The organism is Paraburkholderia sp. 22099, assembly GCF_052045835.1.
In the GTDB taxonomy this organism is placed as follows: domain Bacteria; phylum Pseudomonadota; class Gammaproteobacteria; order Burkholderiales; family Burkholderiaceae; genus Paraburkholderia; species Paraburkholderia terricola.
Genome location: NZ_JBQEPU010000023.1, coordinates 1 through 112,797, shown reverse-complemented (window position 1 = coordinate 112,797; position 112,797 = coordinate 1). Strand labels below are relative to the sequence as shown.

General features: G+C 62.8%; 107 protein-coding genes and 4 pseudogenes. 54 read left to right on the top strand and 57 right to left on the bottom strand.

What is annotated here, in order from left to right; translation table 11 throughout:
* Positions 1-73: 73 nt before the first annotated feature.
* The 7 genes and pseudogenes from ACTJLC_RS21885 (at position 74) to ACTJLC_RS21855 (ending at position 4,860) form a co-directional block, all read left to right on the top strand.
* Positions 74-766 (top strand): hypothetical protein, encoded by a 693-nt coding sequence (locus ACTJLC_RS21885; protein ID WP_310319658.1) that lies wholly within the window; start codon positions 74-76, stop codon positions 764-766.
* 208 nt (positions 767-974) lie between these two features.
* Positions 975-1,250, top strand: a complete 276-nt coding sequence (locus ACTJLC_RS21880) for an excisionase (RefSeq protein ID WP_440845094.1) — start codon at positions 975-977, stop codon at positions 1,248-1,250.
* A complete protein-coding gene (locus ACTJLC_RS21875) occupies positions 1,240-2,325 on the top strand; it encodes a phage integrase central domain-containing protein (RefSeq protein ID WP_310319652.1) in 1,086 nt (361 codons plus the stop codon). The genes ACTJLC_RS21880 and ACTJLC_RS21875 overlap by 11 nt, the downstream gene beginning before the upstream one ends.
* A 364-nt stretch (positions 2,326-2,689) precedes the next feature.
* A complete protein-coding gene (locus ACTJLC_RS21870) occupies positions 2,690-2,881 on the top strand; it encodes a hypothetical protein (protein ID WP_440845092.1) in 192 nt (63 codons plus the stop codon).
* 269 nt (positions 2,882-3,150) lie between these two features.
* A pseudogene (locus ACTJLC_RS21865) lies at positions 3,151-3,291 on the top strand (SDR family NAD(P)-dependent oxidoreductase); the annotation flags it as partial.
* Between the two features lie 481 nt (positions 3,292-3,772).
* On the top strand, positions 3,773-3,952 hold the full coding sequence (locus ACTJLC_RS21860) for a hypothetical protein (RefSeq protein WP_310319648.1): 180 nt from the start codon (positions 3,773-3,775) through the stop codon (positions 3,950-3,952).
* Between the two features lie 668 nt (positions 3,953-4,620).
* Complete coding sequence (locus ACTJLC_RS21855; RefSeq protein WP_310319645.1) at positions 4,621-4,860, top strand: hypothetical protein; 240 nt, start codon at positions 4,621-4,623, stop codon at positions 4,858-4,860.
* Between the two features lie 69 nt (positions 4,861-4,929).
* On the opposite strand, the pseudogene ACTJLC_RS21850 reads toward ACTJLC_RS21855, so the two are convergent.
* Positions 4,930-5,268, bottom strand: a pseudogene (locus tag ACTJLC_RS21850) (Crp/Fnr family transcriptional regulator); the annotation flags it as partial.
* A 188-nt stretch (positions 5,269-5,456) separates the two neighbouring features.
* Between ACTJLC_RS21850 and ACTJLC_RS21845 the strand changes: the two are divergent.
* The 5 genes from ACTJLC_RS21845 to ACTJLC_RS21825 all read left to right on the top strand — a co-directional run bounded on the left by ACTJLC_RS21845 (position 5,457) and on the right by ACTJLC_RS21825 (position 8,331).
* On the top strand, positions 5,457-6,410 hold the full coding sequence (locus ACTJLC_RS21845; RefSeq protein ID WP_310319642.1) for an IS5 family transposase: 954 nt from the start codon (positions 5,457-5,459) through the stop codon (positions 6,408-6,410).
* Positions 6,411-6,781: 371 nt separating this feature from the next.
* Positions 6,782-7,069, top strand: coding sequence for a DUF1488 domain-containing protein (locus tag ACTJLC_RS21840; RefSeq protein WP_310319639.1), 288 nt, complete (start codon positions 6,782-6,784; stop codon positions 7,067-7,069).
* A gap of 568 nt (positions 7,070-7,637) precedes the next feature.
* Positions 7,638-7,796: a hypothetical protein gene (locus tag ACTJLC_RS21835; RefSeq protein ID WP_440845089.1), complete on the top strand. Its 159-nt coding sequence runs from the start codon at positions 7,638-7,640 to the stop codon at positions 7,794-7,796.
* A 104-nt stretch (positions 7,797-7,900) separates the two neighbouring features.
* Positions 7,901-8,068 carry a hypothetical protein gene (locus ACTJLC_RS21830; RefSeq protein WP_167363317.1) on the top strand — a complete coding sequence of 56 codons (168 nt, stop codon included), beginning with the start codon at positions 7,901-7,903 and terminating at the stop codon, positions 8,066-8,068.
* Positions 8,069-8,124: 56 nt separating this feature from the next.
* Positions 8,125-8,331 (top strand): hypothetical protein, encoded by a 207-nt coding sequence (locus ACTJLC_RS21825; protein ID WP_029972085.1) that lies wholly within the window; start codon positions 8,125-8,127, stop codon positions 8,329-8,331.
* An 824-nt stretch (positions 8,332-9,155) separates the two neighbouring features.
* Here ACTJLC_RS21825 and ACTJLC_RS21820 read toward each other — a convergent pair.
* The 5 genes from ACTJLC_RS21820 to ACTJLC_RS21800 all read right to left on the bottom strand — a co-directional run bounded on the left by ACTJLC_RS21820 (position 9,156) and on the right by ACTJLC_RS21800 (position 12,569).
* Entirely contained in the window at positions 9,156-9,362 is a 207-nt protein-coding gene (locus ACTJLC_RS21820; protein WP_073432237.1) for a hypothetical protein, read from the bottom strand.
* Positions 9,363-9,523: 161 nt separating this feature from the next.
* Complete coding sequence (locus tag ACTJLC_RS21815; RefSeq protein WP_073432238.1) at positions 9,524-9,937, bottom strand: type II toxin-antitoxin system HicB family antitoxin; 414 nt, start codon at positions 9,935-9,937, stop codon at positions 9,524-9,526.
* Positions 9,938-9,979: 42 nt separating this feature from the next.
* On the bottom strand, positions 9,980-10,252 hold the full coding sequence (locus ACTJLC_RS21810; RefSeq protein ID WP_310129376.1) for a hypothetical protein: 273 nt from the start codon (positions 10,250-10,252) through the stop codon (positions 9,980-9,982).
* A 754-nt stretch (positions 10,253-11,006) separates the two neighbouring features.
* Positions 11,007-12,101: an extracellular catalytic domain type 1 short-chain-length polyhydroxyalkanoate depolymerase gene (locus ACTJLC_RS21805; protein WP_310129378.1), complete on the bottom strand. Its 1,095-nt coding sequence runs from the start codon at positions 12,099-12,101 to the stop codon at positions 11,007-11,009.
* A 42-nt stretch (positions 12,102-12,143) separates the two neighbouring features.
* Positions 12,144-12,569, bottom strand: a complete 426-nt coding sequence (locus tag ACTJLC_RS21800) for a CopG family transcriptional regulator (RefSeq protein ID WP_310129380.1) — start codon at positions 12,567-12,569, stop codon at positions 12,144-12,146.
* Positions 12,570-13,266: 697 nt separating this feature from the next.
* On the opposite strand from ACTJLC_RS21800, the gene ACTJLC_RS21795 reads away from it, so the two are divergent.
* Positions 13,267-13,395, top strand: coding sequence for a hypothetical protein (locus ACTJLC_RS21795; protein ID WP_257020638.1), 129 nt, complete (start codon positions 13,267-13,269; stop codon positions 13,393-13,395).
* A gap of 956 nt (positions 13,396-14,351) precedes the next feature.
* Here ACTJLC_RS21795 and ACTJLC_RS21790 read toward each other — a convergent pair.
* Positions 14,352-14,789, bottom strand: coding sequence for a response regulator (locus tag ACTJLC_RS21790; RefSeq protein WP_073429813.1), 438 nt, complete (start codon positions 14,787-14,789; stop codon positions 14,352-14,354).
* A gap of 694 nt (positions 14,790-15,483) precedes the next feature.
* A pseudogene (locus tag ACTJLC_RS21785) lies at positions 15,484-15,921 on the bottom strand (response regulator transcription factor); the annotation flags it as partial.
* A 402-nt stretch (positions 15,922-16,323) separates the two neighbouring features.
* Between ACTJLC_RS21785 and ACTJLC_RS21780 the strand changes: the two are divergent.
* Positions 16,324-17,628 (top strand): MFS transporter, encoded by a 1,305-nt coding sequence (locus ACTJLC_RS21780; RefSeq protein ID WP_310129384.1) that lies wholly within the window; start codon positions 16,324-16,326, stop codon positions 17,626-17,628.
* A 140-nt stretch (positions 17,629-17,768) separates the two neighbouring features.
* Here the strand turns inward: ACTJLC_RS21780 and ACTJLC_RS21775 are convergent, their stop codons facing one another.
* The 5 genes from ACTJLC_RS21775 to ACTJLC_RS21755 form a co-directional block, all read right to left on the bottom strand.
* Positions 17,769-18,041: a hypothetical protein gene (locus ACTJLC_RS21775; RefSeq protein ID WP_073430141.1), complete on the bottom strand. Its 273-nt coding sequence runs from the start codon at positions 18,039-18,041 to the stop codon at positions 17,769-17,771.
* Between the two features lie 64 nt (positions 18,042-18,105).
* A complete protein-coding gene (locus ACTJLC_RS21770; RefSeq protein WP_073430142.1) occupies positions 18,106-18,537 on the bottom strand; it encodes a DoxX family protein in 432 nt (143 codons plus the stop codon).
* A 148-nt stretch (positions 18,538-18,685) separates the two neighbouring features.
* The gene (locus tag ACTJLC_RS21765) at positions 18,686-19,147 is read right to left on the bottom strand and encodes an RbsD/FucU family protein (RefSeq protein ID WP_440845084.1); all 462 of its coding nucleotides are present in this window, start codon (positions 19,145-19,147) and stop codon (positions 18,686-18,688) included.
* A gap of 78 nt (positions 19,148-19,225) precedes the next feature.
* The gene (locus tag ACTJLC_RS21760; protein WP_310129387.1) at positions 19,226-19,576 is read right to left on the bottom strand and encodes a hypothetical protein; all 351 of its coding nucleotides are present in this window, start codon (positions 19,574-19,576) and stop codon (positions 19,226-19,228) included.
* A 28-nt stretch (positions 19,577-19,604) separates the two neighbouring features.
* The gene (locus ACTJLC_RS21755) at positions 19,605-19,973 is read right to left on the bottom strand and encodes a nuclear transport factor 2 family protein (protein WP_310129389.1); all 369 of its coding nucleotides are present in this window, start codon (positions 19,971-19,973) and stop codon (positions 19,605-19,607) included.
* 152 nt (positions 19,974-20,125) lie between these two features.
* Here ACTJLC_RS21755 and ACTJLC_RS21750 point away from each other — a divergent pair, with 152 nt between their 5' ends.
* The 4 genes from ACTJLC_RS21750 (at position 20,126) to flhC (ending at position 23,198) form a co-directional block, all read left to right on the top strand.
* Positions 20,126-20,983, top strand: coding sequence for a helix-turn-helix domain-containing protein (locus ACTJLC_RS21750; RefSeq protein WP_440845101.1), 858 nt, complete (start codon positions 20,126-20,128; stop codon positions 20,981-20,983).
* 83 nt (positions 20,984-21,066) lie between these two features.
* Complete coding sequence (locus ACTJLC_RS21745) at positions 21,067-21,603, top strand: GNAT family N-acetyltransferase (RefSeq protein ID WP_310129394.1); 537 nt, start codon at positions 21,067-21,069, stop codon at positions 21,601-21,603.
* A gap of 690 nt (positions 21,604-22,293) precedes the next feature.
* Entirely contained in the window at positions 22,294-22,614 is a 321-nt protein-coding gene (gene flhD / locus ACTJLC_RS21740) for a flagellar transcriptional regulator FlhD (RefSeq protein WP_073430147.1), read from the top strand.
* 14 nt (positions 22,615-22,628) lie between these two features.
* On the top strand, positions 22,629-23,198 hold the full coding sequence (gene flhC / locus ACTJLC_RS21735) for a flagellar transcriptional regulator FlhC (RefSeq protein WP_073430148.1): 570 nt from the start codon (positions 22,629-22,631) through the stop codon (positions 23,196-23,198).
* Between the two features lie 151 nt (positions 23,199-23,349).
* Here the strand turns inward: flhC and ACTJLC_RS21730 are convergent, their stop codons facing one another.
* The 10 genes from ACTJLC_RS21730 to ACTJLC_RS21685 all read right to left on the bottom strand — a co-directional run bounded on the left by ACTJLC_RS21730 (position 23,350) and on the right by ACTJLC_RS21685 (position 37,459).
* Positions 23,350-24,678, bottom strand: a complete 1,329-nt coding sequence (locus tag ACTJLC_RS21730; protein ID WP_083082465.1) for an Nramp family divalent metal transporter — start codon at positions 24,676-24,678, stop codon at positions 23,350-23,352.
* 67 nt (positions 24,679-24,745) lie between these two features.
* Positions 24,746-25,948: an acyl-CoA dehydrogenase family protein gene (locus tag ACTJLC_RS21725; RefSeq protein ID WP_310129397.1), complete on the bottom strand. Its 1,203-nt coding sequence runs from the start codon at positions 25,946-25,948 to the stop codon at positions 24,746-24,748.
* A 60-nt stretch (positions 25,949-26,008) separates the two neighbouring features.
* Positions 26,009-26,665 (bottom strand): methionine ABC transporter permease, encoded by a 657-nt coding sequence (locus tag ACTJLC_RS21720; RefSeq protein WP_073430151.1) that lies wholly within the window; start codon positions 26,663-26,665, stop codon positions 26,009-26,011.
* A complete protein-coding gene (locus ACTJLC_RS21715) occupies positions 26,658-27,815 on the bottom strand; it encodes a methionine ABC transporter ATP-binding protein (protein WP_310129400.1) in 1,158 nt (385 codons plus the stop codon). Before ACTJLC_RS21715 ends, ACTJLC_RS21720 begins: the two co-directional genes overlap by 8 nt.
* A 13-nt stretch (positions 27,816-27,828) precedes the next feature.
* Positions 27,829-29,235, bottom strand: coding sequence for an LLM class flavin-dependent oxidoreductase (locus tag ACTJLC_RS21710; protein ID WP_440845079.1), 1,407 nt, complete (start codon positions 29,233-29,235; stop codon positions 27,829-27,831).
* Positions 29,236-29,277: 42 nt separating this feature from the next.
* Positions 29,278-30,117: a MetQ/NlpA family ABC transporter substrate-binding protein gene (locus ACTJLC_RS21705; RefSeq protein ID WP_073430154.1), complete on the bottom strand. Its 840-nt coding sequence runs from the start codon at positions 30,115-30,117 to the stop codon at positions 29,278-29,280.
* Positions 30,118-30,512: 395 nt separating this feature from the next.
* Positions 30,513-32,093 carry an efflux transporter outer membrane subunit gene (locus tag ACTJLC_RS21700; protein ID WP_073430155.1) on the bottom strand — a complete coding sequence of 527 codons (1,581 nt, stop codon included), beginning with the start codon at positions 32,091-32,093 and terminating at the stop codon, positions 30,513-30,515.
* A 13-nt stretch (positions 32,094-32,106) separates the two neighbouring features.
* A complete protein-coding gene (locus tag ACTJLC_RS21695) occupies positions 32,107-35,292 on the bottom strand; it encodes an efflux RND transporter permease subunit (RefSeq protein WP_073430156.1) in 3,186 nt (1,061 codons plus the stop codon).
* Between the two features lie 57 nt (positions 35,293-35,349).
* Positions 35,350-36,558 carry an efflux RND transporter periplasmic adaptor subunit gene (locus tag ACTJLC_RS21690; protein WP_073430157.1) on the bottom strand — a complete coding sequence of 403 codons (1,209 nt, stop codon included), beginning with the start codon at positions 36,556-36,558 and terminating at the stop codon, positions 35,350-35,352.
* 46 nt (positions 36,559-36,604) lie between these two features.
* On the bottom strand, positions 36,605-37,459 hold the full coding sequence (locus ACTJLC_RS21685) for an alpha/beta hydrolase (RefSeq protein ID WP_083083061.1): 855 nt from the start codon (positions 37,457-37,459) through the stop codon (positions 36,605-36,607).
* 173 nt (positions 37,460-37,632) lie between these two features.
* Here ACTJLC_RS21685 and ACTJLC_RS21680 point away from each other — a divergent pair, with 173 nt between their 5' ends.
* The 3 genes from ACTJLC_RS21680 to ACTJLC_RS21670 all read left to right on the top strand — a co-directional run bounded on the left by ACTJLC_RS21680 (position 37,633) and on the right by ACTJLC_RS21670 (position 39,428).
* Positions 37,633-38,637: a LysR family transcriptional regulator gene (locus ACTJLC_RS21680; protein ID WP_073430158.1), complete on the top strand. Its 1,005-nt coding sequence runs from the start codon at positions 37,633-37,635 to the stop codon at positions 38,635-38,637.
* Positions 38,638-38,896: 259 nt separating this feature from the next.
* Positions 38,897-39,205 carry a DUF4148 domain-containing protein gene (locus tag ACTJLC_RS21675; protein ID WP_073430159.1) on the top strand — a complete coding sequence of 103 codons (309 nt, stop codon included), beginning with the start codon at positions 38,897-38,899 and terminating at the stop codon, positions 39,203-39,205.
* A complete protein-coding gene (locus ACTJLC_RS21670; protein ID WP_440845105.1) occupies positions 39,171-39,428 on the top strand; it encodes a hypothetical protein in 258 nt (85 codons plus the stop codon). Before ACTJLC_RS21675 ends, ACTJLC_RS21670 begins: the two co-directional genes overlap by 35 nt.
* 49 nt (positions 39,429-39,477) lie before the next feature.
* Here the strand turns inward: ACTJLC_RS21670 and ACTJLC_RS21665 are convergent, their stop codons facing one another.
* Positions 39,478-40,548 (bottom strand): purine-nucleoside phosphorylase, encoded by a 1,071-nt coding sequence (locus ACTJLC_RS21665; RefSeq protein WP_073430160.1) that lies wholly within the window; start codon positions 40,546-40,548, stop codon positions 39,478-39,480.
* 271 nt (positions 40,549-40,819) lie between these two features.
* Between ACTJLC_RS21665 and ACTJLC_RS21660 the strand changes: the two genes are divergently transcribed.
* Positions 40,820-41,800, top strand: a complete 981-nt coding sequence (locus ACTJLC_RS21660; RefSeq protein ID WP_310125571.1) for an aldo/keto reductase — start codon at positions 40,820-40,822, stop codon at positions 41,798-41,800.
* Between the two features lie 43 nt (positions 41,801-41,843).
* Here ACTJLC_RS21660 and ACTJLC_RS21655 read toward each other — a convergent pair whose 3' ends face one another.
* The 4 genes from ACTJLC_RS21655 to ACTJLC_RS21640 form a co-directional block, all read right to left on the bottom strand.
* Positions 41,844-42,749, bottom strand: coding sequence for a cation diffusion facilitator family transporter (locus ACTJLC_RS21655; protein WP_083082476.1), 906 nt, complete (start codon positions 42,747-42,749; stop codon positions 41,844-41,846).
* Positions 42,750-42,904: 155 nt separating this feature from the next.
* Positions 42,905-47,746 (bottom strand): NAD-glutamate dehydrogenase, encoded by a 4,842-nt coding sequence (locus tag ACTJLC_RS21650; RefSeq protein ID WP_310129410.1) that lies wholly within the window; start codon positions 47,744-47,746, stop codon positions 42,905-42,907.
* Positions 47,747-47,885: 139 nt separating this feature from the next.
* A complete protein-coding gene (locus tag ACTJLC_RS21645; RefSeq protein WP_310129412.1) occupies positions 47,886-48,662 on the bottom strand; it encodes an alpha/beta fold hydrolase in 777 nt (258 codons plus the stop codon).
* Positions 48,659-49,693 carry a M14 family zinc carboxypeptidase gene (locus ACTJLC_RS21640; RefSeq protein ID WP_073430221.1) on the bottom strand — a complete coding sequence of 345 codons (1,035 nt, stop codon included), beginning with the start codon at positions 49,691-49,693 and terminating at the stop codon, positions 48,659-48,661. The genes ACTJLC_RS21645 and ACTJLC_RS21640 overlap by 4 nt, the downstream gene beginning before the upstream one ends.
* Before the next feature lie 296 nt (positions 49,694-49,989).
* On the opposite strand from ACTJLC_RS21640, the gene phnC reads away from it, so the two are divergent.
* Genes phnC through phnE form a run of 3 tightly spaced genes read left to right on the top strand, consistent with a single transcriptional unit; the run spans position 49,990 to position 52,759 of the window.
* Entirely contained in the window at positions 49,990-50,901 is a 912-nt protein-coding gene (phnC, locus tag ACTJLC_RS21635) for a phosphonate ABC transporter ATP-binding protein (protein ID WP_310125582.1), read from the top strand.
* A gap of 41 nt (positions 50,902-50,942) precedes the next feature.
* A complete protein-coding gene (gene phnD / locus ACTJLC_RS21630; RefSeq protein WP_310129417.1) occupies positions 50,943-51,920 on the top strand; it encodes a phosphonate ABC transporter substrate-binding protein in 978 nt (325 codons plus the stop codon).
* Entirely contained in the window at positions 51,917-52,759 is an 843-nt protein-coding gene (gene phnE, locus ACTJLC_RS21625; RefSeq protein ID WP_310129419.1) for a phosphonate ABC transporter, permease protein PhnE, read from the top strand. The genes phnD and phnE overlap by 4 nt, the downstream gene beginning before the upstream one ends.
* A gap of 52 nt (positions 52,760-52,811) precedes the next feature.
* Here the strand turns inward: phnE and pdxR are convergent, their stop codons facing one another.
* Positions 52,812-54,335, bottom strand: coding sequence for a MocR-like pyridoxine biosynthesis transcription factor PdxR (gene pdxR, locus ACTJLC_RS21620; RefSeq protein ID WP_310129421.1), 1,524 nt, complete (start codon positions 54,333-54,335; stop codon positions 52,812-52,814).
* Between the two features lie 121 nt (positions 54,336-54,456).
* Between pdxR and ACTJLC_RS21615 the strand changes: the two genes are divergently transcribed.
* Positions 54,457-55,740, top strand: a complete 1,284-nt coding sequence (locus tag ACTJLC_RS21615) for a 4-aminobutyrate--2-oxoglutarate transaminase (RefSeq protein WP_154872073.1) — start codon at positions 54,457-54,459, stop codon at positions 55,738-55,740.
* Positions 55,741-55,949: 209 nt separating this feature from the next.
* On the opposite strand, the gene ACTJLC_RS21610 is transcribed toward ACTJLC_RS21615, so the two are convergent.
* Positions 55,950-56,243, bottom strand: coding sequence for an antibiotic biosynthesis monooxygenase family protein (locus ACTJLC_RS21610; RefSeq protein WP_073430170.1), 294 nt, complete (start codon positions 56,241-56,243; stop codon positions 55,950-55,952).
* Between the two features lie 194 nt (positions 56,244-56,437).
* Between ACTJLC_RS21610 and ACTJLC_RS21605 the strand changes: the two genes are divergently transcribed.
* Positions 56,438-57,016 carry a chromate transporter gene (locus ACTJLC_RS21605; protein WP_310129423.1) on the top strand — a complete coding sequence of 193 codons (579 nt, stop codon included), beginning with the start codon at positions 56,438-56,440 and terminating at the stop codon, positions 57,014-57,016.
* A 2-nt stretch (positions 57,017-57,018) separates the two neighbouring features.
* Positions 57,019-57,591 (top strand): chromate transporter, encoded by a 573-nt coding sequence (locus tag ACTJLC_RS21600; RefSeq protein WP_310129425.1) that lies wholly within the window; start codon positions 57,019-57,021, stop codon positions 57,589-57,591.
* Here the strand turns inward: ACTJLC_RS21600 and ACTJLC_RS21595 are convergent.
* Genes ACTJLC_RS21595 through ACTJLC_RS21585 form a run of 3 tightly spaced genes read right to left on the bottom strand, consistent with a single transcriptional unit; the run spans position 57,588 to position 60,598 of the window.
* The gene (locus tag ACTJLC_RS21595) at positions 57,588-57,905 is read right to left on the bottom strand and encodes an AtuA-related protein (RefSeq protein WP_073430173.1); all 318 of its coding nucleotides are present in this window, start codon (positions 57,903-57,905) and stop codon (positions 57,588-57,590) included. The two genes, ACTJLC_RS21600 and ACTJLC_RS21595, sit on opposite strands and share 4 nt — an antisense overlap.
* 1 nt (position 57,906) lies before the next feature.
* Positions 57,907-59,268 (bottom strand): acyclic terpene utilization AtuA family protein, encoded by a 1,362-nt coding sequence (locus ACTJLC_RS21590; protein WP_310129427.1) that lies wholly within the window; start codon positions 59,266-59,268, stop codon positions 57,907-57,909.
* Between the two features lie 25 nt (positions 59,269-59,293).
* A complete protein-coding gene (locus ACTJLC_RS21585) occupies positions 59,294-60,598 on the bottom strand; it encodes a CitMHS family transporter (protein WP_154872077.1) in 1,305 nt (434 codons plus the stop codon).
* Positions 60,599-60,698: 100 nt separating this feature from the next.
* On the opposite strand from ACTJLC_RS21585, the gene ACTJLC_RS21580 reads away from it, so the two are divergent.
* Positions 60,699-61,604, top strand: coding sequence for a LysR family transcriptional regulator (locus ACTJLC_RS21580; RefSeq protein WP_310129429.1), 906 nt, complete (start codon positions 60,699-60,701; stop codon positions 61,602-61,604).
* Between the two features lie 34 nt (positions 61,605-61,638).
* On the opposite strand, the gene ACTJLC_RS21575 is transcribed toward ACTJLC_RS21580, so the two are convergent.
* The 6 genes from ACTJLC_RS21575 to ACTJLC_RS21550 form a co-directional block, all read right to left on the bottom strand.
* Positions 61,639-63,147, bottom strand: a complete 1,509-nt coding sequence (locus ACTJLC_RS21575) for a T6SS phospholipase effector Tle1-like catalytic domain-containing protein (RefSeq protein ID WP_310129431.1) — start codon at positions 63,145-63,147, stop codon at positions 61,639-61,641.
* Positions 63,144-63,590 (bottom strand): hypothetical protein, encoded by a 447-nt coding sequence (locus ACTJLC_RS21570; protein ID WP_310125608.1) that lies wholly within the window; start codon positions 63,588-63,590, stop codon positions 63,144-63,146. Before ACTJLC_RS21570 ends, ACTJLC_RS21575 begins: the two co-directional genes overlap by 4 nt.
* Positions 63,591-63,618: 28 nt before the next feature.
* Entirely contained in the window at positions 63,619-64,524 is a 906-nt protein-coding gene (locus ACTJLC_RS21565) for a DUF4123 domain-containing protein (RefSeq protein ID WP_310129433.1), read from the bottom strand.
* Positions 64,525-64,528: 4 nt separating this feature from the next.
* Entirely contained in the window at positions 64,529-67,090 is a 2,562-nt protein-coding gene (locus tag ACTJLC_RS21560; protein WP_440845066.1) for a type VI secretion system Vgr family protein, read from the bottom strand.
* 456 nt (positions 67,091-67,546) lie between these two features.
* Complete coding sequence (locus tag ACTJLC_RS21555) at positions 67,547-67,873, bottom strand: DUF4148 domain-containing protein (protein WP_073430180.1); 327 nt, start codon at positions 67,871-67,873, stop codon at positions 67,547-67,549.
* 111 nt (positions 67,874-67,984) lie between these two features.
* Positions 67,985-69,010 carry a GlxA family transcriptional regulator gene (locus ACTJLC_RS21550; RefSeq protein ID WP_073430181.1) on the bottom strand — a complete coding sequence of 342 codons (1,026 nt, stop codon included), beginning with the start codon at positions 69,008-69,010 and terminating at the stop codon, positions 67,985-67,987.
* Between the two features lie 367 nt (positions 69,011-69,377).
* On the opposite strand from ACTJLC_RS21550, the gene ACTJLC_RS21545 reads away from it, so the two are divergent.
* From ACTJLC_RS21545 to ACTJLC_RS21520, 6 genes are all read left to right on the top strand, one after another.
* Positions 69,378-70,331 (top strand): choline ABC transporter substrate-binding protein, encoded by a 954-nt coding sequence (locus ACTJLC_RS21545; RefSeq protein WP_073430222.1) that lies wholly within the window; start codon positions 69,378-69,380, stop codon positions 70,329-70,331.
* 48 nt (positions 70,332-70,379) lie between these two features.
* Positions 70,380-71,309, top strand: a complete 930-nt coding sequence (locus ACTJLC_RS21540; RefSeq protein WP_073430182.1) for a 3-keto-5-aminohexanoate cleavage protein — start codon at positions 70,380-70,382, stop codon at positions 71,307-71,309.
* An 83-nt stretch (positions 71,310-71,392) separates the two neighbouring features.
* Positions 71,393-72,358 carry an L-carnitine dehydrogenase gene (locus tag ACTJLC_RS21535; RefSeq protein WP_073430183.1) on the top strand — a complete coding sequence of 322 codons (966 nt, stop codon included), beginning with the start codon at positions 71,393-71,395 and terminating at the stop codon, positions 72,356-72,358.
* A 109-nt stretch (positions 72,359-72,467) separates the two neighbouring features.
* Positions 72,468-72,968: a thioesterase family protein gene (locus ACTJLC_RS21530; protein WP_073430184.1), complete on the top strand. Its 501-nt coding sequence runs from the start codon at positions 72,468-72,470 to the stop codon at positions 72,966-72,968.
* Between the two features lie 2 nt (positions 72,969-72,970).
* Positions 72,971-73,918 carry an alpha/beta hydrolase gene (locus ACTJLC_RS21525; protein ID WP_073430185.1) on the top strand — a complete coding sequence of 316 codons (948 nt, stop codon included), beginning with the start codon at positions 72,971-72,973 and terminating at the stop codon, positions 73,916-73,918.
* A gap of 151 nt (positions 73,919-74,069) precedes the next feature.
* A complete protein-coding gene (locus ACTJLC_RS21520) occupies positions 74,070-74,570 on the top strand; it encodes an acyl-CoA thioesterase (RefSeq protein ID WP_073430186.1) in 501 nt (166 codons plus the stop codon).
* 49 nt (positions 74,571-74,619) lie between these two features.
* Here ACTJLC_RS21520 and ACTJLC_RS21515 read toward each other — a convergent pair whose 3' ends face one another.
* Together ACTJLC_RS21515 and ACTJLC_RS21510 are read right to left on the bottom strand one after the other, a co-directional pair.
* Positions 74,620-76,050, bottom strand: a complete 1,431-nt coding sequence (locus tag ACTJLC_RS21515; protein WP_073430187.1) for a sensor histidine kinase — start codon at positions 76,048-76,050, stop codon at positions 74,620-74,622.
* Positions 76,051-76,073: 23 nt separating this feature from the next.
* The gene (locus ACTJLC_RS21510; protein ID WP_073430223.1) at positions 76,074-77,036 is read right to left on the bottom strand and encodes a response regulator; all 963 of its coding nucleotides are present in this window, start codon (positions 77,034-77,036) and stop codon (positions 76,074-76,076) included.
* 424 nt (positions 77,037-77,460) lie between these two features.
* Between ACTJLC_RS21510 and ACTJLC_RS21505 the strand changes: the two genes are divergently transcribed.
* Entirely contained in the window at positions 77,461-78,705 is a 1,245-nt protein-coding gene (locus ACTJLC_RS21505; protein ID WP_073430188.1) for an acyl-CoA dehydrogenase family protein, read from the top strand.
* 110 nt (positions 78,706-78,815) lie between these two features.
* Here ACTJLC_RS21505 and ACTJLC_RS21500 read toward each other — a convergent pair whose 3' ends face one another.
* The gene (locus ACTJLC_RS21500) at positions 78,816-79,931 is read right to left on the bottom strand and encodes a sigma-54 interaction domain-containing protein (protein WP_073430189.1); all 1,116 of its coding nucleotides are present in this window, start codon (positions 79,929-79,931) and stop codon (positions 78,816-78,818) included.
* A 465-nt stretch (positions 79,932-80,396) separates the two neighbouring features.
* On the opposite strand from ACTJLC_RS21500, the gene msuE reads away from it, so the two are divergent.
* The 9 genes from msuE (at position 80,397) to ACTJLC_RS21455 (ending at position 89,701) form a co-directional block, all read left to right on the top strand.
* Entirely contained in the window at positions 80,397-80,978 is a 582-nt protein-coding gene (gene msuE / locus ACTJLC_RS21495) for an FMN reductase (protein ID WP_073430191.1), read from the top strand.
* Between the two features lie 28 nt (positions 80,979-81,006).
* A complete protein-coding gene (sfnG, locus tag ACTJLC_RS21490) occupies positions 81,007-82,110 on the top strand; it encodes a dimethylsulfone monooxygenase SfnG (RefSeq protein WP_073430192.1) in 1,104 nt (367 codons plus the stop codon).
* Between the two features lie 2 nt (positions 82,111-82,112).
* Positions 82,113-83,270 (top strand): AMP-binding protein, encoded by a 1,158-nt coding sequence (locus tag ACTJLC_RS21485; RefSeq protein ID WP_310129446.1) that lies wholly within the window; start codon positions 82,113-82,115, stop codon positions 83,268-83,270.
* A gap of 18 nt (positions 83,271-83,288) precedes the next feature.
* Complete coding sequence (locus ACTJLC_RS21480; protein ID WP_154872090.1) at positions 83,289-84,068, top strand: ABC transporter ATP-binding protein; 780 nt, start codon at positions 83,289-83,291, stop codon at positions 84,066-84,068.
* Between the two features lie 13 nt (positions 84,069-84,081).
* A complete protein-coding gene (locus tag ACTJLC_RS21475) occupies positions 84,082-84,963 on the top strand; it encodes a branched-chain amino acid ABC transporter permease (protein ID WP_073430195.1) in 882 nt (293 codons plus the stop codon).
* A 26-nt stretch (positions 84,964-84,989) separates the two neighbouring features.
* Positions 84,990-86,075 carry a branched-chain amino acid ABC transporter permease gene (locus ACTJLC_RS21470; RefSeq protein WP_310129448.1) on the top strand — a complete coding sequence of 362 codons (1,086 nt, stop codon included), beginning with the start codon at positions 84,990-84,992 and terminating at the stop codon, positions 86,073-86,075.
* 80 nt (positions 86,076-86,155) lie between these two features.
* Positions 86,156-87,526, top strand: coding sequence for an ABC transporter substrate-binding protein (locus tag ACTJLC_RS21465; RefSeq protein ID WP_083082518.1), 1,371 nt, complete (start codon positions 86,156-86,158; stop codon positions 87,524-87,526).
* 2 nt (positions 87,527-87,528) lie between these two features.
* Entirely contained in the window at positions 87,529-88,329 is an 801-nt protein-coding gene (locus tag ACTJLC_RS21460; protein WP_310129452.1) for an ABC transporter ATP-binding protein, read from the top strand.
* A 160-nt stretch (positions 88,330-88,489) separates the two neighbouring features.
* Complete coding sequence (locus tag ACTJLC_RS21455; RefSeq protein ID WP_073430198.1) at positions 88,490-89,701, top strand: MFS transporter; 1,212 nt, start codon at positions 88,490-88,492, stop codon at positions 89,699-89,701.
* On the opposite strand, the gene ACTJLC_RS21450 is transcribed toward ACTJLC_RS21455, so the two are convergent.
* Genes ACTJLC_RS21450 through ACTJLC_RS21435 form a run of 4 tightly spaced genes read right to left on the bottom strand, consistent with a single transcriptional unit; the run spans position 89,698 to position 94,141 of the window.
* Positions 89,698-90,363, bottom strand: coding sequence for a DUF2894 domain-containing protein (locus ACTJLC_RS21450; RefSeq protein ID WP_310129867.1), 666 nt, complete (start codon positions 90,361-90,363; stop codon positions 89,698-89,700). The two genes, ACTJLC_RS21455 and ACTJLC_RS21450, sit on opposite strands and share 4 nt — an antisense overlap.
* A 10-nt stretch (positions 90,364-90,373) precedes the next feature.
* The gene (locus tag ACTJLC_RS21445) at positions 90,374-91,021 is read right to left on the bottom strand and encodes an OmpA family protein (RefSeq protein WP_310125658.1); all 648 of its coding nucleotides are present in this window, start codon (positions 91,019-91,021) and stop codon (positions 90,374-90,376) included.
* Positions 91,018-93,375 (bottom strand): DUF802 domain-containing protein, encoded by a 2,358-nt coding sequence (locus tag ACTJLC_RS21440; protein ID WP_310129454.1) that lies wholly within the window; start codon positions 93,373-93,375, stop codon positions 91,018-91,020. Before ACTJLC_RS21440 ends, ACTJLC_RS21445 begins: the two co-directional genes overlap by 4 nt.
* Positions 93,376-93,385: 10 nt before the next feature.
* On the bottom strand, positions 93,386-94,141 hold the full coding sequence (locus ACTJLC_RS21435; RefSeq protein ID WP_073430202.1) for a DUF3348 domain-containing protein: 756 nt from the start codon (positions 94,139-94,141) through the stop codon (positions 93,386-93,388).
* A gap of 254 nt (positions 94,142-94,395) precedes the next feature.
* Between ACTJLC_RS21435 and ACTJLC_RS21430 the strand changes: the two genes are divergently transcribed.
* A complete protein-coding gene (locus ACTJLC_RS21430; RefSeq protein WP_440845056.1) occupies positions 94,396-95,166 on the top strand; it encodes a hypothetical protein in 771 nt (256 codons plus the stop codon).
* 28 nt (positions 95,167-95,194) lie between these two features.
* Here the strand turns inward: ACTJLC_RS21430 and ACTJLC_RS21425 are convergent, their stop codons facing one another.
* Both ACTJLC_RS21425 and ACTJLC_RS21420 read right to left on the bottom strand, forming a co-directional pair.
* Positions 95,195-96,295 (bottom strand): NAD(P)H-dependent flavin oxidoreductase, encoded by a 1,101-nt coding sequence (locus tag ACTJLC_RS21425; protein WP_073430205.1) that lies wholly within the window; start codon positions 96,293-96,295, stop codon positions 95,195-95,197.
* An 82-nt stretch (positions 96,296-96,377) separates the two neighbouring features.
* A complete protein-coding gene (locus ACTJLC_RS21420) occupies positions 96,378-97,289 on the bottom strand; it encodes a LysR family transcriptional regulator (protein WP_244745958.1) in 912 nt (303 codons plus the stop codon).
* A 314-nt stretch (positions 97,290-97,603) separates the two neighbouring features.
* Between ACTJLC_RS21420 and ACTJLC_RS21415 the strand changes: the two genes are divergently transcribed.
* Both ACTJLC_RS21415 and ACTJLC_RS21410 read left to right on the top strand, forming a co-directional pair.
* Complete coding sequence (locus tag ACTJLC_RS21415) at positions 97,604-98,314, top strand: SDR family NAD(P)-dependent oxidoreductase (protein WP_073430207.1); 711 nt, start codon at positions 97,604-97,606, stop codon at positions 98,312-98,314.
* 78 nt (positions 98,315-98,392) lie between these two features.
* Positions 98,393-98,623, top strand: coding sequence for a tautomerase family protein (locus ACTJLC_RS21410; protein WP_073430208.1), 231 nt, complete (start codon positions 98,393-98,395; stop codon positions 98,621-98,623).
* A gap of 68 nt (positions 98,624-98,691) precedes the next feature.
* Here the strand turns inward: ACTJLC_RS21410 and mctP are convergent, their stop codons facing one another.
* Positions 98,692-100,173 carry a monocarboxylate uptake permease MctP gene (mctP, locus tag ACTJLC_RS21405; RefSeq protein WP_073430209.1) on the bottom strand — a complete coding sequence of 494 codons (1,482 nt, stop codon included), beginning with the start codon at positions 100,171-100,173 and terminating at the stop codon, positions 98,692-98,694.
* On the bottom strand, positions 100,170-100,367 hold the full coding sequence (locus ACTJLC_RS21400) for a DUF3311 domain-containing protein (RefSeq protein WP_073430210.1): 198 nt from the start codon (positions 100,365-100,367) through the stop codon (positions 100,170-100,172). Before ACTJLC_RS21400 ends, mctP begins: the two co-directional genes overlap by 4 nt.
* A gap of 195 nt (positions 100,368-100,562) precedes the next feature.
* Here ACTJLC_RS21400 and ACTJLC_RS21395 point away from each other — a divergent pair, with 195 nt between their 5' ends.
* From ACTJLC_RS21395 to ACTJLC_RS21380, 4 genes are all read left to right on the top strand, one after another.
* Positions 100,563-101,990, top strand: coding sequence for a cache domain-containing protein (locus ACTJLC_RS21395; protein ID WP_073430211.1), 1,428 nt, complete (start codon positions 100,563-100,565; stop codon positions 101,988-101,990).
* Positions 101,987-102,640: a response regulator gene (locus ACTJLC_RS21390; RefSeq protein WP_073430212.1), complete on the top strand. Its 654-nt coding sequence runs from the start codon at positions 101,987-101,989 to the stop codon at positions 102,638-102,640. The genes ACTJLC_RS21395 and ACTJLC_RS21390 overlap by 4 nt, the downstream gene beginning before the upstream one ends.
* 56 nt (positions 102,641-102,696) lie before the next feature.
* On the top strand, positions 102,697-103,248 hold the full coding sequence (locus ACTJLC_RS21385; protein ID WP_073430213.1) for a hypothetical protein: 552 nt from the start codon (positions 102,697-102,699) through the stop codon (positions 103,246-103,248).
* Between the two features lie 104 nt (positions 103,249-103,352).
* A complete protein-coding gene (locus tag ACTJLC_RS21380) occupies positions 103,353-104,240 on the top strand; it encodes a DUF72 domain-containing protein (RefSeq protein ID WP_310129462.1) in 888 nt (295 codons plus the stop codon).
* A 12-nt stretch (positions 104,241-104,252) separates the two neighbouring features.
* Here ACTJLC_RS21380 and ACTJLC_RS21375 read toward each other — a convergent pair whose 3' ends face one another.
* From ACTJLC_RS21375 to ACTJLC_RS21355, 5 genes are all read right to left on the bottom strand, one after another.
* Positions 104,253-104,735, bottom strand: coding sequence for a hypothetical protein (locus ACTJLC_RS21375; RefSeq protein WP_073430215.1), 483 nt, complete (start codon positions 104,733-104,735; stop codon positions 104,253-104,255).
* 22 nt (positions 104,736-104,757) lie between these two features.
* On the bottom strand, positions 104,758-105,600 hold the full coding sequence (locus ACTJLC_RS21370; protein WP_073430216.1) for an H-NS family nucleoid-associated regulatory protein: 843 nt from the start codon (positions 105,598-105,600) through the stop codon (positions 104,758-104,760).
* A 211-nt stretch (positions 105,601-105,811) separates the two neighbouring features.
* Positions 105,812-106,150, bottom strand: a complete 339-nt coding sequence (locus ACTJLC_RS21365) for a hypothetical protein (RefSeq protein ID WP_073430217.1) — start codon at positions 106,148-106,150, stop codon at positions 105,812-105,814.
* A gap of 300 nt (positions 106,151-106,450) precedes the next feature.
* Entirely contained in the window at positions 106,451-107,524 is a 1,074-nt protein-coding gene (locus tag ACTJLC_RS21360) for a DUF6765 family protein (RefSeq protein ID WP_073430218.1), read from the bottom strand.
* A 411-nt stretch (positions 107,525-107,935) separates the two neighbouring features.
* Positions 107,936-108,286 carry an FKBP-type peptidyl-prolyl cis-trans isomerase gene (locus tag ACTJLC_RS21355; protein WP_176035791.1) on the bottom strand — a complete coding sequence of 117 codons (351 nt, stop codon included), beginning with the start codon at positions 108,284-108,286 and terminating at the stop codon, positions 107,936-107,938.
* Positions 108,287-108,537: 251 nt separating this feature from the next.
* On the opposite strand from ACTJLC_RS21355, the gene ACTJLC_RS21350 reads away from it, so the two are divergent.
* The gene (locus tag ACTJLC_RS21350) at positions 108,538-109,827 is read left to right on the top strand and encodes an NRAMP family divalent metal transporter (RefSeq protein ID WP_073430219.1); all 1,290 of its coding nucleotides are present in this window, start codon (positions 108,538-108,540) and stop codon (positions 109,825-109,827) included.
* Between the two features lie 341 nt (positions 109,828-110,168).
* On the opposite strand, the gene ACTJLC_RS21345 is transcribed toward ACTJLC_RS21350, so the two are convergent.
* Positions 110,169-111,119, bottom strand: coding sequence for a carbon-nitrogen hydrolase family protein (locus ACTJLC_RS21345; RefSeq protein ID WP_244746110.1), 951 nt, complete (start codon positions 111,117-111,119; stop codon positions 110,169-110,171).
* A 61-nt stretch (positions 111,120-111,180) separates the two neighbouring features.
* On the opposite strand from ACTJLC_RS21345, the pseudogene ACTJLC_RS21340 reads away from it, so the two are divergent.
* Positions 111,181-111,473, top strand: a pseudogene (locus ACTJLC_RS21340) (DNA ligase-associated DEXH box helicase); the annotation flags it as partial.
* Between the two features lie 971 nt (positions 111,474-112,444).
* Here the strand turns inward: ACTJLC_RS21340 and ACTJLC_RS21335 are convergent.
* Positions 112,445-112,797 (bottom strand): hypothetical protein (locus ACTJLC_RS21335; protein ID WP_440845103.1); only part of this gene is annotated, 353 nt, incomplete at its 5' end.

Genomic DNA, 112,797 nt, shown 5'->3' with positions numbered 1-112,797 from the left:
TTTGCGTGAATCGCGACCACGCACCACATTTTCCACTTTCCGACTTTTTCACTTTCCGACCCAAGGGGGTTTCATGGCTGCCGCTGTTCACAAAGACACTGATTCCTACGCGCGCCCCGGTCCGCGCGAAATTGCCAGGCTTTGCGGTTTCGATTGGGCACCGCGCCCGCTCTGGCTCATCGAAGCCGAGGCTCTCAACAAGACACTGTACAAAGCAAAGAAGCACATCGACAAGACACAGCATCTCACCCTGTTGGGCAACGATGAACTGAAGCTGCAAGAGACAGCTACGTACGCGAAATGGGTCAAAAAGCTGTCGCATCCCGTCCTTTGCCGCGAGGCAGTGTGGGGTGTGCAAACCATCCACGATGCTTCGTGGACGGCTTCAGGCGAGTTCTATTGGAAGGTCGAGGTTCACTGCTTCCCCCGCGCGATCGCCGAAGATCCGCTGATCACGGACGATCATCGCGATGGCATGTATAACTACCCCCTTGACATCGTTCTGACTAACGGCCTGTATCAGCTCGTGACGTCCGCGTACTGTGGGCCCGGCGAAGTGGACGTCGACGAGGGTGACGAATTCCTCCACGGAACCGTCGTCGACGTGTCGGGCGGCGCCAACGAGGTACTCGACGACCACGATGTTGCGAAGGGATTGGCAGCAATTTTTCTGGACGGGCAATTCGATCAGCAGTTTCAGGCACTTGTTAACGAGACCAAGGCTATCCAGTCCAAGGCTCTGAAGCGTCGGTTGTCACAACGCTAGGCCAACGCAGATCGACAATGAGTTGCGTCGCGAGCGCCTGCTGCTAAAACATCAAGCAGCACGGCGTTCGCCGCGAGCGCAGTTCGCTGCCAGCCGAGAGCTCGTTGCCACAATAACTCAGTTGCCGCGCCACGACTAACGTAAGCGAGCGGTGAGACATGTTGGCCCGAAAGCGATGGAACGGTGAGCAACCGGTTCAGGACCAGAGATGATCTGCAAAACGACCACTGCGACACAACAGCTCACGAAAATTTCACGCAAGACCGGAGGTAAAGTGAAAGTCAGACTCGATGAATGGCTAAAACGGGAGTTCGACCCCCCACCGGCTATCCGGACGGCCAGACTATGGATCAACGCAGGCAAAATCTACCCGATGCCAGTCAAAGTCGGACGGTCCTACTATGTCGAACAGAACGCAGTCTTTCAGGACGGCGTTTCCCGCCCTTCTCTCGCACAACGGGTATTAGAAAAACATGGCCGCTAGACCTCGGATAAGAAAACGTGCCAATTGGCCCAGCAATCTCCACGAGCCGCGGCCCGGCTATTACACTTGGCGCGATCCGCTCACCAAAGAGACACATGTCCTCGGTCGCATGCCGCTTGCCCAGGCCATCCATGAGGCCCAGCAGGCTAACTTCGCGATAGCGAATCTGACACCGACTACTACCCTGGTTGAACGACTGAGCACGCCAAAGGAAACCGTCGCCGATCTGTTGCTCAAGATGCCAAACGGGAAGGCCAAGCCTGAAACAATCAGGCATCGCAAATATGTCGATAACGCGATCCGCGAAGAAATCGGAACAATCAAATGCGCCGAACTCACCACGAAGCACATCGCGGAGATGCTTGAGGCGATCGAGGCGCGCGGCAAGATGCAATGGGCTGTGCACGTGCGCAGCCGGATGAAGATGCTTTGCCGGCGCGGCAAGGCGCTCGGGTGGATGAAAGAGAATCCCGCCACTGATACCGAGCGCGCGAAAGTGACCGTAAAGCGCCGCCGATTGACCTTCGAAGAATTTCAAGCAATATACGAGAAGGCACCGCTGGTCGCACTCTGGCTGCAAAATGCGATGCTGCTGGCGCTGATTTCAGGTCAGGACCGCTCAACTGTCGCGCGCTGGGAGCGTGGATTCCAGCAAGACGGCCAAGCGGTGCTGACGCGGGGCAAGACCGGCGTGCGCATCGCAATTCCACTTGAGCTACGGCTCGACGTGCTGGGAATATCGCTCGCCGACGTAATCGCGCGCTGCCGGTCCACAGGGATCGTCAGCAAGTACCTGATCCACCACATCCGAGCGAACGTCAATGCACCAAAAGGCTCGACAATCAAGATCAAGACCTTCACTTCCAAGTTCAAGGAAGCACGCGACCTTGCTGGCATTACCGGCGAGGACGCGCCGACCTTTCACGAAATTCGAAGCCTGACGAAGCGGCTTTACATGGAACAGGGGGGTGTCGACACCAAGGCTTTGCTCGGACATATGACAGACGCCACTGCCGATCTGTACGCCAATTCGCGCGGCCTTGAGCCTGTGAAGGTGAAGATCAGCACACGTTGATTGGAGATCTGACGGCCGAGCTACTGCGACGGATCGGCCGGCACGCGGTTAGCGTCGTGCCATGGCTTAATCCGTGGTCAGAATTCGAGTCGTATGGGTCACTCAGGACGAGTCCCGCACATCAATGTGCATGCGTTGCGGGGACGGTTTATGATGATTTTCTTCCTCGATCTCCCGCCGACGTCTTAGCCATCGGGTTATGCCTACACCGATTAAAGGTGCGGTAATTGCACACGGACATTGTATGACAACGTTTCCATTCGTATAAGTGCAACGAAAAGTCACAGCAACCGATTGGTTGAACAGGCCGACACCGTGCAACTCGGCTCTGACATCAACAATGACGTTCGGACCGGTGCCAGTGATGTGGGTGGTGACGTTTGTTGCAAAGGTTGCCGGCGATGCGTTCAACATATTGTCGGCACATCGACGCGCCGTACCGGCATCGTTCATCGCTACGTCGATCTTCTGGTGGCGATTTTGGGGAACGCTTAGCGTCAGCACTGAGGGCGCGCTGACGGCGCATCCGGAGCAGACCATCAGCAAAATTGCATAACTGAGGCCGACTTCATAGAGTTTAAGTCCCAGGTTTGTAGGCCCACCGGAACTGAGCCAGTTCCGGATTAGGGTCGAATATCAATTTTCCATACCATTAACGGCTTTAACGCTCACTCCTTTAGACGCCGAGTTGAGCAATGGGGTTAATGCACCTAGTCCGTCCACATGCGGGCGGACTCGACGAGATGGTCCCGTCAGTAGCCATTCTCCCGTTCGGGCAAGCGCCACGAGTTGGTCAACAACCAGATAGCAAAGAAGCTCGGTTCGGATCGCAACAAAAGCCACCGTGTGGTGGGGGCGAAAAATCGGCTCCTTGCCAATTTGCCGAGGCTATTGAGCCGTCAAGGCGCCGCTCGACTCGTTGAAAAAATCCTCAGGCCGCGGCAAGCTCGGGAACTTGCGGCAGGGCATCTCCGACATTCGCCCGAACTTGACGTTGGCGCGAAGCGGCGCACAACGGCCGCTGAACGAATCCGGCCAACGTCAGTTTGGGCCGACCATCCGACCGACATCATTCGCGCAACGGTCCGCTGTCTGGGCCGGAGCCGCCGTTCGAACGTCCGCGTGACAGCTTCGGCCTGTGTCCGAAGATGGCCGGCGGACGGAAGATCGGGCAGCTCGATGAAGCAGCGCACTGATAAACTCGTGCGCCAAAGCAACTTGTATCCGAACATGCCTGCACCTACTATTACGCCAGCCGCCGGATCATCTGCGACCCATTCGCCCCGTGATGCAGCAGTACCTCCTCCCCGCCAGATAGGTCTTTGCGCGACGGCCTACGCCATAGCCCACGCTAGTCGATTTCTCGTCGGACCGCTCCCGGACCAGGCCACTCCAAAGAGGAGCAATCACCTTGCTGCACCCTCAATCACCCCCGTAAGGAGTAGTCATGAGCGCCGAAGCTTTGAAGAAACTGTGGGCGGAGTTCGACGATCTCGCATCCAAGAGCGAAAGCGAGGACGTTCAATTGCTGATCAGGGCCATTAAGCTGCACGCGAAAGTAATGGACTCCCGCCTCGCCGCCATTGAGGCGATAGCAAACGTGTCCGCCAAGCATCCAACGAAGTAGCCTTAGACGGTCGGACTGAGCATCCAGCCGCTGGCTGGCGACCGCCCCGCGCCCGGCTCCCTGCCATCGGTCCGCTGAGCGCTATGCGGACCTTGTCGACTGTCGCGGGCCGGCGAAACGTGTGCCCTCGTGGACGTCACAAAACACCAACAGCCTGCCGCTGGTCCGCTCTATAAACCAAACGGCCAGAGACGGGCATCGTAGAACCATACTTTGAGCCGTTAAGACAGTCCAATACAAGAACCCCGCCCCCTGGCGCATTGGCGAGCTCATTTTCAATTGGTTTAAGTTCGAGGCGTTGAGGGTTCCGGCCTGCGCCTAGACCCCGGGCACGATCTTCAAGGTTTGGGCTGTGTTGCGAACACCACGAAGATGAGGGAAAGCGTCTGCAATCTTCGCATGATGAGTTGCCACGTCCGCAAGGACTTTTTCTTCTTTCGCAAGAACGCCGAGGAATTTATCGAAAGCATCGAGTACATACAAGAATGCACGGGCATAGATGAACGGTATCCGAACACGTGAACGACGGCTTCGCGTTGCGCGATCCCGTGTGCCGTGTATCCGCTCGCTCTTCCAGCTGTTGAAGAGGCTTCCCGTCAGCTCGTTATTCCTGCGATCCCAGTCTCCGTCGCGTGCTACGATGAAAACCGGGTGAGTGGGAGTAAGCAATGGACCTGGACGAATTCAAGCCATATCGCGGCTACTTCTATCGAGTCTCTGCAAATTTCAGCCAAGATGGCCAGTGGCGCGGCACGATTGATATTCTTCGGCGTCGCTGGGACGGCGCCGCCGAAACCGTGATTTCGAAGATGGGCGTGCCTGGCACGTTCCTCGCCGAGGAATTGGCCCTCGCCGCCTCGGACGCCTACTGTCACGTTCTCATCGACGAGGCGAAATTTCAGGGGTAGTTAACCACAGCATTGTGACTGCGATAAACGTACGCTACAAGCTCCCGAGTAAGCCTGGATCGGATTCGTTTACGCCGAGCCTAACAGCCGGTCGAATTCGCGCTTCATTCCGCCGTAACATTCGCACACACGCATTTCGAGTCCCGGTCTGTCTAATCCCCCGATGTGGCCACGGCTGTCGCGGATCAGCCCAGCATCTGCAGTTTCGGTGCAGCCCCGGTTCCACCGGACCGGCACACGCCCAGCATGGGCGATCAGTTCCTGGGTCGTTTTCATTTCGTTTGCCGATCGATGCTGAACAGTCGCCACCTGCTCAGCTGCAGGTCAATACGAATGGTATCGGCTACACACGGCGGTGGTCGCCATTTGGATGATCAGCGCCTGCGGATGGCGGAGCAAAAAGCGCTGGACAAGCGACTGGCGGTCGTCGTCCGAGCGAATTCTTCGATGTCGACTTGCATAACGCGTTTCGGAAAACTGAACTGCAAGGATTTCAGGTAAATAAAGACGTCGGTGCTAGGGAAGGTCTGCAAAAGTCCTGGCTTTGACGGCTGGGTTGACTATCCTGGGAGAAGGCAAGTTTAAGAGGATCCCCGATGACGCAACTCGGTCTTGGTCTGGATCTTTCAACGAAACGGACGCGCAAGCGGGAATTTCTCGATGAGATGAGACGGGTTGTGCCATGGTCGAGGTTGATTGCGTTGATCGAACCGCACTATCCAAGGGGTAAGACCGGAAGACCGCCGTTTCCTATTGCGACGATGCTGCAGATCCACTTCATGCAGCAGTGGTTTGGTCTGTCCGACCCGGCGATGGAAGAGGCGCTTTATGACGTGCCGCTGTATCGTGAGTTTGCGGGGCTGGACGAGGGTATGACGCGTTTGCCTGACGAGAGCACGATTCTCCGGTTCCGTCACCTTCTCGAAACGCACGGCCTTGCTGCGCAGATGCTTACGCTGGTCAATGAGATACTGAGCGAGAAAGGCCTGCTGCTGAAGGCAGGCTCGGCGGTCGACGCCACCTTGATTTCCTCGCCCAGTTCGACGAAGAACGGCTCTGGCAAACGGGACCCGGAGATGCACCAGACGAAGAAGGGAAATCAATGGTACTTCGGCATGAAAGCGCACGTCGGCGTGGATGCAGAGTCAGGCCTGGTCCACACCGTTATCGGCACAGCGGCCAACGTTCATGACATCAATCAGGCCGAAGCGTTGTTACACGGCCAGGAAACGGATGTCTACGCCGACGCCGGCTATCAGGGTATCGAAAAGCGATGCCAGGCGAACCCGGTTCGCTGGCATGTTGCGATGCGACCAGGCAGGCGTCGACAACTGGACCTGAACGATCGTCTGGACGCGATATTCGACCAGATTGAACGCCTGAAAGCGGGCATCCGCGCCAAGGTTGAACATCCGTTCCGCGTGCTCAAGCAGCAGTTTGGCTATACGAAGACCCGGTACCGAGGGTTGTTGAAGAACACCGCGCAGATCACGACAATGTTCGCACTGGGCAACCTCTGGATGGCATGCAAGGCTTTACGCAATGCCTGAAACTGAGATTCAGGCCGCGATTCCCGGCACACGGAGGTCCTCACGCTTCAAAAGCCGGACGACCAATCTGCCAGCAGGCTCTTACGGCTAATACGATTCACTGGCAAAAAAATCAGTGATCTGAAAGCGAGTTGTGCAGACCTTCCCTAGCCAAAGGGTATACAGTGGGGAGACCGGTCGCCCATGAGCGACCTCCAGCTTAGGGGCCCCATCATGCGATCGCAACTCAAACCTGCTTCGGCTGCAATTGGCAAGGAGAGCGAGTACGCTGTCGAATGCAGGACGCGTGCTCATATACTCGACGCAGCGGATGCTCTGAGAGCAGAGAAAAGACGCGCCAGTTACGCCACGATCGACTCCAACGCCACTAAGTGGCGCTACTCGGCCGTGTACGAGAAAAACTGATCGCGGTGCTTCAATTTCCCAACCCCAGCCGTAGCTACGATGCCTCCCGACATTGCGTGTGTTTCTGGGGGTACGACAATTCGCGGGAAATCACCTTCATGGTCGACGACGCGATGCTCAGAAATCTGCAGCCTGGCGTTGGATCCGACGAGCGCTCGGTGCTTGGCGCCTTTGGCGAGCTTCGTGAAAAGGTTCTCGAAATCGCAAACAGGCAGTATGTCGCCGGGCCACAGAATCGGTATTTGATTTCATGAGCTACAGCCCTGTCGCGAGAATGTTTCCTGATCTGTCAATTCCCGGCTTCGTGGACGCCCTATACACCTTTAAAGGGGGCGACGCCGCTTGGCTTGTGACGGCGATCAGGGGTGCCACCATCGCCTGTGCTGCATTTAAGAGCAAGGTAGCCTGAATCGGCCTTTCGTCCAGGCGCCAGCTCAACGGCAGCGTCCGAGGCGCAGCGGTCGTTCGTGCCATCGTTCCGGCGGGATTGCGAAGCGAGCATGGATTCGACGCCGTAGTTGGCCAACGTCCCGCCTGCAATAAGACTCGTACCGAAGATCCGCGCTGGCCCGGATGGTGCAGCGCCCGGGCATGTGCCGGCTCGCCACCGTCTCCAGATTGTTTCTGACGTGGATCTCGCGCGGGCGGCCGCCACAAGAGATGTGGGCGATGTTCGCCTGACGGCGACAGTCGAGAAAGCCTGAATCGCACTATACAGCTGCGAGGTTCGCGCGAAACAAGGAGCGTTGAATGAAGATGGCTCCTGCTATTTCTCTGGTCACCTAAAATATAAGCGTGCGTTTGACCTCAAAGGGGGTTGCCATGACCCAGTCAATGATCAGTTTTGTAGTGGGGATCGTGGTGCTGCTATGCGTCGCGATATTCGCAGCGGCACGATACAGGCGAGAACACAAGGACGAGCCGGTGACCCGTTGGCTAGACGCGCATCCGGTCAAGGACTGGCTGCGCCATAAGCACTGAGTGATTCAACATGATTTTTGGAAACGCTGGGGCGCGCGCGCGCTATTTCTCTATCGTGCGGTCTGTCGCCTGATGTAAAGCGAGAACAGATTGAAAAGGATGATATGACGTACGCAATGTGGGGAATCGCGGTCGGGCTGGCGCTGATGTTCGGCGTGTCGCTGCAGCGGTACAGGCGCAGCCTTCTGCGCAAGCGGGAGATCCGTTGGATGGGTGAACACCATGTATTGGACAGGCTACGCAAGCAATTGGGATTGTCGCTCCAGAAATGACACGCGCTGGGCAGATTGGCAGGTTGCAAAGACTACTTTTTGGAGGAGTTGGCGAAATGACCATGAATTACGCAGGCAGGTCGCACGATGAAGCCGTGGCAGCGCGGCACAGGCAGAAGCAAAAGGCACAGGAACAGGCCGGCGGCGAAATGGCGATAGAAGGGACGGAGGCCGACGCGGAGCATAGTTGCGGCGAGCTCTCCGAGCGGGGAAAGCAGGTATGGCGAAGTGGAAGCGGGATCAACGGTGGGGGAAAGGAGTGATAGGGCCTCGTCGATGCGATGCAGGCGGAAATTCTCTTCGCCCGCCATCGTGAGCAGGCCCCATTCCCGCCACTCCGGCACCATTGGACCCACCCGTCTACGCAGTCTTGAGAGGCGTCACCGCAGCCTCCCGCTACCTCAGGCATGTTTGCGTGCTGCACCGTGATGAAGCGGGAAGCCGAGCGCCTGTTGCCGGATTTGAAGACCCTGTGACCGAGACGTAAACTCGTCACGGTTCACCCTGGTGGCCGTCGGGCGGTGGCCTTGCCTGATATCAATGCGCGCTCGACTTCATCGAATACGTTAAGCAGTCGGGTTACGCGCCTGGTTCCGTCGGGAAGCAGACTCTGCTGCGGCGATAGCGACGAAACGCGACGCCGCCAGTACGCTGGCGCGAGGGGATTTCCGTGCACAAGTAACGGAATGATCCGTTCGAGATGCGTCAGGTCTCCTTCGAATTGGTAGCGCGCCATCAGGATCCTTGCAAAGGTGATTCGGTGTCACGGATCAGCTCTGTATCGGCCGGGCAGACATGTCTGCGCGCTACCGTACAGGGTGTGGGGCGACCCGAACTTGTCACACGAGCCATTGATCGCTTCACGCGCGCGGCTTCATATCGAAATCCATGCTGCCTCGCCTGGATCGCGGTATGGCACCGTACCCGTTCTTGTCATCCCTGCGCCAGCAGATCTGACGTCAGAGCCCCCGTTATGGTCCTCCTACCGGGACGATGCCGCGCCACTGCAAAAAAACCGACGCTTCGCCGGTTCTTCCACTTCCGCCGCTCACGGCGGAACAATATCTTCCTAACGAGTCGCCGACGTTCAAGGTCGCATAAAGCCGCTTCCAGCACCCAGCAATTTCCTTGCGTGCCTGACCCATTGCTTCGGCCCTCTGTATTGAGTCCCGTCGACGACCCGCTTTTCATCTTCGGGGGCCACCGGCATGCCATCATCCGTCGCATTCGCCGCGGCCTCTCTCTGTTTCCTGCTTTCTGCCAGTTCTTCGGCATTTACCTGGTCATCAATCATGATGCACTCCTGCTATGGAAAAAACTGATTCGCCAACGGGCGGTTGGCGTCGCCCCCGATAACCGGGACGACGCGACACATCGTAAGGTCGGTTTTTGATGCTGACGCGGTCGTGGCGCGCGATGTAAGCCGTCCGCGAACACCCACCGGAAAACCGGCGTCTAGGACAATTGCCCTTCGCCCCGGTTTCCAAGTTCGTGTACAGCAGCCAGCGTAAAGAACGTAGAGCGCGTCGAGTGTCGCTCTTTTGTTGCAGCATCTACTCTCTGCAGCAGACTCTCGGGCAGACTGAATTGAACGCTCACGGCTTTCGAGGTAACCCGCGTCAGATTGATCTCGATGAACATCCAGATCCCTTGCCCATCGTCCATGTCGAGCGATTGCAATTCCGATGTACTGCAGGTGGGAGCGGGTATGAGTTGCTCGCTGCGGTCATACATCAGTTCGACAACCTCTTGCGCGTTGCGTTTCAGTTCATCGAACGAATGGCCGCGCGCAACTGCTCGGGGAAGATCGGGAAAACTGGCGCGAAAGCCGGCAACTCCATCACGGTGCACATAAAGCGGATATTGCATGACCTGCTCCCCTCAGTTGCGGGCTGACTCGCATTCGGTATGTCATAGTTCGCTCGCCTCAACCTTGCCATCGACGATGTCTTTGCCGTATTGCATCGCGAGGTCGATGGCGGCGCCCACGGTGGCGGGACTTACCGCGTCGAACAACGTTGCATAGCGCCGAGCCTTGACTTCGCAGGACGGAATGGTGTCGATCCGTACGAACGATGAGAACTGCCTTGGTCCTTTGGCATACGGATCACGATGCAGGGGGAATACCTGGTGAGAGTATGCACGTAGCTCGTACCCTCTGTATTCGATAGTGGGGATGGTCATGATGGCACGCTCCTTAAGCGATACTGACCGTCATGAACGGATACCTGTCCGGATGTGAAAAAGGGCGGTCAGGTACATCTGGATCATTTCACCATGCGCTCAAGGCCGTCGAAAAGCAAACTAAATCTTGACGTGGTGAAAGGGAAAGCTTGCGTCGTGCCGGCATCGCCGGGACGACCTGCTCATGCAGGGCATCGTTTCCGTGCTTGCACGCGAGCCGCGCATCGCTATCACCTACGCAATGTCGGGTACCACAGTACCCGGCGTCCGAGTGCCGGCGCGAGCTTGACGGATTCCTGCTTCATGCCCTGAGCCTGCATCACCCAGCCGATTGCAGAGCGTATCGCGTTAAAGGCAGCGTCCGCGCGAAAAAGGGGGCTGTCGCGTCCTGTTGGTTATGCAGGTCTTCGCCTGTATCTGTCACAGCCGCGTAACTGCGCGGGTCAAATGCCACGTCGCCGGATTTTTGAAGGGCCGTTAATCGACGAACCCCGAAGAACGCCGTCAGTCCGAACGGCGGTGGACGTGGTCGAACTTCGAACTTCCCGACCCGACCCGTTGCTGACGTTCAGGGGACCGACCTGAATGTCTCAACGTGAACTGCGAACGGGCGCCCAGGCGGGACATCGCCCACATGCTGACCTGCGTCCCGCAGTGAGTCATCGATCAGGCTGCAACGTTACCCTTTCACGAACAGGCTTGCCCGGCATTCCGAGCGGTAGCAATCACAGACGGGGCCATCACGCAGACCGCGTTATCGCCTCTGCGGATGCTCAAGAAAGAATCGCAGCATTTCGGCACTCGCGTCCGGACCGGTGGGGTCGGTGAAGCTGCCCCGCGGATTGCCGCCTGCCCACGCGTGCGGTGCCCCGTGAATAGTCCACAGTTCGGCATCGACACCGTCCGCGGAAACCAGCCGGGAGACGGTACAGGCACGTCGGCCCTCATGGGTCCGGGGCTGTTCGCGGCCTTCATGCGGTCGTGCGTCGAAGCCCTGAACAAGCTGCGCGGCATTCCGTATGTGAACGGTGGCGTCCGCGTCGCCATGAAAGACGATGACGGGCCGTTTCGGTAATGAAGCGGTATCGTACCGTGCCTGTCTGGGACGCCTGCCGCCCTTCATCGCCGCGAGCGCAGAGGGAAGATCGTGTGCGCATCCTGCCGGAATGCCAGAATGCACACCCGCCGCCGCATAGAGTTCGGGATACGAGCTGATCATGATCGCCGCCATTGCGCCACCGGCGGACAGGCCCGCAACGTACACGCGCGCGGGATCGACGTTATAGGCTGCGACAATTTCGCGTGTTATGCCTGCGATCAATGACGGCTCACCGCGTTCGCAACGCTGATCGTCTGGTTTGAACCAGTTCCAGCACTTCGACGGATTGGCCTGCTGCGACTGCTCCGGATATGCGACAAGAAATCGATGCCGCTCAGCCAGTGCGTTCATCTGCGTACCGGCTGCGAAATCGTCGGCGTTCTGTGTGCAACCGTGCAGCATCACGATTAATGGCAGCGGCTCGCCGTGGCCCCCTGCGGGCACATACAGTCGATATTGGCGGCGACCCGCGGCATTCGAATGCGCATGGGTGCTGAAATGTCCCCGGTCCTCGACGTCAATGCGGGCTTCTCGCGCGTCGAGCGTTTCGGCTTCCCGTATGGTCGGCGCCTCGAATAGAACGGTGGCGGCTTCCGGCGTTGCGTCCCAGGACGTCGTTCTGTTGACTACGCCATCGGTCTCCCCTCGCAGGGTACGCTGTATCGCTTCTGTAGCTTCGGCGGGGCCGCGGGTGCGCAGCAACCTCATTGCTGCGCGCATCGAGTTCAGAAAACCTTCATCGAGTTTCATCGTATTTGTCCGTTAGCAGGTTGGGTATCGGGCGTCGCGCAGCTAGCGGATTCTGTCAGCGAGCGCCGCCTTGACAGCAGCCGATGCGTGAAAGGCTCCCAGCACCACGACGCTTTCGATGGTCGCGAGCGCGAGTTCCGGGGTGACGTCGCCAGCAATGCTGGCCAGTCCCAGCACCTGAATGGTGAGACGCTGATGGGCGGCGCGAACCGCCTCGAGATCCTGCCGCGAAAAATGCTGCAGCCCGAGTACAAGCGCACGGCGCGTCACCGTTTCCTGGACGACCTGTGCGTGAAGCGCAAGTTGATTGCGAATAGCGGTTCGGATCAGGTCAGTCCGATTCGAATAGAAGCCTTCTTCCACGAGCAGATCGATTTGGCCAAGGTCGACGGGACCGAGGTTGATCGTGATCTTTTCCGATTCGCCGCCTTTCGGACGACTCGTGCTGCGTGCGGCGGTTTTTTCCATATTTCCATCCTACGACCATCCAATAGGATGGTTATAGGCTGATTTTCGCTGCAGCGCAACATCAATTTTGTGACTGGCGCCAGGCTTTGTGGCAATTCGCTTACGGTCGTCAAGGTGCCGCGCTGCTACCAGTACCGCCAACGACGCAAGGGCAGTCTCACCTCGGAAAGCCGCCAGTCAAGACTGGCGTCTTCATTGACTTGCCTGGTACGGCGGCCGTGCTCATGGCCGGTGAACGAACTGAGCCGGTCGCGATGGACGTCTCGTATGATAGGAGCTGATTCTTCCCGTTCGCTTAGAGACATAGAAGTTCGAGCGCGCGCTGCCCGGGGGGCGGCAACGCGAAGGTGTTGGGCACCACGACGCGTTCTAATGGTCTGCAGCATGCTGGTCGTGAAAACCGCGGTTTGCACGACCAGCCGCGAGTCAGGGCAACAACGGGATTCGGGCGGTAGCCAGCCGGAATGCCTCCGGCCGTGAAAATCAATTTCTTCGTTTAAAAGAGCCCAAGTGTGCAGCCGCGCACAGAGCAGAGCCGTGCCGTGTGCGAGGTTCTATGCAGCAATACCCTGCGGCTTTCCGCAGGGAACATTATTTCGCGCTGTAGTGTTGGCCGACGGAATGCTCAAGGCTGATCGCGTGACGGGAACCCGGCCCAGCCGGATTCGGCGGCTAACACGAACAGGGGGAGCAAACCATGTCACAAAACGCAACCGATCTTCTCAGCCTGGTGAGCGAGGTATTTCCCGGTGCAGAAGCAGAGCAGCGCCGCCTGGCACTTCAGATCATTGCCCCGGGCGTTGCTGATGAGCGCGATGGTGGCTGAGAAACACGAACGGGCGGGAAGGGCCGCAGATCGACCCTGTGCAGACTCTGGATGAGACGCGACCTACTCGGTGGCGTTCAGGATACAACGGTCATTTCCATAACCAGGTTGTGTTGTTTCCGCAATGATGGATGTCGAGCAACAACGCGGAGTCGCTTCCATGTAGTTGGTTCATTCGACCACGTACCAAGGAACACTAATGAGTAAAAAACCTATTGGGATCACTGCAAAAACGGGGGGGAAATGTCCGGAAAGCGGTGTCTGGAGATCAATCGACATGCCTTCAACTAAAACCCCTATTGTCGAAGGCAATAGCATGCCTCGTCATGATGGAAAGGTAGTTACTTGGAGGCTCATTCGGTATGTCTGATGTTGTTGGCGATTCTGCCGGCGCGCCCAGGGAGAAACGCGGAGGTGCCAGTTCCAGATAGACCGCCGGCCAGCGCAATCGCTCCCGGCCTGTAACGCCAATCCGGCGAAAGCCCCTTACAACAACTATCGCGTTGTGTTAACGGTAAACGTCACGTATCGATCTGCAAGGGGTAATCGGCGAAATGGCGCGAACGCTCGCCATCCAACTCACCGCAGTTGCAGCGCTCAACACCCAGGCCGGGAGATGTTGGCGTTATTCATCCCCGAATGGACGAAGTGGCCGGAATTTACCATGCCGGGGTTCCCGGTCATTTCTTCGAGCCGCACTTCGCTCCAAGGGCCACTCTCTGCGCGAAACCGCCGCTGGGATGTCCAAATCAACGTGCGAGCGAACGACCGCAGATGGCCGATCCCCGCCTCATGCAATTGACATACGTCGCCCGCCTCGGGACCTCGGGCGGCCGGCGGCACGCGACCCATCTCGGCCCTTCGGGTCAAGCGTGGTAAATGACCGTTCCCAAGGTTTAGCCACGTTCGAGTGACGCCAGAAATCGTCGGCTCGCGCGGCCTCAAGCGCGGCGGTGCTAGGCCCAGTACTTGAGAGCTTCCGCAGGCCACCTGCATAGCGGCGCGGCCCCGCAATGCGACCGAATCGAGTTATTTCCCAAGCGCTTGGTCACGAGAGAATCGACGGTCGCAGCCAGCGTTTCGATGTCTACGGGCTTGCGGAGAAAAAAGTTCCATAGTCCTGTTCTATCCAACGGCGGCGACCGTGCCGATGTCATGACGATCGGAATCAAGGCCAGTGCCGGATAACACTTCAGCCGCTCACATAAGACGTCCCCGTCCATGCGCGGCATGTTCCAGTCGGTGACAATTACATCAGGAAGGCAATGACCTGCCATCTCCAGCGCCGATTGCCCATCGCCTGCGAGCACAACGTGATGGCCCCGTCCCTCCAAGGCAACCTGGAGAAGCCACAGCGAATCGGGATCATCGTCAACAATCAGGATGATAGACATAGCGAGAGCCCAGTGAGGCTCCCTTTTTTCAGCAACCGCTATGCCGCCCCGAACGTCGCTTCAGTTCTTTGAAATCCCGAGAGTCAGAACAGAATCTCCCCCTGAACCTCGAATGGCGTCCATCCGGTCGCTCTTTGTGGGGTTTGTTGAGGCAGTGCGGCTGCGACTAAATAGGCCTAGCTCGGTGCCACTCGTCTTCGCAGGCTGCATAAATCTTGCGAACGCTTGGTGAGCGGTAGTCTAACCGCCACCCATCGGTGAACAGCTGCGCGAGAAAATACGAATCTGCAAACATGGGGAACTCGGCAAAACCCAGTGCCACCTTTTCCGATAGGGCGCCGAGGTGAACGCGGTCCGTCCAGTCGGCTCGGGCTCCGTTGCCATTTAGCCAGATGCTCAGCAACTCCACAACATGATCGGTTCGCATCCAACCGCTTGTGCGCGCTCGCGCGACCAGCTGCCCCACCACCAGGTAGCAGAGCAGTTCAGCGCAGGCTTGGTCATCAAGGTTGCTCGAATCGGTCATCCGTGTTCGGTGTCGCGCCGGTTGAGTCCGTGCCTCGCAGTCTACGTCACCAGGTCGGTCGCAATGCGCCAAGGGTCTTACCAAAATGCCCGGGTATCCAGTTGCAGCGAATCGGAACCGGGAGTTTTGAACGAATTTTGAACAAATATTAAACAGCTCTTGCTGGGTAAGGCTTTGCGGGCGACGGGAAATGTCGAAATGGTACGGCCCCACGTCGAAACTCGCCAAGCTGGAGCGATCGGGATACGCGCGCCGCAGCAGCGCTCCGACGCGCTCCCGGAACTCGGCTGGGCGCAGCGGCAACGCGACGTAATCGTCCGCGCCGCCGGAGAGGGCTCGCACCATGCTTTCCTCCGACGTCTCCCGCGAGGCGAAGATGACCGGCAACCGGTCGCCGCCGACCGCCCGCACCGACCTCAGCACCTCCGCACCGGACAGGCGCGTGCCGTGCCAGTCCAGCACCAGCAGATCCACGGTGGAACGGGCGAGCGCTTTCGACATGGCAAGGCCGTCGTCGTAGGCCATGCACGTATGGCCCGCGCTGAGAAGAACTGTTTCGATGGACTGACGCATGACCGGGTCACGCTGAAGAATGGCAATGCGCATGGGGGATGACTCTTAACTGATAGCTCGGACGCGATTCTCAGAGGCAGGCCCGTTCCATCCCATAGGAACAATCCTAATTTACATATCTATCGACGCCGCCCGACAACTCCATCCCGCAACTCCTACAAGCTGCCGCGACGTTTCCCAGCGCGCAGAGCCGGAACCCGGTGGCGAAAACGCCCGTCCCCGTGGAACTTTTCTCAATCGAATTAAGCACTTCCCGAGGCGAGCGACTTTCATCCTGTAAAATCCCCGCCTGGCCAAAGTCGTCATCGCGCCCCCTATCCGGGCCGGCGCGCCGGTGTCCCGTGCTCTACCCAGCGCCTACCACACTTCTCGCCCGACGACCGCCGTATTTCCACGCGCCACGTGTGGCTCACCATTCAAGACAACGACATAGCAATGCGAGCGACAAATCTGGGTGGAGCGCAGGCTGTCACCCCACGCCCTCTTGGGCGCAGCGATTACAAAACGCTCGGCCTCGCCGCCCTCGGCGGAGCGCTCGAGTTCTACGACTTCATCATCTTCGTGTTTTTCGCGCCGGCGATCGGTCAGCTATTCTTCCCGGCCGCGATGCCGGAGTGGCTGCGCCAGGTGCAAACCTTCGGGATCTTCGCGGCGGGCTATCTGGCGCGGCCGCTCGGCGGCATCATCATGGCGCACTTCGGCGACCTGTTCGGCCGCAAGCGCATGTTCACGCTGAGCGTGCTGCTGATGTCGGTGCCCACGCTGATGATGGGCCTCCTGCCGACCTACGCGAGCATCGGCGTGCTGGCGCCGGTGCTGCTGCTGCTGTTCCGCGTGATGCAAGGCGCGGCGGTAGGCGGCGAAGTGCCGGGCGCCTGGGTGTTCGTCTCCGAGCACGTGCCGCAGCGGCATATCGGCTATGCATGCGGCACGCTGACGGCCGGTCTCACGGCCGGCATCCTGCTGGGCTCCTTGATCGCCTCGGCGGTCAACCGCAACTTCGCGCCGGCGGAGATCTCCGCGTATGCGTGGCGCCTGCCGTTCCTCGTGGGCGGCGTGTTCGGCATGTTCTCCGTCTACCTGCGCCGCTGGCTGCATGAAACGCCGGTCTTCGCCGAACTCAAGCAGCGCAAGGCGATCGCCGCCGAAGTGCCGCTCAAGGCCGTGCTGCGCGACCACGGCCGCGCCGTGATCGTTTCGATGCTGCTCACGTGGATGCTGTCGGCCGCGATCGTCGTGGTGATTCTGATGACGCCGACGCTGCTGCAAAAGCAGTTTCATGTCGCGCCGGCCACCGCGCTGCTGGCGAATTGCGTGGCGACGCTGTGCCTGACGATCGGCTGCGTGATGGCGGGCTCGATCGCCGGCCGCATCGGCGCCGGTCGAACGATCTTCATCGGCGGACTCGCGCTGGCGGTCACGTACTACGTGATGTTCCAGCAACTCGCCGTCGATACGTCTGCGCTGGTGCCGCTCTACGCCGCGGCCGGCCTGTTTGTCGGCGTGATCGGCGCGATCCCGTTCGTGATGGTCAAGGCGTTCCCGCCCGTCGTGCGGTTTTCGGGCATCTCGTTCTCGTATAACGTCGCCTATGCGGTGTTCGGCGGCCTCACGCCGATCGCCGTCTCGCTGATGATGAAGTCCAATCCGATGGCCGCGCCGCTGTATGTGGGAGCGATCTGCATTCTCGGCGCACTGACCACGCTGTTTATCAAGGACGCAGCGCCGCAAGCTCGCTGAGCGGGGCTGGCGGTCGACGCGACTTGACCCGTGAAAAAAACGACCCCCGCGATGCGCGCGCATCGCGGGGGTCGTTTTTCAATGGCAAGGCTGCGGCAACACTACGGCGCGGCCAAAGAACCGCTGCGCCGCGCCGCGGCTTACAGCGACGCTTCCTGAATCGTGCCGGTATCGATCGCGCGTTCGATCAGCCCTTCGCTTTGCGCCTTCGTGATCGCATCGGCGATCAGCTTGTCGGGCTCCTCGATCTCGGCCTTGAGCGTGCCGATGAGGCCGGACGCATCCAGCACGACGAGTGTTTTCGCCGAATCAGCCAGGCTGATGATGACCCGATGAGGCGTGGGCCCTTCGCCGAGGCTCGCGCACAACTGCATCACCTTGCCGCCAATGGTTTGCTCGAAACTCTGAATCATTGTTTGCTCCCTTGGTTGCAGCCAGAATCGATGGCGGCGGGCGCCCGCCGCCCGGGCTCCCGTATCAGAGCCCCAGCCCGCCGCGCGGCGCACGTGCGCCGTCGATGCTGATACGGCCCGCGCCGGTCACGAACAGCAGCAGGAAGCCGCCGGCGATTCCGATGTTCTTCCAAAAATGGATCACCATGTCGCGCTGCAAGGCCGGATCGGTGACGTTCCAGAAATCGTGGCCCAACACCGCCGTCGCCACGGTATAGACGGCCATGATCACGGCAAGCGGACGCACCTTGAAGCCGACGATCAGCAAGAGGCCGCCGAGCGCCTCGACCACGGTCGCGATCGGCGCGGCGATCTGCACGAACGGCACGCCCTTCGAATGCAGGTAGCCGACGAAGCCCGCATAGCCCAGCAGTTTCATCACACCGCCCCACAGAAACAGCACGGCAAGGGCGATACGTGCGATGAGGATAACGCCGGAATCGACGGGACGCGCCATGAGAAGCTCCTATAAATGAATAAGCAGCAGACCCGGTCAGGTTGCCGCAGTTCCCCGCCTTGCACCTGAGGATATGTGCATTACCCGCCTTTTCCAAGCTCGAGCGGGGCCGAGCGGCGCGGCGCCCGCTGTATTGGAGCGCAGGCGATTACCGAGGCGCATCCGGCGCAAGCAGCACGCCCTTGGTGAACACGAAGCAACCATAACCGCGCTCCTCGCCCGTGGCGATCACGCAATAGGCTTTGCGCGCCCGCTCGTAAAAAGCGAACCGTTCAGTCGACGCAAACGGCACCTCGCGCCCTTCCGCGGCATTGACCTCGGTCTGCGCCTCGCGCTGCACCGCCGGAATCGTCTGCGGCTCGCCGACCACTTCCATCCGCGAGGCGGGATGTTCGATGAACGTATCCAGGGGCATCACCGACAGCACCGCGCGAATCGCGCGCGGCGCGCTCACGCCGTCGAGGCGAAGCAGGTTGCCGAGCACACTCTCGCGGGCGACCGAATCGCCCGGAAAGTTCGCGTCGCAAATCACCAGTTCGTCGCCATGGCCCATCGAGCGCAGCGCATGCAGCACATCGGCATTCAGCAGCGGGTCGAGATTCTTCAGCACGGTGTCTCCTTGTAGTTCGATTGGCGGCTGGCCGCCCGGTTTTAAACAACAGTCGATTCTTTGCGCAAAGCGAGCGCTTCACGCCCGCGTTCGGGTCTCGCCGATACGACCGGCGCTCGACGAGAACGGAACAGCGCCGCGGATTGCATTCGGGCGATCGATTGTAGCAAGCAACTTTGCGTCCATCCGCGCAAAGCCGCGCGAGACGCCGCACCGCCACCGCAGCCAGCCGACCAGCGCCAGCAGCACGAGGCCCACGCCGCCGAGAACCGGCTCGCGCCATGCGAGCAAGGCGGTGAACGCGAACGCGCGTGTGCCGGCGAGCAAGGCGAAACCGGCGATGGCGCTGCACAACGCGTCGACGGCGCACGACAGGCGCGCGAACGCGACGACGGTTCGGACGGCCGTGGCGGCAGCGGGCTCAAGCATGATCGTCTCCGTGAAAAGATGACGCCGGTCAGGCGGCGGCCGGCACCTGATCGAGGAAACCGGTGACCGCCTGCAGGCGACCATGCGCATCGACCACGCCGAAATCGGAACCCTTGACGATCGCCTCGCCCGCGGGCGTGGTCAGTTCCCAAGAAAAACGCAGCCGGTTCGCGAAGCCGTCGACCTCGGTCGTGCGGCGAAACGTGTGATGCGGGAAGCGTTCATGCACCGCGCGGATCATCGCGTCGATGCCGTCGTGGCCCGCGCCCGCCAGCAGCGGATCACGATAGTCGGCATCCGCGGCCCACGTCGCGGCGATCAACGCGCGACGGCGCGCGCCATCGGTTTCATTCCATGCGTCGAAATAACGGTCGATCAGATCGGTATGCGCATTCATCTCCGACTCCTTCATGGGTAGCGACTGAGCACTACGCTCGGCAAACACGTTGTATGCGGCGGGCTCAAAGTGAAGATTGGCGGCTCGCGCGCGGCGCGTCGATTACGTGCGAGGTAATGGATTGCCAGCGCGGTTTGGCTATCATCGTTGGCATGAATACGCTCTCTCTTGCGCAAACCGCCCCGTCGAATCCGCCGACGGCCAGCCGCACGGTCGGCGATCTGCTGCGCGAATGGCGGCAGCGGCGACGAATGAGCCAGTTGCTGCTCGCGGCCGAGGCCGATATTTCGACGCGGCATTTGAGCTTCGTCGAATCAGGCCGCGCGGTGCCGAGCCGGGAGATGGTCATGCATCTGGCGGAACGGCTCGACGTGCCGCTGCGTGCACGCAATGCGCTGCTGATCGCGGCGGGTTATGCGCCGTTGTTCCGTGAGCGTCCGCTCACCGATCCCCAGTTGGCCGCCGCGCGTGAGGCCGTCGAACTGTTGCTCAAGGGGCACGAGCCGTATCCGGCGCTCGCCATCGACCGTCACTGGACCATCCTTGCCGCCAACAGCGCGCTCGCGCCTCTGGTGGCGGGCGCAAGCGCGGAGCTGCTGGAGCCACCGGTCAATGCGCTGCGCCTGAGCTTGCATCTGGAGGGGATCGCGGCTTCCATCGTCAACTGGCATGCCTGGCGGGAGCACGTGCTGGCCCGGCTGCAACGTCAGATCGACGTAAGCGGCGACGACACGCTGAGCGCGTTGCGCGACGAGTTGGCGGGTTATCCCGCGCCGCCTGGTGCGGAGGCGATCGACCCCGACCCGGCCATCAATCAGATTGCCGTGCCGCTGCGGCTACGCACGCCGCTTGGGCTGCTGTCGTTTTTCAGCACCACCACCGTATTCGGTACGCCGGTGGACGTGACGCTATCGGAGCTTGCGATCGAAGCGTTTTTTCCAGCCGACCAGCAAACCGCGGCGGCGTTGCGCGAGTTTGCCGAAAGCCAGCGCGCCCAGGCGGCGCCTTAGTCGTGGTTTGATCCGGGAACCACCGCCGAGACCGGGCAATGCGTCCGGTCACGACCGCCCGATTCGAACAACCGTTAACGGAGATGCACTTGAACAATCACGCCGTGCTGATACGCCAACTCGGACTGGCCGACCGCGACGCCTACTTTGAACTTCGCCTGCGCGGACTGAAGGCGCATCCGGAATCATTCGGCCAAAGCTACGCGGACGCGCTGGCAAGAGGCGCGGCGCAACACGACGCCATGTTGGAAGGTTCGCGCGCGGCCGACGGTGATTTTCTGCTGGGCGCTTACGCATCGGCCGGCGCACCGCTCGTCGGCGTCGTCGGAATGCGGCGCAACCCGCGCGACAAGGAGCGGCACAAAGCCGCCGTGGTCGGCATGTACGTCGCGCCGGAAGCCGCTGGGCGTGGCGTTGGGCGCGCGTTACTCGACGAGTTGCTGGCGCGTGCGGCGCGAATAGAAGGTTTGCGGCAAGTCCAACTCATGGTCGGCAGCCGCAACGAGGCGGCGCGCAAGCTGTACGAGTCGCTCGGCTTTCGGAAATACGGATGCGAAGTCGACGCGCTGAATGTCGACGGCGTGTTTCACGACGCCGATTTGATGGCGCGGTTCATGTGAGCCGTCGCTGTCTCGAACCGGCGGCGCGTGATCTGACCTCCTCTTGCCCTAACAGACCGGCTACGGCTGACATCCAGGCCAGGGCGAACGGCCCGTCATGGACGGCCGATGCGGCCGCTGTTCTCGGCCCCGCAGTCGAGCGAGTTCGACCCGCCGGCTCACGATGTTACGAAAAAAGTTACAAACTCGGCCTGGTTTGTAACCAGGGCCGCGACGATCTGTTACATCTGTGATTTGTCCCCCACCTCCGAAAACGTGCGGTATTTATTACATCTCAGCAGATCGCCCTTCTGCTTTTTCTTTTCCAGGCGCGCTTAAATCGGCGAGATCGCCTCACACTTATCGTGTGCTCAGACGAAAGCTTACAAGTCCTGTTCTATAAGGGTTTTCAGGGACCAGACGAAGGCCGCCCCAGCCCAAAAATGTGCATAACGGCTTCTATTACGAGCCCGTGAAAAAATTACCTGAAATTGATGTATCTTTTTAGCGATATTTTTTCGAGAAGGGATTGATTTCTTGTTTTGCCCTTCATACAATTCGTCCCAAGCTGTTACGAAATGTAACGCGATGTATCAAAAAGTCGCCATCTGTATCAAGACATGTAGCCGGAGGTCATCGTTTCCGGCGAGGCATAAAAGAGAAAACGGCAAAAAGCCGGCATGGTAATTCGGGGCTTCGGAAACAGAGAAAATGGACCGTAGCAGCGAGACGCTGGATTCAATCCGCGAGATCAACTTGTCGTACATCATGCTTGCGCAGCGCATGTTGCGCGAGGACAAAGCAGTCGGGATGTTCCGGCTGGGACTGTCATCGGAACTGGCCGATCTGCTTGGCGGGCTGTCGCTCGCGCAGGTCGTCAAGCTGGCCGCTTCCGATCAACTTTTGTGCTTCTTCCGCTTCAACGACCACGCCATGTTGTCGGCGTTGACGCAAACCACGAAGCACGCAGCAGTTGCACCGACTCACGCGGCAATCCTGCTTGCGGGCCAGCCCGCCGAGCAGTTCGCTTAATCGAGGTGACTGCGATGCTCAAGCGTAGCCTGACGGAAGACGCACAAGAAGTATTCCGCGCCATCGCGCTGATCGAACTCGGCGCACGCATGCAGGTGCTGGAGAGCGAACTGACGCTCTCGCGCGACCGCATGATTCGCCTGTACCGCGAGGTCAAGGGCGTATCGCCGCCCAAGGGCATGCTGCCGTTTTCGGCGGACTGGTATATGACGTGGCTGGCGAACATCCACGCATCGTTGTTCTACAACACGTACCTGTTCCTGAAGAACGAAGCGCGTTGCTCGCATCTGGATGCGCTGACCAAGGGCTACCGGCTGTATCTCGAACACTGCAAGCACAGCGAAACCGAGCCGGTGCTGGATTTGACGCGCGCCTGGACGCTGGTGCGTTTCTTCGACGCCGACATTCTGCAGTTGACCAAATGCTGCCGTTGCACCGGCAAGTTCGTCGCGCACAAGCACGATTTGCAACACAACGTGGTATGCGGCGCGTGCCAGCCGCCGTCGCGCGCGGGCAAGACGAAGAAAGCCGCAGCGGCCCGCCAGGAAGCGCTCGATGCAGCGCAGATCGCGCAAGCCGCCTGAGCTGAACTGAATCGAGAAGGGCTGGTCCGCCCGACTCGAACCGAAGCCTGAGAAAAAAGTCCGCCGTTACGAGCGGACTTTTTTTGTCACTTCCACCGCCACAGCCACCGGCACCCCCGCGGCTACCACCTCAAGCCGCCCCGGCACCGCCTCAATCCACCAGCCCAATCGTCTGCACCACCAGCCACAAGTTCGCCGCGCTGATCGCCACGAACAGCATCCACGCCAGTAGCCGCGTCGGCAGCTTGTTGGCGAATTCGCCCATCAGCGAACGGTCGCTGGTCATGCGGATCAGCGGATAAAGCGCGAACGGCAATTGCAGGCTCAACACCACCTGGCTTGCGACCAGCAGTTTGCCGACCGCGCCGTTGCCCATCATCTGCACGCCGATCAGCGCGGGGATCAAGGCGAGCGCCCGCGTGATGAAGCGCCGTTGCCAGCACGGAATTTTCAGGTTCAGAAAGCCTTCCATGATGACCTGCCCGGCCACCGTACCCGTGAAGGTCGAGCTTTGTCCCGAGGCGAGCAAGGTGACGGCGAACAACACCGCCGCCAAACCGGTGCCGACGATCGGCGCGAGCAGTGTGTAAGCGTCTTCGATCTCGGTGACCTGATCGTGGCCGGTCGCATGAAACGCCGCCCCGGCGAGAATCAGGATCGCCATGTTGATCAGCAGCGCGAGCACCAGCGACACGATCGTATCGATGCGCGACATGCCGATCGCCGACCCGATGCTCGCGGCGTCGCGCTTCACCGCGCGCGTCTGCACGATCGACGAATGCAGGTAGAGGTTATGCGGCATCACGGTCGCGCCGAGAATGCCGATCGCGAGATACATCGGCTCGCGGCTGCTGAGCGCCTCCCACGACGGAATCAACCCTTGCGCGACCGACGGCCAGTGCGGCTGCACCAGCGCCAATTCGATGACGTACCCCACGCCGATGGTCGCGATCAGGCCGAGCATGATCGCTTCGAGGTCGCGGAAGTTCTTGCCCTTCAGGCCGAGCACGATCAGCGTATCGAACGCGGTCAGCAAGACGCCGGTGGTCAGCGAGCATTTGAACAGCAGATGGAAGGCGAGCGCGCCGCCGAGCACTTCGGCCAGATCGCAGGCCACGATCGACACCTCGGCGAGCAGCCATTGAACGCGCGCCACGCCCGGCGAATAACGCGCTCGCGACAACTGCGCAAGATCGCGCCCGGTGACGATGCCGAGGCGCATGCTCAGGCATTGCAGCACCATCGCCGCGAGGCTCGACAACATGACGACGAACAGCAGACTGTAGCCGTAGCGCGATCCGGCTTCGATATCGGTGGCCCAATTGCCCGGGTCCATGTAGCCGATCGAGATGAGCAGGCCGGGGCCGGCGAATTGCAGGATTTTTTTCCAGAAAGGCGCGCCTTGCGAGACGGCGACCGAGCCTTGCACCTCGGATGGGCAAAACGGCGCCGTTGCGGTAGTCGGGAGTTTGAACTGCAAGTCGGCAATCTCTTGAAGGGGGATAAACCGCGGCGCGTCATAAGGGGGATGGCCGCCGCGAACCGCCTCAAGTGTACAAAGAAACCTCCGGCAATGTCCCGCTCAGTGCATAACGGCCGACGTCGCGCACGCGATAGTCGAGCGGATCGTGCAGCGTATGCACGCGAGCGTTGCGCCAGAACCGGTCGAGCGCGAGCGGCGCGTGGGTGGCGCGGGCGCCGCAGGCGTCGAACAGTTTTTCGCTGACGTCGAGCGCGGCGCGATGCGCCAGGATTTTCGCCTCCGACGTGGCGAGCGCGACGTGCGCGCGGGCTTCCGCGGAAAGCGCCGGACCTTGTTGCCACGCGTCCTCGAGTGCATAAGCGGCGCGGGTCGCCAGCGCTTCCGCGCTCACCGCTTGCAGGCGCATTTCGCCGAATCGCTGGATCAGGTAAGGATCGTCGGTGGCCTTGTCGACGCCGGAGCTGATCCACGGCTTGCCATGCTGATTGACGTAGACGCGCGCTTCCTCGAGCGCACCTTGCGCGATGCCCACGAACAGATTGATCAACACCTGCTGCGAAACCAGCGTGCGCAAACTCGCATACGGCGTATCGGCGCGCACGAGCACTTCATGCGGCTCGACCCTGACCTGCGCAAAGGACACGCTGCCGCTGTCGGTCTGCCGCTGACCGATCGGATTCCAGTCTTCGTGGACGGCGATGCCCTCGCGCGTGGTCGGCACCACGGCGAACACCGGTTTGCCGCTGGCCGGATCGTGCGCGGAGACGGTCATCATCCGCGAGCCGCGCGTGCCCGAGCAAAAGCCCTTCTGGCCGTCGAGAAGAAAGCCGCCGTCGCCGCTCGCGCTCGCGACGAGCCGCGTGTCGAGCGGGTTGACCGCGTTGCCCCACCACCAGCGCCCTTCCACGGTGCCGCCCAGATAGCGTGCGCGTTGTTCGGGGTTGCCCCATACATTGACGCTGACCACCTGCAAGCAGGTAAAGCCCAACAGATGCGCCAGCGCACTATCGACCGCCGCGATCTTGCGAATCGTCTCGTAGAGGTCGGGCCAGCGCGCGCCGAGCCCGCCGAATTCGCGCGGCACGGCGAGCGTGAGCAGCCCCGCGTCCGCGATCCATTGTTTTTCCTGGGCTGCGTGGCCGCCGTCGCGATCGCGCTGCGCGGCGCTGGCGCGCAATGCGTCGAGCAAGCCGGCGAGATCGCGCACCACGGGCGCGGCGCACGCCTGCTGCGTTTGCAGCGCCTCGGGATGACGGGGTTCGTTCATGCAATGTCCACGTGAAAAGGTTTGACGAGGGACGCAAGCATCATAAGCGCGGTCCGGCCGTCACGCGCGCTGCGCCAACCGTCGCACGAAGCGGTCGCCGACGAACTGCACGGCCGTCACGATGACGATCAGCAATACGATCACCGTCACCATCACCGTGGTATCGAAACGCTGATAGCCGTAACGGATCGCCAGATCGCCGAGGCCGCCCGCGCCGACCGCGCCCGCCATTGCGGACGAGCCGATCATCGCCACCACCGTGATCGTGAAGCCGCCGAGAATGCCGGGAAGCGCTTCAGGCAGCAGCACGTGCCAGATGATGTGACGCCGTTGCGCGCCCATCGCCTGCGCGGCTTCAATCAAACCGCGGTCCACTTCGCGCAGGCTCACTTCGGCCACGCGCGCAAAAAACGGAATCGCCGCGATGCTGAGCGGCACGATCGCGGCCCATACGCCGATCGTCGTGCCGATCAGCAAGCGCGTCAACGGCAGCAGCGCGACCAGCAGAATGATGAACGGCGTGGAGCGGAACACGTTGACGAGCGCGCCGAGCGTGCTGTTCACCGCGCGCTTTTCGAAGATGCCGCCGCGTGTCGTGGTCACCAGCACCAGCGCCAGCGGAATGCCGGCCAACGCCGCGACGAACGCGGAGACGCCGACCATCACGACGGTGTCGCGAATCGCGTCCGCGAGTTCCGAGAGCCAGAGATCAGACATAGCCAAGCACCTCGACGTGATTGGCGTAGCCGCGCGCGCGCTCGACGAGCGTCGCGATCTGCTTTTGAATCGTGCCGTGCGCATTCGCGCGCACTTGCGCGGACACGACCAGACGCCCTTGCGCATGCCCCTGAATCCTGTCGATGCCGCCATGCACGAAGCTCACGCGCCCGCCTTCGACGCTCAGCGCCGAAGTCAGCCCGCCGAGATCCGGCTCGCGCGCATCGGCTCCGGTGAAACGCACGTCGAGCAGAATCCGCGCATCGGCGTGCGCGATGTCGTGCAAAGGCTTGATGCGTTCAGCGAGATCCGCGGGCAAGTCGTGCACCAGCGTGCGCAGCAAGGCGCGCGTCGCATCGTGCCGAGGATCGCCGAACACGCGCCACACCGGTCCGCTTTCCACCACTTCCCCGCGCTCGATCACGGCAACCGTATCGCAGACTTCGCGAATCACCTGCATTTCGTGCGTGATCAAAACGATGGTGAGGTCGAGCCGCCGATTGATATCGCGCAGCAACGCGAGAATCGCCTGCGTCGTTTCGGGATCGAGTGCGGACGTGGCTTCGTCGCAAAGCAGAATCTCAGGATCGGTGACGAGAGCCCGCGCGATGCCGACGCGCTGTTTCTGACCACCGGAGAGGCTCGCCGGATAAGCGTCGCGTTTGGCGGACAGGCCGACCAGTTCGAGCAGCGCGTCGACCTTGGTGTCGATCACCGCTTTCGGCGTGCCGGCGATTTTCAGCGGCAACGCAATGTTCTCGCGCACGGTTTTCGCGGAAAGCAGATTGAAGTGCTGAAACACCATGCCGATGCGCCGCCGCAATGTAACAAGGCCGCGTTCGTCGAGTTCGCCGACGCTCACGCCGTTCACGCGCACGCTGCCTGAACTCGGCTTCTCCAACCCGTTCACGAGCCGCAGCAGCGTCGACTTGCCCGCGCCGCTGCGGCCGATAATGCCGAACACTTCGCCGTGCGCCACGTTCAGCGTAACGTTCGAAAGCGCCGCGGTCGGCACGCCGCGTGCATGAGTGAAGGTCTTGCCTACGTCGTCGAATACGACGGCGGCTCGCGTCGCCTGAAGCGAACCAGGATTCGATGCGAGGGACGGCGTGTCTTCAATGAACTGCGGCACGTCGAATAGATTAGCCATTGCTTCGCTCCTCTCAGGCATTCACTGCGCTCGGCAGGTTGTGTCGCGCATGACGCCGATGCCTGGCGCCCGCATGCACGTCGGGCAGCCGCGCTCGGCCGGCGCCGAACAGCTTCTCGCGCAGCGTCGGCGCGGCATCGTAATCTTCCTTATAGACGCCGCGGTTCTGCAACTCCGGCACGACCAGATTCACGAAGTCCTCGAACGATTCCGGCATCACCGTGCGTGTCAGATTGAAACCGTCGACACCCGCTTCCTCGATCCACGACACCAGTTCGTCCGCGATCTGCTGCGGCGAGCCGACCACCGGTTTCGCGCGGCCGCCGAGCGTCATCTGTTCGAGTACCTTGCGCTTGGTCCACACGCCGCTCACGCTCTTCTTCGAAATGGCTTCGACGGCCGATTGCATCGACTCGGTCTTCACATACGAGATCGGCTCGTCCAGCTCGTATTGCGAGAAGTCGATGCCGGTCGAACTGGAGAAATGCGCGAGGCCGCCTTCGGCACTCGCATAACGCCGATACTCGTCGAACTTCTCCCGCGCCGCGCGTTCCGTTTCGCCGACGACAACCGTGATGCCCGCGAAAATTCTTATATCGTCCGCGGCACGCCCGAAGCTCACCGCGCGCGTGCGGATGTCGTCGACAATGGAGCGCGTGAGCGGCTTGTTCTGCCCGCCGACGAACACGCATTCCGCGTGGCGTGCCGCGAAATCGACACCCCGGCTCGACGAACCCGCCTGGTAAAGCACCGGCGTGCGTTGCGGCGACGGCTCGCTCAAATGAATGGCGTCGATCGAATAATACGGACCGTCATGCTTCACGCGATGCACCTTGTCGGGATGCGAGAAGATGCGCGCCGCGCGGTCGCGCACCACCGCATCGTCTTCCCAGCTTTGCTCCCACAGCTTGTAGACCACGTCCATGTAATCGTCGGCGCGATCGTAGCGGTCGTCGTGGCTGATCTGCTGCGCGAGCCCCATGCCGCGCGCCGCGCTGTCCAGATAGCCGGTGACGATGTTCCAGCCCACCCGGCCCCTGGTCAGATGATCGAGCGTCGACATGCGGCGTGCGAACAGATACGGCGGCTCGTAGGTCAGATTCGACGTGACGCCGAAACCGATATGCTGCGTCACGTGCGCCATCGCGGGGACGATCAGGGACGGATCGTTGATCGGAATCTGCACCGATTCGCGCAACGGCGTGTCCGGACCGCCTTGATAAACGTCGTAGACGCCGACGATATCCGCGAGAAAGATGCCGTCGAATTTGCCGCGCTCCAGTGTTTGCGCAAGACTCGTCCAATAGTCGAGATCCGTGTAATGCGCGGAGCGGTCGCGTGGATGCGTCCACAAGCCATGATTGATATGACCGACGGCATTCATGTTGAACGCGTTCAGCAGAATCTTTTTCTTCGCCATCGTGCGGCTCCTTTCTGTTCCGGCCACGCCTAACCGCTTTCGTTACCAGGCGACGGCGTAAAGCGTGCCGAAGGCTTTGTCGAGCGCGGCGCGCACGGCCGGCGAATGCTGATAGATCGCGATGAACTTGCGAATACGCGGATCGTTCGCGCTTTCCGGACGCACGACCCACTGGATCGCGTAGTTCTTGTTCTCCAGCCCGTCGAACAGCAGCGCGCTATTCGGATCGGTGGTGCCCGCGAGCTTGATGAAGCTCGGGTAGCCTTGCGCGAGGTCGACGTCGTCGAGCGAACGGGCCAGTTGCGACGCTTCGAGCTGCACGATCTTCAGGTGCTTCGGGTTGTCGATGATGTCGAGCGTCGTGGCGCGATAGTCGATACCCGGCGTCAGCTTGATGAGGCCGGCGCGTTGCAGCAACAACAGCCCGCGGCCGCCGTTGACCGGATCGTTGGCGATTGCGACCGTGGCGCCGTTCTTCAACTCGTCGAAGCGCTTGATCTTCTTCGAGTACAGGCCGATCTTCATGATCGTGCCCGGCGCGATCGCGACGAAGTTATAGCCGCCCTGCTTCTTCGCGTTCTCCAGAAACGGAATGTGCTGGAAGTAGTTGACGTCGATATCCTTGTTGGCGAGCGCCGCGTTCGGCGTATTCCAGTCGGTGAACTCGATGATCTTGACGTCGAGTCCCTGCTCCCTGGCTTCGCGCGCGGCGACTTTGAGCGCCTCGATCTGCGGGCTGGTGGCGGTGCCGATCTTCAGCGTGGGCACATCCGCCGCGAATGCCGACGTGGCGGACAACGCCAGCGCGAGACCGAATGCGCCGAAAAGCGTGCGAGCCGGCGCATTGAAAGAGCGCAGCAATGTGGATAGAGAAATGCGCATGGTGAACTCGTAAAGTCGTGACGTATCGGTTTTGAGGCGAGCCGGTCCAACGGCACGCGGCGACGCATGCCGGAGAACATCGGGCAACGGAAATCCGCGACGCGCGGCTTAGCCCGCGCGTGGCAGTGACAGGAAGCGCCAGTCGGTCAGCGCGAACAGCGGAAAGTCGGACAGGTCATCGCCTCTCTCCAGATGAGGTGCGGCCCATGATAGAGGCGGCGAAACCAGTGGTCTACGAAGGGATTTTCGGAAGGAAAGCGGGAAAAATGATTTGGCGGGGCGCAGTGAGGAATAGAACCGCTGAAAACCGCGCCGTCGCGCTGCTGCCCAAATAAAAACGCCGGGCCGCGCAACCGCGCGCCCCGGCGTTCACCACTAACAACTGATCTAAACACCTACCGCTTCGCTACCTGTTCCGTCACCGCCGGAGCAGAAGCAGAAGCAGCAGCAGAAGCAGCAACCGCACCCGAAGCCGGCGCAACCGACCCCACCGCGGCATCCGGCGCCTTCACGTCGCTCCATCCACCACCCAACGCGCGAATCAGATTAACCGTCGCCACCGCCTGCGTGCCCGACAAATGACTCGCCTGTAGTTGCGTTTGGAGCACCTGCCGCTCGCCGTCGATCACGTCCAGATAGCTGACCGCGCCCTCGGTGTACTGCGTGCGCGACAGATGCGCCGCGCGCTGCGATGCCTGCACCGCATTGTTCTGCTCGCGCATCTGATCGTCGAGCAAACGCAGATCGGCCAGGTTGTCCTCCACCTCGCGGAACGCCACCAGCACCTGTTGACGATATTGCGCGACGTCCTCGTCGTACTTCGAGCGAGCTTGCGCGAGGTTCGCCTTGCGGCGGCCGCCGTCGAACAGAGGCAAGGTCAGCGCCGTGCCGGCGAACGGCCCGAGAATGAACGCACGGCTCGACCACATGAACAGATCGCCCAAGGTCGCCGACTCATAACCGAATGCGCCCGTGATATCGAGCTTCGGGAAGAACGCCGACTTCGCGAGACCCACCCGCGCGTTCGCCGCCGCCATTGCCCGCTCCGCCGCCGAAATATCCGGCCGGCGTTCGAGCAGGGCCGAAGGCAAACCAGGCGGCACGCGCACCGTGACCGGCGCAAGCGGCGCTTCCGCGAACGAGAAATCCGCCGGCGGCTTGCCGAGCAGAATCGCGAGGCTATGCTCGGACGCCGCCCGCTGACGCGCCACGCCCACCGCATCGGCGCGCGCGCTCGCCAGTTCATTGCGGGCGCGCGACACGTCCAGTTCGCTGATATCGCCTTCCTTGAAACGCCGTTCGACCAGCTTCAGCGTGTCCTCGCGCAGCGCCACGGTGCGGCGGTACAGATCCTGATCCGTGTCGAGTTCGCGCAGTTGAAAATAGTTCTGCGCGACGTCGGCCTGCAACGACAACTGCACTGAACGGAACAGCGCTTCGCTTTGCTGCTCGTCCGCTTGCGACGCGTTCACGTTGGAACCGACGCGCCCGAACAGATCGGCTTCGTACGACGCGCCCACCTGCGCGCGCCAGATCGTGCCCGTCGTACCGCCCGCGCTGGCCGGCTGGAATTGCGAGGCCGCCGAAACGCGCTCACGCGTCGGGCCGAAGCCCGCGTCGAGCTTCGGGAACCAGTCCGAGCGCGCCGCCCGCGTCACCGCGCGCGCCTGTTGCACGCGCGCCGCCGCCGCCTTCAGATCCTGATTCGCGGCGGCCGCCTGCTCTTCCAGCGCGTTCAACTGCGGGTCGCCGAAAATCGTCCACCATTGGCCGCGATGCGCGTCGTCAGCGGGCTGGGCCTGCTTCCACGTGCCCGTGTCCTGTGCGGAAGCGGCAGGCGTTTCCTTGAACGCGGCCGGCGTATCCACCTCCGCCCGCTTATACGTGGGCTCCACCGAGCAGGCGGCGAGCAGCGCGACCAGCAAACCGCTGGTAGCCGCCCGCCCCCACCCGCCCAAAGATTCAAAACGTTTCATTATTGTTTTCTCCTCAAGCGTCCGTCACCGGCGCGCCATAGTGCGGCGCATCCTTCTGCGCGACGTGAATCGTTCCGCCGGCCAGCGTGCGCAGCACCACATAGAACACAGGGGTCAGCATCAAGCCGAACAGCGTCACGCCGAGCATGCCGAAGAACACCGCGATACCCATCGCGTGACGCATTTCCGAACCGGCTCCGCTCGACAGCACCAACGGCACCACACCCATGATGAACGCGATCGACGTCATCAGAATCGGGCGCAGACGCAAGCGGCTCGCCTCGATCGCCGCCGAGAGCGGCGTATGTCCGTCATGCTCCAGTTCGCGTGCGAACTCGACGATCAGAATCGCGTTCTTCGCGGACAAGCCCACCAGCACCATCAAACCGATCTGCGTGAAGATGTTGTTGTCGCCCTGCGTGAGCCACACGCCGGTCAGCGCGGACAGCACGCTCATCGGCACGATCAGGATCACCGCGAGCGGCAGCGTCAGGCTTTCATACAGCGCGGCGAGCACGAGGAACACGAGCAGCACGCTGATCGGGAACACCCACAGGCCCGCATTGCCGGCGAGAATCTGCTGATACGTCAGGTCGGTCCATTCGAGCTTCACGCCATGCGGCAGGACTTGCGCCGCGACGCGTTCGGCCGCCGCTTGCGCCTGGCCCGACGAGAAGCCCGGCGCGGGTCCGCCGTTGATGTCGGCCGCCGTATAGCCGTTGTAACGCACCACCATTTCCGGACCATACGTCGGCGTCACCGCCACCAGCGACGACAACGGCACCATGTCGCCCGCCGTGTTACGCGTCTTCAGTTGCAGGATGTCGTCGGCGCGTTGACGGAACGGCGCGTCCGCCTGCACCCGCACCTGATACACGCGGCCAAAGCGGTTGAAGTCGTTCACATACAGCGAGCCCAGATAGATCTGCATCGTGTTGAACACGTCCGTGACCGGCACGCCGAGTTGCTTGGCCTTCACGCGATCCAGGTCGACGTTCAATTGCGGCACGTTGATCTGATAGCTGGAGAAGGTCGGGCCGAGCTCAGGCGTTTGCGCCGCCTTCTTCACGAAGGCCTCCGCGGCCTTGTTCAACTCCGCGTAACCGAGCGCGCCGTGGTCCTCCAACTGCATCTTGAAGCCGCCGAGCGTACCGAGACCGAGCACCGGCGGCGGCGGGAACACCGCCACGAACGAGTCCTTGATCGCGCCATATTGCTGGTTCAACGCGCCGGCAATCGCACCGGCCGAGAGCTTCTTGTCGCCACGCTCCTTGAAGGGCTTGAGCGTCACGAACACGATGCCCGCGCTCGAACTATTGGTAAAGCCGTTCACCGACAAACCAGGGAACGCCACCGCGCTTTCCACGCCGGGTTGCTTCAGCGCGATAGCACTCATGTCGCGGATCACTTTTTCCGTGCGATCCAGCGATGCGCCGTTCGGCAATTGCGCAAAGGCGATCAGGTACTCCTTGTCCTGCGCCGGCACGAAACCGCCCGGCACGACGCGCGAGACCAGCACCGTCAGGCCCACCAGGACCGCGTAGACCGCGAGCATGGCGCCCTTGCGGCGCAGCACGCCGGTCACGCCGCGGCCATAGGCCGTCGAGCCGCGATGAAAGACCTTGTTGAAGCGCTTGAAGAAGCCGCCCAGCAAGCGATTCATCACACGCGTGAGGACATCTTCCTTCGCGCCGTGGCTACGCAGCAGCATCGCGGAGAGCGCCGGCGACAACGTGAGCGAATTGAATGCCGAGATCACCGTCGAGATCGCAATGGTCATCGCGAACTGCTTGTAGAACTGGCCCGTCAAGCCGGTCATGAAGGCGAGCGGCACGAACACGGCGACCAGCGTCAGCGCAATGGCGATAATCGGCCCGCTCACTTCCTGCATCGCCTTGTATGTCGCGTCGCGCGCACTCAGCCCGTTTTCGATGTTCCGCTCGACGTTCTCCACCACCACGATCGCGTCGTCCACCACGATCCCGATGGCGAGCACCATGCCGAACAACGACAACGCGTTGATCGAGAAGCCGAATGCGAGCAGCAGGGAAAACGTGCCCACGATCGAGACCGGCACCGCGATCAACGGAATGATCGACGCACGCCACGTTTGCAGGAACACGATCACGACGATCACCACGAGCGCGATGGCTTCGAGCAGCGTATGCACGACCGCCTCGATGCTCGAACGCACGAACTGCGTCGGGTCGTAGACGATCTTGTATTCGACGCCCGCCGGCATGTCTTCCGCGAGTTCCTTCATCGCGGAGCGCACTTCATCGGAAATCGCGAGCGAGTTCGCGCCCGGCGCCTGGTTGATGGCGAGCGCCACCGCCGGCTTGTTGTCGAGCAGCGAACGCAGACCGTATTCGGAAGCCGCAAGCTCGACGCGCGCGATGTCGCGCAGGTACGTCACGCCGCCATCCGGCGCGGTCTTGACGATGATGTCGCCGAATTCGCCCTCGGTCTTCAGGCGGCCGCGCGCATTCACCGACAACTGCAACTGCGTGCCCGGCACCGAAGGCGATGCGCCGATCACACCGGCCGCCACCTGAACGTTCTGCTCACGGATCGCATTGACCACTTCGGTCGCCGTCAAACCACGCTGCGCGACTTTCTGCGGATCGAGCCACACGCGCATCGCGTAGTCGCCCGAACCCCACAACTGCACCTGGCCCACGCCCTGAATCCGCGCCAACCGATCCTTGACGTTGAGCAGCGCGTAGTTGCGCAGATACGTCATGTCGTAGCGATTGTTCGGCGAGATCAGGTGGACCACCATCGTCAGCGTCGGCGAACTCTTGATGGTCGTGATGCCGAGGCGTTGCACGTCTTCCGGCAGACGCGGCAGCGCCTGATTGACGCGGTTCTGCACCAGTTGCGTCGCGAGGTCGGGATTCGTGCCGAGCTTGAAGGTGACCGTGAGCGTGAGATTGCCGTCGCTATTCGCTTGCGACTGCATGTACAGCATGTTCTCGACACCGTTGATCTGCTCTTCGAGCGGCGCGGCGACGGCCTCCGCGATCACTTTCGGATTCGCACCCGGATACTGCGCGTGCACCACCACCGACGGCGGCACCACTTCCGGGTACTCCGAGATCGGCAGCTTGAAGAGCGCGATGATGCCGCCCAGCAGAATCAATACCGACAGCACGCCGGCAAAGATCGGCCGATCGATGAAGAATTTGGATATGTTCATGGGAAGCTCTTAACGTTGGAGCACGCGCCGCGCGTGTCTAGCCGCGGCGCGCGAGGCTCACGAATTCTTGTCCGCCTTGGCGCGCGCCTGCGCGAGCGGCGCGCTGTTCGGGTCCTGATCGGTCGTCATCGGCACCATGTGCGCGCGCACCGAATCGCCCGGACGCACCCGCTGAACGCCGTTCACCACGATGCGATCGCCGGCCTTCAGGCCGCCCTTGACGACGCGCAGGTTGCCCTGCATGCCGCCCACCGCGATCTCGCGATACACGACGTGATTGCCCTGGTCGACCACCAGCACGAACTTCTTGTCCTGATCGGTGCCCACCGCGGCATCGTCGATCAGCAGGGCCGGATGCGGCTCGCTGCCGCCGACCTTCACGCGTGCATAGAGACCCGGAATCAACGCACCGTCCTGGTTGTCGAAACGCGCGCGCACCCGGATCGTGCCCGACGACGTGTCGAGCCGGTTGTCCACCGACTCGATCGTGCCGCTGCGCGAATAGCCGCTTTCGTCCGCGAGACCGAGTTCCACCGGCACTTTGCCGCCGTCTTTCGCGCGGCTCAGGTATTGCAGGTAGGTTTGTTCGTCCGCGTCGAACGATGCGTAGATCGGCGACACCGACACGAGCGTGGTGAGCGGCGTGGAGCTCGCGCCCGCCGACACCACGTTGCCCACCGTGATTTCCGCGCGCGACACGCGGCCCGACACCGGCGCCACGATCTTCGTGTAGCCGAGATTGATGCGGGCGGTTTCGAGCGCGGCTTGCGCGGCCTTCAGATTGGCGCTCGCCTCGCGCGCGGCGTTCTGCTTCTCGTCGTAATCACGCTTGGCGATCGCGTTGTCGGCGATCAGGCGCTGCGCGCGCTCCCAGTCGCTTTGCGTGTAACCGGTGCGCGCCTGCGCGGCCGCAAGCTGCGCGGCCGCGCGATCGACTTCCGCCGCGTAGGGGCGCGGGTCGATCACGAACAGCGTGTCGCCTTTCTTCACGAGCGCGCCGTCCTTGAAGTTGACGGACACGATCGTGCCCGGCACCTGCGAACGCACGTCCACCTTTTCGACGGCTTCGAGGCGGCCCGAATAGGTCTGCCAGTCGGTAATCGTCTTTTGCACCACGGTGGCGACATCGACTTCCGGCACGATCGTCGGCGCGGCCGGCGAACTGGCGTCGACACGAATCGCGCCGAACGTGCCCAGCCCGGCCAGCACGACCACGACAAGCGCGGCAACCGCCACGCGGCGGCGGGAAAGAGGAAGGATAGTCATGAAAAGCTCCCGGTATCGTTGATTAAAGTTTTTGCTTGTTTCTGTTTCAGCGATGGGCGCGCGCATCGAAGCGCCACTGAAAAAATCGCACCGCTTCCTGCAAGGCGGGCGGATGATCGGCCAACGCGGCATGCGAGACGCTCGGATAACGGACCACCTGAGTCAGCACACCCGCGTCGATCAGACTGCTCGCGTATTTCTCCGCCTCCACATGCAGCACGTCGTTTTGCGCCGTCGCGATCAGCGTGGCCGGCAGGCCCGCGAGCCGCGACGACTCCAGCGGCGCCGCATACGGATGCATGCGCTGCGACGCTTGCGGCAAGTACGCGCGATAACAGGCGGCGCACTCTTTCGCGGTGATGTCCGAGCCGAGGCGCTTTTCGTCGCCGAGGCGCGTGAGGCTCGGGTCGAGCATCGGCCCGAACAACGCCTGAGCGGCAATCTGCACATCCCCGCGATCGCGCGCGATGAACGCGAGGCAATTGGCCAACTGCCCGCCCGCGTCATGCCCGGCCACGCCGACCTTCTTGCTGTTGCCGCCGAACGCGCGTGCCCGCGTTTGCACCCACAGCGCCGCGCGGTGCGCGTCTTCAGGCGCCGCCGGAAACGGAAACTGCGGCGCGAGCGAATAACCCACCGACACGACCAATGCCGGTAAGTGTTCCGCGAAATAACGCGCGGCGAAATCGGCCTGATCGATCGAGCCCTTGGTAAAGCCGCCGCCGTGAAAATAAAGCAATACCGGCAGTGCGGTCTTCTGGCCTTGCCGGTACAAACGCAAGGTAATGTCCTGCGCGTGCCCTTCTATCTGCACGTCGGTCACGCCGAGTGCCGTGCTGCTGGCCTCTGCCGGGCCGTTGCCGGCGGGCGCGAGGGAGTACGGCGGTTTCAATAAATCCATGTCGAGCCGCGCAATGCGCACAAAACTGCAATGGTGCGAATTGTGGGTTCGGCAGACTCGTAAATAAATGCCTATAATCCGGCAACACAATTCGGCGACTCTGAACAATCGAATGCGATTGCTCCGCGGATTCGATTTCCGCTCAGTGCGCCCGCCCTTTCCGGAGGTTTGCAATGGACCGGCTTCAGGCCATGCAAGTGTTCACGCGCGTCGTCGACACCAACAGCTTTACCCGTGCAGCGGAAACGCTCGACCTGCCGCGTGCATCGGTTACCACCATCATTCAGAATCTCGAAGCGTTCCTCGGCACGCGGCTCATGCACCGAACCACGCGGCGTTTGTCGCTCACGCCGGACGGCGCGGCGTACTACGAGCGCTGCGTGCGCATTCTCGCGGACGTCGAGGAAACCGAGGCCAGTTTTCAAAGCGGCAATAAGAAGCCGCACGGCAAGCTGCGCATCGACATGCCGGGATCGATCGGCCGCTTGCTGGTGATTCCTTCACTATGTGAGTTCCACACGCGCTACCCGGACATCGACCTGCAACTCGGACTGACGGATCGCCCCGTCGATCTGTTGCAGGAAGGCGTGGATTGCGTGGTGCGGGTGGGCGCGCTCCAGGATTCCTCGCTGGTGGCGCGCCGTATCGGTTTGTTCGAGGGCGTGAGTTGCGCGTCCCCCGACTATATCGAGCGCGCCGGCATGCCGACCTCGCTCGACGACTTGCAAAATCACAAAGCAGTGAACTACTTTTCGAGCCGCACGGGACGCACGCTCGATTGGGCTTTCATGGTGGACGGCAAGGAAATCGAAGTGAAGATGAAGAGCATCGTCTCGGTGAACGACGCCGATGCCTACGTGACCTGCGGGCTTGAAGGCTTCGGCCTGATTCAGCCGGCGCTCTTCATGGTGCTGCCGCATCTGCGTTCGGGCCAACTGGTGGAAGTACTGCCGGAGTTGAAGCCCTTGCCGATGCCGATTTCCGCAGTCTATCCGCACAGTCGGCATCTGTCGCCTAAAGTCCGTGTTTTCGTAGACTGGATTGCCGAACTGTTCGACCGTTGCCCATTGCTGAGCGGCCGCGGCAGTCTCGACGCCACCTGCACGAAGCGTACTCTGGAGGAACGTGAATCCGCCCCGACACTCGACACGCCTGTGATATCCGAGTGGGTCGCCTGATTCGTTTGATCTGAAGTACGGATTCTGGAATAGTGAATTTCAACCGCGGCTCCAATGCCGCGGTTTTCTTTTTGTACTCACGGCGAGCCCAGTGCCAGCGCGCTCGCGCAGCCTTTGCGGACTGATCCTCGCGGCGATTGTTCTTGAATCGCGACAATTCATTTCGTGAAAGTGCGATTTATCCGCACTCCGCCGAAGCCTACATTTCACCCTGTCGCAGCACACCGCGTTGCTGCAAATGAATCGACAGGAGTGAATCATGAAACGCAATCTCTTCGCAGGTCTAGCTCTTTCGCTGCTCGCAAGCGCACCGGTGTTTGCACAAAGCAGCAGTGGCGGTATTGGTCATGCCGGCAGCTATCAAACGCAACCGGCCCCGAGCACGAGCACTAAAACACGCGCCGAGGTGAAGGCCGAACTGGTCGCCGCTTATCGCGACGGTTCACTGCCGGCACTGAATCGCACCACGTATCCGAACAAAGGCTTGATCGGTCAAACGCAGGCCGCGCGCATTGCATTGCAGGAAGGCACGAATGGCGAGGTCACGCGCGTTGCTAACGGGCAGTGAAGCGGGCAGTGAAGCGGGCAGTAAAAATGAAAACGCCGCGATGATTCAGTTCGAACAAATAGTCATTGCGGCGCCATTCATGCAGTCTTCAAAAGGAGAACATCATGGCACCATCCGAACTCGATCATTGGAATACCGACGCTCCGGTCTGGACGCCGTTTCGCGCACCGCAACGTTAAGTACGGTTGGCAATTCCGCGTTACGCCGCGTTAGCAATGAGTGATGGGTGTGCCCGCGGCTTCGTTCCGCGGGCACACCACGTAGAGAGAGAGTTAGCGTTTCGGCACGCCGTCGCGCCACTCGCCCCAGTGAGTAGCAATGTCCTGCACGAGAGGATTCCCCGAGCGGTACAGGTTTTCGAGGGCGATCGTAAAGCCGCCTTGCGCGGCGTAGTTGATCAGATTGTCCGCGCTGGTTTGTCCATCGTAGGGCCGGTCGAAATCGGAACCCGAGCGCACTACGGCAACGCGATTCAAGTCCACCTTATGCACCGCGGCCGCGCGCTTGAGCGCCTCGTAGGTCGCGTTGTCTTCCTGCTGCGTGGTGCAATAGACGCCTTTGCCATCCGTCAAGGTCTTGGTCCAGTCGCGGGCCCGCTGACCAAGCAGCGTACCCGACCACCACGTATCGCCCGCCAGCGTGTCGCATTGAATGACGGTAGGCGGACGGTTAGCCGGCGCATACGAGTACTTCGCGCGCGCCGCCTGAGCCTGCGCGTTATCGGCGAGCGCAACGTTACGCGACAAGGCAAACGCCGTATCGGCGAGTTGCGTGTTCAACTGGAATACTTCCGTCCGATAGTCGAGCGGCGGCTTTTCCGATGGGCTCTTCGTATTGATGCCGAGGTAGCCCGTATTCCAGCCCGACGGAATCTCACGCCCGTCGATCTCCCATTGAATGCCGAAGTCGACCAGGTACTTCGCCCAGGCGGCGGACCCGACCGTGCCCTGTTGCGGGTCGATACCGGCGATGCCGGCCACCATGAAATACGTGCGCCGCAAATCGAAGCGCGGCGAGAACGTCAACGCCATGATCGACGCGGCCGCATTGGTATGTCCCATGCCGGTGGTCATCACGCACACGTCCTGCCGGTTGCAATGAACCGCCGGGTAATCGGGCGACAAACCGTCCACCGGAATATCACGCCACGGTCCGAGCCGGTCGAGCCACACCTGCCCCTCGGGGCCGAACATCGAAATGATCATCACCTTGACGGGCCGCCCATGCGAGCCGCCCTCGCCTTGCGAGAAACCGTCCTCGTCGGCGCTGGCGGGGCCCGACGAAAACGCGGCGCACGCCGCGAGCGTAATGGCGCAGACAGCGCCGAATGTGCGAGTCAGCATCGTGATTCTTCCTTTTGCTTGTGATGCAGTTTGGGAGAGTGCTGCTTTCAAGCCGAAAGAAGTATAAGTGCGAAGAAATTATTTTCCTTACTTTCCATTATGCAATGCATCATTTCCCGCCCGACGGCTGAACCTTACTGCTGAAAGCCGGCGCGGCGGCTCTGCACGCGCTTCTCCCGGCTTCCCTATAATCGACGATCCGCGGCAAGTCCGAAGGAAAGTCCCTTGGGGCACGCACCGCCTTTGTGCAGTTCTCAACAGGAGCACCACGATGGAGTATGTGAAACTCGGCCGCACCGGCCTCGATGTATCGCGTCTTTGCCTCGGTTGCATGAGCTACGGCGTGCCCTCGCGCGGCACTCATCCCTGGTCGCTCGATGAACAGGCGTCCCGTCCATTCATCAAGCAGGCGCTCGATAAAGGCATCAATTTCTTCGATACCGCGAACGTCTATTCGGACGGCACGAGCGAGGAAATCGTCGGCCGCGCGCTGAAGGACTTTGCCAAGCGCGACGAGATCGTGCTGGCCACCAAGGTCAATAGCCGCATGCATCCGGGCCCGAACGGCGCCGGCCTGTCGCGCAAGGCCATCATGGCGGAGATCGACAACAGCCTGCGGCGTCTCGGCACCGATTACGTCGATCTCTATCAGATCCACCGCTGGGACTACGACACGCCGATAGAAGAAACGATGGAAGCGCTGCACGATGTCGTGAAGGCGGGCAAGGCGCGCTATATCGGCGCATCGTCGATGTATGCGTGGCAGTTCGCCAAGGCGCTGCACGTGGCGGAACGCAACGGCTGGACGCGCTTCGTGACGATGCAGAACTACGTGAACCTGCTGTACCGCGAGGAAGAACGCGAGATGCTGCCGCTGTGCGAAAGCGAGGGCATCGGCGTGATTCCGTGGAGCCCGCTCGCGCGCGGACGTTTGACGCGCGACTGGAACACCGAGAGCGCGCGCTCCGAGACCGACGAATTCGGCCGCACGCTGTACGCGCAAACCGAGGACGCGGATCGCCAGATCGTCGAGCGGGTGAGCCGGATTGCCGCCGAGCGCGGCGTGCCGCGGGCGCAAGTCGCGCTAGCGTGGGTCTTGCAGAAGAAGCCGATTACCGCGCCGATCGTGGGTGCGACGAAGCTGCATCATCTGGACGACGCGGTGGCCGCTCTCTCGCTGAATCTAAGCGACGATGAAATTCGCCAGCTCGAAGAACTGTATGTGCCGCACGCGGTGACCGGCTTCAAATAAGCGGTATGTTGGAGAGCGCCGCCCCGGCGGCGCAAACCCTGTCTCAACCGCGCGGCACGTCTGGTTCGAAAAACACCCAGCGCACTTGCGGAAACGCGGCCTGCAAGTCCGCTTCGATCACGTTGATCGCATCCACCATCGCGCGGCCGCTCGGGTAGTCGATCATTTCCGCCTGCACCGCCACCACCACCTGACGGCCCCATTGCATCGTAATGATGTTGATGATGCTGCGAATCTCGCGGCGCGCACGCAGATGCGCCTCGATCGCGCGGCGCACTTCGGGGCTCGCCGATTCGCCGACGATCATCGACTTCACTTCGCGCGCGACCGCCCACGCAATCACCATCAGCAGCAAGCCGACGGCGACCGAGCCCAACGCGTCGTACACGGCGTTGCCCGTTATCATCGTCAGCAGCACGGCGACGAAGGCTATCGCGAGACCCGCCAGGGCGGCGATGTCCTCGCCCGCCACCACCAGCAGTTCGGATTCGCGTGTCTCCCGAAACCAGCGCCACAGGCTTTTGTCGGGATTGGTCTTGCGAATTTCCTTGATCGCCCCCCACAGCGACAGCGCTTCGAGCACCACCGAAATGCCGAGCACCACGAGCGCCACATACGCATACTGCAAGGGCTCGTGCACGATCAGACGGTGCACGCCCTCATACACCGAAAACGCGCCGCCCACGAAGAACAGCAGCAGCGCGACGAGCAGCGAATAGAAATAGATTGCGCGGCCGCCGCCCATCGGATGCAACGGGCTCGCCGGCTTGCGCGCCTGACGCAGACCGAATAGCAGCAGCAGTTGGTTTCCGCAATCGGCGCTCGAGTGAATGGCTTCCGCGAACATCGAGCCTGAACCGGTGAAGGCGGCCGCGGCGAACTTGCAAATGGCGATGCCAAAGTTGGCGGCGAGCGCGTAGATAATGGCTTTCGGCGATTCTTCTTTCATCGTCGGTGAGAGGGTCCCGTGGGTTTGCAAAGCGCTTTCAGTTGGCAACAGCCCGTATTATGGACATGCCGGGCGGCATGCGTCCAACCCCGTTGTTGCCTTGCATCTTCGTGTACCCTGCCCACCGCCTGCGCGCTCGCGCATCTTCCGCCGTTCTAGGCCCGCTCCAGCGCCGCCATCTCACGCACGATCACCAGCAGCATCGACAGGCTCGCGCCGCCCGTGGCTCGCAGATCGGCAAGCAGCCGCGCATAGCGCTCCAGTTGCGCGGCGCGCTTCTCACGCCATGCCTGAACCAACGTATCGGGCGTCGACGCTTCGTCGGCATGGGCCAATGCGCTCGTGGTCAGCGCGCGTTTGAGGCGCGCCAGTTCGGCTAGCGCCGTGGCGCGCGCCAGCATGTCCCAGTGCGACGGCGCCGGCAGTGAAGCCGCGCGCTCGCTGATCCAGCCGTAGTTGAGCAGCGTGCCGAGCGCGAAGTAGACGCCCGCCACCAGTTCAAGGCTGCGCGCGCAGGTCGACGCCACTTCGGCGATGTCGAGCAGAGCCGCCGAAATCTCGCCGCTTGCGATCCGCACCGCCAACTCGCTATCGACGCCCGCATCCACCAGCACGCGCTGGCGCTCGGACAGCGCTTCGAGATCGGCGCCCGGCAACAGCGCGGGCCATTGCGGCGCGAGGCGTTGCGCGGCGTCGCGGCAGCGCGCGAGCAAGTCGGCCACATCGCCCTCGCTGATCGCGCCCGCTTGCAGATGCCGCAGGAACCACAACGCCGAATGCTCCACGAGCCGCGCGACCTCGACGAACATGCGCGCCTGCACGTCGTCGGCGACGCGGTTATCGAGCGCGTCGATGCTGCGCCATACGTCGTCGAGATCGAACACGTCGCGCGCCATGATGCAGGCGCGCACGATGGCGCCCGGCTGCGCATCGGTTTCTTCCATCAGGCGATGCACGAACTCGCAACCCACACGGTTCACCAGCGCGTTGGTCAGATGGGTCGCGAGAATTTCGCGGCGCAACGGGTGGCGCTGCATCGGCTCGCTGAAGCGTTGCCGCAACGGTTTCGGAAAATAGTCGACCAGCATGTCGGCGACGAGCGGGTCTTCCGGCATCGACGATTCGAGCAGCGCGTCGTACAGCCACATCTTGCTATAGGCGAGCAGCACCGCGCGCTCGGGCGTGGTGAGACCTTGTCTCGCGGTGAGCCGTTCGACGACTTCCTCATCGGAGGGCAGGAACTCGATCGCGCGATTCAGGCGGCCCGCGCGTTCGAGGTAGCGCATCAGGCGCGCTTCGGCATCGAACAGTTCGACGCTGTAGCGGCCCGCGATCGACAGCGCCTGCGTCTGGTAATAGTTGTCCTGCAACACGAGCAGGCCCACTTCGTCGGTCATTTCGGCGAGCAGCGCATTGCGCTGCTTCTCGGTCATTTCCCCATCCGCGACGACGAGGCCCAGCAGAATCTTGATGTTGACCTCGTGGTCCGAGCAGTCGACGCCCGCGGAATTGTCGATCGCATCGGTATTGATGCGGCCGCCGCGCTGCGCGAATTCGATGCGCCCGAGTTGCGTGAGACCGAGATTGCCGCCCTCGGCCACCACCTTGCAGCGCAGATCCGCGCCGTTCACGCGGATCGCGTCGTTGGCGCGGTCGCCGACTTGCAGATGCGTCTCGCGGCTCGCCTTCACATAGGTGCCGATGCCGCCGTTATAGAGCAGATCGACCGGCGCCTGCAGAATCGCGCGCATCAGTTCAGCGGGCGCGAGCGCCGCCGCGCTGATGCCGAGCGCCGCCTGCACCGCCGGCGAGAGCGGAATCGTCTTGGCCGTGCGCGGAAACACGCCGCCGCCCGCGGAGATCAGCGAGGGATCGCAATCGGCCCAGCTCGACCGGTCGAGAACGAAGAGCCGCCCGCGCTCGGCAAGACTGACCGCGGGATCGGGATTCGGATCGAGAAAGATATGCCGGTGATCGAACGCGGCGACGAGCTTGATATGCGGCGACAACAGCATGCCGTTGCCGAACACGTCGCCCGACATGTCGCCGACGCCGACCACGGTGAAATCCGTTGTCTGCGTATCGACGCCCATTTCGCGGAAGTGCCGCTTGACCGACTCCCACGCGCCGCGCGCGGTGATCGCCATTTTCTTGTGGTCGTAGCCGACCGAGCCGCCCGACGCGAACGCGTCGTCGAGCCAGAAACCGTATTCCTGCGAGATCGCGTTGGCGTAGTCGGAGAAGGTGGCGGTGCCTTTGTCGGCGGCCACCACCAGATACGGGTCGTCGGGATCGTGCCGCACCACGTCGGGCGGCGGCGCCAGCGCCGTGCCCGAGAGGTTGTCCGTCAGATCGAGCAGGCCGCGCAAAAAGGTCTGATAGCACGCCACGCCTTCACGCATCCACGCGTCGCGCTCGCTTTGCGGCGGCGGATTCTTCACGACGAAGCCGCCCTTGGAGCCGACCGGCACGATCACCACGTTCTTCACCATCTGCGCCTTCATCAGCCCGAGGACTTCCGTGCGGAAGTCCTCGCGCCGGTCCGACCAGCGCAAGCCGCCGCGCGCCACGCGCCCGCCGCGCAAATGCACGCCTTCCACGCGCGGTGAATAAACCCAGATCTCGAACATCGGTTTCGGCTCGGGCAAGCCGGGCACTTGCGCCGGATCGAACTTGAACGAGAGGTACGGTTTCGGATGTCCGTCGGCGTCGAAACGATAGTAGTTCGTGCGCTGCGTGGCCTTGATGACGCCGAGGAATTGCCGGAGTATCCGGTCCTCGTCGAGATTCGGCACCTGGTCGAGCGCGCTATCGATCTTCTTCAGCCAGCCGTCGATGCGCGCCTCGCGCGTGTCGCCCAATACCGGATCGAAGCGCGCGACGAACAGTTCCACCAGCATGCGCGCGATCGCCGGGTTGCCGGTCACCGCGCGTTCGATATAAGCGTCGCTGAATGTGGAACCTACTTGGCGCAAGTACTTGGCGTAAGCGCGCAGTATCGTCACCTCGCGCGCATTCAGTTGCGCGCGCAAGACGAGGCGGTTGAAATCGTCGCTTTCTATCGCGCCGGTCCACACCTGTTCGAACGCTTCCTCGAAGAGATCCTTCACGCGCTCGATGTCGAATTCCGCATCGTCCGCGAGTTCGAGACCGAAGTCGTGAATCCACGCGGGCGTGGCGCCCAAGGCTTCGATCAGATAAGGCCGCTCTTCATCGACACGCACGCCCAGATGTTCGAGCATCGGCAAGCTGCGCGACAACGCGATCGGCTGCCCCGCGCGATACACCTTGAAGCGGAACGCGCGCGGTCCCGCTTCGATCGGACGGTACAGGTTCATCGCGAGGCGCTCGCTGCCCTGCACGCGCTCGATCAACTCGATGTCGCGCACCGCCGTGCGGGCGGGGTAATCGTCGCGATAGCCGGGCGGGAATGAATCCGCGTAACGTTGCAGCAGACGGTTGCCCTGCTCTTCGCCGAACGCATCGAGCAACGCGTCGGCGAGATCGTCCTGCCAGCGGCGCGCGACCTGCACAAGCCGTGCTTCGAGTTCGCGCGTGTCCACATTGGGCATGCCGCCCGGCTTCGCATGCACCACAAAGTGAATGCGCGCGAGCGTCGACTCCGAAAGCAGCGGCGTGAACTCGACACTGGCGCCGTTGAAGGCGTCGGCCAGCAGATTCGCAATGCGCTGGCGCAGGTCGGTGTTGTACTTGTCACGCGGCACGAACACGAGGCACGACACGAAACGGTCGAAGCGGTCGCGCCGCACGAACAGGCGCGTGCGCTGATGTTCCTGCAAACGCAGCACGCCGAGCGCGGTGTCGTAGAGCTGATTCTCGTCGGCCTGAAAAAGCTCGTCACGCGGATAGGTTTCGAGCACCGTCACCAGCGATTTGGCGAGATGACCTTTCGGCAGGAATCCCGCCCTTCGCACGATATTCGCGCATTTGCGCCGCACGATCGGAATCTCCGAGGCCGACACGAAATACGCGGTGGACGTATAGAGGCCGATGAAACGCCGCTCGCCTGTCACCTTGCCGTCCGCGCCGGTCAGCTTGATGCCGACATAGTCGAGATAGCCGGGCCGGTGCACCGTCGCGCGCGAATTGGCCTTGGTCAGAAAGATCGGCGACGAACTGGAGATGATCTCGGCGGCGGCCGGCGGCAAGGACGTGACTTCGGCCGCGCCAGCAGTTCGCAGCGCATCGCGCAGGATGCCGAGGCCGGAGCCCGGCACCGCGCGCAAACCGTAGCCGAGGTCGTGCTGCACCAGTTCGTAGTCGCGCTGGCCGAGAAAGGTGAAGTGATCGGCCACCATCCATTCGAGGAACGCGCGCGCCTCCAGACCTTCCGGCCCGCCCTCGCCGGCCTTCATGCCCTTGATGGTGGCGCGCGCGAGTTCGACGATCTTCGGCCAGTCTTCAACCGCGGCGCGCACGTCGCGCAGCACGCCGGCGATCTCTTCGCGCAACGCGTCGAGCTTTGACGCATCGCCGCAACGGTCCACTTCGAAGTGGATGAACGACGTGAGCTGCGAGCGCGTATCGGCGGCGTCCTCGGCGCCCTGGCTCACGCGTTCGATGCCGCCGTCGGGTCCGCGCCAGATGCGAAACACCGGATGCACAACCGAGTGCAGCGCGAGCCCATGACGGTTCACCGCCATCGATACCGAATCGACGAGAAACGGCATGTCGTCGTTGACGATCTCGATCACCGTGTGATCGGAGTGCCAGCCGTGCTGTTCGAGGATCGGGTTATAGACGCGCAGCCGCTCGCTGCCCGGCACGAAGCGCTGCGCGGTTTGCCAATGCGCGAGCGCCGCGCCGTACAGGTCGGCAATCGAGCGGCTTTGCAGATCGTCGGCGTCGACGAAGTCGTAGTAGTGCCGCAGGAAAGGATCGACGACGTTGAAGGTCGGCTCGGGCAAGCGCCCCCTCGCAAACTCGACGACATCGTTCAGCAAATGCGTGACGGCTTCTTCGTTCTTTGCTTGCATGATGAACTCCCCCGGCTGGCGGCAATGGCGCGTATTCGCCCGATTCGCATGCAACGTCTCAACGTCTGAATGGGGATTATGCGCCTGCCGCCCCGCGATGCGATGCGCGACCCCACTTAGGTTATACCCGCTGCCCCGGTTAAAGCACAGCCTTCGAAACGGCGGGCTGTTGCGCGACCCACGCATGGACCTGTGCGCCGATCCACGCGGGGTCGTCGTGCGGCAGATCGTGACCGGCCCACGGATGCTCGCGATGCGTCGCGCCCCACGCGGCCGCGAGCTTCGACGAACATGCCGGGTTCACGAGCTTGTCGCCACGCGATGATAGAACCAGCAGCGGACAGTCCGGCCTCACGGCCGCCGCGCGAAAACGCGCGGCGGCCCAGAGTTGCCGCAACGCATTGCCGCGGCTCACCGGCGCGCTGCGGCGAATCTCGCTCCATGCGTCGAGATCGGCGTTCAGCGTGTCGACGTTATTGCACGTCAACCGATGAACGCCGCGCTCCGCGCACGGCGCGTCGCGCCAGTGCGCCGCAACGCCCGCGAGCCCCGGCCATGCCGAGGGACGCAGCCGCTCATGCATGCGGCTGAACGGCCGCATGCTGGTGTTGATGAGCACGAGCCGTTCGATCTCGGCGGGATGACGTTGCGCCCACTCCGTCGCCACCATGCCGCCGAGCGACATCGCCAGCACGCGGTATGGGACGCTCGCCCCGCTTTGCAAAGCGGCAATCCGCACGAAGCTGACCATCTCCGCGACCGTGGCCGGCGCGCGCGCCTGCGCGAACTCGCCGTTGCCCGGCAGATCGAGCAGCAACAGGCGCTCGCCGCCAATGGCTTCGCGCAGCGCGTCGGGCAGGCGGCCCCAGTGGCGCGTTTCGCGCGTGAGTCCGCGCAGCAAAATCCACGTGCTCATGGGGCGTCCGATTTGTACCAGTGGTCGATCGCGCTTTGCAGCAATGCCTCGCGACGGTTGCCTTGCGGCAGCCAGCGTTGCGACGAGAAAGCCGCGCGCGCGAGAAAGTCGAGCAGGTTCGCGTGACGCCGCAGCACGCGCGCGGTGCGATGCGCCTTCACCGGATTGAACATGCCCTGACGCGAAAAGAGCTGGCGCGGATTCTTCTTGATCCACAGCCACGAGCCGAGTTCGAGTGTCATCGGCAGGAATACGTTGGGGGCCGGCGTGCGGTCATACGCGAAGTCCCATAGATCGCCGTGCAGCAGATACTGATGGCTCTGCGGTTCGAACGTATAGCCATGATGCGGATGCGAGCGCTCGAACATCGTTTTCAGCACGTACATTTCCGGCAGATGCGGCATCAGTTTGCGAGTGCGCGCGTAGGGAAACCAGATGCTGTCGGTCCAGCCATAACCGGAGTGGCAATCGAGCGCGATACTCAAGGGCCGCGCCGCCAGTTCGCTTTCCACCACTTGCAGGAGCGCCGCGGCTTCCGGCTCCATCGGCTCGCCGTGGCGGCCGCGATACCACGGCAGCCACGCGCCCACGCGCTGACCGCCCGCGAGCAGCGGCACGCGTTCGTCGGCGTTCTGCGGCGCGTTGCGCATCAGGTCGACGCCGTTCGGATTGGCGCGCGTCGCCGCCCACATGCCGCCGGGATTGACGATCGGCATGAAGACCAGACGAATCGACTGCAATTGCCGCACCAGCAACTCATCCCATTCGAGGCGCGCGAGCAGCGCGCGCATGTAGTCGAGTACGAGTTGCGAGCCGATGCGTTCGAGTCCGTGGATGCCGCCGAAGAATCCGATCGCGGGCGCGAGCGGATCGGTCGAGCCGATACTCGCCGTGTGCACGGTGAATTGCCGGCCACGCACCGTCGTCTCGCAGACAGAACGGATCTCGAAGCTGGCGCTGCCCTGCTCGAGAATCGTCTTGAGATCTTCATACTCCGCGAAACTGTCGGGAAGAAAGCTCAAAGGCTGCATGACGACGTCGAATGGAACTGCGAGGTTATGGGGGGCGGCGAGCCGCAGACGCAATATAGCCTGGCGCCGCGCGATCATGCGGGTGGCGTGAGGCGTAGTTGCAAAGCGTGTCATCCGTATGTCATTTTCCGCTCGAAGGAATGCCTCGGGTGCGCCCTGGGTGCGGCCTTTTTCGACGGCGGAAAACATTCACGGAGATGTAGTCGTCTAGACGTTACGATGCCTTCACTCAACCGTCACAGACGCTTTCTAGAATGAGTCCACACAGGCCCGTAGCGGCCGGAAAAGAGGTACTCATGGAAGCGACGCCGGACGCAATCCGTATCGAACGGTTGAGCAAGACGTTCAGCAACGGCCGCAAGGCCCTGGACGAAATCGATCTGCGCGTCGAGCCCGGCGAGATGGTTGCGTTGATCGGCGCGTCGGGCTCGGGCAAGTCCACGCTGTTGCGGCATATCGCGGGCTTCACGGCCTCGGATGCGCAGCCCTCGCAGATCGCGATTCTCGGCCGGCCGATTCAGCAGAACGGCCGGATCGTGCGGGAAGTGCGCAGCATTCGCCGCGACATCGGCTTCGTGTTTCAGCAATTCAATCTGGTGAACCGGCTTTCCGTCGAGACCAACGTGCTGATCGGCGCGCTGTCGCGTCTGCCGTGGTGGCGCCGTCTCACCGGGCGTTTTCCGGGCCCGGAGCGGGCCCTGTCGATGGCCGCGCTCAACGAAGTCGGCATCGGCGAACACGCGCGCGAGCGCGCCGCGAACCTCTCCGGCGGACAGCAGCAACGCGCGGCCCTGGCGCGGGCGCTGGTGCAGCGCGCGCGCATCGTGCTCGCCGACGAACCGATCGCCTCGCTCGACCCCGAATCGTCGCGCCGCGTGATGGACATGCTGCGCACGCTGAACGCCGAACATCGGCTCACGGTGCTGGTGTCGCTGCATCAGGTCGACTTCGCCATGCAGTATTGCCCGCGCACCGTCGCGCTGCGGCGCGGCAAGGTGGTGTACGACGGCCCCTCCGCGGCGCTCAGCCCCGCGCTGCTCAAGCAGCTCTATGGCGACGACGTCCACGAACTGCTCGATGACGCGGACCCTGGCGCGACCGGCACCGCAAGCAACGCCGCCGGGATGGAAAGCAGCGCGCGGCTCCAGGCCCCCCCATCCACCGCGACGCGCTACGCGTTCGCCCTCGACCCGGCGCACTCGAACTGAGCGCGCCAATCCACTGTATTCATTCAACCGGACCTCAACCGATGAAACTCCTGCGTTCATTGATCACGCTGACGCTCGGCGCGGCAGCCCTTGCCTGCGTCGCTACCGCACAAGCCGAGGACATCAACCTCGGCATCATCTCGACGGATTCGTCCTCGGTGCTCAAACAGCGCTGGGAACCGCTGATCGAGGACATGAACCGGCAAACCGGCCTGAACGTGAAGGCATTCTTCGCGACGGACTACGCCGGCATTATCGAAGGCATGCGCTTTAACAAGGTACAGGTCGGCTATTTCGGCAATGCGTCGGCGATCGAAGCGGTGGATCGCTCGCAAGGCGAAGTGTTCGCGAAGGTCCTGTATGCGAACGGCGACGCCGGTTATTACTCGGTGCTGATCACCAACGTGAACAGCCGCTTCAAGACGCTCGACGACGTGTTCAAAAACACCAGGGACGTCACGCTCGGTTTCGGCGATCCCAACTCCACGTCGGGCACGCTGATTCCCGGCTATTACCTCTTCGCTAAACGCAATGTGCCGGTGAAGACGTCGTTCAAGACGGTGCTGCCGTCGAGCCATGAGGCGAATCTGCTCGCCGTGGTGAACAACAAGATCGACATCGCCACCAACAACACCGAGATGCTCGACACGCTGAAGAAGCAGCACCCGGACAAGTTCGCGCAAGTCCGCGTGCTGTGGACGTCGCCGCTGATTCCGTCCGACCCGCTCGTGTGGCGCAAGGATCTGCCGCAAGCCACCAAGGACAAGCTGCGCAACTTCTTCCTGAACTATGCGAAGACCGATCCGCGCGAAAAAGCGGTGATGGCCGCGATTACCGGCTATGGCGGCTTCGCGGCGTCGTCGGATGCGCAGTTGCTGCCGATCCGCCAGATTGCGCTGTTCCAGCAGAAGCAGAAGATCGAGAGCGACACGCATCTCTCCGACGACGACCGCAAGACCCAGTTGGCCGCGCTCGACGCGAAGCTCGCCGCGCTCGGCAACGTGCAATCGAAGCAATGAACACGGTCGATCTGATCACGTCGCCGGCTCGCGCGAACGAAGCGCTCGCCGCGCGGGCGGCGCGTCATGGCCCGCCCGCCGCGGGCAAGTGCGGCTGGCTGTCGCTGGTCGGCTGGATCGCGGTGCTTGCGGTGCTGGGCGGCGCATGGCACGGCGCCGACATGCGTCCGCTGGATTTGCTGAGCGACTCCGGCAACATGGGCCAGTTCGCCAAGGACTTCTTCCCGCCGGATTTCAGCGAATGGCGCAACTATCTGCACGAGATGTACGTGACGCTTTCGGTGGCGGTGTGGGGCACCGCGCTCTCGCTCGTCTGCGCGGTGCCGTGCGGCTTGATGTCGGCGCACAACATCGCGCCGGCGTGGATCGTGCAGCCCATGCGCCGCGTGATGGACGCCTGCCGCGCGATCAATGAAATGGTGTTCGCGATGCTGTTCATCGTCGCGGTCGGCCTCGGTCCTTTCGCCGGCGTGCTGGCGCTGTGGGTGCATACCACGGGCGTGCTCGCCAAGCTCTTCGCGGAAGCGGTCGAGGCCATCGATCCGCGTCCGGCCGAAGGCGTGCGCGCAACCGGCGCGACCAGTGTCGACGAAATCGTTTACGCCGTGCTGCCGCAAGTGCTGCCGTTGTGGATCTCTTACGCGTTGTATCGCTTCGAGTCGAACGTGCGCTCGGCGATGGTGGTCGGCATGGTCGGCGCGGGCGGGATCGGCGTGGTGCTGTACGAGGCGATCCGCTCGTTTAACTATGCGCAGACCGCCGCGGTGATGCTGATGGTGGTGGTGGTCGTGACGGTGATCGATCTGGCGTCGGCGTGGCTGCGTGAGCGGGTGACGTGAGGGTTTGGGGGGTTGTTGCAGTGTGCAAGCCGAAGTGTCGTCCGCGAGCCCCTCACGCCAACTCCACCAACGTCGCATCAATCGCACCGCCCAGCGTATTGAAAGCCGGCGCGATGTCCTCATCCGGCACGCACGCATAGCCGATCAGCAAACCCGACGGCGCCAGCGACGGTTGCGCGTAATACCCCGACAACGGCCGCACGACGATATTGCGCTCCAGCGCCGCGGCTGCCACCGCGCGGTCGTCGCTGCCTGGCGGCAGTTGCATCACCAGATGCAAGCCGGCATCGCCGCCCACCGCCGGCAACGCGTCGCCATAACGGCGCGCGGCGGCGTCGAGCAGACTCTGGCGACGCTGCCCGTAAAGCGTGCGCATCTTGCGGATATGCGAGGTGAAATGCCCTTCGTCGATGAACTCCGCGAGCATGGCCTGTTGCAGCAATTGTCCCTCGCGATACAGTTCGGCGCTCGCCGTGGCAAAGCTCTCCGCCAGCGCTTCCGGCGCGACCAGGTAGCCGATGCGCAAGCCGGGAAACAGCGTCTTGCCGAAGCTGCCCACGTAAATCACCTGCCCCGACGTATCCAGACCTTGCAGCGACGCCAGCGGCCGGCTGCCGTAACGGAATTCGCTGTCGTAGTCGTCCTCGATGATCCAGCATTGGTTTTGCCGCGCGTATTCGAGCAGCATGCGGCGGCGCGCGAGGCTCATCACCATGCCGAGCGGATATTGATGCGACGGCGTGACGAGCATCAGCCTGGGCGGCTGCGCGAGGTCGTCGGCGGAGGGATTGATGCCTTCCTCGTCGACGGCGATCGGCCGCGATTGCAGCCCGGAAACGTGCATCACGCTGCGCACGCCCCAATAGCACGGGTCCTCGGTCCAGATCACGTCGCCCGGATCGGACAGCAGACGCACGGCGAGGTCGACCGACTGATGAATGCCCGTCGTGATGATGATCTGCTCGGGCGTGCAGCGCACCGAGCGCGAGGTGCGCAGATAGTCGGCCAGCGCGTGCCGCAGCGACGCCAGGCCGCCGCCCGGCGCGTAGGTCAACAGATCCGGGCGCAGCCGGCGCCAATACTTGTTGTGCAGGCGACTCCACACGCGCGCGGGAAACTTCGTGACGTCCGGCACGCCCGGCATGAACGCGCCCCATTGACGCTTCGACACGCCGGCACCCGCGATCAGCCGCGCGCCGCGCGTGGACAGCGCGCGCTTTGCCGGCAAGGGCGAGGACAGGGGTGAGTTCGACGGCGCGGCGCGGGCTTGCGCCGCGTCGGCATCCGGCCCGCCGACGATCTCGTCCGGCGCGCTATCGGCAACGAAGGTGCCGCTGCCGGTCGCCGAATTCACATAGCCTTCGAGCGCCAACTGCTCGTACACCTGCGTGACGGTGTTACGCCCGATGCCCAACTCCTTGGCCAGCAAACGCGACGACGGCACCTTGGCGCCCGCCGGCAGTTCGCGCGACAGGATCGCCTGTTGCAGCAGCCGATGCAGTTGACGATAGATCGGCTGGCCGTTGCCGCGATCGAGGCGCTGCGCCAGCCAATCGGACAACACACTCGCGCGCATCAGTGGCTCCTACATTTTTATTGAAATGGCTCTGAAGTTGAGAGCCAAATCTCATTATAGTCGCTGCATGTGCCGCTTAAGCGCGGCGTCCGCAAAAAACCGAGGAGCGCCGGAGATCACGATGAAGAATGCAGAATTGAAGAGCCGCAAGGACGCCGCCACGCCGCGCGGTGTCGGCGTGATGTGCGATTTTTACGCCGAGCGCGCCGAGAACGCCGAACTGTGGGACGTCGAGGGCCGCCGTTTCATCGACTTCGCCGCGGGCATCGCCGTCTGCAATACGGGCCACCGTCACCCGAAAATTCTCGCCGCGATCCGCGACCAGCTCGATCACTTCACGCACACCGCGTATCAGATCGTGCCGTACGCGTCGTATGTCGAACTGGCGGAGAAGATCAACCAGCGCGCACCGGGCGACTATCCGAAGAAGACCGCATTCTTCACGACCGGCGCGGAAGCCGTCGAAAACGCGATCAAGATCGCGCGCGCCGCGACCGGCCGTCCGGGCGTGATCGCGTTCACCGGCGGCTTTCATGGCCGCACGTTGATGGGCATGGCGCTGACCGGCAAGGTCGCGCCGTACAAGATCGGCTTCGGTCCGTTCCCGTCCGATGTGTTCCATGCGCCGTTCCCGAATCCGCTGCACGGCGTGACCACCGCCGATTCGTTGAAGGCGATCGACGCTTTGTTCAAGGCCGACATCGACCCGAAGCGCGTGGCGGCGATCATTTTCGAACCGGTTCAGGGCGAAGGCGGTTTCTATTCAGCGCCGGCCGAGTTCGTGCGCGCATTGCGCAAGCTGTGCAACGAGCATGGCATTCTGCTGATCGCCGACGAAGTGCAAACGGGTTTTGCGCGCACCGGCAAGCTGTTTGCGATGCATCACCATGACGTGGTGCCCGATCTGATGACGATGGCGAAGAGCCTCGCGGGCGGCATGCCGTTGTCGGGCGTGGTCGGTCGCGCCGATGTGATGGATGCGGCGGCGCCGGGCGGCCTCGGCGGCACGTATGCCGGCAACCCTTTGGCGATTGCCGCCGCGCATGCCGTGCTCGATATCATCGACGAGGAAAAGCTTTGCGAGCGCGCCACGGTGTTGGGTGACCGCGTGAAGGCGAAGCTGATCGCGCTGCAAGGCGAGGTGCCGCAAATCGCCGATGTGCGTGGACCGGGCGGCATGGTGGCGGTCGAATTTTGCAAGGCGGGGAGCACCGAGCCCGACGCGGAGTTTACCAGGCGCGTGCAAACTCGCGCGCTCGAGCGTGGCTTGTTGCTGCTGGTGTGTGGTGTCTATTCGAACGTGGTTCGGTTTCTGTTCCCGCTCACCATTCAGGACTCGGTTTTTGATGAAGCCATGGTTATTCTTGAGGGTGTGATCAGGGATAGTGTCGCTGTGGGGGTTTGAGTTTTTCGGCCTGCGCGGACTCGCATTACAGCATCCATGGCCAGGCCGCGATCAAGTACACGCAGCTCGGCTAAATTCGAAAAGTGAAGCGGCCACGCCGGAATGTCCGACGTGGCCGTTTTCTTATCTGGTATGGGCGAAGACTCCCGGGCTGAACGGCCGTCATCGACATATTTGTGTCAGTGCACAGGGCCTTGACGAAAAGCCCCCTACTTCACCACAACTTCCGTATGCGTCACCACCGGCGGCTTGTCAAAAAACGGCCCGACAAGTCGACGCCATTCCTGAAAGTCATCCGACTCGCGGAAGTGCACCATGTGATCTTCCAGCGTATCCCACTGAACGAGCAGAACATAACGGTTCGGCTGTTCGACGGTTCGATGAAGCTCGACGCCCTTGCAGCCGCGCGCCCGATTGAACAGCGGTATTGCCTGTGCGACGCCGGCCTGGAACTCCGCATCTTTTCCCGGCGCGATTTCGATCACTGCCATTTCATTCACCATACAACTCTCCAATGGAATTGAGTCCCGGCGATTCTACGCCGTAACGGTTCATCGAGCAGGTTCATCGAACGACGAAGCACAGCCCTGCCACCAAACCACGGTTGCTATAATTTTCCAGCCGCACGCAAGCATTCGGCCACGGCGATTGCCAAAATAATTTCATACGCCCTACGTCAATCTGACTGGAAGATTCGATGTCCAAGCAAACGGCTAACGCAAGCGGACCGCCCACGCTAAGCGGGCTATTCCTCATCTTCAGCCGGATCGGACTCACGAGTTTCGGCGGCGGTTTGAGCGGCTGGCTTCTGCGGGAATTCGTGCAAGAGCGCCACTGGATCAGCGAGGAAGACTTCCTGAACGGCCTGGCAATTTCACAAGCGCTGCCGGGCATCAACGTGAAGAACATGGCGATCTGGATCGGACACCGGCTGCTCGGCTGGCGCGGCGCGCTGCTCGCGGTCACGGGAATCATCGTTCCGCCCGCCGTTTTCATCATCATTCTCGGCACGGCCTTCACCTATCTGCTTCATTTTCCGCCCGCTCATGTCCTGCTTGCGGGCGCGGCGGCAGCGGCCACCGGCCTGTCGCTGTCGATGGGCGTGACCACCGCGCGCCGCGTGCCGCGCACGCTGTTGCCCATGCTCTTTCTCGCCGGCACGTTTGTCGCGATCGGCGTTTTGCGCTTGCCGCTGGTATGGGTCGTGACAGGCGCGGGCGGCTTGAGCGTGCTGTCCGAGTACACCAAACTCCGCACCCAACTCCGCAAGGCATAGACATGTCGACACGCGTTCTCGTGCAGCTTGCGGCGGTCTTTGCGCCGCTGTCGCTGGTGACGATAGGCGGCGGCCAGGCCATCATCGCCGATATCCAGCGGCAGGTCGTGGACGTTCACGGCTGGATGACACACGGCCAATTCGCCGCCGACTTCGCCATTTCGCGCATGGCGCCCGGCCCCGGATCGCTGCTCGCCACGTTGATCGGCTGGCAAATCGCCGGGTTCTGGGGCGCCGTCGTGGCGACGCTCGCGCTGCTCGCGCCCACCGGCTTGCTGATCTACGGCGTCACGCACGTCTGGACGCGTTATCAGGGCGCGCCCTGGCAACTCGCGCTCGAACGCGGCCTGCGTCCCGTTGCATCGGGCATGATCCTCGCAGCGGGCTGGGTGCTGCTGAAGTCGCTCGACGGCGGCACGCCGGCCAAGGCGATTGCCCTCGCTTCAATGGCGCTGTTGCTGAGCACACGGATCAATCCGCTGCTGCTATTGCTCGGCGGCGCGTTGCTGTTGCTCGGCGTATCCGAACTCGGCGCCGGCCTTCCGTACCTGCTTCAGGTGCACGTCGCGGGCTAAAGGCCCGCTTCCTCGTCGATCTCCAGATCCATCAACGCGGAACTCAGCGATTTGCCGTGCGCGTCGAGAGCGAGCGAACGCGTTACGCCGCCGCCGAGCGCCCTCCCCAATACGAAGTTGAACGCGGCAAGGCGAGGCAATTCATAGCGCACCACGTCGCCGAGCACGACGTCGCTCAAAAACGCCTTCACGCGCTCCGAGGTCAGCACCTTCCGCAGAAGATCGTAATGCCGCGCGTCATGACAAATGACGGACACGTTCAACGTATTGCCCTTATCGCCCGTGCGTGAATGGGCCAGTTCGCGTAGCTTCATGTCACGCCTCCACAAACGAGAAAGTCGGATTCGTGGACGCGCGCGGCAATAGCACCGATTGCACCGCCACCACTTCGCGTGTCGACTTCGTCGCTCCGCCGCCGCCCGCCGGACCGTTGGTATAAAGGGTCTCGACTTCATTGCCGATCCGCACCGCCTCGGCCAGCGACGCCGTGCGTCCCGCCACCCGCGCACGCACTTCATAGGGTTCCGCGCCGCGCGCGCCCGCCGTTTCGCCGTGCAACGCGTTCACGCCGATCAGATCGAACCGTAACTCGCTCGTTTGCACACCGGTCAACGCGAGCCGTTCGCGGACGATATCCAGCGCGAGCCGCGCACGCGCCACCGCGCCCGGACCCGCGTATGAAACTTGCCCTTCACCGATAAACCCGTCGACGTAGGCCACGGATGCCTTCAACGTATCGGTGCGCGGTGAGCCGCGCCCGCCTGTAATGCGGACGCGGTCCGGCGCCTCTTCATTCACGCATACGTTAGAGAAATCGGCGACGACATCGGGCTGCAAGTAGCGCTGCGGATCGTGGATTTCATAGAGCAACTGTTCCTTGCAAGTGGCTTCGGTCACGCGTCCTCCCGCATGCGGCACCTTGCTGATGACAACCGAACCGTCCGCCGCGACTTCCCCGATCGGAAAGCCGAGTCTCGCCAGATGGGGAACGTCCTTGAAACCCGGATCGGCGAAATAGCCGCCCGTGATCTGCCCCGCGCACTCGAGCAGATGGCCGACGACGGTTGCCTGACCGAGCGTGTCCCAGTCGTCCATGTTCCAACCGAACCTATGAATCAGCGGCGCGGTGAAAAGCGAGGGATCGGCCACGCGGCCGGTCATCACGATTTGCGCGCCCGCTGCGAGCGCGGCGACAATCGGCGCCGCGCCAAGATAGGCATTCGCCGAGACGATGCGATCGCGATATGACGCCGCGCGTTCGCCCGATTCCTCGAACGTGAAATCGCCGCGCTGCACGACATCGAGCACATCGTCACCGGTGACGGCCGCGATCTTCACGTCGCCCAGTCCGAGCGAACGCGCGATTTGCGCGGTTTTGCGCGCCGCGGCCAGCGGGTTCGCCGCGCCCATGTTCGAGATGATCCGCACGCCATTGCGGATTGCGGCGGGCAGCACGGCTTTCATTCGCGCTTCGAGCAGCGGGTCGTACCCAAGTTGCGGATCCTGTCGTCGAGCCTGCTGCGCAATCGCGATGGTCCGCTCGGCCAGGCATTCGAACACGAGGTAATCGAGCGCGCCGTGTTCGGCCAACTCGACCGCCGGCTCGATCCGGTCACCCGAATAACCCGCGCCCGCGCCGATGCGGACCACGCGTCCTCGATCTTGAGTAACGGTCATGCTGGTCTCATCCATTCGATGAAGCTCACAAAGGAAATACGCCTAGCGCCACGCACGCAATCGTCATGACGATCGACGCGGCGAACAGCAGTGGAAAGGTGAACCGCTGATGGTCCGCGAGATCGATTCCGCACAGGCCGACCACGAGAAACGTCGCGGGCGTGAGCGGGCTCACCGGGAAACCGGTGGTCATCTGGCCGAGCAGCGCCGCCTGTCCCACGTGCACCGACGGCACGCCGAGTTGCCCCGCGACTTCGGCGATCACGGGCAGCACGCCGAAATAGAACGAATCGGGATCGAACAGCATGCTGAGCGGCATCGACACGAGGCCAAGCGCGACGGGAATGTGGCTCGCCATGGCTGGCGGCACGAAACCGACCGCGGCTTGCGCCATCGCCTTGAGCATGCCGCTGCCTTGCATTACGCCGGTGAACACGCCGGCGGCGAGCAGGATGCCGGCCATCATCAACGCGGCGCGCGCGTGAGCGTCGATACGCTTGCGCTGCATCTCGACGTTCGGGTAGTTCACGATCAGCGCGACGCACAGTCCGACCATGAACATCAGCGCGGGCGGAATTTTTTCGCCCATCACCACCATCGTTCCGAGCACGACGAGCGTCAGCACGATGTTGAACCAGAAGTTCCTCGGGCGGCGCAATGCCTGCTCGTCGGGCGTCAGTTCGCGCTTCGGCATCGGAATGGCGCCCGCCGCGCCGGTGAGGCCGAGGCGCTTTTCCTCGCGCCGGCCGAGCCAGAACGCCATGCCGAAGACGAACACGAGCCCGATTGCCTGCACCGGAATCAGCGGATTGAAGAGCGCCGAAACCGGCAGATGCAGCGAAGCGGACGCGCGGATCATCGGTCCGGTCCACGGCAGAAAATTGATGCCGGCCGCCATCGAAACCGCTGCGGCGAGCACGCGCCGGTCCATCTTCAGGCGGTCGTAGAGCGGCAGCATCGCGGGAATGGTGACGAGAAAGCAGACCGCGCCGGACCCGTCGAGGTGAATCAGCAGCGCCAGCAGCGTCGTGCCCATCACGATTCGCGTGGGCCGCGTGCCGACCGCGCGCAAGATCCGGTCGATGATCGGATCGAGCGTGCCCGCATCGGTGATGGTGCCGAAGTAGAGAATCGCGAACACGAACATGCCGACGACGGGCGCGAGGTTCTTCAGCCCGTCGATGACGAACTTGCTCGTCTGGAACCCGAAGCCGCCGATCAGCGACGCGGCGATCGGAACGATGATGAGCGCCACCAGCGGCGACATTCGTTTGGACAGGATGGCGGCCAGCAGCACGACGATGGTGGCCAGCCCCAGTAATGGCAGCATGTTGCACGTCTCCGATGTTGTTTTTTACTGGAAGCCAGCGTAAGTTCGATCCCACAATAGAACAATTGAAATGATTTGATCGCAGCCATTACAAACCATCATGGATCTCAATCTCAGGGACATCCGCGCGTTCGTCGCCGTCGCGCAAACGGGCAGTTTCACGCGCGCGGCGACGCGGCTGCATCTGTCGCAACCGGCGTTGACGGTGCAGATCCGGCGGCTGGAGGAAACGGTCGGCGCACGGCTTTTCGACCGCAACAGCCGAAGCGTCGCGCTCACGCCCACCGGGCGCGAATTGCTGCCGGTATTGCAGAAGTCGCTGCACGACATGGAGCATGTGCTGATCGACGCGCGCGCGCTCGGCGATGGATCGAGCGGCACGGTGCGGATCGCCTGCTTGCCCACCTTCGCGGCGAGTGTGCTGCCCGAACTCGTGCAGCAACTCAGGAAAGCCGTGCCGCGCGCCGGCTTCCAGGTGCGCGACGTGGTCGCGAGCATGGTCAACACGCTCGTGCGCAATGAGGAGGTGGATATCGGCGTGACCGGAGGCGAGCTCACGGATTCAGCGCTCGAAGTGCTGCACGCCAGCGACGATCGCCTCGTCGCGGTGCTTCCGAAACGTCATGCACTCGCGCGGCGCAAGCGCGTGACGCTCGCCGATCTGGCCGGCGTGCCGCTCGTGCTGACCGCGCAGGGCACGAGCGTGCGGGCGGTGGTGGATGGCGCGTTCGACAACGCGGGCTGCACGCCGCAGATCGCGTGCGAACCCACGTACATGATGACCGCCGTGGCGATGGTGCGCGCGGGGCTGGGCGTGACGATATTGCCCGCGTCGGCGCGCGAGGTGCGCGCCGAACCGGAACTGCTGGTTCGTCCAATCGACGATCCGGCGTTCGTGCGGCCCATTGCGTTGATCAAGAAGCGGGGAAGGACGTTGCCGCCGGTGACGGAGACGTTCGTTGCGGCGTTGATCGAGAGGCTTGGCGAGGGTGCGGCGGGCCGTTAATGATGCGCCGACCGACGCCATTCGATTGGGTGTATCACCACCCCCCGGAAGCGCCGTGCGCTAACTGTTTCGAATGCTGTTCGTTCACTCCTCTAGACCGAAAATAACTGAACGGTTCAGAGTTCAAGACGAAATCCACCTTCGAGTTATGAACATAGTGCGCGAAAAACTCGATAGTCGATGTCGCTGCGTTCGTTTCCCAAGCCCGTAGCTTCCATGCTTCAGGTTTGAACGTATAAAAGAAAATTCTTTGCCCGGACAGCACCACGGACTTATTCCCTTCCAACGCCTCGGCGTATGCAGGCGCTTCTTCGTCGATACCTGCCCACATCTGCCGTTTAATAAAACTGTCTTGTAAAGACTGCCCGCCGACTATAGGTTGTTTGTTGCGAGAAAGGGTGCCGCAACTAGAATAGAACATTTGCATATGGCGCTTGATCGATTCTTCGACCGTTAGGCTCTGACCTCCTATGTTCATCGTATATTGCTGGTAGCTCTGGCGCGTCTTGTCGTCCACAGCAAACCGGTGTGCAATCGTTGCGCGTGATGCCTTCAGCTCGTCGAGGCTCATCAATCTGACGCCCGACGAAAGTGATTCTGCAAGCATGTCATTGAGCGGGATACGTGCGTAACTGTCGCTAACGCCTTGCTCATTGGCCGCATATCCACCGCCGACATCTGAGTGCACGCCGGGATAGACTTTCTCGATCATGCCGGGGCGGTACCGGCCGTTGTCGCGGATCAGGTCGACTGGGAAAGAGAAGCGCAATTCGTGGGCGGCGACGAAATGCACACACCGCTCCACGCACGAGGGAATCTTCAGCTCGCGGTCTTCGAATGGTAACGTCATATTCTGCGCGGGTAAGCCGAACGAAGCGACGGTATCAAATAAACCCATAAACACGAACCGCACCGGGTAGCCGTCCATCGACATCGATCCGTCCCGAGAAGCGCTACAGCGCTCGAGCAAACGGTTAGCGAACGCTCGCGCCAACGCCGCACCCCGTGAAAAACCAAAAATAGAGATGTTGATAACTTTAATAAGCCGATGACCTGCGAGCGCCCGATTCAACTTCTCGAAGCTCTCGTTCTGGTTCTCATTGGCGATGCGCGCCAATTCTCCACCTTGTTTGCGCGCGTTGACCACCAACGCCTGGGCAAGTGCCGCGCTGAAATCGGTATCTCTTTTACTAAGGCGTCGCTCGCCACCGTCGCCCGCCATCGCCCCAAATAGATGATCTTCACGCCACACATCGATCTTGTCTGTCAGCGGCACAGCGCCGTTAAAAGGCGTGCCGACACCGGAAGTGTAGACGGCATAGATACCGTTTGAGTTGTCGTCCCTTGCGGCATCAAAAAGCCGGGCGACGTTACTCCACTTTTGAAGAGCGCCATCTTCATCCCGGTTATTACCGGTGCCGTCAAAAAAGAACGTCAAGTGGAGAACATCGGAGCAATCCTGCCGAGCGCCAGGCGTTGTTCGTGGTACGTCGCGATTTGAAGCCGCAATCGATCGCACGAGCGCGGATGCGTCCGCGCTCATTGCGCTGCGCCCTTCGAAGGCCGTGAATCAGCAAGCTGTCGGGTAGCTTCTAGTACGACCGTTTGATCGGGATAGATGTGCACTGCGAGAAACTCAGCATCGGATGGCACGCTTGCCAGGCTTGCCTGCGCATGAATGCGCTCCCCGAGACGCGGCGAGTTTTCTGGGCCATCGAGGGTCCAATCGACCGTCATCGACCCCGTCTTGACTTTTACGCAACAGGTGATTTTTCCGCCGGTACCATCGATCCCATACGATCCATATGAACCACCGGCATATTGACCGTTCACCGATACGTCCGCGATCGCTCGGGGCCAGTAGTTATAGACGACAACCTGCAAGTCCATGGTTTTCTCCGCGCATCCGGTCAATGGCGTTATCACGAGGGCGGCACACATCATTATGCGCGTGAGGCGTGCTGCAAAATTGGCTGCAATATTCATCGATGAGAAGCTCAGTGCACCAAGGCGCTCAGACCGAGGCATCAGATTGTGAAAGTACCGCTGGCAGTTCTGCCATGAAATCGTCGAAGCTAAGCTCTTTTGCCTTAACACGTGCCAGCAAGGCAGCGACGGCCGGCCAAATAGCGAAAGCTTCGCCGAGGGCAAGCGCGAGGCAACAATAGTTAACCAAATCACCCGTTCCTTCAATTCCGTATTCCCGAGCCGTTGCTATCTGCGTTCTTATAAAGGCGTACTGTTGCCCGTGCGGCAAGCGGGTCAGCAAACCCGGCTGGTTCAAGCGGATGTAATGCAGTACGCTGTCCGGCACACTGGCTTCCACTATAAGGTCGACCTGTCGTTGATCGAACGTCAACGGAAGAATGGAGGCATCCGGATCGCGAGAAGCGGCGCGAGCATCTGGATTCAGAAATTGCAGACGACCAGCTCGGTCCCAGTACCACCAGCTAGAAACCGGAGCAAGAAAAACGCTTCTTTGCGTCTCGGAGAACACGGGACCAGTGACATGCAAAGTCGGGTCTTCTGGGGCGCCCACTAACGCCGCCAATATCATGGGATCCCAGAAGGCAAGCACCATCTCCGTCCGATCAGCGAGCGTCACCTGGAGAAAGTCAGCAAGGTGCTTGCACAGTTCGGCGAGGGACAGTGGCGATGCCAATAGCGTCGCGCACGGAATATGTGGTGCGTGACGATCAAGCCACGCCATGGCATTTAAACGATTGGCCTGTTCAATCATCACCAGATGAGGCGCTACCGCTTTCACATCGGTTCCTGCGTCTTCAAACAAACAGACCACTTGGCTTGCGTTTGAAACCAGCACGTCGGGAAGACGCCGGTCTTGTGCGGGATCGACCAACGCGAACAGAGTGCCGGCTGTCGTCTGGGCGGTTTCAAGCGCCGTCAGGAAGTGGGACAAAAGACTATGCTCCTTTGTTGACGAATCCGGCTCTCGAACTCGCTCGCTTTAGCATACATTCCACGCAGACCGATTGAGGCATGATCGGCAGTTTGTACGGGTGGCTAGCCGGCCCGCTGAACGAATGCTGCGCGCCTTTGATGTCGATCCTTCCAGGAGCGTGAATTTCGACATTGCCACCAGTCATTCGGATATACGCGCCGCCAGAGCTTAAGAGGATTTCTTCCTTCGCAGCGGTCTCGATTTTTCCGGTTGCAGAGATCAGCTTGATCGTCTTTTGAGCAGTAACTTCGATATCGTCGTTGTGCGCTTGAACCTCGATCTTGCCCTTTGCGGCGAATAGCTTCATCCCGGCGTTCTGCACGAACAGACTGATCTTTTGCCCAACACTCGTCAGCAGCGATTTGCCAGTTGCGATGTGCGTGCTCTGGCCACTAACCAGATTCACGTGCCCGCTTGCCGCGATATGAGCCGACTTCTGCGTCGACATCGCGATGCCTGCCGGCGTCGCGAACAGCATGATCGGTTCCTTGAACCCATTGGCGTTTCCCGTGCCGCCGCCCGCCGTGTTGCCGCCGCCTGTCGTGCCCGACACGCTGTTCTGTGTCGCGTCGGTGAAGGACTTCAGCGACTCATAGCCGTCTTTCAGATTTTCGGCCTGATGCGTTTCGCTCGCCTGGCTGAGCGACTCGATCATGCTTTCCGAATTGACCAGTTGGCCGCGCGCGTCGCGCGCATCCAGAGGCTGGCTTGATGATCCGGTTGCCGGGTATGTCGAAACGTACATGCCCTGCGCAGCCCGGACGGCACCGTATGCCTCCGACTTCAGGTCAAAGCCGCTGCCCAGATACGCGCCGCGCGTGTTATCGCTTTGCGCGATCAGATAGCCGAGGTGCAGTTGCGAGTTCGCGCTTGTGCTGTAAAGCTGCACCCGGTTCTGGCCGGTCGCGTCGTCCATCACCATCTGGTTATAGCCGCTGCCCTGATATTCCTTCGACCTGTAACCTGACAGGATGCCGTTCGAATGCCACTCCGGCGTCTTCGCGCCGTTGTAGACACGTCCCGTGACGATTGGCTTATCGCAGTCGCCGTCCAGGAATGAAACGATCACTTCTTCACCGACCCGCGGCACATGCACCGCCCCATAGCTACCGCCCGTGTCGGACTCAGCCACCCGCATCCAGCATGACGCCTTTTCATCGCCATCGTTGAGACGGTCCCAGTGCATGCGCACCTTGATGCGGTTCAACTCGTCAGTAAAGACTTCTTCGTTCTTTGGCCCGGCCACGATTGCCGTCTGGATGTGCATCTTCGGCTTGCGGTGCTCGAATGGACTACGGAAAGGGACGCCCCTGCGCTGCGCTTCGACCGTGGCCATGAAAAAACCCTCACTGCCGTCCGTCGCTTTGACGATCAGCGCTGGATCGCTCGCGTGCTGGGCGCGGGCTGCGGCGATCGTCTGGTTCAGGCTGTGCGGGAAGTCCGTCGTGCCGCTTGATACCGGCAGGTTGTTTTCCACGACCCAGTCCACGGCGATTACCGCGAACTGCCGCTCCTGCTGACTGCCGACGTCGTGCTCCGGGTGGCTTTGCAGCTCGAACCACCGGCCCGCGTCGATGCGGCGCACTGCGCTCACGCCGCGGAAGCGCTTCGCGCGCGACTCCCATTCCTCCATCCGTACTTTCGACAGGTGATCGCCGCGCTCCTTCTGGCCGTACGTGTAGGCGCCCGTGTACTCGTAGACCTCGGCCTGCTGCGGCAGTTCGCCCTGCGTGGTCAGGGTCGGGGTGGTCGTGCCCTTCGGATTCGCCGCCGGGGACGGGGCCTTGTAGTCGAATGTGCGGGTCGAAAGCGTCGTGCTCTGCAGCGTGCGCGTGCCGCTCCACTGCACGAAGGCGTCCGTTTCGCTGCTGGTGCCCGAGCGGTAGAAATCCACCGTCTGCGGGGACAGGGGCGGCAGGCTGCCGATGTCGTCGGTGATGACCAGCGTATGGGATTTGCCGTCCGCGGCCTGCTCGAAGTAGCCGAATAGCCCTTCCGTTTCCAGCAGCCGGTGGCAGAAACTCCAGTCGTCCTCGTATTGCACGCAGAACGAATGCTGCGGCAGTGGATTCCTTAAGGCAAACCGGAATGCGCCCTGTGCCTGTGGATGCAGGTTGAAGACATCGGAGAGAATTTCATCGACCGGTTTATCCTGCCAGATGCGTGCATCTTTCCGGAAACGCAGAAAATGCATCCACGAGACAAAGCCGATCTGATAACTGGTAATTGAACCGTCCGAGCCCAGACGGCGGGCGGTATGGACATAACCGTGGTGCGGGGCATATGACTGGCCGGTCTGCTGGACCCACAACGTGACCGGCTGGGCGATCAGCGTTTTGAGCTCGATATTGTCGTTGGCTGAAACAGCGTCCAGCGTGAATTCATAATCGCGGCCCAGCCGTGAGCGCCCCACCAGCCTTTGCGGCAGAAGGACATTGGCACCCAGCGGCGTATTCAGTTTCAGCAGCCGGTCGCTTTGCAGCAAGCCGCCTTTTATCCCCGCGATTATGTCCTGTGCACCCATACCGCCTCTTGTTATGCAATTTCGCGCCCTGCGCCACTGCGCGATAATACAAAACGTTAGCGGCCTATCGCAATCGATACCCGAAAACAAATGCTAAACCGGAATTTGTTTCGCCTCTTGTCGATGCGTTTTGGGAATCGGCAAAAATGGCTTTCCGCAGAAGAGCCATTGATTGTGCAGATTTTTCCCCGCGCGAAGTATTGCGCAAATTTCGGTCTCTTGTGTTATTCGGGGCTACCCCACCTCCTCCGGCCCTTCGCCAAGTCAAGATCACAGACGCTAATTGTCATTGAATCTAGCGCGCCAGCCCCCCAAACACAGCGTACATGTAACCGGCCCGATCACATACGACTCAACCTTAAAAAACCGGAGAAGCCGTCCCCGCCACCTTCGTACGACGACGATACGCAACGGCTACGAGAACGTCTTCTGGGATGTGAGAGAACCAAGGTCCACTCAATGACCAACATAAACCACCGGAGGCGAATACGAACTCGGCGCCGCTTCCGTACGAGCGCCAGCCTGCGACGATCCATTCGTCGCCGAGCCATACCCGCTGGTTTGAGCCTTGCCGTTCTGCGCGGCGACCCGCGCTTCGGCTGCCTGAATGTTCGCCGGATAGTCGTCGTCGTTCGCAATCGCGGGGTTGTAACCGGCCTTTTCCAGTTGGACCAGTTCGGCGCGGACCTGAGCGCGCGTGACCGGCTGGTCGGATTGAGCAAAAGCGGCGAGCGGCGCGGTAATGAGAGCAGCGATAGCAACAGCTTCGATCAGGGACTTCATGATTCCTACCTCCAGAGATTGTCTTGTTGGGTGCTGAAGACCTGTTTGTCCCCAGCCGTTGAAGACAGTCTAGAAGTCGGAGCGATGAGGGTAAACGCCTAATCCAAACAATCAGTGTTGCGGCAAACGAGACAATGACGCGTCCGGTGCATGCGTGCGCGCCTGGGACGGCGGCACGCGGCCCGCATTGCTTCCGCCCATCACCTGCCGGTCGCTTCTGGGACTCGCGCCGAAGCGCGCCCGATACGTGCGCGAGAAATGCGACGGCGATTCGAATCCGCAAGCAACGCAAATCGACGTAATCGACATATCGGTCTGTTGCAGCAACTCACGCGCGCGGGTGAGGCGCAGTTGCAGATAGAAATGCGTCGGCGTGTCCTTCAGCGACGCGCAAAACAGCCGCTCCAGTTGGCGCCGCGTCACGCCGATTTCCTGCGCGAGCCGGTCGGGCGCGAGCGGCTCCTCCATGTGCTGCTCCATCACGCCGATCACCTGAATCAGCTTGCGGTTGTGGACGCCGTAACGCGCGGCGATCTCCATGCGCTGATGGTCCGAGCGCTGCCGGATGCGGCTCACCACGAACTGTTCCGACACAGCCGAGGCGAGCGCCGCGCCGTGTTTGCGGCCGATCAGGTCGAGCATCATATCGATGGACGCCGTGCCGCCCGCGCACGTGATGCGCCGCTCGCCGATCTCGAACAGTTCCTGGCTCGCGTCCAGTGACGGGTAGCGCTCGCGAAACGCCGACAGCGCTTCCCAATGCACCGTCACGCTGTCCGAGCCGCGCAGCAGCCCCGCTTCCGCGAGCACGAAGCTGCCGGTGTCGATCCCGCCGAGCGTCGCACCGCCGCGTTCCAGGCGTTTCAGCCAGTCGCCGAGCACGCGCGTATAGCAGGCCAGCGGCTCGAAGCCGGCCACGACGAAGACCGTCCGCGCCTCGCTCACCTCGCCGATCGCCGCGTCCGCGTTGATCGAAATGCCGTTGCTGGCCGCTATCGGCGCGCCGTCCAGACTGAAAATGCGCCAGCGGTAAAGATCGCCGCGAAAGCGGTTCGCCACCCGCAACGGCTCCACCGCCGACATGAAGCCGATCGCGGAGAAGCCCGGCAGCAACAGGAACGACATATCTTCGGGCATCGTGCTGAGGACTCGGTGAGGGCCAAAAAGCAGGCGGACGCGGGGTTCCGGCGAGCGTAGCAAGCGGCTCGCGAGCCGGCAAGGCGCGCCAAAATTCCGCCCGCCTGGCAGTGCCGCAGCGCAATGCGCCGCGATACTGGTTTTCCCTCGTTGTCGCATGGGAGCAAGAACGGGTCGCTGATGGTCGCTTTGGCATGAATATGGGGCATTACCGTAGCGTCATTCTTGCAGTTCAGGCCGCGGTTCAGGCCTCACAGCAAGCGGTATCGCGCAGGTCCGTGGCCCGCGTCGTTTCGTTCATTGCGGCCCGGTTCGAAACACGCAGTCGAACGTGTCCAACGTATCCAAAATGTCGAAGGGGAACGTCATGAAGTTCAGCGTCAAAGCCTTGCTTGCCCATCTTGCGTGCCTCGCGGCCGTGCTCGCCGCTTCGCCCGCGCTCGCCCAGGATCCGCCCGCCTGCCGCGCCGTGCGTTTCGCGGACATCGGCTGGACGGATATCACGTCGACCACCGCGCTCGCCTCGACCGTCTTCGAAGGCCTCGGTTATCAGCCGGTCACGACTGTCGCCTCGGTGCCGATCTCGTTCGCGGGTCTGAAGAGCAAACAGCTCGACGTGTCGCTCGGTTACTGGTGGCCGGTGCAGGAAAAAGCGATTGCGCCCTTCGTCGAATCGAAATCGATTCAGGTGCTGCAACCGCCGAATCTGACGGGCGCCAAGGCGACCTTCGCGGTGCCGGGCTATGCCTACGACGCGGGCCTCAAAACCTTCGCCGACATCGCCAAACACCGCGATCAACTCGACGGCAAGATCTACGGCATCGAACCCGGCAGCAGCGCCAACGCGGCGATCCAGAAGATGATCGCCAACAACCAGTTCGGCCTCGGCGGTTTCAAGCTGATCGAATCGAGCGAAGCGGGCATGCTGGTTTCGGTGGACCGCGCGATTCGCGAGAAGAAATGGGTGGTGTTTCTCGGCTGGGAACCGCATCCGATGAACATTCAGATCGACATGAAATACCTCACCGGCAGCGACGGCGTATTCGGTCCGAACGACGGCGAAGCACGCGTTTACACGCTGACGTCCCCCGACTTTCTGACGCGCTGCCCGAACGCCGGCAAGCTCGTGAGCAATCTGCGCTTTTCGACGCAACTGGAAAACGTCGTGATGCAGTCGGTCATGAACAAGGAAAAGCCCGTCGAAGCCGCCAAGGCGTATCTGAAGAAGAACCCGCAAGTACTCGACGCCTGGCTCGCCGGGGTCAAGACCTACGACGGTAAAGACGGCTTGCCGGCAGTGAAGGCTTATCTCGGGCTTTGAGCTTTTCAATCGCGCATTTCAATTCACAGCACAGAGGGACTCGCACGCATGAATCATGAAGTCATCGTGACCTGCGCGGTCACCGGCGCAGGCGACACCGTCGGCAAGCATCCGGCCATACCCGTCACGCCGAAGCAGATCGCCGAGGCCGCCATCGAAGCCGCGAAAGCCGGCGCCACCGTCGCGCATTGCCATGTGCGCGATCCGCAAACCGGCCGCGGCAGCCGCGATCCGCGGCTTTATCGCGAGGTGGTCGACCGCATCCGCTCGTCGGGCACCGACGTCATCATCAATCTGACGGCGGGCATGGGCGGCGATCTGGAGATCGGCCCCGGTGAAGATCCGCTGCGCTTCGGCGTCAACACCGATCTGGTGGGCGGCTTGACGCGGCTCGCGCATGTCGAGGAACTGCTGCCGGAAATCTGCACGCTCGATTGCGGCACGCTCAATTTCGGCGACGGCGATTACATCTACGTGTCGACGCCCGCGCAATTGCGCGCCGGCGCGAAGCGCATCCAGGAACTCGGCGTGAAGCCGGAACTGGAAATCTTCGATACCGGCCATTTGTGGTTCGCCAAGCAATTGCTCAAGGAAGGCTTGCTCGACGCGCCGCCGCTGTTTCAGATCTGCCTCGGCATTCCATGGGGCGCGCCCGCCGACACCACGACGATGAAAGCAATGGCCGACAACCTGCCCTCCGGCGCGCAATGGGCCGGCTTCGGCATAGGCCGCATGCAGATGCCGATGGTCGCGCAGGCGATGCTGCTCGGCGGCCACGTGCGCGTCGGTCTCGAAGACAACATCTGGCTCGACAAAGGCGTGCATGCCACGAACGGCACGCTGGTGCAGCGTGCGGTGGAGATCGTCGAACGGCTCGGCGGCCGCGCGCTGACGCCCGCTGAAGGACGCCGCAAGCTGGGCTTGCCCGCGCGTGGCGAGCGTCAGTTGGAACGGCGTGCGGCGGAACAGTACGCGTAAAACGCGGCGCGTTCGCATGGCTTCATTGAACGCGCATCGGCTTGGAACCTGAGAACTCATAGGCAAAAAAAGGAACGTCAGCAATGGCAGTGATCGTCGATATCAAAACATTTGCCGCCATCGGCGCGGGCGTGATCGGCAGCGGCTGGGTGGCGCGGGCGCTCGCGCACGGACTTGATGTGATCGCGTGGGACCCCGCTCCCGGCGCTGAAAAACAGTTACGCGAGAACGTGGCGAATGCATGGCCGGCCTTGGAGCGCGTGGGTCTCGCTGACGGCGCGTCGCCGGCGAGATTGCGCTTCGTCGATACGATCGAGGCGTGCGTCGAACACGCGGACTTCATTCAGGAAAGCGCGCCGGAACGCGAGGCATTGAAGCTCGCGCTGCACGAGCAGATCAGCCGCGCGGCGAAGCCGGAGGCGATCATTGCGTCGTCCACGTCGGGGCTGTTGCCGAGCGATTTTTACGCGCGTGCGGTGAATCCGCAGCGCTGCATCGTCGGGCATCCGTTCAATCCGGTGTATCTGCTGCCGCTCGTCGAAGTGCTCGGCGGTGAAAGAACCGCCGCGGAAACCGTCGACGCCGCCATGCGTATCTATCGTTCGCTTTCAATGCGGCCCCTGCGCGTGCGCAAGGAAGTGCCGGGCTTCATCGCCGACCGTTTGCTCGAAGCACTATGGCGCGAGGCGCTGCACCTCGTGAACGACGGCGTGGCGACCACCGGCGAAATCGACGACGCGATCCGCTTCGGCGCGGGCATCCGCTGGTCGTTCATGGGGACGTTCCTCACTTACACGCTGGCGGGCGGCGACGCGGGCATGCGCCATTTCATGCAGCAGTTCGGACCGGCGCTCGAACTGCCGTGGACTAAACTGGTGGCGCCGACGCTGACGGACGAACTGATCGACCGCGTCGTGGACGGCACGGCGGAACAGGTCGGGCCGCGCTCGATCAAGCAGCTCGAACGTTATCGCGACGATTGCATTACGAGCGTACTGGCGGCGATTGGCGACGTAAAGGCGCGGCACGGCTTGCTGCCCGCCGATTGATGCGCGAGGAGCGGCATGCCGCGAGGCGTGCCGCCTCGCGTCGATGCATTGCGACCGCGCACTGCCGCCGCCGCTGCATTTCATCCGGGAATGAAGGAGACGATGACCCATGCCGCAAGATGCTTCACTGCCCTGCTATCGCGACACCGTGCGCGCCGAATGGGTCGACTACAACGGCCACTTGCGCGACGCTTTTTATATGCTGATTTTCAGCTTCGCGACCGACGTGCTGATCGAGCAGATCGGTCTACCGGACGCGGTGCGCAAAGCGCGGGGCCGCTCGATCTATACGCTCGAAGCGCATATCAACTATCTGCATGAGATCAAGGAAGGCGCGCAGGTTCGCGTCGATATGCGCGTGCTCGGGGCGGACGCGAAGCGCTTGCATCTCTACCTGGAGATGTTCTCCGGCGATGGCGTCGAACCGGTAGCGGCCGGCGAACAGATGCTGCTGCATGTGGATACCGGCGGGCCGCGCGCGATTGCGTTCGATCCCGATGTGGCGGCGCGTGTGCAGTCGTTGGCGCACGCGCATGCGGTATTGCCGGCGGCAAGATTCGCGGGACGCGTGATCGGCCTGCCCGCGCATGCCGCCGCACAAAAGCACTGACCATGCTCGAACCGGAGATCGCCGCGTTCGTCGCAAGAACCGCTGCGATTTATCCGGCGCATGCAGCTTCATTAGCGCCGCGCGAGCAGCGAGCAATATACGACCGGTATGCGGCTGCGTTCACGCCTCGCTTGCCTGAGGGCGTCGCGACACAAGACGCCGCGTTCCGCGCCCGCGCGGGCCATTCGATCAAGCTACGGCTCTATCGGAATCGCGCAAAAGCGCATGACGCCGCCTCCGGCGTCGTGTTGTATTTCCACGGCGGCGGCTTCGTGCTCGGCTCGCTGGACAGTCATCAGATCGTGACGGCGCGCATTGCCGCCGATACGGGGCTCGACGTGATCGCCGTCGATTACCGGCTGGCTCCCGAACACCGCGCGCCCGCCGCGCACGAAGATTGCCTGGAGATCGCGCGCGCCGCGTTGCAAGGGCGCTTGCCTTTCGATTGCCCCACGCGTCGCGCTCTGCGACTCGCGGGCGACAGCGCCGGCGGCAATCTTGCGGCGAGCGTGGCCATGCGTCTGCGCGACGACGGTGTTGAAGGCGTGCGCGGACTGGCGCTGATCTATCCGATGCTCGGCATCGAACCGCAGATGCCCGCGCGCGAAACCGAGGCGCACGCGCCGATGCTCACGCTCGCCGACGTTCACGCGTTTCGCGATCTCTATTGGGGCGGAGAACAGAGGCCCTATCCGACGTGGACAATACCGCTCGATGCAACACGCATCGACGGACTACCGCCGACGCTCGCAATCGGCTGCGAACACGATCCGTTAAGAGACGACGCGCGCGTGTTTGCGGAACGCATCGATTCAGCCGGCGGCGAGGCGCGCTACTGGCTCGGCGCCGGACTCGTGCATGGATGCTGGCGCGCAATGGATTCGAGTCCCGGCGTTCAGGCATTGCATCATGAAGTGTGCCGTTTTTTGTGTACCTGCTTTGTCGGCTGATCCACTGAAAAATAATCCAAGGGTCAACGCGCTCCACGCTTGCAGGCCAATAGCCACGCGGCCGCAATCCCCAACAGAATGAGACGTGCCTGCCGCACTGGCAGGCATGTGTGGCTGCCACAAGCAGCCGTTCCTGTGAAAGGAAAATCGTATGTTGATGCGTGACGTAATCCCCCATGCTCTGAACCGCGGCTCCGCCCTTCTTTCAGAGAACCCGACGACTACGGCTTCACCCAAAACCTTCCAGCACACGTTCGACATTTATCTCAAGGACTCGAATGCTTTCATGAATACGTATTTCTCGCGCTATTTCGAGTGGCAAGGCGTTTGCCGCGAGCGGTGGTTCCACGAGTGCATACACGATGACTTGCTGGGATCGGACGGCATGTTCGTGACCAAACGCGCGCACCAGGAATACGTCCATGAAACCTTCCCGTTCCAGCGAGTGGATTGCTATCTGAACACCGTGCAGGTCAGGCACTGCTCCGCGTACCTGCTGTTTCGCTTTTGCGTGGACGGGCGGCAGGTTTCGCAGGGCTACCAGCAAATCCTGTATGCCGGGCGAGACCGGAAGATCAGGCGCTTCCCGGATGCGATCGTCGAGCGGGTGAAGGAATATGAACTGCCGTTTTCGGCGCTGACGAATGCCTGATAGCGGGCAATCTTGCGCATGACAGCGCTTGACCTTTAAACCTGACGGATCAACGCCGGCGCCTGGAGCGCGCCGGCGCTGCGCGCGTCGCGCGGTCCGCCGCTGAACCCGGCGCCGGCAATCGCACGGTGAAGGCGGTGTGCGAACCGCGCACCGAACTGCATTCGATCGTGCCGCCCAGAAGCTCGGTTGCGCGGCGGCAAAACGCGAGGCCCATGCCCGCGCCGCTTCCGTGCCGCTTGGTCGAGAAGAACGCGTCGAAGATGTGGGGCAATACGTCGGGCGCAATGCCGGGCCCGGTGTCGCGGAATCGCAGCACGCAGAAGTCCTGCTCCATTGCGGCGCTGATCGTGATCTCGCCGTCGCCGCTCACGCGAATGGCATGAAACGCATTTTTCAGCAGGTTGAACAACACGAAAACCACCAGCGTATCCGAGCCCGAAAAACGCACGGCCGCGTCGATGGGCGTCACCGTCACGCGGGCACGTTCGTCGCCGCGAAACGGATAACGCTCCAACGCCGACGCCACACATTGCTGCAGCGAATGCGGACTGAAACGGCTGCGATCCAGACGATCGAGCGTAAAAGACGCGAGCGCCATTTCGACCATCGCGCTGGTGCCCGATACTTCGCGCCGGATTGCCGCTGCGAGCTGGCTTATGCGTTCTGACTGCCCCGCATGCCCTTGGTCGTCGTAAATGCCGTGCGTGACGGCCAGCCGATAACCTTTGAACACATGCGACCACACGCTCGCGATTTCGTCGGCGTGCATGCCGATGGTCGCGAGCGGCGTCGCGATCTCGTGCGCGATCGTCGCCGCCAGCGCATACGGGTGAATCAGGTGATAGCGAACGATCGTGATCGCGAGAAGCCCCAGGCTCAGCGCGATGAACAGCACGCCTGGCGGATAGAACGGCAGGCCGTAGTTGACGGCGTAATCCACTGCCGCGAACGCATAGAGGCACACGCCCGCAAGGCACAGATCGAGACGCCTGCGTGCTTCGCCGCCGGCCTTCTTGCGGGCGGCGAGAAGAAGCTGCGCGCAGCGCCCCGCAAGCAGCACGGTTTGCGCGACGTGCAAGGGATGCAAAGGCCCCGCGGCCGGATAATAACCAAAGAAGAACCGCCGGTAACCGGCGACCACGAGATCGCCTGGAAGCAGCGCCGCGAGCACCAGACACAGGCCGTAGGACGCGAGCAATACAGGCTGCTCACGGCGCCGCGCCGTCACTTCGGTAATGAAGTGATAGAACGTGGTGGGCAGAAACAGAATGAACAGATAGCCGAGCCTGACCAGCAGGCTAGCGATGTGCGGACTTTGCGTCTGGAACAGCAATGTCCACGTGCCCTGCCACGCAAAGGTCGTCGCGCACATCAAAAGGAATGGCGCGGACAGGCGTGTGATGCCCTGGGTGATGAGTACGTAAAGCCCGAACACCACGAACAACGCGGACACGAAGGCGGTCGGAATGGCGTACATGGGGCTCGACGTGTTGAAGAGCGTTAGCGCTTCGCCTCATTGCGCCATTGCGCAAACGTTCGAACGTCCAAACCCACCTCGGCCGCGTCGATGCGAGCCCAACCATAGTAAGCGTCGTGCCAGCCGGGAATTTCACGCGGCTGCAGCATGCGGAATTCGACGCCCGCGCGGTAGGCCAGATGCGGCCAGAAAAGCGGCATCACCTCGCGCACCGCGATCTGTCTCAGCAGTTCCGCCGGGCCGTTTTCGTCCGCCACGATCTCGCCCTGCAAGATCCAGTCGTGCTCGGCCCACGCGACGAACACGCTCGGGTTGCCCGCGCGGTCGAACATCAGAATGGCATTTTGCTCGGGACGCCAATAGTACTCGACGATACCTTCGGCGGCGGCCAGTTCGTCGATCAGCTTGCGCGTTCTCGGATCGCAATACGTGGTGCCGTTTTCGCCCAACGCCAGCCAACCGCTTTCGGAACAATGCCGGGCTCGGGCGTCGTTCAGAAAATGGGTTAATCGGCTTGCCGACTCCGCGTCGGTCTTTCTCAGATATAAATCGACGATTCCGGCATTGAACGCGTTGACCGCGACGGTCTCGTCCGCGACGCCGGTGAGCAGCGCTTTCGCGCACCGCAAGTCGGATATCGAAGAGAGCAATTCGACACCGCTCACCCCCGGCATGTCGTAATCGACGACGACCGCCGCGACCTCCGCAAAGCGCGACTTACGCAGCAAGATGTCGCGCTCAGCCGAGGTTTCGACAAATCGCTCGACACCGGTTTCGCTCAAACACGCCGACGCCGGCGCAAACTCCAGTGAATTCGCGCGGGCATGTTGACGGATAAACGCGAGTGCCGCTTGCGGCCGCGTGAAAAACAGATTGGTGGAGATATCCGGAAAGAAACGGCGCAGCGCGTCGAGATAACTGTCGTTGTCGTCCACGAAAACGACAGTTGCCGGATACGAAACTGGTGGTCGAATAAAGTTGTTCATATTTTTCACGTGGCTCGTCACACCGCCGCTGACACGAACGGCAAAGGCGGCAACCATACGAAAAAGCTTCCTATACGTTTTTTCTAACTCTGATTACCAGGCTGGTCCCCGCCGATCCATATAGTACAGGCGTCCAGGCATTAACAGTGAAACACCGCACAAACTTTCCTTTACTTTTTTATTGGTATATGCAAACTGAATAATGTTAATCGCATTTCAACCCACCACACATTGATTCACTGCTTTGGGGCGAGCAATGCGCCAGCACAATGCTGCCAGTTCAGCAGCTTGAAACGCAGCGCCATTCTCTATGGCGCGATGCAATAAGCGTTCGCCTGAATGGCATGGATCGTGCAAATCAATCCATACGGCCGGAACTCGAAACGTTCCGGCTCCCTCCCCTCACCGACTCAAGAGCAGGCGTATGGCATCACAAAACCAGCGTGAAGATTTGCCGCTTTCCCGCGGCACGGACTACGAGCCATTGGCCGCCAGATTCAGGCCCATTTTCGAACGCATCGCGGCAGGCGCGCTCGAGCGCGAACGCACTCGCACGCTCCCGCACGAACAGATCGAGTGGTTGAAGGAAGCGGGCTTCGGCGCCATTCGCGTGCCGGCCGAATACGGCGGCGCCGGCGCATCGCTGCCGCAACTCGTGCACTTGCTGATCGAACTGGCGGAAGCCGATTCGAGTTTGCCGCAGGCGTTGCGCGGACACTTCGCCTTCGTCGAGGACCGCATCAACGCTGTGCCGGGCCCCGCGCGGGAAAAATGGTTCGAGCGTTTCGTGAATGGTGAAATCGTCGGCAATGCGTGGACCGAAGTCGGCGCGGTCAAACTGGGCGAAGTCATCACGCGTGTGTCGCGGCGCGGCAACCAGTGGGTCGTGAACGGCACGAAGTACTACAGCACGGGCAGCATCTTTGCGGACTGGATCGACGTGTACGCGCAACGCGACGATAACGGCGCCGACGTCATCGCGGCGTTGAGCACCCGCCAGCCGGGCGTCAAACAGAGCGACGACTGGGACGGTTTCGGCCAACGCACCACGGGCAGCGGAACCTCGGTGTTCGAGAATGCCGTGGTCGACGAGGAAAACATCATCGACTTCTCGACGCGCTTCAAATACCAGACCGCGTTTTATCAGCTCGTGCTGATCGCCGTGATCGCGGGGACGGGCCGCGCCGCGTTACGCGACATCTCGCATGAAGTCCGCAAGCGCACCCGCGTTTACAGCCACGGCAACGCGCCGCGCGTGAGCGAGGACGCCCAGGTGCAGCAGGTGGTCGGGCAAATCGCGGCGCGCGTATATGCGGCCGAAGCCGCCGCCGTGCGCGCGGCCGAGCCGTCGCAACGCGCATACGAAACGCGCTTCGGCGCGGATCGCGAAGCCGAGAAGTCGGCGAACGTCGCCGCCGAAATCGAATCGGCCAAGGCGCAAGTCGCGGTGGCCGCGCTGATTCTGCAAGCCACCACCGACCTCTTCAACGCACTCGGCGCATCCGGCGTCAGCGAGAACAAACTGTTGGACCGCCACTGGCGCAACGCTCGCACCGCCGCATCGCATAACCCGCTCATCTACAAGGAACGGATCGTCGGCGATTGGGAAATCAACGGCACCGAGCCGCCTTTCATCTGGCAGATCGGCAACGGCGTGTCGGCGGCATGATTCGGCGGCGCGGCGAGCATCATGCGTGGACCGGCTCGACGGCCGGTCCGCAGGCGGCGTCAAGCGAGATGTTCGCCGCTACGCCGCGACGAGGCCGCGCGAACTCGCGGCTACTTTTGCGCGGAAATCTGTCTCGCGCGAATCAGCCGCGCGCGCAATACGTTTCGGCTAATGCCCAGCAATCTCGCGGCCTGGATCTGGTTGCGATAGCAGAACTCGAACGCCACCCGCATCACGGTGTCTTCGATCTGTTCGAACAGCTTGCCTTCCGCGTTATCGAACAGATTGCGCAAGGCGCCCTCGAGCCCTTCGAGCGGCGTGCATGGCGCCGGCTCATTGCCCGCTCGCCGCGCGCTCTGAACGCCGAACGACGACATCTGCAAATCGCCCTCCCTCAACGAATCGCTGCTGCACACGAGCAAAGCGTAGTGAATGACGTTTTCCAGTTCGCGGATGTTGCCGGGCCAACTGTGCGCCAGCAGCTTTCGCTCCGCGCACGGCTCGATGCCGACAGCGCCATAACCCAGCCGGTTTCTGTACTCTTCAATGAAGTATCTGGCGAGCGGCAAGATATCGCCCGGCCGGTCGCGCAGCGTGGGCACGGCCAGATGCACCACGTTCAGGCGATAAAACAGATCCTCGCGGAAATGACCCGCCGCCACCGCGTCCTGCAAATGCACGTTGGTGGCCGCCAGCACGCGCACGTCGATAGGAATGCTCCGGCGCGAGCCCAGCCGCACGATTTCGCGTTCCTGCAACACGCGCAACAGCTTGACCTGCATCGAAAGCGGCAGGTCGCCTATCTCGTCGAGAAAGAGCGTGCCGCCATTGGCCGCCTCGAACCAGCCGGGCTTCGCGCAAAACGCGCCGGTGAACGCGCCTTTCTCGTGACCGAACAACTCGCTCTCCACCAGCGACTCGGAAAACGCACCGCAATTGACGGCCACGAAAGGCCGGTCCCTGCGCGCGCTGAGGTTATGCACGTGACGCGCGACCAGTTCCTTGCCGGTGCCGGTCTCGCCGATCACGAGGACATTGGCGTCGCTCGGCGCCACCATGCGAATACGTTCGAGCAACGCCAGCGAGCGCGGGTCCGAGAAAACTTGCGCGGTGGCGCGGATGGAAGTGGTCAGCGTGCGCGTGTCGGGCATCGTCAATAAAGGCGGCGACTCCGCTCGTGTAATGGCTGAGCGTTCCGCCAACACGTGATTGAATGAAGAATTCATGAGTAGAAGCTCGGTGTCGGACAGCCTATTCTGAACACCCGGCGCGACTTCCTATGCATTTTGTTGTGGGAACCAAAGTCGAATTGCTTCTTTGGCAGCAGCATCGTCATGAATGCCGCTTCCGCATCGACACACGCTTCGCTCGACGCCGTTCACGCGGTTTTGTCGGCATTCTGAAAGTCCGCGTTGCGCTCGCCGAAACCCGGCACTGCTTCTCCAGCAGCAGCGCCGAGGCCATCTTGCTTCGTCAGCTTCATACGCACGCCTGCAATCGTTCCATGCCGCCGCGATATACGCGCGGGAAAACGCCGCAAACGGCTATGCCATTTGACTCGCCGCGCCATCGGGCCGAAACGCGCGACCGCCCCAAAGTACAGCTCGCGCCGGCAGCGGCGAATGGCACGCTATTCGCTCAATAAGCCGAACTCCCTATTTGATTCGCTTCCCATTGAAAGGATCGTTCGCATGAGCAACAGATTGAACGTGGTCGCGGTTTCCGGCGGATTGCAACGGCCATCGCGCACGCTGGCCGTGGTCGAGGGCCTGCTCGCGGCGCTCGGCGACGCGCTGCCGATCGACACGCACCTCGTCGAACTCGGCCAGATCGCGCCGCGACTCGCCGGCGCCGTGCTGCGCGCGCAGCTTCCCGCCGACGTCGAAGCGCAGATCAAGGCGATCGAATCGGCCGATCTGATCATCGCCGCGAGCCCTGTCTATCGCGCTTCGTATACCGGGCTCTTCAAGCATCTGTTCGATCTCGTGCATCACGAGGCGCTGTTCGACGTGCCCGTCCTTCTCGCGGCAACCGGCGGCAGCGAGCGTCACGCGCTGGTGATCGATCATCAACTGCGGCCGCTCTTCAGCTTCTTTCAGGCTCGCACGCTGCCGATCGGCGTCTATGCGTCGGATGCGGATTTCGACGGCCATGCCATCGCAAGCGCCGCGCTGAAAGAGCGCATCGCGCTCGCCGTGACACGCGCGCTGCCGTGGCTGCATGCGGGACGCCTTCCGGCCTCTTCCTCGCGAGCGGCAACGCTGGCTGCCTAACCTCCTTCATTCAATCACCAGGAACATCATGAGCCACACCCATTCTCACGACGACGCCCTCAAGTTCGCCTACTGGGTGCCCAACGTCAGCGGCGGCCTGGTCGTCAGCACGATCGAGCAACGCACCGACTGGAGTCTCGAATACAACCAGAAGCTCGCGCAAACCGCCGAGCAGGCGGGTTTCGAGTACGCGCTGAGCCAGATTCGCTTTACCGCCGGCTACGGCGCGGAGCATCAGCACGAATCGGTTTCCTTCAGCCAGGCGCTGTTGCACGCGACCACCCAACTCAAGGTGCTGGCCGCGATCCTGCCCGGACCCTGGCATCCCGCGGTCGTCGCCAAGCAACTGGCGACCATCGACCACATTTCGAACGGGCGCATTGCAATCAACGTCGTGAGCGGCTGGTTCAAAGGCGAGTTCACCGCGATCGGCGAGCCGTGGCTCGAACACGACGAACGGTATCGGCGCTCGAACGAATTCATTCAGGCGCTCAAGGGCATCTGGACGCAGGACCACTTCACCTTCAAGGGCGACTTCTACCGCTTCAACGATTACACGCTGAGTCCGAAGCCGGTGCAAAAGCCGCATCCCGAGATCTTCCAGGGCGGCAGTTCGCGCGCCGCCCGCGACAACGCCGCGAGCGTGTCCGACTGGTACTTCACCAACGGCAATACGCCGGAGAACCTGAAGGCGCAAATCGACGACATTCAGGCGAAGGCGGCGAAAAACAATCACAAGGTGCGCATCGGCGTGAACGCCTTCGTGATCGCGCGCGATACCGAGGAAGAAGCCAAAGCGGTGCTCGACGACATCATCAGGCATGCGCACGTCGAAGCCGTGCATGCGTTCGGCGATGCCGCCAGGCAGGCGGGCGCGGCTTCGCCGGAAGGCGAAGGCAATTGGGCCAAATCGAGCTTCGAAGACCTCGTGCAGTACAACGACGGCTTTCGCACCAATCTCATCGGTACGCCGCAGCAGATCGCCGAGCGCATCGTCGAATTGAAATCGATTGGCGTGGATCTGGTGCTGACCGGATTTCTCCATTTCATCGAAGAGGTGGAGTACTTCGGCAAACGCGTTCTGCCGCTGGTGCGCGAACTCGAACGCAAGCAACAGGCCAAGGCCGCGTGATCATGACGGGCGCGCAACCCTCGACGCTGCCGGACTGGCTGCGCCATCAGGCGCGGCATCGGCCGCATGCTCTTGCGTTGCGGCACAAGCGGCTGGGCGCGTGGCACGCGCTGTCGTGGCGAGAGGTCGCCGCGGCGGTCGAGCAACTCGCGGCGGGCCTCGCGCAGCGAGGCTTTGCGGCGGGCGACGCGCTACTGCTCGTGAGCCAGCCGCGCGAGCAGGCATTGCTGCTGTCGCTCGCGGCGCAGTGGAGCGGCGGCGTGGCGATACCGCTCGACCCGCAACTCGGCGACGCCGCGTTGCGCGCCGCGCTCACGCATCTCGCCCCGCGTTTCGTGCTTGCCGAGGACGACCGTCAGGTCGACCGTCTGCTGGCGCAGGAACAGGCGTTGCAAGTGATCGACGCGAACCCGCGCCATCTCACGCCGCATCCGCATCCCGCCGTGATCGACTATCGCGCGCTGGCGCTCGCGAGTCGTGAAGGCTTCGCACCGGCCGCGCTGCCGCACGGCGATGCGTTCGCCTTCGTGCGGCTGAATGACGACGGGCACCTCGTCGAACAGCGCTTCACTCACGCGACGCTGGTGCGCGAAGCGCGGCATCTGGTCGACACCGAGAAGCTGCACGCGAACGACGAAGCCTTCGCCGCGCGCGCGTTTGCCGCCGCTTCGCAGGAGCGCTATCTGATCGCGCCGTGGGTGCTGAGCGGCTTCCGCCTGAACTTTCCCGAGTCGCTCGCCACGCGCGATAACGACCGCCGCGAACTCGCACCGACGCTCGTCGCCGGCACGCGCGACACCTACGCCCGCGTGGCGCAACTCGTGGACGACCGCTTGCCCGGCGAGCGCTCATGGCGCCGCCGCCTGATCGATCGCGCTCTACGCGGGCAGCGTGGTCCGTTCGGCCCGCTCATCCGCACGCTGACGTGGTGGCTCATCACGCGGCCGTTGCGCGACGTCATCGGTTTTTCACGCACGCATGCGGCGCTCGTCATCGGCCCGCCGCTCGACGCTAAAACCGCTGCGCTGTTCGATGCGCTACGCGTACCGGTCCGCGCGTGGCCGGATCACAGCGACTGGCAACGCGTCGAACAACGCGCACAGCCGGAAACGCCGCAACGCCATGCGGCGGACCGCGCGTCCGAACAACCGGCCTACTGACGCATGACCCAACCTTAAATGACTCGATCCACTCACGCGCTGCTCTCGCTCGACCATATTTCGCTGTCGTTCAAAGGCGTCAAAGCCATCACCGACATCAGCTTCAACGTGCAAGCCGGGGAAATCTGCGCGCTGATCGGTCCGAACGGCGCGGGCAAAAGCTCGCTGCTCAACGTGATCAACGGCGTGTATCGGCCGCAGCACGGCAGCGTGCGTTTCGACGGCAACGCTTATCGGCGCATGAATCCGTACCACGCGGCGCACAGCGGCATTGCGCGCACGTTTCAGAACATTGCGCTGTTTCGCCGGATGAGCGTGCTCGACAACGTGCTGACCGGCCGCAATCTGCATCGGCGCAGCACGTGGCTCGAACAGACGTTGTGCGTCGGCCGCGCGCGCGGCGATGAAACGGCACAGCGCCGCTATGCGGAAGTCGTCATCGAAGCACTCGATTTGCAGCGCTTCCGGCACACCGCCGTCGGCACCTTGCCCTATGGCGTGCAAAAGCGCGTCGAACTGGCCCGCGCGCTCGCCGCCGAGCCGCGCCTGCTGCTGCTCGACGAACCGATGGCCGGCATGAACGCCGACGAAAAGCGCGCGATGGCCGGCTACGTGCTCGACGCCAACAGGCAATTCGGCGTGACGGTCGTGCTGATCGAGCACGACATCGGCGTGGTGATGGACCTGTCGGATTACGTGGTCGTACTCGATTACGGCAAGAAGATCGCCGATGGCGCGCCCGCCGACGTGCGCGGCAACCCGGACGTGCTGGCCGCCTATCTCGGCACCCGTCATTGAGAGACTCGACAACATGGAATTTTTTCTCGAAGTGCTCGTCGGCGGCTTGCTGGCGGGCGTGATGTATTCGATGGTCGCGATCGGCTTCGTGCTGATCTACAAAGCGTCCGGCGTGTTCAATTTCGCGCAGGGCTCGATGGTGCTGTTCGGCGCACTGACCTATGTGAGCCTCGTCGAACGGCAGGTGAATCCGGTGCTCGCCTTCGGCGTGACGCTCGCGGCGCTCGTGTTGATCGCGGTGCTGATCGGCCGCCTCGTGTTGCGGCCTCTGGTGAACCGGCCGCCCATCGTGCTGTTCATGGCGACGCTCGGCCTGAGCTTCATTCTCGAAGGCGCCGCGCAACTCTTCTGGGGCGCGCAGGTGCACGGCCTCGCGCTCGGCATCGACGACAAGCCGTTGAATCTCGCCGGCGTCATGATCAGCCAGTTCGACATCTTCGCGGCGGCAACCGCCGGTGCGCTGGTGCTGGCGCTGTCGCTGCTGACCCGGCGAACGCGGCTCGGCTTGTCGTTGCGCGCCGTCGCCGACGACCCGCTCGCCGCGCTGGCGGTCGGCGTGCGGCTGCCGCGCGTCTGGGCCATCGTGTGGGCGCTCGCCGGCTTCGTCAGCCTCGTGGCGGGGCTCCTGTGGGGCGCGCGGCTCGGCGTGCAGTTCTCGCTGTCGCTGGTGGTGCTGAAAGCGCTGCCGGTGTTGATCATCGGCGGCTTTTCGTCGATCGGCGGGGCGATCGTCGGCGGGCTGCTGATCGGCGCGTCGGAGAAGCTCGCCGAAGTCTACGTCGGCACGCTGCTCGGCGGCGGCATCGAAAACTGGTTTCCCTATCTGCTCGCGATGCTGTTCCTGCTCGCGCGCCCTGCCGGTTTGTTCGGCGAACCCGCCGTGGAACGGGTGTGAACGTGAGTGCGAGTGCGAGGCCAACCATGTCGTCTCTTCAATCCAACGCGAGCGTATCGCGCAAACCGGGCGCACAGCCGCGCCGCTCGTCCCTACTCAGGCTGTCGGGCGGCGCGCTACTCGCGCTGATCGCATTAGCCGCGCTGATCGCGTTCGTCGCCGTGCCGCGCCTGAGCAACGACTACTGGCTCAGCGCGATCCTGATTCCCTTCCTCGTGCTGTCGCTGGCGGGTCTGGGGCTGAACCTCGTCACCGGTTACGCGGGACAACTCTCGCTCGGCTCGGCGGCGTTCATGTCGGTCGGCGCCTACGCCACCTATAACCTGCTGGTGCGAGCGCCGGCGCTGCCGCTCGCCGTCGACCTGCTGCTCGGCGGACTCATCACCGCCGCGGTGGGCGCGCTGTTCGGCCTGCCGAGCCTGCGCATCAAGGGCTTCTATCTGATCGTCTCGACGCTGGCCGCGCAATTCCTCGTCGAGTGGATTTTTACGCGGGTGAGCTGGTTTTCGAACAACGACGGTTCGGGCGTGCTGAGCGCGCCCGCGCTCTCCGCGTTCGGCCTGAAAATCGCCACGCCCGCGGCGCGCTATCTGCTCGTGCTGAGCGTCGTGGCGATTGTCTTCGTCATGGCGTTCAGTCTCGTGCGCAGCGAACTCGGCCGGCGCTGGATGGCCGTGCGCGACATGGACACCGCCGCGCGCGTGATCGGCATTCCGGTGGGCCGCACCAAGCTGCTCGCGTTCGCGCTCAGTTCGTTCGTGCTCGGCATCGCCGGCGCGCTGTGGGCATTCGCCTATCTCGGCACGGTGGAGCCGCACGGCTTCGATCTGAATCTGTCGTTTCAGGTGTTGTTCATCATCATCATCGGCGGCATGGGCAGCATCGGCGGGAATTTCCTGGGGGCCGCGTTCATCGTGCTGCTGCCGATACTGCTCTCGCATGCGGCGGGCGCGCTCGCCAGCGTCGGCATCGAGGCCGGCCAGTTGCAGAACCTGCAGAAGATCCTCTTCGGCACGCTCATCATCGTCTTTCTCATCAAGGAACCGGACGGCCTCGCGCGACTGGTCCAGACCGCGTGGAACCGGCTGCGCGACTGGCCGTTGCGCGCGTGAAGCCGGCTGCATTGCCTCGCTCGTCGCTCTTCATTTCATTGCCTCATTTCACTGCTTTATTAATCAAGGTCTAACCCCGTATGAATTTCATCGACTCCTTCAAAAGGCGCGGAACGTCAGCGCGCCTGTCAGCGCGCCTCGCCGCCGCGAGCCTGCTGCTTGCGCTCGGCGCCACGCCCTTTTCCAACGCGCAAGCCGCGGGCGAGGAATACTTCCCGTTGCAAAGCTATCGCGTCGGTCCTTATGCGGCTGGCGGCAGCGGCTTTTTCGGCGGCTTCATCGACTATATGAACCTCGTCAACAAGCGCGACGGCGGCGTGAACGGCGTCAAGCTGACGTGGAGCGAATGCGAAACCGAGTACGTGGTCGAAAAGGGCGTGGAGTGCTATGAGCGGCTGAAGAGCGGCCTGAACGGCGCGCCGGCGGCGGCGACCAATCCGCTCTCGGTCGGCATCGCCTACGCCACGCTCGATCGTTCGACCGTGGACAAGATTCCGCTCGTCACGATCAACCACGGCCGCACGGATTCGACGGACGGCGCGGTATTCCCCTATGTGTTTCCGCTGCAACTCAATCCGTATAGCGAAGTCTCCGCGATCGTCAATTACATCGGCCAGCAATCCGGCGGACTGACTCAGCTCAAGGGCAAGAAGATCGTCGTGCTCTACCACGGCTCGCCTTATGGCCGCGAGACGATTCCGGTGCTGGATACGCTCGCGAAAAAATACGGCTTCGAACTCACGCAGATCGAAGTGCCGCATCCGGGTAACGAGCAAGGCTCGCAGTGGCTCACCATCCATCGGATCAAGCCCGACTGGGTGATTCTGCGCGGCTGGGGCGTGATGAATCCGGTCGCGTTGAAGTCCGCGCAAAAGGTGGGCTTCCCGGCCGATCACATCATCGGCAACATCTGGAGCAACTCGGAAGAGGACGCGCGTCCGGCGGGCGACGCCGCCAAGGGCTTCATCTCGATCACCACGCATCCGTCGGGCACCGGCTTCCCGGTGATTCAGGCCATCGACCAGTACGTGATCAAGCCGGGCAACGGCAATCTGAAGGACCCGGCGCGCTTCGGCACGGTGTACTACAACCTGGGCGTCGTCAACGGCATTCTGAATGTCGAGGCGTTGCGCGTGGCGCAGGCGAAATTCGGCAATAAGCCGCTCACAGGCGAACAGGTGCGCTGGGGCTTCGAGCATCTGAATCTCGACGACGCGCGCCTGAAGCAGCTCGGCGCGTATGGTCTGGTTCAGCCGCTGAAGCTGTCGTGCGCCGATCACGAAGGCGGCGGCGCCGTGCGCTTTCAGCAATGGGACGGCCAGCAATGGAAGGTGATCAGCGGCTGGGTGCAGGCCGACCGCGCGCTGCTGCGTCCGATCATCGAGAAGTCGGCGAATGCCTACGCGAAGGAGAAAGGCATTACGCCGCGCGATTGCGGCAAGGATATCTGAGCATGAGCGCCGCCCCGATCCTCGAAGTCGACGACATCGCGGTGACGTACAGCCAGTTGATACCGGCATTGCGCGGCGTGTCGCTGAGCGTGCCGTCCGGCGCGATCGTCGCCTTGCTGGGCGGCAACGGCGCGGGCAAGACGACCACGCTGAAGGCGGTCTCCAGTCTGCTGCGCGCGGAGCGCGGCGAGCTCACGTCGGGGCGCATCGCGTATCGCGGCGAAGCGATCACCCACGCCGATCCGTGGACGCTCGCCGAACGCGGGCTCGTCCAGGTGCTGGAGGGGCGGCGTTGTTTCGCGCATTTGTCGGTGGAAGACAACCTGCGGCTGGGCGCGTTCGTGCGGCGGCCCAAACGCGCTGAACTCGAAACGGAGCTCGAACGCATCTACGGCATCTTTCCGCGGCTCAGGGAGCGCCGCGCGACGCTGGCGGGCTACGCGTCGGGCGGCGAACAGCAGATGGTCGCGATCGGCCGCGCGTTGATGGCGCGGCCTTCGCTGGTGCTGCTCGACGAACCGTCGATGGGGCTCGCGCCGCAAGTGGTCGAGGAAATCTTCGAGACGGTGGCGGCGCTCAATCGCGACGACGGTGTGAGTTTTCTGCTGGCCGAGCAGAACGCCGCGATCGCGCTGAGCTATGCGCAATCCGGTTACGTGCTCGAAGGCGGCCGGGTGGTTGCGCATGGGAAGGCGCAAGCGCTGCTGGAGCTCGATGTCCTGCGCGATGCTTATCTGGGCGGCGGCACACAACGCACGCGCGAGGGAACAGGCGGGGCAGCGCGACGGTACATGCGCGCATAGCCCGAACGCCGACGGGAGCGAACGAGCGCGGACGGGAGCCAACGCGCGCGGCGATTATCATTGACAGCGCTTCAGACCTGCTGCCACGCTGACGGTCGGAACTCCGAGCGTCGGCGTGAGGTTTGACGCAACGAGTCCACACTTCCCGAGGACCCTGTCGATGCAAACCCGCCCGCGCCCGCGCGTTCTTCAGCACATTCCACGCAGTGTCTGGGTGCTGGGCTTCGTCAGCCTGTTGATGGACGTGTCGTCGGAGATCGTCCATAGCCTGTTGCCGATGTTCCTCATGGCGAGCCTCGGCGCGAGCGCGACGACGATCGGCCTGATCGAAGGCGTCGCCGAAGCCACCGCTCCCGCGGTCAAGGTGTTTTCCGGCACGCTCAGCGATTACCTCGGCAATCGCAAATGGCTCGCCGTCGCCGGCTACGGTCTCGGCGCGCTCAGCAAGCCACTGTTCGCGATCGCGCCCAGCATCGGCATCGTCGTGACGGCGCGCGTTCTGGACCGGGTCGGCAAGGGCATTCGCGGCGCGCCGCGCGACGCGCTGGTGGCCGACGTCACGCCGCCCCATCTGCGAGGCGCCGCGTTCGGACTGCGCCAATCGCTCGACACGGTCGGCGCGTTTCTCGGACCGCTGCTGGCGGTCATCATCATGCTCGCGTGGGCGGATAACTTCCGGCTTGCGTTCTGGCTCGCCGTGATTCCCGGTTTGCTCGCGGTCGCGCTGCTGGCCTTCGGCGTCGAGGAACCGGCGCGCGAGCCGGGTGCGAAGCGGGTCAATCCGATTCGCTGGGAAAGCGTGAAGCAGCTCGGCGGCGGCTACTGGTGGGTGGTCGTGGTGGGCGGGGTCTTCGCGCTGGCGCGCTTCAGCGAAGCGTTCCTGGTCTTGCGCGCGATGGGCAGCGGCGTGCCGGTTGCGCTGGTTCCTCTCGTGATGGTGGCGATGAACATCGTGTACGCGCTGTCCGCGTATCCGTTCGGCAAGCTCGCGGATACGACGAGCCACACGCGCCTGTTGATCGCCGGCCTCGTCGCCTTGATCGCCGCCGACGTGGTGCTCGCGCATGGCGCGCACTGGAGCATGGTGCTAGTGGGCGTCGCGCTGTGGGGTTTGCACATGGGGATGACGCAGGGCTTGCTCGCCACCATGGTCGCGCAAACCGCGCCCGCGCACTTGCGCGGCACGGCCTTCGGTTTCTTCAATCTGTTCAGCGGCATGGTGACGCTCGCGTCCAGCGTGATCGCGGGCGCCTTGTGGGATCGCGTGGGCGCCACGGCGACTTTTTACGCGGGAGCGGGCTTTTGCGTCTTGACGATCACGTTGCTGGTGTTCGGACGGTCGTCGGCCACGCAATCACGGGCGAACCGCTAGCGCGATTTTCCGCGCGCACTCTTGCCGGCGCTCGCCGCGCGCGGCGCGTCCTTTCCCGCCGCCGCGCCGCCGGTCATCTGCTCCATCCACGACAATGCGTCGACATAGGACAGGAACTGCTTGAGATATCCCGGCGAGAGTTCACGCATCAGCGAAAGCGACCGATGCACGAGACTGCTCGAATTGAGCGGCCCCGCATTCCCCGGCACCTGTTCGAGCGATTGCCGCAACTGCTTTTCGGTGCGAGCCCTGGAGGCAAGCTCGCGGAAGTAGTCGAGCATCTCCAGTTCCGGGTATGAGGCGGAGCGCGACGCGGCGGGGCCCGAGGCATGCACCGCCGAATGCATGCCGCCGATGTACGCGATCAACCCGGCAAGCGATTCATGAGGGGACGCACCCGGCGATGCCGCGCCGCGCGCCTCATCAACCGCCGATGCGGCCCGCCGCTCCAGATCGTCCGCATAGTCCGCAAGCAGTGTCGACAGCCGGTCGTCGAGGATACGGCGCGCCTCGCCGCCGTGGCCGGCTGCGCGCCGTTCCAGCGCCTCGATGAAATGAAAGCGGACCGGGTTCACGCGATCGGCGCCGCGCTCGCGCCAGGCGTCGAGCGTCGCGCGGACCGCGCCTGCGTCGCGACTATCGCGGCCACTATCGCGGCCAATGTCGCCGCCGCTACTCACGGGACTTCACCGTCGCGCTCGACGGCCTCGGCACAGGCGCTATTTCCACGCGCCGGTTCCTGGCCCGGCCGTCCTCGTCGGCATTCGAACTCACGGGCTGCCCGGAGCCGAACGCGGCCGCGAACACCGACGCCGAAGGCACGCCCTCGTCGATCAACGCACGCGTCACCGTCAACGCGCGCTGCGCGGACAACTCCCAGTTGTCGGCGAAGCGGCGATTGCCGTCGCGCACCTGGCGGTCGTCGGTGAAGCCGCTCACCATCAGGATTTCGTCGCGGGTCTTGAGCCAGGCGGAGAGCGGCGCGGCCAGGCTCTTCAACACGTCCCGGCCCTCGGGCTGCAACTGATCGGAGTTCAGCTTGAACAGCACGCTGCCGTTGATGCCGATGCGCCCGTTGACCAGCGTCACCCGCCCCGCCGCCAGCGGTCCGGCCAACGCCTGCTCCAGCGTCATGCGGCGCTGCGTTTCCACCTGACGCTGCTTGACCTCCTGCTCCAGCTTGCTCGAAAGCTCCATCTCCACGCCGATCACGCCGACCAGAATCAGCACGAACGCGCCGAGCAGCACCGACATCAAGTCGCCGAAAACAGGCCAGATCGGCGCCGTCTGCTCCACGCCGCCGTCGATTTCCTCGTTCATGCCGCCTCGGCTCCGGCTGAAGCCCGCTGACCGGCAAGCTGCTGCAACTCCTCGACGATCTGCTTCTGCGAGATCATGCTCAGGTCGATCACTTCGCGCGCCTGCGCGACGTAATAGGCAAGCTGTTCGTCACTGCGGGCGAGCGATTTGTCGAGCGCGGTTTCGATCCGCTGCAAGTGGTCCACCAGCTTGTCGTTCGATGCGCCGAAGGTCTGCACGGCCATGCCGAACGCTTCGCCCAGGCTCGCGACCTCGACGGCGCCGCCGGTGACCTGCGCGGCGACGGCACCGAGTTTGCCGGTCTCGAGCTCGACCTTCTCGGTGAACTGCGTGCCGACACGCTGCAGAAGATCCGCCGACGTGGCGACCAGTGCATCGACGGCGGTGCGCTGTTCCGTGGACGCATGGTTCACGGCATCGAGCAAGGTTTCCAGCGTTTCCAGCAGACGGCTGCGTTCCTGCAGCATCGCGGTGTCGCGGACCATGCTGTCGGAGAGCTTCTGGCGCAGTTCGGCGACGACTTCCGCCGCGGCCTTGGGCGCTTCCGACGCGGCCTGCACGAGCCGCGCAATCTCGGCGATCGTTTCGCTCGCGTGCGCCTGGGTCTGGGCGGATATGTCGCGCGCGGTGCGCTCCAGCACGTCGCAGATTTCCTGTTGGCGGCTGGCGGCGTGCGTGCTGGTTTTTTCCCACTCCGCGCGCAAGGTCGCGGCCATCGAACCGAGCGATTCGGTCCATGCCGCGAGCCGCTGCTGGTCGCGCGACGCCAGTTCCGCCTGCAGGTTCGCCGCGGCCTTCGGAGCTTCCGCAGCCGCTTGCACGAGGCGGTCGATCTCGGCGATCGTGCTGCTCGCGTACGCCTGCGTCTGGGCCGATATGTCGCGCGCGGTCTGAGCCAGCGTATCGCACATGTCCTGTTGCCGGCTGGCGCTGCGCGCGCCGGCCTGCTCCCATTCCTTGCTCAACGTGGCGGCGATCGAACCGAGCGATTCGGTCCACGCCGCGAGCCGCTGCTCGTCACGCGACGCCAAGGCGCTCTGCAAGTCCGCATGCGACTCGCCGACCGTGCGCAGCAGCGCAGCCGAATGCTGCTCGAAAGTCGCCGCCGCCGCCGCGAGAGCCTGCTGGTTCTGAGCCGCGAGCTTTTCGCCGGCGCTTTCCTGCCGCGACAGCGCCGCGTTCCACGCTTGCGACACGTCGCCCGCGGTCGCTTCCAGCCGCGCGGAAACGCCATCCAGCAGGCCGGCCGAGCGTTGCTCGAAGGTCTCGGTAAAGCGGTCCAGCGACGCGCGCAGATGCCCGGCCAACGCTTCGCTCGACCGCTGGTGTTCCGCCAACGCCTTGTTCCAGATGTCGGCGACGGTCGTGGTCGTCGCTTCGAAACCGCTCGACAGTCCGTTCAACTGCCGCTCCACGGCATGCGTGACGGTGTCGTGCAACGCCGCCGTCTCGCGCGCGAGGCCCGCCATCGTGGCCTCCATCACGGGCTGCAACGCCGCGCTCGCGGCGCGGGCGCTGTCGGCGACGCTCGCCTTCAACGATTGCTCCACCGACGAGGCGAGCCGCAGGTATGCGGCCTCGGTCTTGCCGTGAAAGGCGTCCTGGCTGGCGATCTGCCGTTCGTTCAATGCCAGGCTCTGCTGCTCGATGGCCGCCATCATCGTTTGCAGACGGTCGACCAGCGTGGGCATCACGTCCGCCTGGCGTTGCAGGAGCTTGAAGGCCTCTTCGCGCTGATGGCTTCGCGAGTAGCTACGCAAGGTCGTGGCGATCTCGATGTCGAGCAGTTGCGCCGCGTGCAGCCGCTCGCGCCGGCACAACGTGGACAGCAGCCCGAGCATCGCGGAGGTGGCCACGCCCGCGATCGACGTGCCGAATGCGAAGCCGAGGCCCTTCACCGGCGCGGCCAGCGAAGCACGAATCGCCTGTAGGTCGGTCGCGCTTTCCAGCGCCATGCCGGTGCCCTTCAGCGTCGCCACCATGCCGAGCAGCGTGCCGAGCATGCCGAGCAGCACGAGCAAGCCGACGAGGTACGGCGTCAACGCCGGCCCCGGCAGCGCCACGCGCTCGCCTTCGACGCGCAGGCGCACCGCATTGCGCAAGCTCGGATGCAGGGCGTCGAGCCACGCGCCTAGACTCGACGGCGGCGCGGACAGATCCGCGACGGCACGCGTCAGGCTGGACGTGGCCTGGCTATAGCGTCGCAGTTCGAACGCGCCCGCGAGGTAACAGGCGCCGATCAACAGCGTGACGGCCAGCGCCAGCGGGTTCGAAACGACATAGCCGCCAGCGATCCAGCACACGGCGGCGAGGCCGGCCAAAAACACAACGAGGTCGATACGATATCTGGACATAGTGTCCCAGTTAGCTGGCGCGAAGGGCGGCGAGCAACCCTTCGACCGGTTGAAAACGAACATCCAGTTCGGCAAGCAGGACGCTCTGCATGTCCTTGCGGAATACGTCGAGCCATGCGCCGGGGATGTGTGCCGATGTGAGCGCCGGGGCGTTGGCGTTGGCGTTGGCTTCGGCCAGCGCCGCTTGCTCCGCCACGCGCAAGCGCTCGAAATGCCCGGCGAGCAATCCGGGCACCGCGCCGAGCACACCCCGCTCGCGCTCGGCGAGCGCACGCTCCATGACCGCATCCACCAACGCGAGCCGCGCCATCGCGGGCGTGCGCGCGGCCAGCATGCCCCGCAGACGGCCGCGCAAAGTGCCGATGCCGGTCTCCATCGTCTGCTGCAGCGAGAGATAGCGTTGACGGAACACCGCGTAGTCGACTGCCGTATCCGTGGCGGCACTAGGCGCGGACGCCGGCGCGGGTGCGCGCCGCTTCGCCGTGGCGAGAACGCTGTCGCCCGCGATGGCCTTCGCCAACGAACTGCGCACGCGAGCGCATTCTTCCTCGTCGGCGCTGCCGAAAGCGCGCGCGCCAGAGGCCACCGCGGGCGGATTGCCGTTCAGCGCCGAGGACAGCGCAATCGCGTCGGTCCAGCCGAGCCATTGGCTGAGCCGGTCTGAAAGCGATTGCCTGGATTCGGGAACGTCGGCATCCGTCAGGCGAGCCAGCAGGCGGATGAGCGCCGGGCCGCTGAAAACTGTGCGCGGGAGGATTTGCAACATACCACCGGAAGCGAAAAAGTCAGCAGTTTACACGCTGACGGCCTCGCGAGCCTCTCGTGTCGCCGTGTGACGCCGATGCAGCCTTATCCGCTCGACGCTCGGCGTGATGCGCTTTCAGGCGCACGCGTGACGAAGACAATGGGCCGCGTCGGCTCGCCGCTGCAACGTCACGTTACAAACCAGCGTTGACGTTCGCGGCGGGCAAATGGTTATCATGGGCGCATTGAATTTGCCTGAACGACCCGTTGGTTAATATGAGGAATACCGGAAAAGTATTGGTGGTTGCGTTGGTGCTTGCAGAGGTCGCGTTCGGCGCTTACTTCCTGACACACAACGAAGACCAGTCGGCGCCGCCCGCCGACGCCACCGCCACCACGGCAACGGCCGGCTCCCGACTGGACGGCACGCATATCACCGCGGGAAGCGTGGCCGGCACGGCGCAGCCCGCGTCAGGCGTGGACACTGCGGCCCGCACGGTGCAGCCCGCGCCAGCCACGAACAACGCCGCACGCACGATGCAGCCAGCGCCGTCCAAGGACATCGCGGCCCGCGCCCCGACGCAGTCGCAGTCGCAGTCGCAGTCGCAGTCGCAGTCGCAGGTCGGTAGCATCGCGCCTGAAACCGATTTGTCAGCAAAGCGCCCCGTGCAAGCGCCGCAGCCCAAGACACAGCCGCGTCAGGAACTCGCGCGAGCGCCGGCACCGGCGCCGGTCGAGGCTTCGGCCTCCGTCGCCGCGAAGCCGGGCAGCGTGCCGCCCAGCGCACGCGCGCGTGACAACACGAGCCGGCAGAACCCAGGATCGAACGCGGTGGCGTCCTCATTCACGGATCAGCTCGTCAAGGAGTCGGCGAAACTCGATCCTTCATTGCCGCCGCCGTCGCCGTCGGCGCCGCCTCTCGTCCGTGACGATCGGTCCCGCCGCGGTCCGAATCCGGTTGCGGCCGCGTTGACGGATCAACTCGTCCGGGAATCGTCCAAACTCGATCCGGCATTGCCGCCGCCGAATCAGCCCGGCACGAAGTGAGCGCGTGAATGGCAGGACATGTCGCGCGTTAGCCCGCCCACTGCGCCAACTGCCTCACGCTTTCCTTCAACTCGCGCTCCAGCTCGGCAAACAGTTCCGCTGCGGGCAACGACTTGGCGAGCGCCGCAGCCTGCCCCGCCCACTGCGCACCGTAGCCGAATTCGCCCTTGGCCTTGGCTGCCGCATGCAGCGCCTTTCCCGCGTCGTATGCGATCGGATACGCGGGCGGCCTCGGTGAACGTGGGTCGTCGCCGAGTTCCGTGAACCGGTTCACCATGCCGCGCGCGAGACGCCCGGAAATGGCCGTGGTGAACATGGTGTGGCGAGCCGGCTCGCCGAGCAGGGCGCGGCGGTAGCCTTCGTCGATCGAGGTTTCGGGGCACGCGACAAACGCGGTGCCGAGTTGCGCGGCCTGCGCGCCCAGCGCGAGCGCGGCGGCGATGCCCGCGCCGTCCATGATGCCGCCCGCGGCGATCACCGGCAGATCGAATTCCCTGACCAGCAGCCGCGTCAATGCAAACGTGCCCAGCCGGTCGTCGGGCGCATCCTGATCGAACACACCGCGATGTCCGCCCGCCTCGATACCTTGCGCGACGATCGCGTCGACGCCCGCGGCTGCAACCTGCGCGGCTTCTTGCGGATTCGTCGCCGAGGCGAGCAGCTTGATCCCAGCCTGCTTCAGCGCCGCGATGACTTCAGCCGATGGCAAACCGAAATGGAAGCTGACCACCGCGGGCTTTTCGTCGAGAAAAACCTGGAGCATGGCGGCGTCCACCAGGAAGCTCGTGTAGATCTCCGATAACGACGACGGCGGCGTGGCTCCGTACTGCTCGAAGTGCGGCGCGAGCCAGTTCAACCATTGCCGCTCCACGCTCGCATCGGCCATGGCCGGCTGGTGACAGAACACGTTGATGTTGAAGGGCTTCGCCGTCAGCGCGCGCGTCTCGCGGATCACCTTGCGCGCGCCCTCGGCGTTCATGGCGCCGACGCCGAGCGACCCGAGGCCGCCCGCATTCGACACGGCCGCCGCGAGCGCGGGCGTGCTCACGCCGGCCATCGGCGCCTGAATGATCGGCTTGTCGATGCCCAGTATGCGCAGCAGCGACCGGTTGTCAGTGTGAATCGTCATGTCTCGTCCTCTTCGAAATGAGCTTGTCGTCAATACCGGCACCGTGAGCCGCGATGCGCCGCGTTCGATAACCGGTGATGCGCTACGCTTGCAGCCGCTCCATCAGGAAATCGACGAAGCAGCGTACACGCGACGTGAGATGCCGCGCGTGCGGATAAAGCAGAATGAACGGCCGCGAAGCCCCGCCGTAGGGGATGAGCAGTTCCTTCAGCGTGCCGTCCGCAAGGTCCTTCTCGACCACGAACCGATAGGTCTGAAACAGGCCCGCGCCGTGACGCGCCAACGTCACGCCCGCGAGCACGTCGCCCGACGATCCATAGTTTCCGCGCGTGACCATCTCGACGCTCTCGCCGTCGCGAATGAACTGCCACGGCAGGTTGCGGCCGCTGCTCGGCAACTCGTATTGAATGCAATCGTGATTGAGCAGATCGTCCAGCACTTTCAGCTTGCCCGCGGTGCGCAGATAGCCGGGCGATGCCACCACCACCAGTTCCGCATCCTCGATCTTGCGCGCGATCAGCCCCGAATCCTGCGGCGCGCGTCCGCGGATGGCGAGGTCGAAGCCTTCGTCCGCGAAGTCGATGTTGCGGTTGCTGAGGTGCGTTTCGACCGTGACTTGCGGATAGCGCGCGCGAAACTCAGCCAGCAACGGCAGAACCCGGTAATGGCCGTAGGGCGTCGGCATGCTGATGCGCAGCACGCCTGCAGGGGTGGCCTGTTGCCCGGTCGCTTCCCGCTCCGCATCCGCGAGTTGCCGAAGCGCCTCGCGGCATTGCTCGAAGTAGCGCCTGCCGAGATCGGTGAGGCGAATCTGCCGGGTCGTGCGGACGAACAGCCGCGCGCCGAGGCGCTTTTCGAGCCGTGCCACCGAGCGGCTCACCGCCGCCGGCGTGACGCTCGCGGCGGCGGCCGCGCTCGTGAAGCTGCCCAGTTCCGCCGCAAGGCAGAACAGTTCGATGCTGCCGAGAAGAAGGTCGTCAAACTGACGCTGCATGGTCTCTTAAGGACGTGGGTGCGGTATCGGTCTCGCGCGAAGTGCGAAGCAGGACCTGGCTGCGAGCTCTGCGGAGTACCGCATGATACGACGCGCTTCCGGTTACGTTCCAGCGTGCCGGCTCTGCCCGTCCACACCTGCCGCGCCCCCTCATCCGCCGCGTGTCCCGCCCCGCCTCATTTGTTCCCGTCCGTCACAAGTGTTTGTCCGCGCCGGGTATTCGAACTTCACGCGAATGCGCCTAGATTGGGCACCTATCGGAGCCGCTGGCCCGATCGGCAGGAAAGCCGATTCAACATTTTCGGAGATGGATCATGAGCAACTCACAAAAAGTCGTCGTCGTTACCGGTGCGTCGCAAGGCATTGGCGCGGAGGTCGTCAAGGCATTCCGCGAGCGCGGCCACCGCGTGGTCGCCACCGCGCGCAGCATCAAACCGTCGGACGATTCCAACATCGTCACCGTGGCCGGCGACATCGCCGACCCCGACACCGCTCGCCGCGTGATCCGCGAAGGCGTGGCGCGCTTCGGCCGCATCGACACGCTGGTCAACAACGCCGGCATATTCGTCGCGAAGCCCTTCACGTCCTATACCGCCGAGGACTACGCCGCGGTGACAGGCGTGAACCTCGCCGGCTTCTTCCACATCACGCAGTTGGCCATCGCCGAAATGGAGAAGCAGTCGAGCGGGCATATCGTCACGATCACGACGGCGCTCGCCGATCACGCGATCGACGGCGTGCCGTCGGTACTCGCCTCGCTGACCAAGGGCGGACTGAACGCGGCGACGAAATCGCTCGCGATCGAATACGCGAAACGCGGCATTCGCGCCAACGCCGTGGCCCCCGGCATCATCAAATCGCCGATGCACGCGCCCGAGACGCACGCGGCGTTGGGCGCGCTGCATCCTGTCGGCCACATGGGCGAGATGAGCGATATCGTGAACGCCATCGTGTATCTGGATTCCGCGCCGTTCGTCACGGGCGAAATCCTGCATGTGGATGGCGGTCAAAGCGCCGGCCATTGAGCTTGCATGCAGCGCGATTGATTCGACCGGGCGCCGCCAGCCGGCGTCCCATTCCGAGCCACGAACCAGGAGAACACCATGCCGATCGTCACGATTCAGGTGACCCGCGAGGGCACGAAACCGGGCGCCGATTCCGTCACGGCGAATGAAAAGGCGCAACTCATCGAGGGAGTGAGCCAGCTACTGCTCGACGTGTTGAACAAGCCGCTGGAGGCGACGTTCGTCGTCATCGAAGAGGTGGAGAAGGAGAACTGGGGATGGGGCGGGCTGCCGGTCGACGAATATCGAAAGCAGCGCGGCTTGAAGTAGAAAGGTTGACCGGCGCCGCGGAGAGAACCCGCGGCGCCGGCCGGGCAACACCAAACAAGGCAAGACAATCAGGCAGTGACCGCCACTCTACGCGGCGACAAAACCGACACGGCGAAACTCACGACCACATTCGCCGCCAGCGCGATCAAGCCGATATAGACCGGATAGACCGCGTCGCCGAGATGCAATGCGAACACCGGCTTGAGTCCTTGCGAGATCGCGAGGCCGCTGCCGAGCACGATGCCGACGAGCCAGCCCATGAACAGGCCCGGCGTATTCAAGCGCCGCGTGTACAACGAGAACACGATCGCCGGGAAAATCTGCAGGATCCACACGCCGCCGAGCAATTGCAGATCGATCGCATACTGCGTCGGCAGGAAGACGATGAACAGCAGCGCGCCGAACTTCACGACCAGCGACACGATCTTCGCGTTGGCCGCTTCGGCTTGGGGCGTGATATTCGGCGAGACCAGCGGACGCCACAAATTGCGCGTGAACAGATTCGCCGCGCCGATCGACATGATCGCCGCCGGCACCAGCGCGCTGATCGCGATGGCCGCGGCCGCGAAGCCGACGAACCACGACGGGAACAGCGTATTGAACAACGCCGGCACCATGTCCGAAGCCGATTTCACATGCACGCCGGCCGCGATCGCCATGTAGCCGAGCAGCGCGATCAGACCGAGCAGCAACGTATAGGCCGGCAGGAAAATCGCATTCTTGCGCACCGTATTCGCCGACGAGGACGACAACACCGCCGTCATCGTATGCGGATACATGAACGCGGCCAGCGCCGAGCCCAACGCCAGCGACGCATAAGCGGTGAATTGCGCCGGCTTCAGAATGATGCCGGTCGCGCCGCCCTTGGCCTTGAAGTACGTATCGGCCGCGTCGAACACGTGCGCGTAGCCGCCGAGCTTCGCCGGAATCAGCCACACCGCGGCGATCACCACGATATAGATCATGATGTCCTTCACGAACGCGATCATCGCCGGCGCCCGCAGGCCGCTCGCATACGTGTAGAGCGCGAGAATCACGAAGGCCACGATCAACGGCATTTCGCCGCTCACGCCGAGCCCCTTGATCACGACCTGCATGCCCACCAGTTGCAGCGCGATATACGGCATCGTCGCGACAATGCCGGTGATCGCCACCGCCGCCGGGAACCACTTGCCGCCGTATTCGCCCTGCACGTAGTCGGCGGCCGTGATGTGGTTTTTCGCATGCGCGATCTTCCACAGCTTCGGCATCACCGCGAACACGAACGGATAGACGATGATCGTGTACGGCAACGCGAAGAAGCCGTATGCGCCCACCGAATACACCAGCGCGGGCACCGCGATCACGGTGTAGGCGGTATAGAAGTCGCCGCCCACGAGGAACCACGAGATCACCGTGCCGAACTGGCGGCCACCCAGGCCCCACTCGTGCAATTGCGTCAGGTCGCCCCGCTTCCAGCGCGCGGCGAAAAAGCCGATCACGGTGACGAGAACGAAGAACGCGATAAAGACGGTCATCGCAACCGGATTCACAGGATTCAGATCGCTCATTTGGCACCTCGATACACGACGTAAATCAGCAGCGAGGTCAACGGCACCCACAGGAACTGATACCAGTAGAAGAACGGGAAGCCCGCGAACGAGGGACGCGTGTCGTTATAGAACGGCAGCCACAACAGCGCGACGTACGGAAGCAGAAGGATGAGCCATAGCCATGAGCGGCCGGCGGGTCTGGATGTCTCCACAACATCTCCTGATGTCTATTATTGAAAGCGCGCGCCATGACTCGTGGCCGGGCGCGCGGAACACGCGGCGGCTTCGCCGCAAGGCGCGGGACGCCGTGGGGATGTAGTATTCGCCTTCGTGAGCGTCGTCACAAGCGCGCAACTACGTAAGCCCGCTACGTGATACTACGTAGCCCGTCGGCCGTCTTTTCTACGATGAAACTCAAAGCCAAGATTGTCCTGCTGGCGATCGTGCCCTTCCTGGCGGCCATCGCGAGCATCGAAAGCGGCGTTCGCCATGAGGCGGTCGAACTCGCCAGGACCCAGCACGCGACCACCCAGGCCGCGTACATGGCGAGCAAGGAAGTCGAACTCAAGCATTACGTCGAACTGGCGACCACCGCGATCGCGCCGCTCTACGAGGCCGCCCACGACAATGCGCGCGACGATGCCTTGCTGCGCACGCGCGCGCTCGACGTTCTGGAAAGCATGGACTTCGGCCGCGACGGCTATTTCTTCGTCTACGACATGCATGGCCGCTCGCTGATGCATCCGCGCGAGCCGAACCTGGTGGGCCGCGATCTTTCGGAGTTGCGCGATCCGCAAGGCACGCCGACCATCCAGCGTCTGCTCGCCGCAGCCTCGCGCGGCGGCGGCTATGTGCGCTACATGTGGCATCGTCCGTCGACGGGCAAGCTCGCCTCGAAGCTCGGCTACGTGGTGCCGCTCGAACGCTGGGGCTGGATGATCGGCACCGGCATCTATCTCGACGACGTGGATCTCGCGCTGGCGCGCATCGACCGGGAAGCTGCGGCCAACATCGATCGCACGATGATGTGGATCGACGCGATCGCCGTGGCGGGGCTCGCGGTAATCGCGCTGTGCGCGCTCGTGCTCAACTTCACCGAATACCGCAGCGCCGATGCCAAATTGAAGCGGCTCGCGCGGCAGGTGGTGGAGTCGCAGGAAAACGAACGGGCGCGTTTGTCGCGTGAACTGCACGACGGCATCAGCCAGATGATGGTCTCCGTGAAGCTGCTGCTCGAATCGGCGCTCGCGCGTTTCGAGCGCAGCGAAACGCGCGTGCCCGCCGCGGAAGCCGCACTGTCGACCAGTCTCGCGCGGCTCGGCGACACCTTGCGCGAGGTGCGCCGCATTTCCCATGCGCTGCGTCCGTCGATGCTCGACGACCTCGGCGTCGCGGCCGCATTGGAACAGCTCACGCGCGAACTGAGCGAGCAGTCGGGCATCGAAATCGGCTTCACGCAAATCACGCACACCCATGCAGCGGTGTTGCCCGAAGCGGTCAACACCGTGCTGTTCCGTATCGCGCAGGAAGCGCTGACCAACATCGTGCGCCACGCGCAGGCGTCGAGCGCGGCGATGGCGCTAGAAATCTCGAACGACGCCGTCACGCTCTCGATCGCGGACGACGGCCGCGGCTTCGACGTCACGCATGCCTTCGTCGGCCGGCGCTCGGGCGTGGGTCTGCGCAACATGCGCGAGCGGCTCGAAGCGCTCGGCGGCAACCTGTCGCTCAGTTCGCAGCCCCGCCATACCCTCGTCACCGCCCGCGTGCCGCTCGGAACGGGCGAGCCTCGAAACGAGCCGCAATCGCCGGCCTTGCAGGATATTCGATCATGAACGACACCCCACCCGCCGTCGCCCGTCTGATTCTCGTCGACGATCATCCGCTCGTGCGCGACGGTTTGCGCGCCCGGCTCGAAGCGGTGCGCAACATCGAAATCGTCGGCGAGGCGGGCAATGCGCAGGAAGCGCTCGCGCTCGCCGCCAGTTGCGAGCCGCACCTCGTGCTGATGGACGTGGGCATGAACGGCATGAACGGCATCGCATTGGCCGGCATGTTTCATGAACGCTTCCCGGCCATTCGCGTGCTGATGCTCTCGATGCACGACAACCTCGAATACGTGACCCAGGCGGTGCGCGCGGGCGCCAGCGGCTATGTGCTGAAGGACTCCCCCGCCACCGAGATCATTCAGGCGATCGGCGCGGTGCTCGACGGCAAGCAGTTCTTCAGCGCGGGGCTCGGTGCGCGTCTGATCCAGGCGTCCGCGATGCAAGCGCCGATTGAACGGCTCACGCCGCGCGAGCGCGATATTCTCGACGCGCTCGCGGAAGGGCTGTCGAGCAAGCAGATCGCCCAGCGCAATGATCTGTCGGTGCGCACGGTGGAAACGCATCGGCTGAATCTGAAACGCAAGCTCGATATCGAAGGTCAGGCGGAACTGATCAAGTTCGCGGTGGAGAACCGGCGCACGCATCGTGGATCTTGAGTCCCGCACCGCAATCGCCGCATAATCGGCAAGCCCCCTAACCGGAGCGGACGACGATGAAACGCCTGATCCCGATGCGGCTGGCGAGCCTGCTGATCTGCTTGGCCGCGCTGCCGATCGCGCATGCCGATGCGGAAGAACCGCGCATCAACCGCGGCCACGACCCGTTCTTTCAGATTTCGCAAGCGATCGGCGAATGTCCTGTGCCGTTGGGCCCGCTCGAAACCGAAAAGGAATGGCTCGACGACAGCCATTACCGGATCGAACGCGGCAATAGCTGCTGGGTGGAGGGCCGCTGCCGTTTGCCGAACGCGTACCTGTACGACAAGGAAATCGTGGAGGCCGTGCAACGCCGTCTCACGAACATCAATTTCGCCACGCATTGGCGCGAACAATCGACGCTGTGGCTGACGTTGCAACGCCGCTTCATCTACGTGGAGGGCTGCGTTGCGCCTGGCTTCGACAAACGCGCCTTTCTCGCGGAACTCGCAAAAACCGCGGACGTGGAGCGCGTGATCGACAACACGACGAAGAACCCGCGCGCGGCGCGATTGCCCTACAGGACGCTTTCGGAGCCGGACAGGCCGGTGCTCGATCCCGGCAACTAGCTCACAGCCGGATCGCTAGTCACCCACGCCATTACGCGTCGCCATTGTCAGGACCGCGCCTTGCTACGCAGCAAAAGACACGGGTTCAGCGAGGCACGCTTAGTGTGAGAAAGAAGTCCGTCCATGTACGCATCGGCATTTCCGGCTGGCGTTATGAAGGCTGGCGCGGCGTCTTTTACCCGGAAGATCTCAAGCAGGCGAGAGAATTGGACTTTGCTTCGCGCGAGGTCGAGACGATCGAAATAAACGGCTCGCATTACTCGCTGCAAAGCTTGAACAGTTATCGGAGCTGGTACGAAGCCACGCCCGCCGAGTTTGTTTTCAGCGTCAAGGGACCGCGTTATCTCACGCATATGCTGCGCTTTCGCGACGAAACCGCGCGGCCGGCCATTGCCAACTTTTTCGCTTCCGGCGTGCTGGCGTTAAAAGAAAAGCTCGGCCCGTTCCTTTGGCAATTCCCGCCGAACTTCAAGTTCGATGCCGAACGGCTCGAACGATTCTTCGCGTTGCTTCCTCGCGATACGGAGTCGGCCGCGGCGCTGGCGCGTCAGCACGACGCCCGTGTAAAGACGCCTTATTGCGTAGTTGAACGCAAACGGCGCTTGCGGCACGCCATAGAGATTCGCCATCCGAGCTTTTGCACGCCCGACTTTCCGGCGCTGCTGCGCAAGCATCGGGTGGCCGGTGTGATTTCCGATTCCGTCGCCGAATGGCCCTATACCGAGGACGTGACGGCGGACTTCATCTACATCCGCTTGCACGGCACGGAAACGCTTTACGGCGGACAGTACGCCGATCCGGCGCTCGAACGTTGGGCCAGCAGAATAGCAACATGGGCCGCGGGAAAAGAACCGGACGACGCGCAACGGTTCTCACCCGCACCGGCGCCGCTGCGCAAAAGCCGGGATGTGTTCTGCTATTTCGACAACGACAAGAAAGTTCAGGCGCCATTCGACGCGAAGCGCCTAATGAGTCTTCTGGCGAAAGCCTAGCGTTTACCGCCCTCAGCGAACCAGCGAGAACGCTTCCCGAATGGCGATTTCACCCGCGCCATATACGCCGACCACGGTGTAGTCCGACGCCACGCATTCGAACGTCGACGCCTGAAACGTGAGCACGAAATGGCGCCGCGCGAGTTCCGCCGAAGCGACCGCTGCAATTTCGGCGGCCAGCGACGAAGCGATAACCTCGTGAACCGAGTACCCGGCCAAACCTTGCGACGCAAGCGGATGAATGCCGAGATCGCTATCGCCGGGCGGACCCAAACGATGAAACGCAGTGTCTGGAAATAGCACCGCGCAAAACGGATCGTCGTCGGGATCGAATGGCCCGAAGCGTTCGAAGTCGGATTCGGCGATCGGATAAGCCAGAATCACCCGCCGGTCGCTGGCAACGATGAAAGGCTCGGCGGCATCCGCCGCCGGATGAGGAACGGAGTCCAGCAGGACGACGTGATCTTCCTGCTGGGGTAGTTCGATACTGGTCATCGGCTTCACGACTCCGATGCGCTTACGCGCTGGCTTGCACCGTCGAGCTTTGCGGCGCTGCGGCAACGCTCGCCGCACCGGCCTTGCCGCTAGCGGCGGTTTTAGGCGCCTTGCCTGCTGCCCTGGCCGACCGCTTCGTGGCTGCTTTGGTTGCGGTGAGCTTCTTCGCGGCGGGTTTGACGGCGCGTTTTTTTACCGCGACTTTCCGGGTTGCCGAGGTTGCCGAAGTTGCCTTCTTTGCCGCGGTCTTTCTCGAAGCGACAGCCTTCTTTGCCGCGGCTTTCTTGCTCGCTGCGCCGCTGGCGGCCGCCGATTTCGGTTTGCTTGCGTCGCTCGCCGCCGTTGCACCACCGATCAGGAATTTGCTGCGGTCCTTGACGGTTGCCAGCCATGCAGGCGCCGGGCCACGTCCGCTCCAGGTAGCGCCGGTTTTCGGGTTCAGATACTTGGGAGGTTGCGCGCCTTTTGGCTGACCTTTGCCGCGCTTCGCTCGAGTGACCGGGCTCTTGACCGCGGAAGTGGATTCGCTCGCGCCCTCGACCAGGAATTGAGTACGGTCTTTCACGCCGGAGATCCAGCCCGGTGCGCGGCCGTGGCCGGTCCAGGTCGCACCGGTCTTGGGGTCGCGGTACTTCGGCTTGCCCGAGACGGCGGCTTTTGCCTTGCCGTTTCCTGCATGTCCATTCAGCGCTTTCGCGGCGCGCCTCGCTTTCGCGCCCGCTTCGATATCGGCGGTAGTCAGGCCGTGCTTGAGCATCAGGTCGCGAATCTGGTCGACTGCGATTTGTGCTTTCCTGGCAATAAGGACATCGGCTTGCGCCTGGAGCTTCCTTAGCTTCGCCTGGATTTGATCTAACGTGGGCATTTGATTGCTCCTTATGTGGTAATCGATCGAACTATGCCACGAATGGCGAGAGAAAGGCAGATCCTGCGACTATAAAGACACACGTCTTAATCGATTACGCATTGGGTGCAGTGCGAATCTTTCGAGCTCACTACGAAATCGCCGCATTGATTTTGTCTTTCCCGTGTCTTTCCTCCCGTGCCTTCTTCTCCTTTCCAATTCTTCGACCCACTTACGTCGGCGTAAAAACGACGGCCTGGCGATCGGCGATGTACCTCACGCTACGCATGAAGCGGTACTGCTGATCGTCGGCGGTTATCCGGTTGAGTCCGAGGCGCGTCAACGCCAGCATCTCATCGGCCTGGAAAGCGGCCACGACGCCGTGGTCCGTCAGGTCCTCCAATGCGCCGGACGGATCGCCGACATAAACGCTGCGCACCTGCGTGCCGATCCGCATGAGGATCACACTTTCGCCTTCGTCGAGCGCCAGTTCGAGATAGCGCGCAAGTATTCGCAACGATTCCGGCGTGCAAGCCTGGGGCTGATAGATCACAGCATTCGAGCGCGTCATTTGCATTCCCCGTCACCCACATGAAAGAACCCGCCCGCCACCCGGCGGCAATAGCCGCTTCTACTATAGGCAAGCATTCGGAGATTCACAGGGCCATAGTACTTTTTTTATTGTTTCGATGGGCCCGCGCGGGGAAAGAACTGAAAGAAACGCTATCGGAAGGAGAAACCGGCCGCCCGGCGGCGACGGATTTCGCGCGCCGGAAACGCCTTAAACCCAAAGAACCCGATGTAAGAGCAGACGGCGCAATATCAGCAAGCGAGACTCAATAGCCGAATAACCGGACGCCGCCGGCGGCGTTTACGCGATCCGTAGTCCGTGATCCGGCAGAATCTCTTGAGTGGTCACGAAGCGATGTTGTTTGACTGCGTCGTGAAATAACCGGTAATCGCTTTTCTCGAACGCTGCCGTCCAGCGAGGGCGCTCGCCGGTATCATCGTGCGATTTCAAGCCAGTGGCTTTGTATTTCCACGAGCCGGGGCCCTTGGGCACATAGTTCGGAATCGACTCCTTCAGGCCGGGAATGGCGCCGGCTTCCACCGCCGCGCAAATGGTCAACAAGCGTTCGTTGTCGTCCCCATGCCGGTTGGTGTCGAGCAGGCGCGTGAGCGCCTCTTTCACGTCATGCGGCAGGCCGGGCTGCGTGTCGAAATCTTCCCGGCCCGCTACATGGGCACGCACCGCGCGGCAACTCATTTCAGCCGCCTGCATGAACTCCGGCAAATTGTGTCTTTCAACGCGAATGTTCCTGCCGTCGACGTAATGCCATTTTGCCCACGGCTGGTCAGGATAGTGCAAGGCCGCGCCGTGACCGACAGGCAGCGCGATCGTCAGCACGTCCTCCTCGATATGCTCGATCAGATGCCGAGTGGCGCGGCCCAGGCGGGCAAGCCAGCCTTCGTGCGTGCAATCTTCCGCTACCAGCGAACTCACCCGGTTCGCCGGACTTTCGATGCCCGCGAAGCCCTGATGCGCCCAGGTATCGACATACGTGTGAAGCGTCACACCGAGTCGATGTAAACCCGTATCGGCGTCTCGCTGCCGGATCGCGCGCCGCACTACCTCGCGCGCGATTGCGCTGTCCGGCCGGCACACGGCTTTTTCGTGCAGCGTTTCTCCTTCACCGGCCGGCAGAAAATGAAACGGCGTCCATACCAGCCGGTTCTGGTCGTCCTCGGTATTGGCGTAGTCGAATAACCTGTGCGCAGTGGCAAAACGCTCGAAGGTCTCGCCGCCCGCAAAGCGCAGTATTCCCGTGGTGGTGGCGTCGTCGACATACTGGCACGCGTGCGCCACCGTGAGCGCCTCGCGAGCCGTCATGCCGCCAACACGGGCGACGATGTAGACCACCCCATAGTGAAAGTCGATATTCATGACGGGCGCTCCTGAAGCGCGGGGAATGACAGCGGGGTTTATCGGCTGCGCGGTGAGCCGCGCTGGAGCGGCGGCGCATGAGCATGAGCACGTAGTAAACGACCGGGCGCGGCGGGTCTTTAAAGAACTCGCCGCCGATGCCTCTCCAGACGCTGAACGCCTCTTCTCTCGCATGAACGAGAAGACTCGCGACAAACGGACATTGAATGACCGGCGTTTATCTTCTTGCACGGTCCGTTTGCTTGATCACGTTTTCTTTCTTGCAGGCATTCGTCATGCGAAACGTCATGCAAAACGGTATTGTCGACGCTTTTCGCGCTTGCCGGATCAAAACGCCCAGACGGTCTTTTCCAACAAAAAGCCCCGCTGCGATCTTCACAGCGGGGCTTGTTCCTTGCGCGTTGCGCGCTTTTACTTTTCGATGCCGACCAGTTCGACTTCGAAAGTCAGATCGCTGTTCGGCGGAATCGGACCGACGCCGCGTTCACCGTAAGCGGTCGCCGCCGGGCAGGTCAGCTTGGCCTTGCCGCCGACCTTCATCTTCTGCACGCCTTGCGTCCAGCACGGAATCACGCGATTGAGCGGAAACGTTGCGGGGCCGCCGTGCTTCGCGGAGCTGTCGAACTCGGTGCCGTTGGCGAGCGTGCCACGGTAGCTGACCTTCACGACCGAGTCGGCGGCCGGCTGCGCGCCCGTGCCCTGCGTGAGATGTTCGACGACCACGCCGGAAGGCAATTTCTCGGTGGTGGGAGCAGCGGCCATTGCCGTGGAAGAAAGAACAGCCGCGGCAACCAGGGCACCGACAGATTTCAAGGCGAATTTCAAAGCGAGTCTCCAGGTGGAAAGTGCGGGTCATTGTAGCGGATGACATGTTGCCCAGCGCCGCGCGGCGACGCAAGCAATCACACATCCCGTTGCAATTGAACGCCGCGGAAGTGGCACGAAGAATGCTGACTCGCTCGCATGCGATTCATACGGCGTTCGGGACGGCTCTCTTCACGTGCGGATAACACATGACCACTGACAACATGGAACCGGAACTCGTCGTCGAGGACCGCGCCGAGCGTTCGTGGATGAGGCGGCTCGGCCCGGGCCTCATCACCGGCGCCGCGGACGACGACCCCAGCGGCATCGGCACCTACTCGCAAGCCGGCGCGCAATTCGGCTACGGGTTGTTATGGACGCTGCTGATCACCTACCCGCTCATGGCGTCGATCCAGTTGGTCTGCGCGAGGATGGGACGCGTGACGGGCAGTGGGCTCGCCACGAACCTGCGCCGCCACTACCCTGCCCCGCTGTTATATCTCGCGGTACTGATCCTGCTGACCGCGAACATCATCAACATCGCCGCCGACCTCGCGGCAATGGCAGCAGCCGCGACACTGGTGATAGGCGGGCCGGTTCAACTGTATGTCGCGTTGTTCGGCACGGTGTCCTTGTTGATGCAGGTCTTCATTTCGTACGAGCGTTACTCCGGCATTCTGAAGTGGCTGACGCTCGTGCTGTTCGCCTACGTCGCGATCGTTTTCGTGATTCCGATCGACTGGAAGACGGTCGGCCTGAGCATCGTCAAGCCGCCGATCCAATGGTCCGGCGACTATCTCACCACCGTGATCGCGGTACTCGGCACCACGATCAGCCCTTACCTGTTCTTCTGGCAGGCCTCGCAGGAAGTCGAGGAGATTCGCTCGGAGCCCGCACAGCGTCCGCTATTGCGCGCGCCGATGCAGGCGTCGGTGCAACTGAAGCGGATCAACCTGGACACATGGGTCGGCATGGCCGTTTCGAATGGCGTGGCGTTCTTCATCATGCTGGCGGCGGCCGCCACGCTGAACGTGCATCACGTCGAGGTGAAAACGACCGCCGACGCCGCCACTGCGCTCAAGCCGATCGCCGGCGATCTGGCCTTCGCGCTATTCAGTGTCGGGATCATCGGCACGGGTCTGCTGGCTTTGCCGGTACTCGCGGGGTCCGCCGCCTACGCGGCAGCGGGCACGATGCGATGGAAGAACAGCCTCGCTTTGCAGGTGAATCTGGCGAAACAGTTCTACGGCGTGATCGCCTTGGCGATTCTCGGCGGCATCGCGCTCACGTTCATGCATCTCGATCCGATCAAGGCGTTGTACTGGAGCGCGGTGATCAACGGAATCGCGGCCGTGCCGATCATGGCCCTGGTGATGTTGATGGCGGGCAGCAGCAAGGTGATGGGGCAATTCGCGGTGACCGGCTGGTTGCGCTGGATGGGGTGGACCGCGACCGTCGCAATGGCGCTGGCCGCGCTCGGCGTTGTGTGGCCGGATTGACTCGGTGCGGTTTGGTCGCCGCGTTGGGCTCGTTGGGCTCGTTGGGCTTGTTGGGCTTGTTGGGCTCGTTGGGCTTGTTGGGCTTGTTGGGCTTGTTGGGCTTGTTGGGCTTGTTGGGCTTGTTGGGCTTGTTGGGCGCGTTGGGCGCGTTGGGCTCGTTGGGCTCGTTGGGCTCGTTGGGCTCGTTGGGCTCGTTGGGCTCGTTGGGCTCGTTGGGCTCGTTGGGCTCGTTGGGCTCGTTGGGCTCGTTGGGCTCGTTGGGCTCGTTGGCGCGTTGGGCTCGTTGGCGCGTTGGCGCGTTGGCGCGTTGGCGCGGTAATCGACGCAAGCTGTCGGCGCGATCAATCGAGGCTCTGCACCACGTAGTCGCCCGCCATCGCATCGCCTCGCGCGTTGAAGTCGGCCAGTACCGTCTCGCGCGCACGAACGTCGGTCAGCACGGCCGGATCGAGTAGCGCGGTGATGACTTCGTCGCGCTCGCGGCCCGCCTCGGTCAGCACATCGCCGTACGGGCTCCAGATCGCGCTCGAACCGCACGTCGACCAGCCGCCGGTCGTGCCGACGTGATTCGACATGAGCACGTACACGGTGTTGTCGAAGGCACGCGCCGGAAACCAGATGCGTGACTGGTGATAACCGCTCTTGACGCTAAAGAGCGCGCTCACCAGGTAAGCGTGCGCGCCGTTGAGCGCGGCAAGCCGGGCATGTTCCGGAAAGCCGGAGTCGTAGCACACGCCGAGTGCGAGGCGCCAGCCGTCGAGTTCGAGCATGCCGCCGTGCGTGCCCGGCCGGTAGATTTCCGTCTCGCTACGGTAGAGGTATTGCTTGTGATAAGGCTCGATCTGCTCGCCGCGACGGTTGAACACCAGCGAGGAAATACGAAGCCCGTCCGCGCCGCGCGTGGCCGCGCCGACGACGACGGCAATCTCCCGCTGACGGCACACCTTGCGAATCGGTTCGAGCCGGGCATCGTGTGCATCGAATGCATAGTTCGTTGGATCGCCGGCAATCAGGTCGGGCTCATATCCGCTCAGGAATTTCTCGGGGAATACCACCAGCTTCGCGCCGTGATCGGCGGCGAGGCGGGTCAGTTCGACCGTTCTTGCGATGTTGGCGGTGACGTCGCCCGAAACGGGTTGAGCCTGGGCCGCCGCGATTCGCAACGACGTTTGCGGCAACGATGCCTGTTTGTTATTCAACGCGAACTCCGTTATGAATGGACCATTGCGTATGCGCCCGCTTCTGACTGTCAGCTTTCGAGAGCGGCGAGCGAAGCCTCGGCATTTAAACACGGACACCGTGGCGCGCGTTAGTGCCAGGGTACCGGGTCCGCGGGTCCAGAAGACATCCACCAGCGTCGACTCGTCCGAACTCTCGATGCGGCGCTTTCGCGCGATTGCGCGCGTTCGGGGCGGGTGTTTCGGGAGCATCCCGCACAGCAGAAAAGCGCGCGGCAATTGCAGGCGTCGAGGGGTCTTTTCCATGAGATCTTCCGCAATCACGATAGCGGCAATCCGCTGCTCGATCAGGCCGATGCGGAAGTGCTGTTGCAGGAACTCGACGCCCGGCGCATTCGTACTGCGCGCAAACGCATGAACGCGAGCCGCGTGGTCATTACGCGGCCCAAAAACCCGACACCGTTTGCGCGATCTTCGATCCGGCGCTGCGTTGTCGTGCGTGTGTCTGATTTGTTGCTGTCGGCTCGTTTGCTGTGAGCGGCCCGGCAGGTGTGCGCTTGGGCCCGACGTCGGAACGGGAGGCCGGTTGCCCGGCCGCCCGAAGCCTGTCCGCATTTTTGCGGGCGCCGCGTTAGTGGCCGCGGCCACCGCCGCCGACGCCGCCGCCGAAGCCGCCGCCACGGCCGAAGCCACCGCCTTGGCCTTGACCGCCGTTGCCTTGACCGCTGCCGCCTTGGCCACCGGCGTGACCACCGCCGCCTTGACCGCTGCTGCCCTGGCCACCACCGCCTTGGCCACCGCTACCTTGACTGCCACCGCCTTGACTGCCACCGCCTTGGCCAGCGCTGCCATGACCGCCGCCTTGGCCACCGCCGCCTTGACCGCCGCCGCCTTGACCGCCGCCGCCTTGACCGCCACCACCTTGGCCTCCGCCGCCTTGGCCACCACCGCCTTGGCCACCACCGCCATGACCGCCACCACCTTGGCCACCGCCACCTTGGCCACCGCCGCCTTGACCACCACCGCCATGACCGCCGCCGCCTTGACCACCACCGCCTTGACCTCCACCACCTTGGCCACCGCCGCCTTGACCACCACCACCTTGGCCACCCCCGCCATGACTACCACCGCCATGACCACCACCGCCATGACCGCCGCCACCTTGACCACCACCACCTTGGCCACCGCCGCCATGACCGCCGCCGCCTTGGCCACCACCGCCTTGGCCACCACCACCTTGACCACCACCACCTTGGCCACCACCGCCTTGGCCACCACCACCTTGACCACCACCACCTTGGCCACCGCCGCCATGACCACCACCGCCATGACCGCCGCCGCCTTGGCCACCACCGCCTTGGCCACCACCTTGGCCACCGCCGCCATGACCGCCACCACCATGACCGCTGCCGCCATGACCGCTGCCGCCATCCCCTCCGCTACCTGTTCCTCCACTGCCAGTGCCACCACTCCCAGTCCCGCCACTCCCAGTCCCACCACTTCCAGTCCCACCACTCCCAGTGCCACCACTTCCAGTCCCGCCACTTCCAGTCCCGCCACTTCCAGTCCCGCCACTTCCAGTCCCGCCACTTCCAGTCCCACCACTCCCAGTCCCGCCACTCCCAGTCCCGCCACTCCCAGTCCCACCAGTCCCAGTCCCGCCACTTCCAGTCCCGCCACTCCCCGTCCCGCCACTTCCAGTCCCGCCACTCCCAGTCCCACCACCCCCACTCCCACCACCCCCACTCCCACCACCCCCACTCCCACCACCCCCAACCCCACCACTTCCTGT

Excerpts from the sequence above, each read along its gene's own strand:
- ACTJLC_RS21795 (WP_257020638.1), top strand. The coding sequence starts at position 13,267 with ATGTCACAAAACGCAACCGATCTTCTCAGCCTGGTGAGCGAGGTATTT.
- pdxR (WP_310129421.1), bottom strand. The coding sequence starts at position 54,335 with ATGCGCGCGAGTGTGTTGTCCGATTGGCTGGCGCAGCGCCTCGATCGC.
- ACTJLC_RS21665 (WP_073430160.1), bottom strand. The coding sequence starts at position 40,548 with ATGCTGACTCGCACATTCGGCGCTGTCTGCGCCATTACGCTCGCGGCG.
- ACTJLC_RS21715 (WP_310129400.1), bottom strand. The coding sequence starts at position 27,815 with ATGGCTAATCTATTCGACGTGCCGCAGTTCATTGAAGACACGCCGTCC.
- ACTJLC_RS21445 (WP_310125658.1), bottom strand. The coding sequence starts at position 91,021 with ATGAACGAGGAAATCGACGGCGGCGTGGAGCAGACGGCGCCGATCTGG.
- ACTJLC_RS21745 (WP_310129394.1), top strand. The coding sequence starts at position 21,067 with ATGCACTTGAACAATCACGCCGTGCTGATACGCCAACTCGGACTGGCC.
- ACTJLC_RS21750 (WP_440845101.1), top strand. The coding sequence starts at position 20,126 with ATGAATACGCTCTCTCTTGCGCAAACCGCCCCGTCGAATCCGCCGACG.
- ACTJLC_RS21585 (WP_154872077.1), bottom strand. The coding sequence starts at position 60,598 with ATGCTGCCATTACTGGGGCTGGCCACCATCGTCGTGCTGCTGGCCGCC.
- ACTJLC_RS21395 (WP_073430211.1), top strand. The coding sequence starts at position 100,563 with ATGAAACTCAAAGCCAAGATTGTCCTGCTGGCGATCGTGCCCTTCCTG.
- ACTJLC_RS21435 (WP_073430202.1), bottom strand. The coding sequence starts at position 94,141 with ATGTTGCAAATCCTCCCGCGCACAGTTTTCAGCGGCCCGGCGCTCATC.
- ACTJLC_RS21710 (WP_440845079.1), bottom strand. The coding sequence starts at position 29,235 with ATGGCGAAGAAAAAGATTCTGCTGAACGCGTTCAACATGAATGCCGTC.
- ACTJLC_RS21460 (WP_310129452.1), top strand. The coding sequence starts at position 87,529 with ATGAGCGCCGCCCCGATCCTCGAAGTCGACGACATCGCGGTGACGTAC.
- ACTJLC_RS21680 (WP_073430158.1), top strand. The coding sequence starts at position 37,633 with ATGGACCGGCTTCAGGCCATGCAAGTGTTCACGCGCGTCGTCGACACC.
- mctP (WP_073430209.1), bottom strand. The coding sequence starts at position 100,173 with ATGAGCGATCTGAATCCTGTGAATCCGGTTGCGATGACCGTCTTTATC.
- ACTJLC_RS21685 (WP_083083061.1), bottom strand. The coding sequence starts at position 37,459 with ATGGATTTATTGAAACCGCCGTACTCCCTCGCGCCCGCCGGCAACGGC.
- ACTJLC_RS21660 (WP_310125571.1), top strand. The coding sequence starts at position 40,820 with ATGGAGTATGTGAAACTCGGCCGCACCGGCCTCGATGTATCGCGTCTT.
- ACTJLC_RS21815 (WP_073432238.1), bottom strand. The coding sequence starts at position 9,937 with ATGCAATATCCGCTTTATGTGCACCGTGATGGAGTTGCCGGCTTTCGC.
- ACTJLC_RS21885 (WP_310319658.1), top strand. The coding sequence starts at position 74 with ATGGCTGCCGCTGTTCACAAAGACACTGATTCCTACGCGCGCCCCGGT.
- ACTJLC_RS21755 (WP_310129389.1), bottom strand. The coding sequence starts at position 19,973 with ATGAATGCGCATACCGATCTGATCGACCGTTATTTCGACGCATGGAAT.
- ACTJLC_RS21525 (WP_073430185.1), top strand. The coding sequence starts at position 72,971 with ATGCTCGAACCGGAGATCGCCGCGTTCGTCGCAAGAACCGCTGCGATT.
- ACTJLC_RS21455 (WP_073430198.1), top strand. The coding sequence starts at position 88,490 with ATGCAAACCCGCCCGCGCCCGCGCGTTCTTCAGCACATTCCACGCAGT.
- ACTJLC_RS21720 (WP_073430151.1), bottom strand. The coding sequence starts at position 26,665 with ATGTCTGATCTCTGGCTCTCGGAACTCGCGGACGCGATTCGCGACACC.
- msuE (WP_073430191.1), top strand. The coding sequence starts at position 80,397 with ATGAGCAACAGATTGAACGTGGTCGCGGTTTCCGGCGGATTGCAACGG.
- flhC (WP_073430148.1), top strand. The coding sequence starts at position 22,629 with ATGCTCAAGCGTAGCCTGACGGAAGACGCACAAGAAGTATTCCGCGCC.
- ACTJLC_RS21370 (WP_073430216.1), bottom strand. The coding sequence starts at position 105,600 with ATGCCCACGTTAGATCAAATCCAGGCGAAGCTAAGGAAGCTCCAGGCG.
- phnC (WP_310125582.1), top strand. The coding sequence starts at position 49,990 with ATGGAAGCGACGCCGGACGCAATCCGTATCGAACGGTTGAGCAAGACG.
- ACTJLC_RS21670 (WP_440845105.1), top strand. The coding sequence starts at position 39,171 with ATGGCGAGGTCACGCGCGTTGCTAACGGGCAGTGAAGCGGGCAGTGAA.
- ACTJLC_RS21505 (WP_073430188.1), top strand. The coding sequence starts at position 77,461 with ATGGCATCACAAAACCAGCGTGAAGATTTGCCGCTTTCCCGCGGCACG.
- ACTJLC_RS21875 (WP_310319652.1), top strand. The coding sequence starts at position 1,240 with ATGGCCGCTAGACCTCGGATAAGAAAACGTGCCAATTGGCCCAGCAAT.
- ACTJLC_RS21810 (WP_310129376.1), bottom strand. The coding sequence starts at position 10,252 with ATGACCATCCCCACTATCGAATACAGAGGGTACGAGCTACGTGCATAC.
- ACTJLC_RS21385 (WP_073430213.1), top strand. The coding sequence starts at position 102,697 with ATGAAACGCCTGATCCCGATGCGGCTGGCGAGCCTGCTGATCTGCTTG.
- phnD (WP_310129417.1), top strand. The coding sequence starts at position 50,943 with ATGAAACTCCTGCGTTCATTGATCACGCTGACGCTCGGCGCGGCAGCC.
- ACTJLC_RS21420 (WP_244745958.1), bottom strand. The coding sequence starts at position 97,289 with ATGCAGCGTCAGTTTGACGACCTTCTTCTCGGCAGCATCGAACTGTTC.
- ACTJLC_RS21645 (WP_310129412.1), bottom strand. The coding sequence starts at position 48,662 with ATGAGCACGTGGATTTTGCTGCGCGGACTCACGCGCGAAACGCGCCAC.
- ACTJLC_RS21555 (WP_073430180.1), bottom strand. The coding sequence starts at position 67,873 with ATGAAGTCCCTGATCGAAGCTGTTGCTATCGCTGCTCTCATTACCGCG.
- ACTJLC_RS21770 (WP_073430142.1), bottom strand. The coding sequence starts at position 18,537 with ATGGCGCGTCCCGTCGATTCCGGCGTTATCCTCATCGCACGTATCGCC.
- ACTJLC_RS21550 (WP_073430181.1), bottom strand. The coding sequence starts at position 69,010 with ATGCCCGAAGATATGTCGTTCCTGTTGCTGCCGGGCTTCTCCGCGATC.
- phnE (WP_310129419.1), top strand. The coding sequence starts at position 51,917 with ATGAACACGGTCGATCTGATCACGTCGCCGGCTCGCGCGAACGAAGCG.
- ACTJLC_RS21855 (WP_310319645.1), top strand. The coding sequence starts at position 4,621 with ATGGACCTGGACGAATTCAAGCCATATCGCGGCTACTTCTATCGAGTC.
- ACTJLC_RS21590 (WP_310129427.1), bottom strand. The coding sequence starts at position 59,268 with ATGACCGTTACTCAAGATCGAGGACGCGTGGTCCGCATCGGCGCGGGC.
- ACTJLC_RS21520 (WP_073430186.1), top strand. The coding sequence starts at position 74,070 with ATGTTGATGCGTGACGTAATCCCCCATGCTCTGAACCGCGGCTCCGCC.
- ACTJLC_RS21540 (WP_073430182.1), top strand. The coding sequence starts at position 70,380 with ATGAATCATGAAGTCATCGTGACCTGCGCGGTCACCGGCGCAGGCGAC.
- ACTJLC_RS21610 (WP_073430170.1), bottom strand. The coding sequence starts at position 56,243 with ATGGTGAATGAAATGGCAGTGATCGAAATCGCGCCGGGAAAAGATGCG.
- ACTJLC_RS21880 (WP_440845094.1), top strand. The coding sequence starts at position 975 with ATGATCTGCAAAACGACCACTGCGACACAACAGCTCACGAAAATTTCA.
- ACTJLC_RS21830 (WP_167363317.1), top strand. The coding sequence starts at position 7,901 with ATGACGTACGCAATGTGGGGAATCGCGGTCGGGCTGGCGCTGATGTTC.
- ACTJLC_RS21535 (WP_073430183.1), top strand. The coding sequence starts at position 71,393 with ATGGCAGTGATCGTCGATATCAAAACATTTGCCGCCATCGGCGCGGGC.
- ACTJLC_RS21780 (WP_310129384.1), top strand. The coding sequence starts at position 16,324 with ATGCGAGCGACAAATCTGGGTGGAGCGCAGGCTGTCACCCCACGCCCT.
- ACTJLC_RS21700 (WP_073430155.1), bottom strand. The coding sequence starts at position 32,093 with ATGAAACGTTTTGAATCTTTGGGCGGGTGGGGGCGGGCGGCTACCAGC.
- ACTJLC_RS21430 (WP_440845056.1), top strand. The coding sequence starts at position 94,396 with ATGAGGAATACCGGAAAAGTATTGGTGGTTGCGTTGGTGCTTGCAGAG.
- ACTJLC_RS21690 (WP_073430157.1), bottom strand. The coding sequence starts at position 36,558 with ATGACTATCCTTCCTCTTTCCCGCCGCCGCGTGGCGGTTGCCGCGCTT.
- flhD (WP_073430147.1), top strand. The coding sequence starts at position 22,294 with ATGGACCGTAGCAGCGAGACGCTGGATTCAATCCGCGAGATCAACTTG.
- ACTJLC_RS21640 (WP_073430221.1), bottom strand. The coding sequence starts at position 49,693 with ATGCAGCCTTTGAGCTTTCTTCCCGACAGTTTCGCGGAGTATGAAGAT.
- ACTJLC_RS21545 (WP_073430222.1), top strand. The coding sequence starts at position 69,378 with ATGAAGTTCAGCGTCAAAGCCTTGCTTGCCCATCTTGCGTGCCTCGCG.
- ACTJLC_RS21425 (WP_073430205.1), bottom strand. The coding sequence starts at position 96,295 with ATGACGATTCACACTGACAACCGGTCGCTGCTGCGCATACTGGGCATC.
- ACTJLC_RS21860 (WP_310319648.1), top strand. The coding sequence starts at position 3,773 with ATGAGCGCCGAAGCTTTGAAGAAACTGTGGGCGGAGTTCGACGATCTC.
- ACTJLC_RS21485 (WP_310129446.1), top strand. The coding sequence starts at position 82,113 with ATGACGGGCGCGCAACCCTCGACGCTGCCGGACTGGCTGCGCCATCAG.
- ACTJLC_RS21615 (WP_154872073.1), top strand. The coding sequence starts at position 54,457 with ATGAAGAATGCAGAATTGAAGAGCCGCAAGGACGCCGCCACGCCGCGC.
- ACTJLC_RS21835 (WP_440845089.1), top strand. The coding sequence starts at position 7,638 with ATGACCCAGTCAATGATCAGTTTTGTAGTGGGGATCGTGGTGCTGCTA.
- ACTJLC_RS21475 (WP_073430195.1), top strand. The coding sequence starts at position 84,082 with ATGGAATTTTTTCTCGAAGTGCTCGTCGGCGGCTTGCTGGCGGGCGTG.
- ACTJLC_RS21360 (WP_073430218.1), bottom strand. The coding sequence starts at position 107,524 with ATGAATATCGACTTTCACTATGGGGTGGTCTACATCGTCGCCCGTGTT.
- ACTJLC_RS21440 (WP_310129454.1), bottom strand. The coding sequence starts at position 93,375 with ATGTCCAGATATCGTATCGACCTCGTTGTGTTTTTGGCCGGCCTCGCC.
- ACTJLC_RS21820 (WP_073432237.1), bottom strand. The coding sequence starts at position 9,362 with ATGATTGATGACCAGGTAAATGCCGAAGAACTGGCAGAAAGCAGGAAA.
- ACTJLC_RS21390 (WP_073430212.1), top strand. The coding sequence starts at position 101,987 with ATGAACGACACCCCACCCGCCGTCGCCCGTCTGATTCTCGTCGACGAT.
- ACTJLC_RS21655 (WP_083082476.1), bottom strand. The coding sequence starts at position 42,749 with ATGAAAGAAGAATCGCCGAAAGCCATTATCTACGCGCTCGCCGCCAAC.
- ACTJLC_RS21480 (WP_154872090.1), top strand. The coding sequence starts at position 83,289 with ATGACTCGATCCACTCACGCGCTGCTCTCGCTCGACCATATTTCGCTG.
- ACTJLC_RS21530 (WP_073430184.1), top strand. The coding sequence starts at position 72,468 with ATGCCGCAAGATGCTTCACTGCCCTGCTATCGCGACACCGTGCGCGCC.
- ACTJLC_RS21825 (WP_029972085.1), top strand. The coding sequence starts at position 8,125 with ATGACCATGAATTACGCAGGCAGGTCGCACGATGAAGCCGTGGCAGCG.
- ACTJLC_RS21580 (WP_310129429.1), top strand. The coding sequence starts at position 60,699 with ATGGATCTCAATCTCAGGGACATCCGCGCGTTCGTCGCCGTCGCGCAA.
- ACTJLC_RS21500 (WP_073430189.1), bottom strand. The coding sequence starts at position 79,931 with ATGAATTCTTCATTCAATCACGTGTTGGCGGAACGCTCAGCCATTACA.
- ACTJLC_RS21465 (WP_083082518.1), top strand. The coding sequence starts at position 86,156 with ATGAATTTCATCGACTCCTTCAAAAGGCGCGGAACGTCAGCGCGCCTG.
- ACTJLC_RS21705 (WP_073430154.1), bottom strand. The coding sequence starts at position 30,117 with ATGCGCATTTCTCTATCCACATTGCTGCGCTCTTTCAATGCGCCGGCT.
- ACTJLC_RS21800 (WP_310129380.1), bottom strand. The coding sequence starts at position 12,569 with ATGGAAAAAACCGCCGCACGCAGCACGAGTCGTCCGAAAGGCGGCGAA.
- ACTJLC_RS21355 (WP_176035791.1), bottom strand. The coding sequence starts at position 108,286 with ATGGCCGCTGCTCCCACCACCGAGAAATTGCCTTCCGGCGTGGTCGTC.
- ACTJLC_RS21760 (WP_310129387.1), bottom strand. The coding sequence starts at position 19,576 with ATGCTTGAGCCCGCTGCCGCCACGGCCGTCCGAACCGTCGTCGCGTTC.
- ACTJLC_RS21410 (WP_073430208.1), top strand. The coding sequence starts at position 98,393 with ATGCCGATCGTCACGATTCAGGTGACCCGCGAGGGCACGAAACCGGGC.
- ACTJLC_RS21350 (WP_073430219.1), top strand. The coding sequence starts at position 108,538 with ATGACCACTGACAACATGGAACCGGAACTCGTCGTCGAGGACCGCGCC.
- ACTJLC_RS21695 (WP_073430156.1), bottom strand. The coding sequence starts at position 35,292 with ATGAACATATCCAAATTCTTCATCGATCGGCCGATCTTTGCCGGCGTG.
- ACTJLC_RS21570 (WP_310125608.1), bottom strand. The coding sequence starts at position 63,590 with ATGAATATTGCAGCCAATTTTGCAGCACGCCTCACGCGCATAATGATG.
- ACTJLC_RS21415 (WP_073430207.1), top strand. The coding sequence starts at position 97,604 with ATGAGCAACTCACAAAAAGTCGTCGTCGTTACCGGTGCGTCGCAAGGC.
- ACTJLC_RS21845 (WP_310319642.1), top strand. The coding sequence starts at position 5,457 with ATGACGCAACTCGGTCTTGGTCTGGATCTTTCAACGAAACGGACGCGC.
- ACTJLC_RS21510 (WP_073430223.1), bottom strand. The coding sequence starts at position 77,036 with ATGAACAACTTTATTCGACCACCAGTTTCGTATCCGGCAACTGTCGTT.
- ACTJLC_RS21675 (WP_073430159.1), top strand. The coding sequence starts at position 38,897 with ATGAAACGCAATCTCTTCGCAGGTCTAGCTCTTTCGCTGCTCGCAAGC.
- ACTJLC_RS21595 (WP_073430173.1), bottom strand. The coding sequence starts at position 57,905 with ATGAAGCTACGCGAACTGGCCCATTCACGCACGGGCGATAAGGGCAAT.
- ACTJLC_RS21790 (WP_073429813.1), bottom strand. The coding sequence starts at position 14,789 with ATGTCTATCATCCTGATTGTTGACGATGATCCCGATTCGCTGTGGCTT.
- ACTJLC_RS21470 (WP_310129448.1), top strand. The coding sequence starts at position 84,990 with ATGTCGTCTCTTCAATCCAACGCGAGCGTATCGCGCAAACCGGGCGCA.
- ACTJLC_RS21775 (WP_073430141.1), bottom strand. The coding sequence starts at position 18,041 with ATGATTCAGAGTTTCGAGCAAACCATTGGCGGCAAGGTGATGCAGTTG.
- ACTJLC_RS21600 (WP_310129425.1), top strand. The coding sequence starts at position 57,019 with ATGTCGACACGCGTTCTCGTGCAGCTTGCGGCGGTCTTTGCGCCGCTG.
- sfnG (WP_073430192.1), top strand. The coding sequence starts at position 81,007 with ATGAGCCACACCCATTCTCACGACGACGCCCTCAAGTTCGCCTACTGG.
- ACTJLC_RS21605 (WP_310129423.1), top strand. The coding sequence starts at position 56,438 with ATGTCCAAGCAAACGGCTAACGCAAGCGGACCGCCCACGCTAAGCGGG.
- ACTJLC_RS21805 (WP_310129378.1), bottom strand. The coding sequence starts at position 12,101 with ATGAAACTCGATGAAGGTTTTCTGAACTCGATGCGCGCAGCAATGAGG.
- ACTJLC_RS21515 (WP_073430187.1), bottom strand. The coding sequence starts at position 76,050 with ATGTACGCCATTCCGACCGCCTTCGTGTCCGCGTTGTTCGTGGTGTTC.
- ACTJLC_RS21575 (WP_310129431.1), bottom strand. The coding sequence starts at position 63,147 with ATGAGCGCGGACGCATCCGCGCTCGTGCGATCGATTGCGGCTTCAAAT.
- ACTJLC_RS21725 (WP_310129397.1), bottom strand. The coding sequence starts at position 25,948 with ATGAACGAACCCCGTCATCCCGAGGCGCTGCAAACGCAGCAGGCGTGC.
- ACTJLC_RS21560 (WP_440845066.1), bottom strand. The coding sequence starts at position 67,090 with ATGGGTGCACAGGACATAATCGCGGGGATAAAAGGCGGCTTGCTGCAA.
- ACTJLC_RS21650 (WP_310129410.1), bottom strand. The coding sequence starts at position 47,746 with ATGCAAGCAAAGAACGAAGAAGCCGTCACGCATTTGCTGAACGATGTC.
- ACTJLC_RS21375 (WP_073430215.1), bottom strand. The coding sequence starts at position 104,735 with ATGACCAGTATCGAACTACCCCAGCAGGAAGATCACGTCGTCCTGCTG.
- ACTJLC_RS21870 (WP_440845092.1), top strand. The coding sequence starts at position 2,690 with ATGTGGGTGGTGACGTTTGTTGCAAAGGTTGCCGGCGATGCGTTCAAC.
- ACTJLC_RS21365 (WP_073430217.1), bottom strand. The coding sequence starts at position 106,150 with ATGACGCGCTCGAATGCTGTGATCTATCAGCCCCAGGCTTGCACGCCG.